Source organism: Marcopretia estuarina LEGE 06307, assembly GCF_056633115.1.
Genome location: NZ_JBSJOY010000001.1, coordinates 1 through 113,540, shown reverse-complemented (window position 1 = coordinate 113,540; position 113,540 = coordinate 1). Strand labels below are relative to the sequence as shown.

General features: G+C 66.9%; 104 protein-coding genes and 1 tRNA gene (1 of these 105 running past the window's edge). 53 read left to right on the top strand and 52 right to left on the bottom strand.

Translation table 11 applies throughout. From position 1 onward, the window contains the following. Nucleotides 1-1,864: the 5' portion of an arylsulfatase gene (locus tag ACWJI3_RS00525; RefSeq protein WP_480202473.1), read on the bottom strand. Its footprint begins 737 nt before the window's first position; only the first 1,864 of its 2,601 coding nucleotides appear in the window; its start codon is at nt 1,862-1,864; its stop codon lies beyond the left edge, outside the window. After that, entirely contained in the window at nt 1,857-2,903 is a 1,047-nt protein-coding gene (locus ACWJI3_RS00520) for a formylglycine-generating enzyme family protein (RefSeq protein WP_480202472.1), read from the bottom strand. Before ACWJI3_RS00520 ends, ACWJI3_RS00525 begins: the two co-directional genes overlap by 8 nt. A 199-nt stretch (nt 2,904-3,102) precedes the next feature. On the opposite strand from ACWJI3_RS00520, the gene ACWJI3_RS00515 reads away from it, so the two are divergent. Next, on the top strand, nt 3,103-3,612 hold the full coding sequence (locus ACWJI3_RS00515) for a type IV pilin-like G/H family protein (RefSeq protein ID WP_255099619.1): 510 nt from the start codon (nt 3,103-3,105) through the stop codon (nt 3,610-3,612). A gap of 93 nt (nt 3,613-3,705) precedes the next feature. Here the strand turns inward: ACWJI3_RS00515 and ACWJI3_RS00510 are convergent, their stop codons facing one another. The 7 genes from ACWJI3_RS00510 to ACWJI3_RS00480 form a co-directional block, all read right to left on the bottom strand. Continuing rightward, nucleotides 3,706-4,767: a helix-turn-helix domain-containing protein gene (locus ACWJI3_RS00510; RefSeq protein WP_480202471.1), complete on the bottom strand. Its 1,062-nt coding sequence runs from the start codon at nt 4,765-4,767 to the stop codon at nt 3,706-3,708. Between the two features lie 441 nt (nt 4,768-5,208). Then, the gene (locus tag ACWJI3_RS00505) at nt 5,209-5,895 is read right to left on the bottom strand and encodes an ABC transporter ATP-binding protein (RefSeq protein WP_480202470.1); all 687 of its coding nucleotides are present in this window, start codon (nt 5,893-5,895) and stop codon (nt 5,209-5,211) included. Nucleotides 5,896-5,898: 3 nt separating this feature from the next. Then, the gene (locus ACWJI3_RS00500; RefSeq protein ID WP_094510971.1) at nt 5,899-7,176 is read right to left on the bottom strand and encodes an ABC transporter permease; all 1,278 of its coding nucleotides are present in this window, start codon (nt 7,174-7,176) and stop codon (nt 5,899-5,901) included. After that, nucleotides 7,176-8,471, bottom strand: coding sequence for an efflux RND transporter periplasmic adaptor subunit (locus tag ACWJI3_RS00495; protein ID WP_480202469.1), 1,296 nt, complete (start codon nt 8,469-8,471; stop codon nt 7,176-7,178). The genes ACWJI3_RS00500 and ACWJI3_RS00495 overlap by 1 nt, the downstream gene beginning before the upstream one ends. 416 nt (nt 8,472-8,887) lie before the next feature. Continuing rightward, nucleotides 8,888-10,312, bottom strand: a complete 1,425-nt coding sequence (locus ACWJI3_RS00490; protein WP_480202468.1) for a vanadium-dependent haloperoxidase — start codon at nt 10,310-10,312, stop codon at nt 8,888-8,890. Between the two features lie 381 nt (nt 10,313-10,693). Continuing rightward, nucleotides 10,694-12,361: a GMC oxidoreductase gene (locus tag ACWJI3_RS00485; RefSeq protein WP_480202467.1), complete on the bottom strand. Its 1,668-nt coding sequence runs from the start codon at nt 12,359-12,361 to the stop codon at nt 10,694-10,696. Nucleotides 12,362-12,649: 288 nt separating this feature from the next. After that, nucleotides 12,650-12,841, bottom strand: a complete 192-nt coding sequence (locus ACWJI3_RS00480) for a hypothetical protein (protein ID WP_094510972.1) — start codon at nt 12,839-12,841, stop codon at nt 12,650-12,652. A 119-nt stretch (nt 12,842-12,960) separates the two neighbouring features. Between ACWJI3_RS00480 and ACWJI3_RS00475 the strand changes: the two genes are divergently transcribed. After that, nucleotides 12,961-13,140, top strand: a complete 180-nt coding sequence (locus ACWJI3_RS00475; RefSeq protein ID WP_480202466.1) for a hypothetical protein — start codon at nt 12,961-12,963, stop codon at nt 13,138-13,140. Nucleotides 13,141-13,336: 196 nt separating this feature from the next. On the opposite strand, the gene ACWJI3_RS00470 is transcribed toward ACWJI3_RS00475, so the two are convergent. Next, entirely contained in the window at nt 13,337-14,197 is an 861-nt protein-coding gene (locus tag ACWJI3_RS00470; protein ID WP_480202465.1) for a dienelactone hydrolase family protein, read from the bottom strand. 199 nt (nt 14,198-14,396) lie between these two features. Here ACWJI3_RS00470 and ACWJI3_RS00465 point away from each other — a divergent pair, with 199 nt between their 5' ends. Next, a complete protein-coding gene (locus ACWJI3_RS00465) occupies nt 14,397-14,672 on the top strand; it encodes a hypothetical protein (protein ID WP_480202464.1) in 276 nt (91 codons plus the stop codon). Nucleotides 14,673-14,724: 52 nt separating this feature from the next. Then, entirely contained in the window at nt 14,725-15,468 is a 744-nt protein-coding gene (locus ACWJI3_RS00460) for a YoaK family protein (RefSeq protein WP_480202463.1), read from the top strand. Nucleotides 15,469-15,506: 38 nt separating this feature from the next. Here ACWJI3_RS00460 and ACWJI3_RS00455 read toward each other — a convergent pair whose 3' ends face one another. Then, nucleotides 15,507-16,085, bottom strand: a complete 579-nt coding sequence (locus tag ACWJI3_RS00455; RefSeq protein ID WP_480202462.1) for a class I SAM-dependent methyltransferase — start codon at nt 16,083-16,085, stop codon at nt 15,507-15,509. A gap of 455 nt (nt 16,086-16,540) precedes the next feature. On the opposite strand from ACWJI3_RS00455, the gene ACWJI3_RS00450 reads away from it, so the two are divergent. Then, entirely contained in the window at nt 16,541-17,854 is a 1,314-nt protein-coding gene (locus tag ACWJI3_RS00450) for a tetratricopeptide repeat protein (RefSeq protein ID WP_480202461.1), read from the top strand. A gap of 27 nt (nt 17,855-17,881) precedes the next feature. Here ACWJI3_RS00450 and ACWJI3_RS00445 read toward each other — a convergent pair whose 3' ends face one another. The 3 genes from ACWJI3_RS00445 to ACWJI3_RS00435 form a co-directional block, all read right to left on the bottom strand. Next, nucleotides 17,882-19,474 (bottom strand): alpha/beta fold hydrolase, encoded by a 1,593-nt coding sequence (locus ACWJI3_RS00445; RefSeq protein ID WP_480202460.1) that lies wholly within the window; start codon nt 19,472-19,474, stop codon nt 17,882-17,884. Nucleotides 19,475-19,518: 44 nt separating this feature from the next. Next, nucleotides 19,519-20,064 (bottom strand): hypothetical protein, encoded by a 546-nt coding sequence (locus tag ACWJI3_RS00440; protein ID WP_480202459.1) that lies wholly within the window; start codon nt 20,062-20,064, stop codon nt 19,519-19,521. 1,386 nt (nt 20,065-21,450) lie between these two features. Beyond that, nucleotides 21,451-23,169 (bottom strand): SulP family inorganic anion transporter, encoded by a 1,719-nt coding sequence (locus ACWJI3_RS00435; RefSeq protein WP_480202458.1) that lies wholly within the window; start codon nt 23,167-23,169, stop codon nt 21,451-21,453. A gap of 35 nt (nt 23,170-23,204) precedes the next feature. Here ACWJI3_RS00435 and ACWJI3_RS00430 point away from each other — a divergent pair, with 35 nt between their 5' ends. From ACWJI3_RS00430 to ACWJI3_RS00410, 5 genes are all read left to right on the top strand, one after another. Beyond that, complete coding sequence (locus ACWJI3_RS00430; protein ID WP_480202457.1) at nt 23,205-23,972, top strand: sulfite exporter TauE/SafE family protein; 768 nt, start codon at nt 23,205-23,207, stop codon at nt 23,970-23,972. Nucleotides 23,973-24,105: 133 nt separating this feature from the next. Further along, entirely contained in the window at nt 24,106-24,576 is a 471-nt protein-coding gene (locus ACWJI3_RS00425; RefSeq protein ID WP_255139945.1) for a hypothetical protein, read from the top strand. 42 nt (nt 24,577-24,618) lie between these two features. Beyond that, the gene (locus ACWJI3_RS00420; protein ID WP_480202456.1) at nt 24,619-25,302 is read left to right on the top strand and encodes a Coq4 family protein; all 684 of its coding nucleotides are present in this window, start codon (nt 24,619-24,621) and stop codon (nt 25,300-25,302) included. Between the two features lie 7 nt (nt 25,303-25,309). Then, nucleotides 25,310-26,089, top strand: a complete 780-nt coding sequence (locus ACWJI3_RS00415; RefSeq protein ID WP_255099646.1) for a sulfite exporter TauE/SafE family protein — start codon at nt 25,310-25,312, stop codon at nt 26,087-26,089. Nucleotides 26,090-26,150: 61 nt separating this feature from the next. Next, the gene (locus tag ACWJI3_RS00410) at nt 26,151-27,860 is read left to right on the top strand and encodes a mechanosensitive ion channel family protein (RefSeq protein ID WP_480202455.1); all 1,710 of its coding nucleotides are present in this window, start codon (nt 26,151-26,153) and stop codon (nt 27,858-27,860) included. Here ACWJI3_RS00410 and ACWJI3_RS00405 read toward each other — a convergent pair. Both ACWJI3_RS00405 and ACWJI3_RS00400 read right to left on the bottom strand, forming a co-directional pair. Continuing rightward, the gene (locus tag ACWJI3_RS00405) at nt 27,766-28,218 is read right to left on the bottom strand and encodes a hypothetical protein (protein WP_480202454.1); all 453 of its coding nucleotides are present in this window, start codon (nt 28,216-28,218) and stop codon (nt 27,766-27,768) included. The genes ACWJI3_RS00410 and ACWJI3_RS00405 overlap by 95 nt on opposite strands. Further along, nucleotides 28,215-28,604, bottom strand: coding sequence for a lysozyme inhibitor LprI family protein (locus ACWJI3_RS00400; RefSeq protein ID WP_480202453.1), 390 nt, complete (start codon nt 28,602-28,604; stop codon nt 28,215-28,217). Before ACWJI3_RS00400 ends, ACWJI3_RS00405 begins: the two co-directional genes overlap by 4 nt. A 612-nt stretch (nt 28,605-29,216) precedes the next feature. Here ACWJI3_RS00400 and ACWJI3_RS00395 point away from each other — a divergent pair. Further along, the gene (locus tag ACWJI3_RS00395) at nt 29,217-29,666 is read left to right on the top strand and encodes a hypothetical protein (protein ID WP_480202452.1); all 450 of its coding nucleotides are present in this window, start codon (nt 29,217-29,219) and stop codon (nt 29,664-29,666) included. Between the two features lie 58 nt (nt 29,667-29,724). On the opposite strand, the gene ACWJI3_RS00390 is transcribed toward ACWJI3_RS00395, so the two are convergent. The 3 genes from ACWJI3_RS00390 to ACWJI3_RS00380 form a co-directional block, all read right to left on the bottom strand. Beyond that, nucleotides 29,725-30,312: a hypothetical protein gene (locus tag ACWJI3_RS00390; RefSeq protein WP_480202451.1), complete on the bottom strand. Its 588-nt coding sequence runs from the start codon at nt 30,310-30,312 to the stop codon at nt 29,725-29,727. A gap of 262 nt (nt 30,313-30,574) precedes the next feature. Further along, on the bottom strand, nt 30,575-32,455 hold the full coding sequence (locus tag ACWJI3_RS00385) for a nitrilase-related carbon-nitrogen hydrolase (protein ID WP_480202450.1): 1,881 nt from the start codon (nt 32,453-32,455) through the stop codon (nt 30,575-30,577). A 121-nt stretch (nt 32,456-32,576) separates the two neighbouring features. Further along, nucleotides 32,577-33,179: a histidine phosphatase family protein gene (locus ACWJI3_RS00380; protein ID WP_255099653.1), complete on the bottom strand. Its 603-nt coding sequence runs from the start codon at nt 33,177-33,179 to the stop codon at nt 32,577-32,579. Nucleotides 33,180-33,613: 434 nt separating this feature from the next. Here ACWJI3_RS00380 and ACWJI3_RS00375 point away from each other — a divergent pair, with 434 nt between their 5' ends. Continuing rightward, nucleotides 33,614-34,705: a glycosyltransferase family 4 protein gene (locus ACWJI3_RS00375; protein ID WP_480202449.1), complete on the top strand. Its 1,092-nt coding sequence runs from the start codon at nt 33,614-33,616 to the stop codon at nt 34,703-34,705. Next, on the top strand, nt 34,698-36,815 hold the full coding sequence (locus ACWJI3_RS00370) for an amylo-alpha-1,6-glucosidase (RefSeq protein WP_480202448.1): 2,118 nt from the start codon (nt 34,698-34,700) through the stop codon (nt 36,813-36,815). The genes ACWJI3_RS00375 and ACWJI3_RS00370 overlap by 8 nt, the downstream gene beginning before the upstream one ends. 60 nt (nt 36,816-36,875) lie before the next feature. Here the strand turns inward: ACWJI3_RS00370 and ACWJI3_RS00365 are convergent, their stop codons facing one another. Continuing rightward, entirely contained in the window at nt 36,876-37,013 is a 138-nt protein-coding gene (locus tag ACWJI3_RS00365) for a hypothetical protein (RefSeq protein WP_480202447.1), read from the bottom strand. Between the two features lie 55 nt (nt 37,014-37,068). Here ACWJI3_RS00365 and ACWJI3_RS00360 point away from each other — a divergent pair, with 55 nt between their 5' ends. The 3 genes from ACWJI3_RS00360 to ACWJI3_RS00350 all read left to right on the top strand — a co-directional run bounded on the left by ACWJI3_RS00360 (nt 37,069) and on the right by ACWJI3_RS00350 (nt 40,545). After that, nucleotides 37,069-38,136: a substrate-binding periplasmic protein gene (locus ACWJI3_RS00360; protein ID WP_480202446.1), complete on the top strand. Its 1,068-nt coding sequence runs from the start codon at nt 37,069-37,071 to the stop codon at nt 38,134-38,136. A 656-nt stretch (nt 38,137-38,792) separates the two neighbouring features. Beyond that, on the top strand, nt 38,793-39,386 hold the full coding sequence (locus ACWJI3_RS00355; protein WP_480202445.1) for a hypothetical protein: 594 nt from the start codon (nt 38,793-38,795) through the stop codon (nt 39,384-39,386). Nucleotides 39,387-39,696: 310 nt separating this feature from the next. After that, complete coding sequence (locus ACWJI3_RS00350; RefSeq protein WP_255099658.1) at nt 39,697-40,545, top strand: shikimate dehydrogenase family protein; 849 nt, start codon at nt 39,697-39,699, stop codon at nt 40,543-40,545. Between the two features lie 63 nt (nt 40,546-40,608). Here ACWJI3_RS00350 and ACWJI3_RS00345 read toward each other — a convergent pair whose 3' ends face one another. Continuing rightward, nucleotides 40,609-41,688 carry a DUF3616 domain-containing protein gene (locus tag ACWJI3_RS00345; protein WP_480202444.1) on the bottom strand — a complete coding sequence of 360 codons (1,080 nt, stop codon included), beginning with the start codon at nt 41,686-41,688 and terminating at the stop codon, nt 40,609-40,611. 846 nt (nt 41,689-42,534) lie between these two features. Here ACWJI3_RS00345 and ACWJI3_RS00340 point away from each other — a divergent pair. Then, the gene (locus tag ACWJI3_RS00340) at nt 42,535-43,065 is read left to right on the top strand and encodes an N-acetyltransferase family protein (RefSeq protein ID WP_480202443.1); all 531 of its coding nucleotides are present in this window, start codon (nt 42,535-42,537) and stop codon (nt 43,063-43,065) included. Nucleotides 43,066-43,118: 53 nt separating this feature from the next. Here the strand turns inward: ACWJI3_RS00340 and ACWJI3_RS00335 are convergent. Beyond that, nucleotides 43,119-43,190 (bottom strand) — tRNA-Lys (locus tag ACWJI3_RS00335). Nucleotides 43,191-43,252: 62 nt separating this feature from the next. Between ACWJI3_RS00335 and ACWJI3_RS00330 the strand changes: the two genes are divergently transcribed. The 6 genes from ACWJI3_RS00330 (at nt 43,253) to ACWJI3_RS00305 (ending at nt 47,836) form a co-directional block, all read left to right on the top strand. Continuing rightward, entirely contained in the window at nt 43,253-43,804 is a 552-nt protein-coding gene (locus ACWJI3_RS00330; RefSeq protein ID WP_480202442.1) for a gamma carbonic anhydrase family protein, read from the top strand. A gap of 36 nt (nt 43,805-43,840) precedes the next feature. Further along, the gene (locus ACWJI3_RS00325; RefSeq protein WP_094510999.1) at nt 43,841-43,963 is read left to right on the top strand and encodes a photosystem II protein Y; all 123 of its coding nucleotides are present in this window, start codon (nt 43,841-43,843) and stop codon (nt 43,961-43,963) included. Continuing rightward, nucleotides 43,963-45,357, top strand: a complete 1,395-nt coding sequence (trmFO, locus tag ACWJI3_RS00320; RefSeq protein WP_094511000.1) for an FADH(2)-oxidizing methylenetetrahydrofolate--tRNA-(uracil(54)-C(5))-methyltransferase TrmFO — start codon at nt 43,963-43,965, stop codon at nt 45,355-45,357. The genes ACWJI3_RS00325 and trmFO overlap by 1 nt, the downstream gene beginning before the upstream one ends. Before the next feature lie 24 nt (nt 45,358-45,381). Beyond that, entirely contained in the window at nt 45,382-46,935 is a 1,554-nt protein-coding gene (gene crtH, locus ACWJI3_RS00315) for a carotenoid isomerase (RefSeq protein ID WP_480202441.1), read from the top strand. Nucleotides 46,936-46,999: 64 nt separating this feature from the next. Beyond that, nucleotides 47,000-47,239, top strand: a complete 240-nt coding sequence (locus ACWJI3_RS00310) for a hypothetical protein (protein WP_480202440.1) — start codon at nt 47,000-47,002, stop codon at nt 47,237-47,239. Nucleotides 47,240-47,260: 21 nt separating this feature from the next. Then, nucleotides 47,261-47,836, top strand: a complete 576-nt coding sequence (locus tag ACWJI3_RS00305) for a hypothetical protein (protein WP_480202439.1) — start codon at nt 47,261-47,263, stop codon at nt 47,834-47,836. Between the two features lie 46 nt (nt 47,837-47,882). Here the strand turns inward: ACWJI3_RS00305 and ACWJI3_RS00300 are convergent, their stop codons facing one another. Further along, nucleotides 47,883-48,614: a response regulator transcription factor gene (locus ACWJI3_RS00300; RefSeq protein ID WP_094511085.1), complete on the bottom strand. Its 732-nt coding sequence runs from the start codon at nt 48,612-48,614 to the stop codon at nt 47,883-47,885. Nucleotides 48,615-48,798: 184 nt separating this feature from the next. On the opposite strand from ACWJI3_RS00300, the gene ACWJI3_RS00295 reads away from it, so the two are divergent. Next, nucleotides 48,799-49,065, top strand: a complete 267-nt coding sequence (locus tag ACWJI3_RS00295) for a DUF6761 family protein (protein WP_094511003.1) — start codon at nt 48,799-48,801, stop codon at nt 49,063-49,065. A gap of 210 nt (nt 49,066-49,275) precedes the next feature. Here ACWJI3_RS00295 and grxD read toward each other — a convergent pair whose 3' ends face one another. The 4 genes from grxD to ACWJI3_RS00275 form a co-directional block, all read right to left on the bottom strand. Next, the gene (grxD, locus tag ACWJI3_RS00290) at nt 49,276-49,599 is read right to left on the bottom strand and encodes a Grx4 family monothiol glutaredoxin (protein WP_255099666.1); all 324 of its coding nucleotides are present in this window, start codon (nt 49,597-49,599) and stop codon (nt 49,276-49,278) included. A 132-nt stretch (nt 49,600-49,731) separates the two neighbouring features. Continuing rightward, a complete protein-coding gene (locus ACWJI3_RS00285) occupies nt 49,732-49,965 on the bottom strand; it encodes a BolA family protein (RefSeq protein ID WP_255099667.1) in 234 nt (77 codons plus the stop codon). Nucleotides 49,966-50,025: 60 nt separating this feature from the next. Further along, a complete protein-coding gene (locus tag ACWJI3_RS00280) occupies nt 50,026-50,571 on the bottom strand; it encodes a hypothetical protein (protein WP_094511006.1) in 546 nt (181 codons plus the stop codon). A gap of 27 nt (nt 50,572-50,598) precedes the next feature. Further along, on the bottom strand, nt 50,599-51,297 hold the full coding sequence (locus ACWJI3_RS00275) for a lysophospholipid acyltransferase family protein (protein ID WP_233132845.1): 699 nt from the start codon (nt 51,295-51,297) through the stop codon (nt 50,599-50,601). Nucleotides 51,298-51,528: 231 nt separating this feature from the next. On the opposite strand from ACWJI3_RS00275, the gene ACWJI3_RS00270 reads away from it, so the two are divergent. Next, nucleotides 51,529-52,278 carry a pyridoxine 5'-phosphate synthase gene (locus ACWJI3_RS00270; RefSeq protein ID WP_480202438.1) on the top strand — a complete coding sequence of 250 codons (750 nt, stop codon included), beginning with the start codon at nt 51,529-51,531 and terminating at the stop codon, nt 52,276-52,278. Then, nucleotides 52,275-52,607, top strand: coding sequence for an MgPME-cyclase complex family protein (locus ACWJI3_RS00265; RefSeq protein ID WP_480202437.1), 333 nt, complete (start codon nt 52,275-52,277; stop codon nt 52,605-52,607). The genes ACWJI3_RS00270 and ACWJI3_RS00265 overlap by 4 nt, the downstream gene beginning before the upstream one ends. A 136-nt stretch (nt 52,608-52,743) precedes the next feature. Here the strand turns inward: ACWJI3_RS00265 and ACWJI3_RS00260 are convergent, their stop codons facing one another. After that, nucleotides 52,744-52,929 (bottom strand): hypothetical protein, encoded by a 186-nt coding sequence (locus tag ACWJI3_RS00260; protein ID WP_144036940.1) that lies wholly within the window; start codon nt 52,927-52,929, stop codon nt 52,744-52,746. 240 nt (nt 52,930-53,169) lie between these two features. Further along, nucleotides 53,170-53,529 carry a hypothetical protein gene (locus ACWJI3_RS00255; protein ID WP_480202436.1) on the bottom strand — a complete coding sequence of 120 codons (360 nt, stop codon included), beginning with the start codon at nt 53,527-53,529 and terminating at the stop codon, nt 53,170-53,172. A 111-nt stretch (nt 53,530-53,640) separates the two neighbouring features. Here ACWJI3_RS00255 and ACWJI3_RS00250 point away from each other — a divergent pair, with 111 nt between their 5' ends. From ACWJI3_RS00250 to ACWJI3_RS00230, 5 genes are read left to right on the top strand one after another with little or no spacing between them, the layout of a single operon-like run. Continuing rightward, nucleotides 53,641-54,297, top strand: coding sequence for a metallophosphoesterase (locus ACWJI3_RS00250; protein ID WP_480202435.1), 657 nt, complete (start codon nt 53,641-53,643; stop codon nt 54,295-54,297). Between the two features lie 19 nt (nt 54,298-54,316). Beyond that, nucleotides 54,317-57,718 carry an exodeoxyribonuclease V subunit gamma gene (locus tag ACWJI3_RS00245; protein WP_480202434.1) on the top strand — a complete coding sequence of 1,134 codons (3,402 nt, stop codon included), beginning with the start codon at nt 54,317-54,319 and terminating at the stop codon, nt 57,716-57,718. A 7-nt stretch (nt 57,719-57,725) separates the two neighbouring features. Beyond that, nucleotides 57,726-61,754, top strand: a complete 4,029-nt coding sequence (locus ACWJI3_RS00240; protein WP_480202433.1) for a UvrD-helicase domain-containing protein — start codon at nt 57,726-57,728, stop codon at nt 61,752-61,754. Continuing rightward, the gene (locus ACWJI3_RS00235; RefSeq protein WP_480202432.1) at nt 61,751-63,496 is read left to right on the top strand and encodes an AAA family ATPase; all 1,746 of its coding nucleotides are present in this window, start codon (nt 61,751-61,753) and stop codon (nt 63,494-63,496) included. The genes ACWJI3_RS00240 and ACWJI3_RS00235 overlap by 4 nt, the downstream gene beginning before the upstream one ends. Continuing rightward, a complete protein-coding gene (locus ACWJI3_RS00230) occupies nt 63,493-64,797 on the top strand; it encodes an MFS transporter (protein WP_480202431.1) in 1,305 nt (434 codons plus the stop codon). The genes ACWJI3_RS00235 and ACWJI3_RS00230 overlap by 4 nt, the downstream gene beginning before the upstream one ends. A gap of 184 nt (nt 64,798-64,981) precedes the next feature. Here the strand turns inward: ACWJI3_RS00230 and ACWJI3_RS00225 are convergent, their stop codons facing one another. After that, a complete protein-coding gene (locus tag ACWJI3_RS00225) occupies nt 64,982-67,150 on the bottom strand; it encodes a glutamine synthetase III family protein (protein ID WP_255099676.1) in 2,169 nt (722 codons plus the stop codon). 250 nt (nt 67,151-67,400) lie between these two features. On the opposite strand from ACWJI3_RS00225, the gene ACWJI3_RS00220 reads away from it, so the two are divergent. The 4 genes from ACWJI3_RS00220 to ACWJI3_RS00205 all read left to right on the top strand — a co-directional run bounded on the left by ACWJI3_RS00220 (nt 67,401) and on the right by ACWJI3_RS00205 (nt 70,488). After that, nucleotides 67,401-67,625 (top strand): hypothetical protein, encoded by a 225-nt coding sequence (locus ACWJI3_RS00220; RefSeq protein ID WP_094511015.1) that lies wholly within the window; start codon nt 67,401-67,403, stop codon nt 67,623-67,625. After that, nucleotides 67,618-68,025: a phosphomannose isomerase type II C-terminal cupin domain gene (locus ACWJI3_RS00215; protein WP_480202430.1), complete on the top strand. Its 408-nt coding sequence runs from the start codon at nt 67,618-67,620 to the stop codon at nt 68,023-68,025. The genes ACWJI3_RS00220 and ACWJI3_RS00215 overlap by 8 nt, the downstream gene beginning before the upstream one ends. A gap of 306 nt (nt 68,026-68,331) precedes the next feature. Next, nucleotides 68,332-70,164 (top strand): DEAD/DEAH box helicase, encoded by a 1,833-nt coding sequence (locus ACWJI3_RS00210; protein WP_480202977.1) that lies wholly within the window; start codon nt 68,332-68,334, stop codon nt 70,162-70,164. A gap of 39 nt (nt 70,165-70,203) precedes the next feature. After that, the gene (locus ACWJI3_RS00205) at nt 70,204-70,488 is read left to right on the top strand and encodes a hypothetical protein (RefSeq protein WP_094511018.1); all 285 of its coding nucleotides are present in this window, start codon (nt 70,204-70,206) and stop codon (nt 70,486-70,488) included. A gap of 4 nt (nt 70,489-70,492) precedes the next feature. On the opposite strand, the gene ACWJI3_RS00200 is transcribed toward ACWJI3_RS00205, so the two are convergent. Next, nucleotides 70,493-70,693, bottom strand: coding sequence for a hypothetical protein (locus ACWJI3_RS00200; RefSeq protein WP_094511019.1), 201 nt, complete (start codon nt 70,691-70,693; stop codon nt 70,493-70,495). Nucleotides 70,694-70,808: 115 nt separating this feature from the next. Here ACWJI3_RS00200 and ACWJI3_RS00195 point away from each other — a divergent pair, with 115 nt between their 5' ends. From ACWJI3_RS00195 to ACWJI3_RS00170, 6 genes are all read left to right on the top strand, one after another. Further along, entirely contained in the window at nt 70,809-72,629 is a 1,821-nt protein-coding gene (locus ACWJI3_RS00195) for an ABC transporter ATP-binding protein (RefSeq protein WP_255139914.1), read from the top strand. Between the two features lie 102 nt (nt 72,630-72,731). Continuing rightward, the gene (locus ACWJI3_RS00190; RefSeq protein WP_255099680.1) at nt 72,732-73,361 is read left to right on the top strand and encodes a ParB/Srx family N-terminal domain-containing protein; all 630 of its coding nucleotides are present in this window, start codon (nt 72,732-72,734) and stop codon (nt 73,359-73,361) included. A gap of 204 nt (nt 73,362-73,565) precedes the next feature. Further along, on the top strand, nt 73,566-74,420 hold the full coding sequence (locus ACWJI3_RS00185; protein WP_233132847.1) for an LCP family protein: 855 nt from the start codon (nt 73,566-73,568) through the stop codon (nt 74,418-74,420). Nucleotides 74,421-74,492: 72 nt separating this feature from the next. Continuing rightward, a complete protein-coding gene (locus ACWJI3_RS00180; RefSeq protein WP_480202429.1) occupies nt 74,493-75,539 on the top strand; it encodes an FUSC family protein in 1,047 nt (348 codons plus the stop codon). Then, nucleotides 75,536-76,615 carry an FUSC family protein gene (locus tag ACWJI3_RS00175; protein WP_480202428.1) on the top strand — a complete coding sequence of 360 codons (1,080 nt, stop codon included), beginning with the start codon at nt 75,536-75,538 and terminating at the stop codon, nt 76,613-76,615. Before ACWJI3_RS00180 ends, ACWJI3_RS00175 begins: the two co-directional genes overlap by 4 nt. Next, nucleotides 76,612-78,351 carry a TolC family protein gene (locus ACWJI3_RS00170; protein ID WP_480202427.1) on the top strand — a complete coding sequence of 580 codons (1,740 nt, stop codon included), beginning with the start codon at nt 76,612-76,614 and terminating at the stop codon, nt 78,349-78,351. Before ACWJI3_RS00175 ends, ACWJI3_RS00170 begins: the two co-directional genes overlap by 4 nt. Before the next feature lie 52 nt (nt 78,352-78,403). Here the strand turns inward: ACWJI3_RS00170 and ACWJI3_RS00165 are convergent, their stop codons facing one another. The 4 genes from ACWJI3_RS00165 to psbP all read right to left on the bottom strand — a co-directional run bounded on the left by ACWJI3_RS00165 (nt 78,404) and on the right by psbP (nt 81,871). Further along, nucleotides 78,404-78,598, bottom strand: a complete 195-nt coding sequence (locus tag ACWJI3_RS00165; RefSeq protein ID WP_094511024.1) for a hypothetical protein — start codon at nt 78,596-78,598, stop codon at nt 78,404-78,406. Continuing rightward, nucleotides 78,595-79,905 (bottom strand): NHLP bacteriocin system secretion protein, encoded by a 1,311-nt coding sequence (locus ACWJI3_RS00160; RefSeq protein WP_480202426.1) that lies wholly within the window; start codon nt 79,903-79,905, stop codon nt 78,595-78,597. Before ACWJI3_RS00160 ends, ACWJI3_RS00165 begins: the two co-directional genes overlap by 4 nt. 65 nt (nt 79,906-79,970) lie before the next feature. Continuing rightward, nucleotides 79,971-81,251, bottom strand: coding sequence for an FAD-dependent oxidoreductase (locus ACWJI3_RS00155; protein ID WP_480202425.1), 1,281 nt, complete (start codon nt 81,249-81,251; stop codon nt 79,971-79,973). A 35-nt stretch (nt 81,252-81,286) separates the two neighbouring features. Continuing rightward, complete coding sequence (psbP, locus tag ACWJI3_RS00150; RefSeq protein WP_094511091.1) at nt 81,287-81,871, bottom strand: photosystem II reaction center PsbP; 585 nt, start codon at nt 81,869-81,871, stop codon at nt 81,287-81,289. A gap of 126 nt (nt 81,872-81,997) precedes the next feature. Here psbP and recR point away from each other — a divergent pair, with 126 nt between their 5' ends. Beyond that, nucleotides 81,998-82,579 carry a recombination mediator RecR gene (gene recR, locus ACWJI3_RS00145; RefSeq protein ID WP_094511027.1) on the top strand — a complete coding sequence of 194 codons (582 nt, stop codon included), beginning with the start codon at nt 81,998-82,000 and terminating at the stop codon, nt 82,577-82,579. Between the two features lie 46 nt (nt 82,580-82,625). After that, entirely contained in the window at nt 82,626-83,534 is a 909-nt protein-coding gene (gene lipA, locus ACWJI3_RS00140) for a lipoyl synthase (RefSeq protein WP_480202424.1), read from the top strand. A 9-nt stretch (nt 83,535-83,543) separates the two neighbouring features. Here the strand turns inward: lipA and ACWJI3_RS00135 are convergent, their stop codons facing one another. The 4 genes from ACWJI3_RS00135 to ACWJI3_RS00120 form a co-directional block, all read right to left on the bottom strand. After that, complete coding sequence (locus ACWJI3_RS00135) at nt 83,544-84,701, bottom strand: GGDEF domain-containing protein (protein WP_480202423.1); 1,158 nt, start codon at nt 84,699-84,701, stop codon at nt 83,544-83,546. After that, nucleotides 84,701-86,461: a putative bifunctional diguanylate cyclase/phosphodiesterase gene (locus ACWJI3_RS00130; protein WP_255099688.1), complete on the bottom strand. Its 1,761-nt coding sequence runs from the start codon at nt 86,459-86,461 to the stop codon at nt 84,701-84,703. Before ACWJI3_RS00130 ends, ACWJI3_RS00135 begins: the two co-directional genes overlap by 1 nt. A gap of 259 nt (nt 86,462-86,720) precedes the next feature. Continuing rightward, on the bottom strand, nt 86,721-87,992 hold the full coding sequence (locus tag ACWJI3_RS00125) for a pyridoxal phosphate-dependent aminotransferase (protein WP_094511031.1): 1,272 nt from the start codon (nt 87,990-87,992) through the stop codon (nt 86,721-86,723). Beyond that, the gene (locus ACWJI3_RS00120) at nt 87,989-89,107 is read right to left on the bottom strand and encodes an FAD-dependent oxidoreductase (protein WP_158217438.1); all 1,119 of its coding nucleotides are present in this window, start codon (nt 89,105-89,107) and stop codon (nt 87,989-87,991) included. Before ACWJI3_RS00120 ends, ACWJI3_RS00125 begins: the two co-directional genes overlap by 4 nt. A gap of 786 nt (nt 89,108-89,893) precedes the next feature. Here ACWJI3_RS00120 and gap point away from each other — a divergent pair. Next, nucleotides 89,894-90,892: a type I glyceraldehyde-3-phosphate dehydrogenase gene (gene gap / locus ACWJI3_RS00115; RefSeq protein ID WP_094511033.1), complete on the top strand. Its 999-nt coding sequence runs from the start codon at nt 89,894-89,896 to the stop codon at nt 90,890-90,892. Here the strand turns inward: gap and ACWJI3_RS00110 are convergent. Genes ACWJI3_RS00110 through lysA form a run of 7 tightly spaced genes read right to left on the bottom strand, consistent with a single transcriptional unit; the run spans nt 90,874 to nt 97,668 of the window. After that, a complete protein-coding gene (locus ACWJI3_RS00110) occupies nt 90,874-91,404 on the bottom strand; it encodes a hypothetical protein (RefSeq protein WP_480202422.1) in 531 nt (176 codons plus the stop codon). The two genes, gap and ACWJI3_RS00110, sit on opposite strands and share 19 nt — an antisense overlap. Continuing rightward, nucleotides 91,401-92,471, bottom strand: coding sequence for a DUF952 domain-containing protein (locus tag ACWJI3_RS00105; protein WP_480202421.1), 1,071 nt, complete (start codon nt 92,469-92,471; stop codon nt 91,401-91,403). The genes ACWJI3_RS00110 and ACWJI3_RS00105 overlap by 4 nt, the downstream gene beginning before the upstream one ends. Next, complete coding sequence (gene trhO / locus ACWJI3_RS00100) at nt 92,468-93,430, bottom strand: oxygen-dependent tRNA uridine(34) hydroxylase TrhO (protein WP_480202420.1); 963 nt, start codon at nt 93,428-93,430, stop codon at nt 92,468-92,470. Before trhO ends, ACWJI3_RS00105 begins: the two co-directional genes overlap by 4 nt. Before the next feature lie 19 nt (nt 93,431-93,449). Beyond that, the gene (bioB, locus tag ACWJI3_RS00095) at nt 93,450-94,550 is read right to left on the bottom strand and encodes a biotin synthase BioB (protein ID WP_480202419.1); all 1,101 of its coding nucleotides are present in this window, start codon (nt 94,548-94,550) and stop codon (nt 93,450-93,452) included. A gap of 23 nt (nt 94,551-94,573) precedes the next feature. After that, on the bottom strand, nt 94,574-95,368 hold the full coding sequence (locus ACWJI3_RS00090) for an isoprenyl transferase (RefSeq protein WP_094511037.1): 795 nt from the start codon (nt 95,366-95,368) through the stop codon (nt 94,574-94,576). After that, a complete protein-coding gene (gene cdaA, locus ACWJI3_RS00085) occupies nt 95,365-96,228 on the bottom strand; it encodes a diadenylate cyclase CdaA (protein WP_094511038.1) in 864 nt (287 codons plus the stop codon). Before cdaA ends, ACWJI3_RS00090 begins: the two co-directional genes overlap by 4 nt. Before the next feature lie 24 nt (nt 96,229-96,252). Next, entirely contained in the window at nt 96,253-97,668 is a 1,416-nt protein-coding gene (lysA, locus tag ACWJI3_RS00080) for a diaminopimelate decarboxylase (RefSeq protein WP_094511039.1), read from the bottom strand. Nucleotides 97,669-97,703: 35 nt separating this feature from the next. Here lysA and ACWJI3_RS00075 point away from each other — a divergent pair, with 35 nt between their 5' ends. The 5 genes from ACWJI3_RS00075 to ACWJI3_RS00055 all read left to right on the top strand — a co-directional run bounded on the left by ACWJI3_RS00075 (nt 97,704) and on the right by ACWJI3_RS00055 (nt 103,808). After that, entirely contained in the window at nt 97,704-98,228 is a 525-nt protein-coding gene (locus tag ACWJI3_RS00075) for a GNAT family N-acetyltransferase (protein ID WP_480202418.1), read from the top strand. A gap of 186 nt (nt 98,229-98,414) precedes the next feature. Further along, entirely contained in the window at nt 98,415-100,967 is a 2,553-nt protein-coding gene (locus tag ACWJI3_RS00070) for an ATP-dependent Clp protease ATP-binding subunit (protein WP_255099694.1), read from the top strand. Between the two features lie 142 nt (nt 100,968-101,109). Next, entirely contained in the window at nt 101,110-102,258 is a 1,149-nt protein-coding gene (locus ACWJI3_RS00065; protein WP_480202417.1) for an iron-containing alcohol dehydrogenase family protein, read from the top strand. Further along, nucleotides 102,255-103,142: an alpha/beta fold hydrolase gene (locus ACWJI3_RS00060; RefSeq protein WP_480202416.1), complete on the top strand. Its 888-nt coding sequence runs from the start codon at nt 102,255-102,257 to the stop codon at nt 103,140-103,142. Before ACWJI3_RS00065 ends, ACWJI3_RS00060 begins: the two co-directional genes overlap by 4 nt. Nucleotides 103,143-103,166: 24 nt before the next feature. Next, nucleotides 103,167-103,808 carry an LmeA family phospholipid-binding protein gene (locus ACWJI3_RS00055; RefSeq protein ID WP_255099697.1) on the top strand — a complete coding sequence of 214 codons (642 nt, stop codon included), beginning with the start codon at nt 103,167-103,169 and terminating at the stop codon, nt 103,806-103,808. A gap of 97 nt (nt 103,809-103,905) precedes the next feature. On the opposite strand, the gene ACWJI3_RS00050 is transcribed toward ACWJI3_RS00055, so the two are convergent. The 3 genes from ACWJI3_RS00050 to ACWJI3_RS00040 are packed head-to-tail and all read right to left on the bottom strand — an operon-like array spanning nt 103,906 to nt 106,814. Then, a complete protein-coding gene (locus ACWJI3_RS00050; RefSeq protein WP_094511043.1) occupies nt 103,906-104,808 on the bottom strand; it encodes a phosphatidate cytidylyltransferase in 903 nt (300 codons plus the stop codon). After that, nucleotides 104,805-105,437 (bottom strand): precorrin-6Y C5,15-methyltransferase subunit CbiT, encoded by a 633-nt coding sequence (gene cbiT, locus ACWJI3_RS00045; RefSeq protein WP_094511044.1) that lies wholly within the window; start codon nt 105,435-105,437, stop codon nt 104,805-104,807. Before cbiT ends, ACWJI3_RS00050 begins: the two co-directional genes overlap by 4 nt. Before the next feature lie 12 nt (nt 105,438-105,449). After that, complete coding sequence (locus tag ACWJI3_RS00040; protein WP_480202415.1) at nt 105,450-106,814, bottom strand: aminotransferase class I/II-fold pyridoxal phosphate-dependent enzyme; 1,365 nt, start codon at nt 106,812-106,814, stop codon at nt 105,450-105,452. Here ACWJI3_RS00040 and ACWJI3_RS00035 point away from each other — a divergent pair. From ACWJI3_RS00035 to ACWJI3_RS00025, 3 genes are all read left to right on the top strand, one after another. After that, nucleotides 106,813-107,022, top strand: coding sequence for a hypothetical protein (locus tag ACWJI3_RS00035; RefSeq protein ID WP_480202414.1), 210 nt, complete (start codon nt 106,813-106,815; stop codon nt 107,020-107,022). The two genes, ACWJI3_RS00040 and ACWJI3_RS00035, sit on opposite strands and share 2 nt — an antisense overlap. A 10-nt stretch (nt 107,023-107,032) precedes the next feature. Continuing rightward, the gene (locus ACWJI3_RS00030) at nt 107,033-108,646 is read left to right on the top strand and encodes an ABC1 kinase family protein (protein ID WP_233132834.1); all 1,614 of its coding nucleotides are present in this window, start codon (nt 107,033-107,035) and stop codon (nt 108,644-108,646) included. Between the two features lie 63 nt (nt 108,647-108,709). After that, nucleotides 108,710-109,207, top strand: coding sequence for a hypothetical protein (locus tag ACWJI3_RS00025; RefSeq protein WP_369802994.1), 498 nt, complete (start codon nt 108,710-108,712; stop codon nt 109,205-109,207). A gap of 75 nt (nt 109,208-109,282) precedes the next feature. Here ACWJI3_RS00025 and ACWJI3_RS00020 read toward each other — a convergent pair whose 3' ends face one another. Further along, the gene (locus ACWJI3_RS00020; protein WP_480202413.1) at nt 109,283-109,912 is read right to left on the bottom strand and encodes a substrate-binding domain-containing protein; all 630 of its coding nucleotides are present in this window, start codon (nt 109,910-109,912) and stop codon (nt 109,283-109,285) included. A 7-nt stretch (nt 109,913-109,919) separates the two neighbouring features. After that, the gene (locus ACWJI3_RS00015) at nt 109,920-110,135 is read right to left on the bottom strand and encodes a hypothetical protein (protein WP_480202412.1); all 216 of its coding nucleotides are present in this window, start codon (nt 110,133-110,135) and stop codon (nt 109,920-109,922) included. 170 nt (nt 110,136-110,305) lie between these two features. Between ACWJI3_RS00015 and ACWJI3_RS00010 the strand changes: the two genes are divergently transcribed. Next, nucleotides 110,306-113,302 carry a hypothetical protein gene (locus tag ACWJI3_RS00010; RefSeq protein ID WP_480202411.1) on the top strand — a complete coding sequence of 999 codons (2,997 nt, stop codon included), beginning with the start codon at nt 110,306-110,308 and terminating at the stop codon, nt 113,300-113,302. 4 nt (nt 113,303-113,306) lie between these two features. Here ACWJI3_RS00010 and ACWJI3_RS00005 read toward each other — a convergent pair. Continuing rightward, a partial coding sequence (locus ACWJI3_RS00005) for a sigma factor-like helix-turn-helix DNA-binding protein (protein ID WP_480202410.1) occupies nt 113,307-113,540 on the bottom strand: 234 nt, incomplete at its 5' end.

Below are 113,540 nucleotides of genomic sequence, written 5' to 3'. Positions count from 1 at the left end.
CCGCCAGGTCGGTGGTCTGGCTGAAATCGTTGTTGAGGTTGTAGAGCTCCAGCGTCTGGTTGTTAAGCGGATCCGGGTTGGCCGGGCCGAAGGCATCCCAGGGGGCCCGGTTCACCTTGGTGCTCAGCAGCCAGCCCTTGTCGTAGAGGGCCCACTGGCCCATCATCTCGAAGTACTGGCGCTCGTGCCTGGAGGGCACCTTGGCATTCTTGCCATCGAAGGTGTAAACGAAGCTCGTGCCCTCGATCGGCTTCTGGGGGATCCCATCCACCACCTCGGGTGCCCGTAACCCCGCCGCCTCAAGGATCGTGGGCACCACGTCGATGACGTGCACGAACTGCTCGCGCAGGCCGCCCCTGTCCTTGATGCGCGCCGGCCACGACACCACCATGTTCTGGTTGACGCCGCCCAGGCGGGAGGCGTTCTGCTTGAACCAGCTGAAGGGGGTGTCGAAGGCCCAGCTCCAGCCCGCCGACATGTGGTTGTAGGTGAGATCGGTTCCCCACACGTCGTAGAACTTCATCTGCACCTCGACGGGCAGCTTGTTGAGGCCGTTGAAGAAGGCCACCTCGTTGGGGGTGCCGAGCGGCCCGCCTTCGGCGCTGGTGCCGTTATCGCCGTTGATGTAGATGATCAGCGTGTTGTCGAGCTTGCCGAGATCGTCGAACTGCTGGATCACGCGGCCGATTTCATAGTCGCTGTAGGCGGCGTAGGCGGCGAACACCTCCACCTGGCGGATGAACAGTTTCTGGGCCTCCGGGCTCAGCTGGTCCCAGGGGGTGATCACATCGGCGGGCCAGGGATCGAGCTTGGCGTCCTGAGGGATCACGCCAAGTTTCTTCTGATTCGCGAAGATGCGCTCCCTCAGTTTCTCGTAGCCATCATCAAAGAGATGCATGGCGTGAATTCTGTCGACCCACTCCTTGGTGGGGTGGTGGGGCGCATGGGTGGCCCCTGGGGCGTACTTGATGAACAGCGGCTTGCTGGGATTGATCTGGTGCATCCGCGCCATGTAGTCGATGGCGTCATCGGCCATCTCTGTCACCAGGTTCCAGCTGCCGGGCTCCGCGCCCTCAAAGGGATAGATCTGGGTGGTGTTGCGGAACAGGTTGGGCTGCCACTGGTTGGCGTCCCCACCCACGAAGCCGTAGAAGTATTCGAAGCCCATTCCCGTGGGCCATTGATCAAACGGGCCGCTCTGGCTGGCCTGGAAGGCGGGCACGTTGTGGTCCTTGCCGAACCAGGCGGTGGAATAGCCGTTGTCCTTGAGCAGGCGGCCGATCGTGGCCTTGTCGCGCTCGATGATGCTGTTGTAGCCGGGGAAGCCGGTGGACTGCTCCGAGATCACCCCGAAGCCGGCGGAGTGGTGGTTGCGGCCGGTGATCAGAGCCGCGCGGGTGGGAGAGCACAGGGCCGTGGAGAACATGCGGTTGTACCGCAGGCCCGCCTTGGCGATGCGATCCATCGCCGGCGTGGGAATCACCCCGCCGAAGGTGCTGGGCACGCCGAATCCAGCGTCGTCCGTGAGGATCAGCAGCACGTTCGGGGCGCTCTGGGGCGGCGTGATCCGCGGCGCCCACCAGGGCTTCGATTGCTGGGCGCCGTCCTTGATCACGCCCCCGAAGGGCGGAGCCGGGGCCGGAAGCTGCGTGCCGGAGATGGTGGTGGTGGCATTGGGGGCTCCCGGCGTGCCGGTGATGCGCTGGGCCAGGGCGGGCACGCCACCCAGTTGCCAACCGGCCAGCAACAGAGCTGCTGCCACCAGAAACAGCCGGCGCGCCGCACCGGCCAGGCCATCCGCTCTGAGGAAGCGGCCCAGCCGACGGGACATCTGCAGCAACACAGCGAACAGGCCCTTATCCATGGGAGACGGGAAGCGGCGGGGAAACAAGACGGAAGCCGATATGGGAGGTGCCGGTGTCAGGGCTTTCGGCCTCCCTGGCCGCCGGGCGGAAACGGCTGCAGAAGTTGGGGGCGCAGAGGAACGAGCCGCCCTTGATCACATGCTTGGCCACACCAGGCTCGCGCGGATCGAGGCTGGCGGCTTCATCGACCACACGGGGGTCGAGGCCGCCGTCGACGGCGGCATGGTCTGGTTGGTACCAGTCGCTGGTCCATTCCCAGACGTTGCCGATCATGTCGTACAGGCCGTAGCCATTCGCGGGGAAGCTGGCCACCGGAGCAGTACCCAGATAGCCATCCTCGCCGGAATTGGAGAGGGGAAACTCCCCCTGCCAGGTGTTGGCCTGGCCAGGACGCCAGGTGTTCCCCCAGCTGAAGACACGATCCTTGAGGCCGCCACGAGCAGCGAACTCCCACTGAGCTTCCGATGGAAGCGCCGCACCAGCCCAGGCGGCATAAGCCTCCGCATCTGCCACCGACACCTGCACGACGGGATGATCGCCAAGGGTGTCGATGGAACTGCCGGGGCCCTGGGGATGGCGCCAGTCGGCGCCCGGAACCCACTCCCAGCCACTCCATTCCTGAACCTGGGCGTGCATGGAAGGCGGCTTGAACACCACCGAACCAGGAGCGCGCTCCGCTACAGATAGAGCCGGGAACTGCTCCGCTGGCAGCGGACGTTCGGCCTGCGTGCGGTAGCCGGTGGCGGCTACAAAGGCGGCGAAGTCGTGGTTGCTCACTTCAGTGCGGCCCAGGCAGAAGGGGCGGACCTGCACCGCGGCCTCGGATTCCTCTGGCAGGAGCCCGGCGGCCCCGATCAGGAAGCGGCCGCCGGCGATGGGCTGCATCCCGGGCGGGCAGCTGATGGCGGCCTGGGCGGGCAAAGCCCGCAACAGGAGCAGGGCCAGGCTGAGCACCAGCACAACCACGACCAGCAAACCCGCCGAGAACGAGGCATCGGCACGGAGATAGGACAACGAGAGGTTCGCTTCAGTGGCCATGCGCTCAGGGAGCATTGTTCCGTAGCGAGGGATCAAATCAGGGTGTGAATGATCACATTGTTCACATGGATTCCACCCTGAGGCGCCGCACCGATCTGAGCATGGACGCCAAACGGCAATCCTGCCGCAGAAACGCAGTCATCCCTCAGGCTGTGTGGCTCCCTGCCTTTGCTCTGATACAAGGAAGGCCATGCCAATCATGACCATGAATCGCCTGTTGATGATCACGTGCGTGGCCATGGGCTGCATAGCAGCCCCACAAGCAGCAGAGGCGCAGGCACAGCCCAATCCCGACCAGAATGCCGCACTCAATGCGGCCGCCAGGATGACGGAAGGGCAGCGCACTTACTTCCAGAAGAACGGAGCCTTCCGGGCCACCGTTTCCTCTATCCAGCAGGATTTCGGCATCACGCTTCCCGCCAGCTTCGACTATGCCGTGCGCACCACCACGGAAGCCGCCTATAGCTATGTGATACCCGCCCAGGGTTCAACAGTGGGACAGCTCAATGCCTATGTGGGAGCAGCTTTTCTCACACCCAATCAGAATCCCATGATCACCACGATCATCTGCAGAAACCTTCAACCAGGCCAGATCCGTCCGGCGGATCCACAGCTCGTGCTGGGCACCTTAATGCCGAATCCAAGCGGCAGGCTTGTGCAATGCGGCGACGGCTCCATTGAAGTGCAGGCTTCGGTGGTCAACGAGTAACACCAAACGTGCTGGCCTGCGGTGAGCGGACATTCGGTGAGCAGACATGCGGTGAGGAGGCAATCAACACCGCAAGGGCCAGCCTCGTAAGACTTACGGCTTGGGGATCATCATGTCTGCGTCAACAGGAGGATAGGCGGCGCTACGGGAATGGCGCAGAACGGACGACGGCGACACACCAAAGGTGCGTTTGAAGCTGGCTGCAAAGGAGGAGAGGTGAATGAAGCCATAGCGGCGGGCAATGGTGGCCACCGTGTCTGCCGACTGGTTGTGGAGCAGCTCGCGGTGCACGGCATGCAACCGCCGCCGCTTCACCCATTGCATGGGGCTGCAGCCAAATCTGTCTTGAAACAGATACTGGAGATTGCGCACTGAATAGCAACTACGGCGGCTGAGTTCGGTGGGCGTGATCGCGGTGTGCAGATGGGCTTCGATCCACTCCAGCAGTTCTGCAAAGATCTGATCTCCGCTGGCGTGGGGGAGAGGTTGCTCAGTCCCTTGGGCGGCGGCTGGACACAGGATGGCCGCAACCAATCGGTACACCAGATCTTCCAGCTGCGCCGCCTTGATGCCACCCACCGACTGAAGCAATGGGGCCTCCACCAGGCGCAAGGCCAGGTGCAGGTGGTTGAGGAGATCCGCCTGCGGGGAGATGCCGCTGCCATCCACCAGCAGCGTGTTCTGGAACTGAGGCACAAAGCTGCTGGTGTTGCCAAGCTGTCCCACCAGGGCAGAGGCGGTCTCAGCCAGTCGCCGGCGGTCCAGGCAGATCATCACCTCCTCGAAGGTGTCGGTGCTGGCGGTGAAGGCGGCTCCAGGCAGGTAAGCCGCCATCGGCCCACCCTGGAGCGAGAGCCGCTGCCCATCCGTGCGCACCTGAGCATTGCCAGACAACGGCAGGATCAGGGTGGAGAAGGCACAGTCGCCGAAGCCGATTTCAATCGGTGCGTGGCGGCTGCAGGAGACCGTTGCCTCTCCCAGCTGCATCACTCCACTGCGGTGGTAGAAGCCTGAGCACTGTGGACCTTCCAGGAAACCCAGAAGTGGCATGGTCTGCGCCACACGTTCCAGCAGGGCGGCCGGGTCGTCGAGGGCCACAGCCTGCGACTCCAGCACCGTCAGAGGTGTGTGAATGCCGGAGTGCCCGCTTTGCACAGCGCACGTCAGGAGCAACCAGCAGGGATCGTACAAGGAGCAACAGGTGATGCCTCTAGCCAAGCGTTGAGGCAGATGGCAGGCGCAGCTGGCGTGAAGGTCAGCGACCCGCTTACCCATGGCCCTCCTGCACGAAGTGCCGGGGCTGCCAACTGCAGAGTGAGACGAGGCGTGCGGTGCAGGTGGTGGGGACCGAGCCAGCGGCTGGCACCAAATGGCCGCAAAGCTCACGTTCAAGGCGAGCTGGCGGAACTGAAGACTTCCAGAATCCAGCGTGGCGGCATCGGTGCGCACCAAAGAAGTGGAGGGCGTTGGCCTCAACGCCGAACGGCGTGCTGAAGTTCGTTGTTCTGTCGTCCATGAAGGTTGTCTCCACCGATGTGCTGTCACCCTGGCTGAGATCAGTACGTGGTTGTGCGCTTGGTGGCCACTGGCCACTCTCTACGCAGCGTTGCGGGTTTGCTGGTCTGCAGTGATGCGGCCATCCTGAATCTGGATGATGCGTTCACTGTTCTGGGCCACGGAGGCGTCGTGCGTCACCAGCACGATCGTGAGGCCGCCGGCATGCAGCCCTGAGATCAATTCGATCACCTCCCCGCCCGTGCGTGAATCGAGTGCGCCGGTTGGTTCATCGGCCAGAAGCACCTGCGGCTGGTTCACAAGCGCGCGGGCGATCGCCACTCGCTGCTGCTGGCCGCCGGAGAGTTGATTGGGCCGGTTGGCCAGGCGATCAGCCAGCCCCACGCGCTCCAGCAGTGTTTCCGCACGCTCACGTCGCTCCAGGGGTGAATACCCTGCATAGACCATCGGCAGCATCACATTCTGCAGGGCGCTGAGGCGAGGAAGAAGATTGAATTGCTGGAACACGAAGCCGATCTGCAGGTTACGTAGATCCGTGCGGTCGTTGTCGCTGAGCTTGCTGATCGCACGGGCGTCGAAGTAGTACTCCCCCGTGCTCGGTTGCTCCAGGCAACCGAGGATGTTCATCAGTGTCGACTTGCCTGAACCGGAGGTGCCCACAATCGCTGTGTATTCACCGCGCAGCACTGTGAGGTTGATGTCGTGAAGGATCGTCAGCTCCTCCTCACCCAGCCGATAGGCCTTGGAGATGCTTCGAAGTTGCAGCATGGCTCAATCGCTCCGCAGGGCTGTGATCGGATCCAGCTGGGCCGCCTTGTTGGCGGGATAGGCCCCAAAGAACACACCAATCACCAGGCAGAAGGCCAGCGACCATCCCACCGCATCCAGGGCAATGCCACTGCTCCAGCCAAACGCCGCATTGATGGCCAGTGAGGCCACCACACCCAGCAGAACACCCAGCACTCCACCCACCAACGACAACACGGTCGACTCGATCAGGAATTGACGCAGGATGTCGCTGCAGCGCGCCCCGATGGCGCGGCGAATGCCGATCTCCCTGGTGCGTTCGGTGACGGACACCAGCATGATGTTCATGATGCCGATGCCACCCACCAGCAGGGAGATGGCTGCTGATCCACCCAGCAATCCGGTGAACACATTGGCCACGGCGTTCGAGGCATTCACCAGGTCTGCCTGGTTACGGATGGAGAAGTCGTCCACCAGAGGCGGCACGATCCGGTGCCGAAGACGCAGCAGGTTGGTGATCTGATACTCAGCATCCGCCATGCTTTCCGCCGATCGCGCCGATACGGCAATGCTGTCAACGGACACACCAGCCGTGGTATTGACCCCCACGATGCGCGAGGCCATGGTGGTGAGTGGGATCAGCACCTGATCATCCTGATCGCGGAAGCCGGTGCTGCCCTTGAATTCCAGCGTTCCGATCACCGTGAATGTTTCCCCACGGATGCGGATCATGCTGTTGGGGGCAGAGGCCGCCGTCAGGCCAAGGCTGTCCACCACCGTCTGGCCAAGCACAGCCACCCTGGCCGATTGATCAAGTTCAGCCGTGTTGAAGAAGCGACCGGTGAGCGGCAGAAAATCACGGACGACAACATAATCAGGCGTACTGCCCAGGATGGTGGTGTTTGTGTTGCGCTCAGCCAGCACCACCTGACTGCGTTGGGAAAGGTTGGGGGCAACAGCGACAACGGCCCCGCACGATTCAGCGATCGCCCTGGCATCGTCCCAGATCAAGGTGGTGGCGGAGCCTGCCCCAGGGGAAACCGGCCCTCGGCCCGTGGCCACACCGCTCTGTACAAAGATCAGGTTCGAGCCCAGTGATTTCAACTGGGCTTCTGTTTGCTGCTGGGCGCCACGGCCGATCGTCACCATGCTGATCACGGCACCAATGCCGATGATCACCCCCAGCATCGTGAGGGCGGAGCGCATCCGATTGGCCAGCAGCGAAGACCAGGCCATGGCGAGGCTCTCGCCCAGATCGCCGCGCTGCCGGCTGGGCCGCCGTTGCCGACCAGTGGATGCCATCAGCGCGGCAACCTTCCCGGGCCACGCGGCTGCTGCAGTGGCGACACGCTCGACACCGGGCGGCTGTTGGGCTGGCGTTGGCCCGGCGCCGACACATACACCCGATCGCCTTCCTTGAGGCCCTTGAGCACCTCCGTTCTGGCGCCCAACGTGGCGCCCACGGTCACCGGACGGAACACAGGCTGCTTGTCGCCTCCCAACACCATCACCCCAGAGCCACCGCTCTCGCTCACGATCGACGGGGTAGGGATCAACAGGGCGTTGGCTCGCTTGCCCACCAGCACATTGGCGGTGAGGTTCATTCCTGAGCGCAGCTTGCTGGCGGCTTCCGGGCTCAGGGCAATCCGCACCTGAAAGCTGGTGACGTTGGCCTCCACAACCGCTTCTGGCGCCACCAACCTGACCGTGCCGCGAAACAGCTCACCGGGAAAGGCATCCACCTGCAGCTCCACCTGCTGGCCTGGCTGGATCTCCCCCACATCCATCTCCGCCACATTGGCCACCGCCTCCAGCTCACTGGCCAGCGCCAGGATCGATGAAGAGGTGGCCGAGCTGGTGGCACTGGCAGAGGTGGTAGGCGTCACAAACGCCCCCACATCCGCGTACTTCTGCGTGATCACCCCGGTGAAGGGCGCACGGATCACGGTGTCCTCCAGCTGCGCCTGCACCGAAACAAGATCTCCCTGTGCCTGCAGCAGCTGTGCTTGGGCGGCTGCGATGTCTTCACGGCGGGCGCCGGCCTGCACCAGGTTCAGCTGCGCCCGCAATGCCCCCACCCGTGCCTCACCGGCAAGAAACGCTGCGCGGCTGGCGTCGAAGGTCACGGTCGCAATCGCGCCGGAGCCATACAGCTGCTGGTTGCTGCGATAGCTGGAGCTGATCGCGATCTGATCGGCCAGCGCCGCCTGCAGATTGCGTCTGGCCGCCTCAATCTCCTGAGGTCTGTTGCCGGCTTGCAGCCTGTTCAGGTTCGCCTCTGCAGCCGCCACCACTCCCTTCGCCCGCAGCCAGGTGCCGCGAAGGTTGCTGTTGTCCATACGCGCCAGGATCTGACCAGCGCTCACCCGATCGCCCTGATCCACGGCCAGGAAGGTGACCCGACCCGGCTGCTTCGGGCTGATGTTCACCGGTGTGGTGGGTCGGATCGAGCCAGCGGCCGTGACCTTCAACACCAGATCACTGCGCTCCACGGGCGCTGTCTGCTGTGCCAGTGCGACTTGCCTGGCCTGCGTCTGACGCTGCTGCATCAGCAGCCAACCGACCGCGGCCACACAGAGGGCGATTCCCGTTCCCACGACGATCAGGGTCCGCCGCGGCGGTACGTGCGAAGCCTGGGGCCGGGAAGGCTCAGGCTCAGCAGGGGCAGTCGGGTGCCGTGCTTCGCTGCGGCGAATGACGGTCTGCAGCAGTCCGAGGGGTGTCGCGGGGGTCCTGGCGGGTTCCCTCAACCATCGTTCACCCCGATCACTGTGGGATGACCCCAGCGGGCGTATGTGTGACCGGGTGTGAGCTGCGCTGCTGGTGGGTTCGCAGACGTCTGGCTTGCCGCAGCAGCCACCAACCCTTGGCACGCAGGGATGAGAGCATCACAGCCAATTCAGGAGAACCGTGCGGAGAAAGCCGCCGTTGGGGCGGCGGCAGGAACAACGGCATGGCTCAGTTCAGAACCGCGAAGACGTTTCTGTGGTCGGCGCCATGGGCACGGGCACGTTTACATGTCCAAGGGCACTGGCAAAGCCACATGTTCCTGTGGGATTCCTGAGGCATTGATGGTGCCCTCGGAGATGCCGATCCTGGCAGCCACCTGATTAGCGATCTGGCACCCCAGCCAGACTCCCCCACGGCGACCGAGTTCGTCGGGGGTTTCAGGAATGCCGAACGCACCCTCTGGATCGACTCCCTTGACCGTGACGCCATCAAACTGCCAGTGGACGCCGAGATAGACGCGGCTCACGGAGTTATCGAGAATCGCTTGCCAGAGGTTGGAGTAGAGGCGTGGCAGCTTCGGCCTGGGGAGGCGATCGCCGCGCGCATCCGTGTTCCTGCCATTGTATTCATCTGACAGGAAGCAGAACGCCACCGTATCCAGGCCCTCAGAGGTGAAGCTGGCCAGAGATTTGTGGACGAGGAATGTGCGCAGCAACTGAAAGGCTGCGGCTCCGAATGTGGCGTGGCCGGATGGGTAGGCCGGGAAGTCGGGAGTCAGGCCGACGCCCTCGCGGTTGGTGTCGGGCCGGCCGAGCGGGCGCCAGGCGGGCTCAGGAGGCGCGAGATTCCCCAGGCCGAAACGGATGCCGAGCACGGGACGCCACATCATGTGGTCCTCGCTGTATTTGAAGCGCCAGGCTTCGATGCCGGCATCGGCCATCGCCAGGGCCGTGGCTGCAATGATCTGCAGCTCCTCCTGCTCGCTGAGGCCATCAGGATCGCGGGATTGGATGTCATCGAGCACTGTGAGCACCACCTGCATGTACAGCCGTGGTGGGGTGCCCAGTTGCGGAGGGCCGTCGTAGCCCCAGAAGATGCCGATCACCTCCTCATCCAGAGTGCGCTGCCGTTCCTGCAGCGCTCCCTTCACCTGCACCTTCCGATAATCGTCAGCGAAGTGGGCATCGGGCTGCACCAGCGTGGCGCTGACTCTGCCGGGTGGCTTGGCAAAGGACGCGATCTTCTGAATCAGAAGAGGTTCAGAGGCTCCCCATTGGCTGCCTGCAAATCTCTGATTGGGTTCATCCGGTGGCACGTTGTGCGTATACGGACCACCCGGTACGTAGTTGCCTTCGCCACGCAGTCGCCGGTCTTTGAGTCCCAGATGGTGGATGGCGTTGCCCAGCTTGCGCCCATACAACTCCCAGGGCAGGGCGTCAACGGGGAGGGTGGCGTCAAAGAGTCGGGCCCAGAAGCCCCAGTTCTCATTGAGAATGTTCGTCTGTTTGGGATAGCGATGGAGCAGCACTTCGTGGCAGGCTGCCGCTGCAGCCAGCGTGGCGAAGCGCTCCGCCCAGGGCGGGCCAGACGGGGCTGGCGATGGCTCTGCTGGGACGGCTGGAATCGGCGCAGAAGCTGCCGGGAGGAGTGCCGACGAGGGTCCAGCGAGAACCGTGGCGGAGCCGTCATACAACGCGGCAAGGGCCATGCCAAGCGCTCTTGCTGTCATGAAGGGCCCTGTCTGGTCACCACCGCCAAAGCCAGGTGTGTGGTCTCTCCTGATACATTCAAGGACGACATCGACCCAGAAACGCATGGGTTTGGATGCAGCAGGCATCGGTTGCTCTCCGAAGGAAACAGTGATCAGCGCGTTATCACTTAACGGAAGCTCGGATCTCCTTGTACCGCATAAGAGATCTGGCAGGATTGCCACACTTTGAATCTGCACCGCACAGTTCAGGGTGAACCAGAAAGCAATACATCTTCACTGGAACTAGCCAGTGTTGTGTTGCTGAGCACAATGGGCGGAGGCAGGTGCGCTCAGACCAATGCTCTGCAGCACCTTGCACCTGGTGGCACACCAACGCAGCTAAGCAAGGTGACGGGAGAGCCTCAGCGCCAGCCCGGCCAGGGCGCGCACGGGATTGGCCGCCGTGCTGATCGGAAGCACGGACATGTCGCAGACATAGAGGCCGGTGGTGCCATGGACTTTCAGGTTCTCGTCGACCACGGAGCGGGAATTGAACGCCGCGTTGCGGTTGGCCTTCCAGGGCATCCGCAGCGTGCCGCAGGCGTGATGCACGGTTCCCCATCCGAATGGCCACTGCTCACCGGTCAACCCGCCATACCGCGCTGTTTTCAGCTCGACGTCATTGAACTCATTAAAGATGCGATCCCGCGTGTCGTTGAGCAACGCCATGAAATCGGCGGTGTTCTTCTGCCAGCCCGCCACAGCTGGAAACCGTGAAGCCAGCAGATCATTGAGATCAGAGAACCGCTTGAAGCTGATCGAGGGCAGGTAGCCATCGCTGGCGTGCGAGACAATCCCGTTCTGGTCGTCGAGGCAATTGGCGAAGCTGAACTTGATGTCGACCCGTGTGCGGCTGGGGTCGTTCTCCACGAGCCCGGCCGATGGATCGTTGTTGCGCAAGTGCCAGTATTCGTGGTTCACATTCATCTCGATGTTGAATGGATACTGGAGCTGTCCGTTGGCGTCGAGATTCCCCTTGGAGTAGAAGACGATCTTTGCATGATCGTCTGGGGAGATAGTGATGGGTGAGTTGCCCACAGAGGCAACATAAGCCCACGACTCACCCGTCACGGGGTGATCCGTCAGCCCAAAGCCCACCAGTTGCTTGATGTCGTCCGGCAGCGTCTGATACACGGAGGAGCGATGGATCAACTTGGGGCTCTCTGTGGAGCCCGCTGCGATCACCACGTTCGGCGTGTAGAAGCTCCGCTGCTCGCCCGTAACGGTGTTAGTGGTCTTCACCTCGTACCAATCGTTCGGCACTGTATTGACGGCTTCAACAAAGCTGTTCAGCCGGATGAACAGGCCGCTGCCATTGAGATCGAGCTTGGGGCCAGTCAATCCGCTCTGGTTGACGAGAAGTTCGGCCGTGTTGAACACTCCGGTCGACTCCTGGAAGAACCTGTCCGCCGGCGACCCATCCGCCAGCAGATAGGGCTGGTGCACCGCTCGAGGCGTCTCATGGATCTCGAAGTCGTTCGCGATCGGGCTGTTGCGGAAATGGTCGACCAGCTGCTTGGCCTTGCTGCCCAACGTCAACGATCTGTTCATCCGTTCGCCCGCGAGTTGCAGATACTTGCCCTCCAGATCTGCGCGCACCGCGGCGGGGAAGAAATCGAGCTCCCAACTCTGCGGCTGCGGGATCAGACCCGACCAGAAGATGGAGCGGCCGCCGAACACAAACTGCGGCTTGCCACCGATGAAATGTTGCGGAGTGGGCGTCTGTGAGAAGTTGTCCACACCGAAGTGCTCTGCCACCGCACCATTCGGAAAGCGGCAAACGTTATAAACGTGCGTGGGATAAACGAAAGACCCAACATCCACAACAAGGATGCGACCCTGCGGTTGGCGATCGGCGAGGTCGTCCGCCAGTATTCCACCCCCGATTCCCGAGCCGATCACGATGGTGTCGAAGTCGGGATTGGGGCCGTCGTAATCACGAATCAGGCGGGTGTGGGCCTCACTCCGCTCAGACACCAGGTTGGCGTAGTTGTTCTGGAATGGCATCGCGCTACCTGTTGAATACGGTGGGCCGGATGTCCAGGCGCCCGGCGGCTGGCTGCGGAGAACATCCCTCACCGAGGGTCGGCCAAGGCTGAGACGCAGTCAGCGCTCAGAAAGACCGGCGACCCATAGGCCGGAGAACCCATGGTTCATCAGGATACAGAAGAAACCAGGCTGTTACGCTCGTCCTGAGCCATGCGGGTCTTGGCTGCGGCTCCGCGCACTCCCAAAGCCAGGCCAAGCCAGCTGCCCTCAGCGGTGAGCCTCAGCGGTGTTCCATAACTGAAGGCCTCAGCGTTGCAGCAGCCAGCGCAGAAACGAGAGCGTGATCAACAGACCCACGCCCACAGTCCAGATCCAATCAGAGCGGTCGGTTAGCCGTTGCAGCCAGGTGGGCAGCGGCGTGCCGCGTTGCAAAAGCACGGTGAACAGAAGCAGCAGAGCCGTTGGGATGCCGATCGCCAGCAACAGATCGCGGAGCATGGATCGAGGTTCGCCGCCAGCATCAACTTACCGAGGCTGGTGAGCGTTGCCGCACCTGGCTGGCGCTGCCAGCGTGGCAACCACAGCTGCCATAGGATGCGTCAGCTGTTGCAGCACACGTGAAAGAGCTTGTCGGGCCTGTACGCAGGGCTTTGATCTATGGCCTCATCAGCTATGCCGGGCTTGTTGTGATCAACAACGCGGAGCTGGATCTGCCCAACATGTGGATCGCCTACCTGCCAATGTTCATCGGCGTGTTTGTTGCAACGCAATGGCTCGACAGAAAGATCGGGAAGTGAACGGTTCGAGCCCAGGCGCGCATGCCTCCCTGCAAGCTCGCGAGCAGATGGGAGCCATGAACGTGTGGCCTGAGCAACCATAAAGATTGCACCCTGAGAGGTTTCCATCCCAATCCCTCCACGCATTTAGCAGCAGAGATTCACCCCCATCCCCTCCACGCACCAACCCTTCGAGATTCCCCCTTCACGCCGTCCATCAGGCCACACCATTGGCCTTGAACCAGCTCAGCAGCCGCTTCCAGCCATCCGCTGCGTCTGCCGCTCGGTAAGTGGGGCGGAAATCGGCATGGAAGCCATGGGGAGCGTCGGGAAACACGATGATTTCGCTGCGGCTGCCGGCAGCCTTGAGGGCGGCTTGCATGCGCTCCACCGACTCCAGCGGGATGCCGTCATCCTTGCCGCCGTACAGACCCAGCACCGGCGCCTTGAGCTTGGCCGCCACATCCAGGGGATAGAAGGGCTGCTCCGGCGTGCGGGTTCCCTCCAGGCGGCCATACCAGGCCACGCCGGCGGCGAGCTTCGGGTTGTGGGCGGCGTAGAGCCAGGTGATGCGGCCCCCCCAGCAGAAGCCGGTGATGCCGAGCTTGCTGATGTTGCCGCCGCCGCTGCTGGCTGCCCAGGCCACGCTGGCATCGAGGTCGGCCATCACCTGGGCATCCGGCACGGTGGCCACCACCGGCAGGATCGCGGCGATATCGGGCAGCTTGGTGACATCCCCCTGGCGCTCGAACAGGCTGGGGGCAATGGCCAGATAGCCCAGACGCGCCAAGCGGCGGCACACGTCCTGGATATAGGCATGCACCCCGAAGATCTCCTGCACCACCAGCACCACCGGCAGATTCGTGCCTGCCGCCGGCCGGGCCCGGTAGGCCGGGATGGAGCGGCCCTGCACCGGAATCGACACGAAGCCGGCGGTAAGGCCCTCTGCAGCTGTGGTGATCGTGGACGCCGCGATCGGCCGCACCGCTACCGCGAAGCCAGCCGCCAGGGTACCGAGCAGCAGATCACGGCGGCGCAGGCCCTGCGGGCCGGCTGAATCCGAAGGCATCGAGGGCATGGCGTTGTAGGTGTGGCACCGATGGGTTCATTCTGCTGCGTTCTGCTGATTACGGCTGCAACGAATAAAACCAGGCGCAACGTTGCACGTGGTGCGAAGCTGTGATCGTGGCTAGAGGTGGGTGGTGCCAACGCACAAAACACATGCGAGAACAGACATGAAAAGATTTATCGCCTCATTGATTTCGGCTGTGATTCTGATGACAACCCTGCTGTTCCAGTCACCCGCTATGGCCCTGGCGTCGTCATCCTCACCGGTCTCAGGTGAGCGTGGCGCAGCAACGAGCCAGGTGGAGACCGTCTCTCAGCAGGGCGACGACAAGGCCCAGGACACGATCGGCTCCATCACTGGAGAAGGGGGCCAGAAGGGGAAGCAAAGCGAGGCGAAAGCCAAGGCCGCCGGTAAGACCGTGGACCGCAACACCAAGGAACTCGTTGCCAACGACAACAAGATGGTGAACAAAGCGGTCAACTGACCCAGGCCGTTCCGTTCAGCCAGGGAGCCGAGGCCACACGAATCTGTGAGGCATGCCAGTTAACTATGTGCGCGGGCTCACGGCCACGGTTCGCACAAGGCGCAGCAATACCCACCTGGGCATCGGCCTGGCGTTCGTGGCCGGCGCTACCAATGCCGGTGGGTTTCTTGCCGTGCAGCAATACACGTCCCACATGACAGGGATCGTGTCGTCGATGGCGGAGGCGGCCATTGGTGGCGACTGGTTTGTGTTGAGCACAGGCGGCGTCGCCCTGGCTGCGTTCCTCATCGGTGCCGCAACAACAGCCATCCTGGTGAATGCGGCGCGGGAGCACAATCTGAGCAGCGCCTATGCACTGCCGCTGCTGTTGGAGGCGCTGTTGCTGCTGCTGTTCGGCACGATTGGCGCTCGCCTGAATGAGATGCATGAGCTGTTCGTGCCACTCACTGTGGTGTTGCTCTGCTTCATCATGGGCTTGCAGAATGCGGTGATCACCAAGATTTCGCATGCAGAGATCCGCACCACCCATGTCACCGGGCTGGTGACGGATATCGGCATCGAAGTGGGCAAGCTGCTGCTGGTGAATCGGCCCTCACACGCAGTTCAGCCGCCTGTGGTGGTAGACCGTGAACGCCTGCAGCTGCTGCTGCTGCTCTTCTCCGGCTTCTTCAGCGGGGGCGTGGTGGGCGCGGCCGGCTTTCGTGCCATCGGCTTCGCCGCCACGGTTCCCCTGGCTCTGGTGGTGGTGGCGCTGGCCTTGATCCCGGTGATCGACGACCTGCGCCGCACCGCCTGAGTGACACCACCCCCGGGGGGCGAGAGCAACCCTGCCGATCAGCTGATGCGGCAGGCGTCGTAGTGGTGGTTCTCTCCTTCATCCACAAACTCACCAACAACCTGCAGGCCAGCGGCGGCAAGGGCGCGACGGTACGCCTCATCCCCGAGGGAGACGCAGTGGCCGCCCATCATCGTGTCTGTCCACGCCACCGTCTGCACAGGAGCAGTGAACAGAAAACGGCCACCACGCTGCAGAGCAGCAGAGACGCGGCGGATCAGTGCGCGCTGCCCATCAGCTGGCAGCAGAAACAACAGGCCAACGGCCACAACTCCGTGGAATGTGTTGTTGAAGAAACTGGACTCTTCCACGGGCTCGCACGCCACCCTCGCCTGGGGAAAGCGCTGCCGAAACGCCGCCACCATCGTGGGAGAGGCATCCACGGCTGACACGTTGCAGCCTTCGGCCATCAGGGCAGCAGAAATCGGCACGCCGCAACCGCAGCCCAGATCAAGAACCGAAGCACCTGCCGGCAAGCCCCGGCACCAGCTGCGCACCGTGGCGGCACCAATCGAGGAGCGCTCGGCCACAAAACGGGCCGCTACGGCTTCCCAGCCATTGGATCGATCAACCTCCACCCACCGCCGCCGCTGACAATGGCCTGGCCCCGTCCATCCTCAACCAACGGCGATCAGGACGAACGCTGCCCCTACTCCACAACAAACGCAGGCTTGACCTGGGTGAGACAGCAGCTGTCGGCTGCGGCAGGCATCAACCAGGCGCGAACAGCGCCCATGGCCGACACCCAGGAAGGTGAACACCTAGGCGATTGTGATGGTCTTCGCTGTGCTTACCCACCAGGTTGTTCAGGCCTGCAGCTGAGCGTGTCGCTGCTGAGAAGGTATGGATGGCATGCCGCCCTTGGGGATTGGGTCCTCGGTAGAGACGGAAGAGAGCAGAGGGCCGGTCCGTTCCTGCTGGCCGCGCCGCCGCTGAGTGCCGTTGGACGAAGCTCCAGCGGCTCGGTTTGTTGTTCAGCAGCCTCCTAGGATCGGCCTCGCTAACGATCGACCAGTTCGGGACGGTTGGACGCATGGGCACGACACGACGCGGGCTCGACGTCAGCACCGACGACGAAGGCGCCATCGCCGCCATCGACACCTTCACCGACCGCCTCTGCGGTCTTGACCTCGGTGCCGAGAGCGTGCTCGACGCCGCCGCCACGTTCGCCGACGTGGCCAGCCTGCAGCTCGGCGCAGCGATGGTCGGGCTCTACGGCCAGACCACTGAGGCCTCCGCGCTGGCCGCCGGCCACCTCGCACGGCTGGCAACGCTCGAACCCGCGCTGAACGAACGGGAGGCCGCCACCCTTGCGGCGCTGCGGCGGTGGGACAGCGGCGATTTCCTGCTCGCGGTCGAGCGGCTTGAGGCGCTGGTTACACGCTGGCCGACCGATCTGCTGGCGGTCAAGGCCCTCGAGTTCCTTTACTACTTGCTCGGCCAGCAGCACATGGGGCCACGCTTCCTCGACCAGATCGAGCGCATCGCCGAACCCAATCGCGACGATCCAGACTTCCTGGCCGTGTGGTCCTTCGCCACCGAACTCGCCGGCAACGCCGAGGCCGCAGCTGAGCTGGCTGAGCAGGCCCTCGCCCTTGATGCTCACACCCCATGGGCTCAACACACGCTCGCCCATGTGTTCATCACCCACGGCGACCCGCCCGGCGCCATCGACCGCCTGACCGGCTTCCTCCCCGTCTGGCAAACCAGCAGCAGGCTCATCTACTGCCACAACGCCTGGCATCTGGCGGTGGCGCGTCTCGACCAGCTCGACCGTGACGGCGCCGACGCCGTGTTCCGCGACCACATCTGGGGCCTCACCCCTGACAGCCCCGGCGAGCAGATCGACGCCATCTCCTACCTGTGGCGCGCCGAGATGGCCGGCGCGACCGTGCCCGACGCCACCTGGGCCGACGTGGCCGACCACGTGGAGGCCCGCGTTCACGAGTGCGTGTTCCCGTTCCTGAGCGCCCATCACGGCTACGCGCTGGCCCGCGCCGGGCGCGGCGACGCTCTGGCGAAGCTGCGGGAGTCTGTGCAGGCCCGCACCGACCGCGGTGACGGCGAGTCGACGCGGGTCTGGCAACCGGTCGGACAGGCGGTGGTCGAGGCCTGCATCGCCCACGGCGCCGGTGACGACGCCACCAGCGCGGCGCTGCTCGATCCCGTGATGCCGGCGGTGACCGCCGTCGGCGGAAGCGACGCCCAGGACGATCTGTTCCGCCTGGCCTACCTCACCGCCCTCGCCGGCGCCCACCGCCACGCTGATGCCCACCGCTATTGGGAGCTGATGACGGCTTTCAAGACCCCGTCGCCCCTGGATCTCCAGCTCCGGGCGCAGGTCTGATGGGAGCCCCTTGCAGGGGCGGTGCCCCTACTCCACAACAAACGCAGGCTTCACCTGATCGACACAGCGGGTGTTGGGTGTGGTGGCGGGGCGTGCCAGAAAATCTGCGGCGATCTGGGTGACGCAGGCTGCGGCAGGCGTGCCCCCCGGCGCGAACAGCGCCCCATGGCCCACACCCGGGAAGGTGACCACAGTGGCGGTGGCGAGATTCTTCGCCACAGCTTCGCCGTAAGGAGCAGGGGTGACGGGGTCGAAGCTGCCATTGAGCACCAGGGTGGGGATCTGCCGGTTTCTGTAGACGAAGGGCGGCTTCTGCTCCACCTGCAGCACCTCACAAGCCCGGTTCACAGCTTCGGCTTCGCGCAGGCCGAGGGGAACCAGCTGCGGATAGGCGGGCGGCAGCACCTGGGCCGGATCCACCCGAATCGAGCGCGCCCGCGCGCAGAGAACGGTGTGATACATCTCCTTCGCGCCAGGAGGCTCCAGATCGGAGAGCGCCTCAGCCACCCAGGCGAAGTTGCCCTGGCTGGCCGCTTTGATGAATCGGGGCAAGGAACTGCCGCGGGTGGACTCACCGGAATAGGGGCGCGCCAGATAGGGAACCATGGCCGTCACGAAGGCATTGCCATCGAGCTTGGTGACGAATGGCTGCTTGCTGGAGGGGATGGTCAGCGTGAGGGGCAGAGGCTTGCGGTTGAGCTCATCAACGATGGCGTGAAACGTCTGCTCAAGCTTGGGATAGGCGGCGTTACAGGCGGGATCCTGGGCGCAGGCCTGGAACACGTTGCGCAGGGCGTAGCTGAACGTGTGGCTGGAGGCCAGATTGAAATCCACATCAGGCCGGACCACGCCATCAAGGATCACGCTGCGGAGCTTGGCCTTGTGCTGATCCGCCTGGGCGATCACATACTGCCCCAGCAAGGTGCCATAGGAAACGCCGTAGTAGTTGAACTGCGGGTAGCGCAGCGTCTCCACCACCGTATAGATATCCGCGGCATTTTCGCGGGTGTTGAAGGCACTGGGGTTGATGCCCTGCGCCTTGAGGCGTTGATTGCAGGCCTGGATCCAGCTGGCATCTGTATAGGGGATCTGCCCCTTCGCCACCGCGATGTTGTGCGCATGGTGCTCAGGGCAGAAGAGGAACGGTTTGGCAAAGCGCGTGCCGCGCTCCTCCACGAAAATCATGTCACGGCCCTTCAAAAGCGCCGGGAGTTCCGGAAACTTCGGCAGGCCACCATTAACGATATCGCCAATGGTGGAATCCCCCGGGCCGCCCTGCTCCACCACCAGGGGATCGGCGGCAGGGGCGCTGCCGCTGCTGCGGGTGCGCACCACACCGAGCTGGATCGTGCGCCCCTGGGGTTGCCCGTGTTGCTCCGGCACGGTCACGTAGCCACAATCCGACTGGGCGGCGATGGCGGCAGGCACAGCAAAGGTTGTGCAGTCGACACGGGTCCATGCCGCGCCAAACCGGGCCCGATCGGCAGCCGCATGGCTCACCCCACCACTGCCTGCGGCCACACACGCCACGGCAAGGAGCGTGAAGGGGCCGACACGAGACAGTGCCCAATGCTCCAGGCGAACGGTGCGTGCTGGAGGGCGGGAAGGAGGAAGCTGCATCGGGGCCAACGTTCTGCTGAATTCAAGCAAAGAACCGTTGTGAATCAGTAGTTGGTGCTCACTCTCACCATCACTGTGTGCTGCTGAGGATCAAGCACGGCGAGCATGAAGTCGTTCACGTCCGTGTCGAGCGTGTCTCGCACGGTCTTGGGCGCGTGCAGGATGTTGGTGCCTGCGGTTCTGATCTGGTACCAACCGATGGGCGGATGGGGAGGCATCGTCTGACGGAACTGCCCCAGCAGCTGCTGATCAGTGGAGTTGCCCACGCCCCCCGCCGCTCGGGCCCTACGAATACCGGCGAGGTGCGCCAAGGTCGTCTCAGGAATCGGCAGAGGCTGCCACTGGCTGGTGGCCTTAAGCCGGCGCGTCAACGCGTCGAAGTCGCCCTCGCTGAGCCCAAATACCATCGTGATCTTGAGCCCTTCGCGCCCAAACCAGCCCGCCTCCGCCGGCGAGATCTGAGCCACCAGCACCATGGCCGCCGCTGGAATGTCGTACTCACGGCGAATCACCTGCTCGTCGGTCTCGCGCACGAAGCAACCCGCAAGGGCGGCAGAGCAGAGCAGCACGGGGAGCAGGAGTGGCCTCATGGGGTCAGATTCTGCTGGGCGGGAGGCTCTGGGATTACGGGGGGCAGTAGAGCGAAATGTCCACTTCAAGCACGTACCTAGGCGTTCAGTCCAAGCAGCGAGGGCGTGATTTGCGTAACACGCTCCACATATACACGCGTGGGTTGATCCTGAAAGAGCCAAAGGAAGACGGGTAGCTGAAAATCTGCTTTCCTTTATAATCGGAGGCAGTAGCCCTGAATCGAACGCTCGCCATCACCAGGCCACAGGGAGGAATGCCTATAGCCAGTGTAGTAATGGTGGCGGCCCTGGTGCATGGTGACGTTATACCGGATCATTCGGGCGCCTAAGCAACAGCTCGCTGAATGATTTGCCTCCAAAGTCCAGGATGCACACACGATTAAAGGAACTGGCAAAAATGCTGCGGGAAAGCTCTTTGTGTGGCCGCAACAGACTTGCCTCAACGCTTCCATCGCAAATCAGCAAAAGCCACGCCTTATCTACCTTATCTGCAAATTTATTGAATCTTCCCTCTTTCGCATTAAGCGCGATCTATATCAAGTCATCACTTATCTCGCCAACGAAGGCGCTAGAAGAGCAACCCCAGAATGGTGGGCCATTTCCTTCAAACAAGGCACCACTGACACAGAGAACTTCCTCTGGCCAGTTCGACCCGCAGAAGTTCTCTGACCGTAAACAGAATGTCTCCCCTAGCAGAAGTGGCTGTCGAGTAATGATATCTACTAGCATATTAGCCACAGCGCCAATGCGATCATCACGGATACCTGAGGAGCGATGAAAAGATACGTTGACATGAAAGAACATATCTGTAGTTTGGCTGTGCAATGAAGTAGCAGTATCAACGACTTTTTGACAGGCGCTAGCTCGTTGACGATCACGACTTCCGCCACGCCTTCTTTCATCAGCAAACATTCGGCGTACTTCAATTCCGATCTTCTGCCCGCCAACCAGCGCCATAATGTCAGGTGGATCCTGGTCAGGGAACCACAGCCTAGACTTGCGTTCCGCTCCTCCAGACTCGCAAAACAGGCGAACCGCATTCAGTTCATACTCTTGCTTTTCAGTGACCATCACTCGAATCGTTATAACTTGTTCTTCGACAGTTCTGCAAACCACATTCTGCCATCGTGACTTTTCTGTCAAACACGCCCGGCATCTCACCCAATCCTGAGAAACCCTAGCTGCTGCAGCGAGGCTGCAGCCCGAGCGGATGCTCATCCCACTGTTTGCAAGTCCGCAAACCACTGTCCGGCCTTAAACACTCTCAGACACGCAGAGAGACTCACCGAGGAGGCTGCTACCCATCCCCACAACCGCAAAAGCCGCAATCACTCTCAAGCCGCATAAAGAGGTAAACAACTAAGCGCTCTTTGCCACCGATCGCCGTCACCCAACACACGCCCCCACCTCCCCTCGAAACGCCGCAATCGCCTCAGGCAGCGTGGGGTAAAAGCGCTCAGGGCCAACCCGGTCGACGAAGCCGGTTCTGCTGAGCTGTTGGTAGAGGTCCTGCTTGGTGCGGGCCATGGCGAAGACGATGCCGTTGGCCGTGAGTTCGCGCTGGAAGTCCTGGAGCACATCGGCGGCGGTGATGTCGATCTCCACGATCGCCTCGGCGTTGAGCACGAACCAGCGCACCGGCGTGGCCTCGGCCGCCACAGCGGCCAGGGCGCGGCGGCGGAAGTCTTCCGCATTGGCGAAGCAGAGGGGGGCGTCGTAGCGGTAGAGCATCAGCCCTGGGATGGTGCTGGCCCCCTCCCAGTCGTCCACGTCGTGCAGGCCGCCCAGCTGGGGCACCTGGCCCAGCACCGCGTCGTGGGGGCGCACCAGCCGCGCAAACAGATCGATCACCGACAGCGCCACCGCCAGACCCACGCCCATCAGGATGTCGGTGAACAGCACACCGGCGCAGGTGATCAGCGCCAGCTGGAATTCGCTGCGCTTGAAATGGCGCATCCGCTTGAGCTCGCCGATGTCGATCAGGCGCAGGGCGGCATAGATCACGATCGACCCCAACGCCGCCTGCGGGAACAACGCCAGCAGCGGCCGCAGGAACAGCAGCACCACCAGCACCACCACGAACGCCACCAGCGAGAACAGCTGCGAGCGGCTGCCCAGCGATTCGCTGATCGCCGTGCGGCTGCCGCTGCTGCTCACCGGAAAGCCCTGCATCAGCCCATTGCCCAGATTCACGGCCCCCAGCGCCAGCAGCTCCTGGTTCGCATCGATGCGGTACCCGCCCCGGGCAGCGAAGGCGCGGGCGGTGAGCACGTTGTCGGAGTAGCCCACCAGGGCGATGCCCACCGCCGCCGTGAGTAGATACCGGATCTTGTCGAGCGCCAGGCCAGCGGGCGGCGCCAGGTGGCTCAGCTCCGTGAACGGCAACGCAAAGCTGGGCAGGCCGGCCGGGATCGCGCCGATCACCGCCACTCCCGCCTGATCCAGGTGGAACAGCGACACCGCCGCCACCGCCAGCAGCACCGCCAGCAAGGGCCCGGGAGCCGAGGGGAACCGCCGCTGGATCAGCAGCAGGAAAACCAGCACCCCAATCGCCAGCAGCAACGTGGGCGGATGGATCTCGCTGCTGCGCCCAGCCAGCTCCAGCAGCTCACCCGCCAACGACTTGGCCTTGAGCTCCAGGCCGCTGATCTTGCCGATCTGGCCGCTGATCATGATCACCGCCACCCCGGCCATGTAGCCCACCAGGATCGGCTTCGAGAGCAGATCAGCCAGGAAGCCCAGCCGCGCCCAGCCCCCCAGCACGCACACCAGGCCCACCAACAGGGCCAGCAGGCTGGCAAAGCTGGCATAAGCCAGCGGATCACCGGCGGCGATCGGGGCGATGGCGGCTGCCGTCATCACCGCCGTGGTGGATTCGGGCCCCACCGACAGCTGCGGGGAGGAGCCGATCAGCGCATACAGCAGCATCGGCGGAAGAATCGCCCAGAGCCCGGCGATCGGCGCCACGCCGGCCAGCTCCCCATAGGCCATGCACTGCGGCACCAGGTAGGCGGCCACGGTCACCCCCGCCAGCACGTCCCCCCGCAGCCAGGCCGGTTGGTAGGCACGTAGGCGCTTCAGGCCAGGCAACAGCGAGACGGACATTCCCTTGGCCTGCTCCACCATCGCCTTCCTCCACAATGGCCCTCAACGCCGGAACGGGCGCCATGGAACCCGGCGCCGTTGGGCTCACCGCGCTCGTGGGGGTGATTGCCTTTCTCTATTCCGCCGTCGGCCAAGCAGGAGCCAGCGGCTATGTGGCGGCGCTGGTGGTGGCGGGGCTGCCGGCGCAGGATCTCAAGGCCTCGGCGCTGCTGCTCAACGTGGCCGTCGCCACGATCGGCACGCTGCAATTTGCCCAGGCCGGGCACCTGCGTTGGCGGCGGGTGTGGCCGTTTGTGGCCGGATCGGTGCCGCTGGCGGCCGTTGGTGGCTTCCTGCAACTGAGCGCCAGGCCCTTCGAACTTCTGGTGGGAGCGATCCTGCTGGCCTCCTCGCTGCGGTTGATCTTCAAAGCGAGCGGCAGCAGCCCAGATCGTGTCCCCACACCACCCGCCTTCGGCAGCGCGCTCGGCAGTGGTGCCGTGATCGGCCTGGTTGGTGGCCTCAGTGGCACCGGCGGTGGTGTGATCCTTTCACCGCTGATGCTGATCAAGGGCTGGGCCTCGGCAGCGGAGGTGGCCGCCACCTCCGTCACCTTCATTCTCTGCAACTCACTGGCCGCCCTCGGTGGTGTACTGGTGAGCCAGCGGCACTTGCCCGCGGGGATCACGCCCCTGCTGATCACCGTGGCGATCGCCGGCTGGCTGGGTTCCCGGCTCGGCAGCCGCCTGCTGTCGCTGCGCGTGCTGGAGCGCTGGATGGCCGCCTTGATCGCGTTGGTGGGGTTGAAGTTGCTGGTGGGATAAGCGAAAGGGGCCAGGTGGGGTGAACTGCTGCATCGGCGGCTGAACCAGCCGCAGCAACGCCGCGGATCAGCCCCAGGCTTTGCCACAGCCGCTACCAATTCATACGTTGAAGTTGTACCGAAGATTGCCTGCCATGCGCCGTGATACCCAGCTCTGGCTTGCAGGAAGCATCGTGGTGGCGATCGCGGTGGCCTCCGTCGTGGTGATCAACCAACGCGCCCAGATCTCCGACCAACGCGAGAGCCTTGATCAGCAGAGTCAGCTGACTGCTGAGCTGAAGGAACGCAGCGATGAGGCCGCCCGCCTGCGTCAGCAGGAAACGAACTTTGCCTTGCAACTCAAGGCGCTGGATGCGGAGCAGGCCAGGAACGCCGCCTCGGCGGCAGCCGATCAGGCCAGCCAGGCCGCGTCGGAGCAACGGGCACAGGAACGCCAGCGGCTGGAGGCCCAGATCCAGGACCTCAAAGTGCAACGAGAGCGGCTGGCGCGCCAGACCACCTGCACCCAGATCCAGACGGGCCTGCGCTCAGCCGAACGGAACGGGGATGAAACCCAGACCAAGACCCTGCAGGAGCGCTGGAACGCCACCTGCACCAGCGGCTGAACTCGGCGGACCTAAGTTCCCTTCACCGCCTCCACGACGGCCATGACCCGCTTCCAGCAGTCCCTGCAGGCCCTGGGGCAGGCCCGTCAGCTGATCGCGGTGGGGCGCAGTCAGGGGGATCTCGCCAGGATCGCCGACCTGGTGGACAGCTTCCTGGACACGCCCCAGATGGACGCCTGCATCGCCCGCTTCCGGGCCCTGCCGGGTGGGGCGGAGTTGCTGGACAGCCGCTATCCCCCCCTCCAACCCGACCTGGATCGGCTCTCGGCCTTGCCACCGGGGAGCCTGGGCCACACCTACGCCGCCCTGATCCGTCGCCTCAACTACGACCCCTCCTTCTTCCGCCCACGCCCGATCGATACGGAAGGCCGCTGGCTCACCCAGCGGATCGCCACCACCCACGACCTGCACCATGTGGTGAGTGGCTTCGGCACCTCACCGGCGGGCGAGAACGGGGTGCTGGCGATCACCGCCACCCAGATCGGCTTCCCCGCCTACGTGAGCCTCACCCATGCCGCCCAGATCGCCGGCTTCCGCTTCGGGCTCGACGACTACGCCAACCTGAGCCGAGCCATCAGCCACGGCGTCACCATCGGCTTCACCGCCTCTGCCTTCGCCACCGCCCGCTGGGAGGAGGGCTGGGAGCTGCCGGTGGCGGCCTGGCGCGAGCGGCTGGGGGTCACCCTGCCAGCGGACGGTGAGCCCTACGGGCTGACCCCGCCCTGACGCTGGGATGGTGAACGCACCTCTGCCCTTCGAGATTCAGGCCTTCTGGGCGGGCCTGGCAGCCGTCGCCGCCGGGGCGATCAATGCCCTGGCCGGCGGCGGCTCACTGCTGAGCTTTCCCGCCCTCACCGCCATCGGCCTGCCGGCGGTGATGGCCAACGTGACCAACACCGTGGCCCTGGTGCCGGGCTACCTGGGGGCAACCAGGGCCCAGCGCCGCGAACTCCAGGGCCAGCGCCAGCGCCTGCTCTTGCTGCTGCCGGCCGCCGCCCTCGGTGGCCTGCTGGGCGGCTGGCTGCTGCTGAAAACCGGCGAGCGGTTGTTCACCCAGCTGGTGCCGTTCCTGATCCTGTTCGCCTCGGCGTTGCTGGCGGTGCAGGAGCCCGTGCGCCGCTGGTTGCAGCGCCGCTCCGAGCGGCACGGCCGCAAGCCCTCGGAGCGATGGGCCGTGGGGCCGGTGTTCCTGGCGGCGGTGTACGGCGGCTTCTTCGGCGGCGGGCTGAGCGTGATCGTGCTGGCGGTGCTGGCCCTCAGCCTCGATGACACCCTCACCCGCCTCAACGGCCTCAAGCAGGCCGTGTCGTTCGCCGCCAACCTCACCGCCGCCGCCTTCTTCCTCTTCTCCGGTCAGGTGGCCTGGGGCCTGGCGGCGGTGATGGCGGTGGGCGCCATCGTCGGCGGTGCCCTGGGCGGCAAGGTGGCGGGCCGCGTCCCGCCGGCCACCCTGCGGGCCATCGTCGTGGTGGTCGGAGTGGCGGTGGCGGTGGTGTATTTCGTCAGAACGTGAGGGTGGCGGCGAGCTGCCGTGCGCCCTGATGCCCAGACTGGCCGTTCCTGGGCCAGTCAGCGTGGGGCACTCCACAACCAGCCGCACCGCTGCCTTCTCTGCTGCCTTCGCTGCTGCCCTTGGCAAAGCCCTGGCCATGCTGGTGCTGCTGCTGGCCCTGGCCCAGCCGGGCCTGGCGGTGGACACGCCCAGCCCCGCCGCGCCGGCGGACAGCCAGCCGGTGGCGGGCAGCTTTCGTCTCTCCCAGGTGCGCATCCTCGGCGTGCCGGTGATCAACGTGGCGTCGTTGCGGGTGGCAGGCCCTGATCAGGCCGGCCCCGACGCCGCCGAGCGGGCGAAGGTGGTCGAAGGCAACCTCGACCTGCTCTATCGGCCTGCCCAGCCCTGCACGCCGGGGGAGCGGATCGGCGAGCTGCTGCTGGAGCGCGGCGGTGTGGACGCCATCGAGGCCGTGTGCGACCCGGATCACCTGGGGCTGCAGGGCGCCCCGCAGGCCTTGCGCGTGGTGGTGCAACGGCAGGCCGGGGGGCTGAACCAGCTGGCCGCCGTGGTGCCAGGCCGCGCCACGCCGTTCCCGCTGCTCACCGTCACCGCTGCCGACGCCCAGCTCAACGGCACCAGCGAGGCGGTGCTGGCGGAGCGCTGGCGCAGCCGGCTGGAGCGGCGGCTGCGCCGTGCCCGCCAGATCTACGGGAAGCAGCAGATCTCCGAGCGGATGAGCATGGCGGCGTGGGTGGTCGCCGGCCTCACGGTGGTGCTGGTGCTGGCCGTGTGGCTGTGGCGGCGCCTGCAACGCCAGTTGCCGCGGCTGCAGCGCCATCGCCTCGAGCACGCCAGCCGGCTCGCCGCTGCCCGCTTCCATCTGGCCCAGAGCCTCAGTCGGCTGTTGCTGGCGGCGGTGCTGGTGCTGGGCGTGGCGATCGGCGCCGTGCTGCTGCTGGCCTCCCCCGGCCAGGTGGCACCGGCGATCGATGTGCTGTTTCAGCCGCTGGTGGTGCTGTTCAAAGCCCTGGCGATGCTGCTGGCGGCTGCCCTGCTGCGGGCGCTGGTGGGGTTGCTGCTGAGCCAGTGGGCCAGCAACGTGTTCGTGCCGGCGGCCTTCCAGGCGCGCCGCGAGCAGCGCTACCGCAGCCTGTTGCGGGTGCTCAGGCGGCTGGTGGATCTGGCCTGCGTGCTGGTGTTCAGCGCCTGGACGGTGATGGGCATTCCCGTGCTGCGCGATCTCTCCAGCAATGCCCTGCTGGCCAGTGGCGCCGTGCTCGGTGCCCTCGCCCTGGTGTTCCAGGGCTTGCTGCGCGATTTCGTGGCTGGTCTGGTGCTGCTCTTCGACGACCGCTACGCCATCGGCGACACCGTGGAGATCGGCGGACGCCTCGGCGAGGTGATCGATGTGGGGGTGCTGAGCACCGAGCTGCGCTGCCGCGACCAGCGGGTGGTGGTGGTACCGAACAGCGGCTGTGAGCAGAGCGTGAACCACACCAAGCTGCGCTCAGGCGCCGAGCTGTCGCTGCTGCTGCCCCATGGCACCGATCTGGCCGTGGCCCTGCCCGCCATCAGCGCCGAGCTGGCCGCCTTCGCGGCCGATCCCGCCTGGAGCGCCACGCTGCTGCAGCCCCCCCAGCTGCTGGGCGTCGATGCCATGACCGCCGATGGCCTGCAGGTCACCGCCCTGCTGATCACCGAAGCGGGCCGACAGGGGGAGGCCCGCCGCGCCCTGCTCTCACGCCTGGTGCAGCGGCTCGAAGGCGGCGCACAAGCAGGGCCAGGCTGAGGGCGAGCGCGGCAACCAGCTGGAGCAGGGGCACGCCGATCGTGACCACAGCCTGCGCCAGTCCGGGTTCAGGCGTCGAAATGGAGTGGGGCGCGCTCAAGGCCAGCAGAGCGACACCACCGACGCCAAGCACCACGCTGGCGATCAGCAGCATCCATGCCTCACCGTTGCGTCGCCGCACACAGGCCGCCAACACCGCCAACAGCAGATACGGAGCAACCAGCAGGGCCAGCACCGGTAGATCCATGCTCCACGCGCCGCCACTGCGGGCAGCGTGGAGAACCGCGGTGGCAGCAGCAGTGCAGGCGCAGACCAGCAGGGTGGCGCGCGGCGGTGGCGTGGTGTTGATGCCGTTCAAGGTTGAACGGGCGCTGGCTGCCGCGTCGCGGGCCGAGCCTGCAACTGGCGCAGCCGTTGGCTCTGGCTGGCCTTCACACAGGCCCGCAGCTGCTCCCCTGCGCGCCAGCATTGGTCCATGGCGACCACCCATTGCTCCTGCTCGCGCAGCAGGGCCGCGCGCCCGCTTTCCTGAAGCGCAGGATCCGCAAGCGCAGCACGGAACGCCTGACGAAGCTGCCGGTCGAGGGCCGTGAGTTCTGCATCCCGGCAGATCAGCACCGTGGCGGCGCTGCCCGCCACCTGGCAGCGAATCGTCTCGCCATCAAAGGAATCCGGCGGTGGCGGAATCGCCAGCGCAGCAGACGTACCGAGGCCCGCCGTCAGCAGCAACAGCGCCCGCGGCAATCGCCACCGTCCCCAGGCACAGACAGCCGGTGTCAGCACTAGCCGGAACAGATGCGGCGACACAGGATTCAGCAGGGGGCGTGGCAACTGTGGCAGGAGAGGCTGCTGGAGAGGCTGCAGCCGAGGGTGATGCTGTCGATGGGGCAAACAGCACCAGGGGACACCACCAGGAACTTCACACGGAGAATCCCATGGGTGCATCGGCTGGGAGACACAGCTGCGAGCCGCCTGGGACCCGGCGAGCCAACGGTGCTGGGGTGTTCACATTGCAGTGAGCGGGGAGGCCTCACGGAAAAGGATCGCCGCAAGCAAAAGAGTGGCCACAGGCCTTCACAAGGTGCATCCGCATGGCGATGAAAACAGACGATCTCTTGATTCATGTGGATTCAGACGCATCACCAAGGCAACAATCATGGCCAAGGGCACAACATGATTCAGCGATGCCTGGAATGAAGCAATGGCCAAGCCACAGCTGGCAAGCCGCCGCAGAGATACAAACCAAAGATCACGTGCTAAAATTAACGTGAGCTAGCCACAAGCGATTCGCCGAGCAGAACGCAACTTTCTGAAACGAATTGTTGTGAATTGCTGCAGTTTGAAGCACCCTTCAGCATGAATACCCTCAAGCAGATCGTCACCGCAGCGGCCTCTTTTGGAATGGCCCTGCCGCTCGCCGCCCATGCCATTGATCCGGCCTACGGCAAGCAACTGGAGAAATCCGGGTGCACCCAGGCCACGGAGCTGAAAGGCTGCGACATCAACAAGAGCAGGGAAAAGAATACAAAAGCTGGCTTTGGTGCCGCCAGCAGCGTGGTGTCTCCCTATGCGGGCCAGTGGGTCGCGAGAAACATTGACGGTCGTACCGTTTCCAAGATCCGTATCGACGGCAAGAACAAGGTCATGGTGAACGGCAGCGCTGTGAAGAGCAAGCTCAGCGATGGCGCCTTGGTCTTCACGTCAGGCAGGATCACCTACACGATTCAAGGTGATCCCCGCCTCCAGCATGAGAGCAGCTGGTTCAATTCCGACGCTCGCACCACCGGCCCGATTCGCCGTCAATAGACGAAGGCTTCATGCCTCGCAGTTGGAGCGCCTATCCATGCGCCAGCGCCGAAGCCAATCAGAGACCCTGTTCACGGTAAAAGCGGCGGATCGCATCCTCCGCCACTTCAACCTGCGCGGCATCACAGGTTGAGGTCTTGCTGAAACGCTTGCCGGCCTTGTTGAAGTTGACGCGGCAACCACCCTCAAACTTCACCTGATGAATGCCAAGCAACAGGGGAACGATCTCAGGGGGATTGCCCGTGGATGACCCGCCACCGGAACTGGAAGCACCGCCTGCCGCACCTTTCGTGTAGGGGGCCGTATCCCAGAAGACAAAGATGGATTGCTTCTCCAACCGGTACACCTGGCCGCGCTTGCCATCGAGGATCTCACGCTTGGCAGGTTCGCCACGCTCATCAAAGTACGCATTGGGCATGCTCTCGTTGGGCTTGAGCTCAATGGTCTGGCCGCCCTTGAGCCGAATAGAAACGAAGCCTTGCCGTTGGGAGAATGTGCACAGCCCAGAAGAGGTGGCCTTATCTTCTCCTGCAGGGAAAACGTCGCAGCGGGCATCAACAGTATCTGCCAGTGCTGGCGACGCGACCGCTAAAGCAGCAACACTCAGCAGGGATGCAGCAAAGCCATGAAGCGCTTTCACCTGCATAGCAATCACATCAGCAATGACTGTTTCACCATACCCGACTTAAGCCTCAGAAAGACAAGCCGAAGACTGAGAAAACCTGAAGATTCAGCAGGCCACTGGCCACAACAGACGGCCCAGAGCCAACTCTTCGGCAGTGATCAGACAGCCGATGGGTAACCAACAGGGCATCATCGACGGGCTCTGGCAGCCATTGTGCGAGGCCCCAATCGCGCACCATACGCACAAACAATCGCGCGCACCACGCCCAGCCGAACGCCGGCCCCTACGGACAGCGCACCATCCCGTGGCCAGCCTGGCGCCAGCTCTTGAAGCAGCTGTTCTCGGCCTCGAGCACCAGCGGGCGGAACAGATCGTTGCGCTGCCCGTCGATCAGTTGCTGCTGGTTGATCCAGGTGCCGGGGTAAGGCACCACCGTGCGGTGTCGCACGGCATCGGCGCCGGCAGCGGCCGTGAGGGTGGGCGTAGACACCACCGGCTCCGGCCCGAAGATGCCGGCGGCCGTGGAGCTGCCGACGCGGCGGCCACCGCTCACCACCCACAGCTGGCCCAGCTTGGCGGCCAGGTAGGGATGCAGATCGGCGCGACCGGTGGGGGGATCACTGACCGCGTACAGCAGGGGGTCGATCTCCACCTTGAGGGCGGCAGGGGCACCGGCCGGGGCGGCCAGCAGGTCGGCGCGCAGGCTCTGGTAGAGCCCGGTCACCTCCGTGACCGCCAGATCGCCCACCGTGGCCAGCCCCACCCGGCCCAGCGGCGTGGCCACCACCACCGGAGCGTCACCGGCGCTGGCCCAGGTCCGCTCGGAAGCCGTCAGGTGGGTGGCGCGGTAGGGGCCCAGGATCGTGCCGGCCGGGCCAGCCAGGGCCACGGTGTGAAACACCTGGCCGCCCTCACGCTCGGGGTAGCTGCCCACCAGATAACCGCTGCCGGCCTGAGCCCGCTGCGCCAACAATTGCTCGAAGGCGCCGCCGCGGCGCTCGGCCCGGCGCCGCAGCTCGGCGCCATCCAGGCCGCTGGGGAGGGCAGAGAGCTCCGGCAGCACCAGCAGCTCGTTGGGCTGGGGCTGGCTGCTGGTCAGCCGTGAAAGGCCGCTGCTCCACTGGGCGGCGGCCAGTTGCACCGGACGGCGGCTGGCGGTGGCGGTGATATCGACCGGCGCCCGGCGCAGCGCCAGCAGGGGGTTGTAGAGCGAGGGGCGGCGTGCGGCCAGGCGCTGATCGCGCACGGCATCGGCGTCTGCCGGGGTGATCGTGGCCGAAAAAATGCCGTTCAGGCCAGGCGGCAACACCGCGGGCGGCACCACCGGCGCTTGCACCAGCTTGCGTCCGCTGGGCGACCAGATGGTGGAGCCGCCGTTGTAATAGAGCTGGCTGCCGGTGATCGGATTGCGCTCGATGCCGCTGCGCGTGGCCCCCACCACCCACACGCCATTCAGTGCACTCATGTGCTGCACGCTGGCCACCGTGGAATGGTTCGAGCGCGCCTGGGCGGCCGGCGTGCCGGGCATCACCCGATCGGAAACGGAATGCCAGCCGATGATCTGCGCGCCCCGCAACGCCGCCAGTCGGTCGTACTGCCAGTAGGTGTCGTCGTAACAGATGATCAGGGCGATGCGGCCGATCGGCGTGTCAAAAACACCCACATCGGTATCCCCGGGGCCGAACAACTGCACGTCCTGGCCGTTCAGGCCATTCTTGCGGTACTTGCCGATGATTCCTTCGGGCCCCATCAACACAGCGGTGTTGTAGAAGAGCCCGGTGGCGCTGTCTTTCTCGGCAATGCCCACACTCATGTAGAGGCCCGTGCGCTTGAGCACCGGCAGCAACGCCGCGGTGGCCTGCCCCGGAATCGTGTCCACAAAGGGAGCCAACTGGGCAGGGCCGGTGAAGTCGTAGCCGCTGATCGCCGTTTCGGGAAACACGGCGTAGTTCACACCTTCAGCAGCCACCCGCTCAGTGGCCTGCACCAGTCGGCGGATGTTGCCATCGCGATCCCCCCAGGCGGGGATGAAATCCACCGCCGCCACCTTGATCGGCAGGCTGCCCACCTGAGCGCTGGCCGGAAGCGCCACACTGCCCAGCAGGCCGGTGATCATCAGGCCGAGCGAAGCAACGGCCAGGCGCTGCAGGGGAACTGCCGTCATGGTGAGACACCGGTGGAGGCCACGCCGAGACAGGCGCAGTGGCTCAATCATGAAAGGGCGGTGCACGCCTGAGCGCGGATGCTGTTGATTGTCAACGCAGCGCCTGAAGCACCTGGGGAGTTCACGTGGTGAGTGACAGCGTTGCGGCGTTCCAACAGCCCAGTGCCGGCTCACCGGCATACCGGGAGAGGATCGAAAGCGTGGCAGTGTCGAGCAGAAAATGGCTGCCATGGCTCGGTGGCAGCCCGATCCAGCGCGCCGCCAGCACCCGCAACAGATGGCCATGGGCGAACACAGCCACCTTGCCGCCATGCGCACGCACCCGCTCAATCACCCGATCAGCGCGCGCGCCGATCTGCGCCGGACTCTCGCCCTCAGGACAACCATCCCGGAACACCATCCAGCCGGGGGCCATGCACTGAATCTCAGCGGAGGTGATCCCCTCATAGGCGCCGTAATTCCATTCGCGCAGGTCAGGGTCAACTGTGGCTTGCGCCGCCAGGCCCGCCAACTCACAGGTGCGCCGGGCCCGCTGCAGCGGACTCACCAGCACCAGCTCCACACCCAGACCAGCCAGCAGCGGCGCCAAAGCACGAGCCGCCCGCTCGCCATTGGCCGTCAGGGGGATGTCGGTGTTGCCGGTGTGGCGGCCCGACAGGCTCCACTCCGTTTCGCCGTGGCGGATCAGCAGCACCTCACCAGCAGACAGTGATCGTGTTGCCATGGGTGGAAGCTGCGGCCTTGGAAAGTGTTGCCTGAAGCTGGCTCGCAGGCAAGGGTGGCGAGCAGCGGCACTCTCAAGATTCGTTCAGGTTGCTCAACAGATGTCACCCACTGCCGAACACAGGAAGCTGACTGCGGAGCGTGAGCACCCAAGATTCCAGCGGGCATTCAGATCAACAGCACCAACGATGGATGGATGGAAAGCACAATCGATGACGGTGCTTTACAGCTCTTGTTTCCACAACGACGGAGTAGCCGATGACACAACTCCACGGATGGGAAAGAACATGAAATCAGCACACCGGACGCACTGATCCTGTTGTCGCTTTGCTCATCGTCATCGGGATTGTGTAGGAGCCCCTGCACGGCTGCAGCAGATATGCGGTAAGCCAGTGCGGTGCGAGTGGCGTGGGTATGGTCTGGATGAGTGGACCAATGAAGGATGCAGGCACAGATATGCGAATTGCCCAGATTTCAACCCTCCACGAAAGAGTTCCACCCATTGGTTACGGGGGCACCGAACGGGTGGTGCACTATCTCACCGAAGAGCTGGTGAGGCGTGGCCATGAGGTGGTGCTGTTTGCCAGTGGTGACTCCCTGACCAGCGCTCAACTCTGCCCCTGTGTGCCGAAGGCCTTGCGGCTTGGCGGCCCAATGGGGGATCCCAGCGTGCACAACATGATCCAGCTTGATCATGTGATTGAACAGCTCGACAGCTTTGATGTGCTTCATTTTCACAATGGACACTTTCACTTCCCCATCGGTAATCTGCTGGGTGTTCCCCACTTGAGCACCATTCACGGGCCACTGCATGCACCGGAGCAGAAGATGCTCTACAACCACTTCAATCAGGTGCCGTTGGTATCGATTTCAGAAACCCAGCGCCTGCCCGTGCCTGCTGCCAACTGGCTCGGAACCGTGTACCACGGTCTCCCCAACGACCTCTACCGCTACGAAGCCACACCGGAGCCCTATCTGGTGTTTGTGGGCCGTATTTCACCCGAAAAACGACTGGACCGTGCCATCGCCATCGCCACGGCCGTGGGCATGCCGCTGAAGGTGGCAGCGAAGATCGATCCGGTGGATGAACCATATTTTCAAGCTCAGATTGAACCGCTGCTGCGGAACAATCCCCTGGTGGAGCTGGTTGGAGAGGTGGATGATGCGGGCAAACAGGATCTGCTGGGAAATGCCTTCGCCTTGCTGTTTCCCATCGATTGGCCTGAGCCCTTCGGCCTTGTGATGATTGAGGCCAATGCCTGCGGCACTCCGGTGATAGCCTGGCGCAATGGATCAACACCTGAAGTGATCCGGGAAGGGGTGAATGGCTTCCTCGTGGATTCTATCGAGGAGGCCATTGCTGCGGTGCATCAGGTGGAGCAGCTGGATCGCTCGAGGGTACGCAGCCACTTCGAGGTGTGCTTCTCGGTGAGCCGCCAAGCGGAAGACTATGAACAGCTCTACCGGCACCTGATCCAAGCCCGGCGCTGCCAGAGTCCCGCTCACCGCCTGTCGGTGCATGCCTGAACCGCTCCCTCCCTTCGTTCTAAAGAACGAGGAAACCTTCGCCGTTCTGGATTCACGCGGCGAGATCTGCCCCGAACTTCAGCATGATGCCGGCATCTTCCACCGCGGCACCCGGCACATCAGCCGGCTGCAGGTCTTGCTGTGGAACCAATCACCGATGGTGCTGAGCTCCACGGAGCTTGGCGCCATGGGCGTGATGGTGAGCCATCTCGCCAACAACGATGGCGGCAACACCGGTTCAGCTGCGATGAGCATCCACCTGGAACGCAGCACCGTGCTCACAGCCACGGCCTGCCTGCAACAATTCAGCTTCACCAGCTATGAAGGCCGGCCGGTGAAGATGCCGCTCACCCTGCGGCTGGATGCGGACTTCCGCGACATCTTTGAGGTGCGGGGCTATCACCGGCCGCAGCGCGGCCGCACAGTGCGCCGCGGCAGCCACGGTGCTCTGGAGCTCGTCTACAGGGGCCTTGATGGGGAGGATCGGGTCACGGTGCTGCGCATGAGCGAGCCGATTGAGAACGTCAATGCCGAAGACATCGGACTGGTGCTGACACTGGAGCCCAGGCAGAGCTTCCGGCTGTTCCTGGTGCTGGACTTCCATCCCGCTGCTGAAGCAATGGGTGCAGAAGATCATTACAACGCCGCGATGTCCGCCACGATTCAGCGTTTCCGCGAGGCCCGCCGCAGCGCCGCCTCTGTAGTCAGCGACAATCCGGCCTTCAACAGTTGGTTGCTGCGCTCGTTCTCAGATGTGCACCTGTTGGCCAGCCAGGTGGAAGACGGCCTCTACCCCTATGCCGGCGTGCCCTGGTTCAGCTGTCCGTTCGGTCGAGATGGCCTGATCACAGCGCGCCAGATGCTGATGGTGGAGCCGCGTCTGGCCCGGGGTGTGCTGGGCTTTCTGGCACGGCGGCAGGCCCTGGTGGTGGATCCCGCCCACGACGAGGAACCCGGCAAGATCCTGCACGAATCGCGGCTGGGTGAAATGGCTGCGCTGGGTGAGGTGCCATTCTCCAGTTATTACGGTGCCGTGGATTCCACGCCGCTGTTTCTGATGCTGGCGGGGGATTACCTTTGCCGCAGTGATGATCGCGATTTCATCGCTGGCCTGTTACCTGAGCTGGAAGCGGCCATGGCCTGGATCCACAGGGCCGAAGCCAGCAGCAGCGACGGCTTCCTGCGCTACCTGCGCGCCGCCGCCGGCGGGTTGAGCAATCAGGGCTGGAAGGATTCAAACGATTCCATTCACCACGCCGATGGCCACCTGGCGGAGGGGTCCATCGCTCTGTGCGAGGTGCAGGCCTATGCCTATGGGGCTCGCCGCGCATTGGCCAGGATCTATCAATGCCTGGGCCGCAGCGGTGAAGCGGAAGTGCTGAGAGATGAAGCCGCTGCCTTGCGCCAACGCTTTCATACCGCTTTCTGGACGCCAGCGATTGATTCCTACGCCCTCGCTCTCGACGGCGAGAGCAGGCCTTGCATGGTGCGTGCCTCCAATGCCGGCCACTGCCTGTGGACGGGAATCGCCACTCCGGAAGCAGCCGCGGCGGTGGCGAGGCACTTGATGGCCCCCACCAGCTTCAACGGCTGGGGAGTGCGCACCTTGGATGAACGGGAGAGGCGCTACAACCCGATGAGTTATCACAACGGGTCCGTATGGCCCCATGACAACGCCCTGATCGGCATGGGTCTGGCGCACTATGGGCACCGCTCCGAAGCACTGCGCATCCTCACCGGCCTGTTTGAAACCGCCAGTGCCGTGCCGATGTTCCGCCTGCCGGAGCTGTTCTGCGGATTTCAGCGCCGTGAAGAGGAAGGGCCTACCCTCTACCCAGTGGCGTGCAGCCCCCAGGCCTGGGCCAGCGCCAGTGTGTTCGGCCTGCTGGAGGCGGTCACCGGCATGTCGATCGAGCGTGAAGACGGCAGCAACAGGGTGCAGGTGCGCTTGCGCAACCCCTGCCTGCCGAAGGGGCTGAATCTACTGGACATCAACGGATTGCGGCTCGGGGAAGAAGAGATCAATCTGCAGTTCCACCGCAGCGAGCATGATGTGGGGGTGCTGGTGCGCAGCCGCACACCAGGCGTGGATGTGGTGATCATGAAGTGATGGAAAATGCCCGCTTGCGATGGGCATGGACATAGCTGCAGAGTTGCACTGCAGTCGTCCTCAATGGAGCGGCCCATCAAGGACGCCTTCGACACCAGCCGAGGCGGCATCTTCCACACCCTGAGCTGGTGTGGCGTAGCAGCCTTGGCATAATGCGCTGATGGCAAGGCAGCACATCTTCAGCAGAAACTCAACCATCAGGGGTTCGGTGGCGGGGCTGGGAACAGCCCTCCTGCTGGCGGTCGGGTCAGTCTTGCCGGCAGGTGCCGTGGAACCGGTGCTGCGGGTCGGGGTCGTGGATGGCGCACCACCGTGCAGCTACCGCGATGCAGGCGCCTGGCGGGGTCTGGCCATCGATCTGTGGAACCGAATCGCCACCCGTGAACAATTGCCCTACGTGGTGTCGGAGTGGCCGTCCGTGCGGGAGATGTTGGAAGCCACCCGTCGGGGAAGCCTGGATGTGGCGGTGGGCTGCATCAACGTGTCGCCGGATCGCCTGGAAAGGTATCGCTTCAGTCTGCCGTTCCAGGAAGATGGGCTGGCAGTGATGGTGGTGCAGAGCCGGCTGGATCTTGGGCGCTCCTTCCTGACGGCCTTGCTGACACCCACACTGCTGCAATTGCTGGGCGGTTATCTACTGGCGATCGGTGTGCTGTCACTCCTGACCTGGCGCGTGGAGCAGTACGGCCAGCAAGCTCAGACGCTCAGCGACGGACACCTGCGCAGCTTCAGCAAGGTGTTCCAGATTCTTGCCACCGGGCCGGGGAGTAACACCCTGGTGAGCACCACCCGGGGCCATGGTGTCGTGCTGATGGCCTACATGGTGCGCATTGTCTCGGCGTCGTTGCTGGTGGGTTATCTCACGGTGAATGTGGCACAGGAGGTACAGGGAAGCGCCGGTGGGAGCATCCGCTCGGAAGAAGATCTGCGTGGGCTGCGGGTGGGGGTGCGGCAGGGCACTGTCAGCGAAAGCCTATTGAAAGAGCTGAATACAGGCGGCACCGCAGCCAAGATTTCAATCGTGCCACTGACCAACATTCGAGCCGGCCTGGATCTACTCGTGACCCGGCGCATTGATGCCCTGCTTGGCGATAATCTGCAGCTGAGCTACTTGCTGGTTCATTCGAAGGCGAAAGGCATTGTGCCGAGCTTGGCCCTGCAGGGGATCCGCCCGGAATCTCAGGCCTTCGCCTTTGCGCCAGGCCTGCCGGAGGCCACGGCAGAGCGCATCGATCAATCCATCAGCGAATTGAAACGCAGCGGGCTGGTGAGCAACATGCGCCAGCAAGCCACTGAGCCTGGCTCAACGCAGGGGCGATAATCTGGCGCCGGCGGGCTATGTGTCGCGGATGCGAACTGCGCCCTTGCCTTGTAGAAAAATCAACTGGTTAGGCACAACAGGGGACTGCCGCTTGAAAGTGATCAAGACCTGCCAGCTGAAGGCAAAGCCGTCAATCAGCTTCGACGTACTCTCCAGTGACTGACACTCCAAGGCCTCGATTGGGGCCTGGCTCCAACCCCCTGGCAAGCCGGTAACGTCTGGCAGGGGCTCGCCAGCAAGATCGATCGTTCCAGAGTTCACCTTGCTTGCCACGTGCCTCATCCCGTGTTGCACGAACGATTCCGTATTCGTGCATGCCATGTGGATCTCACCTATCCGTTCGTGCTGAGCTGGAGCCTGCTTGAGGTACTGACTTGTGGATGTCTTTGATGGAAAAGGCTTGACTCATACCATCGCCAATGTTCTTGCAGGCGCGCCATATAATTTCTACATTTGACTCCCATTCCATGGCCCTTCAGTGTCCGAATTGCCGAAGTCGATCCGTTCGATTGGACAGAAGCCTTGCCGGGCGCTCTGTTTGCGCTGTCTGTGGTGTGCCGATGCGTCAAGAGCAACAAAGGGAAAACCGGCAACGGTCCCAGTCCATCCAGGCCTTGTCTGTGAAATGGAGGTGGAACGCTTCGCCGCAAACTCTCATGGCCTGGTTAGGCGTGGCTGCATTGCTTGGATCCTATGCCTATCTGGCTTCAAACCCACGAGCACTTCACCAATGGCTCGCTCCCTACAGCCCATCCACGAGGAATTCCTGGTGGCTTCAGACACCAGCAGATGTGGAGGTGCTGATCGGCAAAGCACAAGCCGGCGATCAGGAGATGGTTGCTCCGACTGTTCACGCCAATATCCGCGAGCTGATTGCTCGCCTTCAAGCCAAAGGAGTTCGCGTGCTGATCAGCGGCAATGTGACGGATGGTGCTGCCGGAGTCTGGGACCCAGGAGTGGCAGAAGTCAGAATCAAGCCTTCAGCAGTTGCACTGGGAAGCAACATTCTGGTTGAGATCCTTGCCCACGAATCCGCCCATGTTGCGCAGTCCTGCAGAGCTGGTGGTCTTGGCAGAAATAGTGAACCCATGGGAATCCAGGTGTTTCCAGCAGAGAGGTTTAAAGACCAACTGAATTCACCTCTATACCGAGGCCATGTGCCCACAAAGGTCATTGAGCTTGAGGCCTTCACGGTGGGCACCAATCCTCCATGGGCCATCAAATTGCTGGATCATTACTGCAAGGGGTAATGCAAAGAACTCCTTTGAAGTGATTGACCAGCAAGACGCTCCACCCCCACCCGCCCCCTAAGCGGCAGCAATCGCCGACAGCGGCGAATGCACGACTGGAAACGATCAGCACCTAACGGGCGACCTGATTGCAACGGATGGGCAAATGGTTAGTTCCAATCCAGCGTGGCGCGGGCTTCGATGGGCAACCTCCACAGTCCATTGCCATGGTCAAAGCAATGGATTGTTTTCCCAGGCCGATGTCACCTTGTTGCCAGCATGGAACCGTTCTGGCCAACGCTGCGAGGCTGGAGCTTGCAGCACCGCCGCCATGATCCCTCCCCAGAAGCAGATGACCGGCATGCTCGGCCACCCGGTGGCGGAGAACCCGATTGATCTGATGTTTGACGCGGTGTATGCCCACTACGGCTTGAACTGGCAGTTCTGGAAGAACGACATCGCCAACGAATTGGATCTGGCCCTGGCGGTGAAGGCGCTGGTGCCCCTCGGTTACCGCGGCGTGGGCATCACCGTGCCCTACAAGGTGGCGGTGATGCCGTTGCTTGATGCTGTCGATGCCGATGTGCAGGCCATCGGCGCCGCCAACTACCTCACGATCGAAGAGGGCCGCCTGATCGGCCACAACAACGACGGCAAGGGAGTAGTGAAGGCGATCGAAAAGGTGGCGCCACTGGCGGGGCAACGGGTGGTGATGCTGGGAGCCGGTGGTGCCGGTCGGGCGATGGCGGTGGAGCTGGCCTGGGCTGGCGCCTCCCATCTCACCCTGGTCACACGGCGGCAGGAGCAGGGCGAAGAGGTGGCCCACACCGTCACCCGCGCCTCCGGGGTGCCGGCGGTGTGGCAGCCCTGGCAGGGAGAGGTGGCCGTGCCGGCGGGCACCACCCTGTTGATGAATGCCACCCACCTGGGTTGTGCGCCCGAGCTGGAGCCCATCCCTGTGCAATGGGACACGGTCGATCCCGGCTGCGTGGTGGTGGATGTGATCACCAACCCCCGCATCACACCGTTCCTGGCCACAGCGCGTGGGCGGGGCTGCCCGGTGGTGGATGGCGTGGAGATGCTGGTGCAGCTCGCTATGCAGATCTTCGAGCGCTGGACCGGCCTGCCCCCGGAAGAGGAGGTATTCCAGCGAGCGGTGGCTGCTGCGCTGGGTGAGTAAGGAAGAATCCAAAAGGAAGGAGAAGAGATTCAAGCGACGCCCGAACGCAGCATCCAGTTCGCCTCACTCCGGCACCACAAACCCCTCAAGCCGGGTGCACAGGCCTGGACCTTCGCCGCGCGCCACCGTGGGGTCGTCGTAGGCCACCCAGGCGAGCAGATGGCCGTCGCGGCGTTGCACGTCGAGGCCTTCCGGCTTGTCGCTGCCCTGATTCGGCCGACCAGGGAGGCCATCACGGATCCACAGCAGCGGCTCCGGCTGCTCCACCGTCAGGCCAGGGGTCGGGGCGGAGTCGTCAGGGCGGAGGGCGTTGCGCCAGCGGTAGATGTAACAAGGGCCCGCCAGGGTCATGGTCGGGCCGGCCAGCACCAGCACGTCGTCACTGCCGGGCACCACGGCCAGATCCCGCACCGCCAGGCCGCTGAGCTGAAGATGGCGGCAGCGCCAGCGCTCAAGGCTGAGGGTGGGGCCGTCGCCATCGAGCCCACCCAGCCGCAGGTCAACCACCAGGGCGATGCCCCGCAACACCGGACCGCGCAACCCGACCAACACCCGATCGCCGCGGGCGGCGATGCCTTCGATGTCGAGGCCGTTGTCCTTGCTGGGAATCATCAGAAACGGGGCGAGCCGCGGATCAGTCGCCAGAGCCGACGTGAGGGCATCGCGCGGAGCGGCCGGATCGAACGCCAAACGCTGACCTGTCACAGGCCGGCCCTCGCTATCCAGCTGCAGGCAGCCGAGCACATGGGCGTTGAGGCTCTGCTTGTCATGCAGGCCCAGCGGTTCACCCTTGTCGTCGTCGTGCTTCCGGCGCCGCAGGCTGTGGGAACCCACCAGCCAGAGCCGATCCGCATCGAGCGACAGTCCCTCGATGTCCGATTCGCCGCTGTCTTTCCCACCAGCCAGGCCAAAATCCTTGAGCTTCACCTCGCAAAGCTCGCCGTAGCGGTGCTCATCCAGGCGCTTCAGCCGGTAAAGGCTGCGGCCTTCATCTCCGCCCAGCCAGAGGATCCCATTGCAGGAGGCCAGAGCGGAGAGATTCTGCTGCAGATCTTCTGTCTTCTTGTCACCGGAAAGGCCCAGCTCAAGCAGGCGCTGCTGGCTCGAGTCGGCCAGGGGCAGGTCACTTTCAGAACGATGCATCGGTGGGGATGGAGACAACAGGCATGCCGCAGCTTTGACTCAGAGGGAAGGCGACCAGACGTTCCATGGGTGTGTCAGGCCCATGACGGCAAAAGGGCCACTTCGGTGACCTGGAGCGATCGGAATCGCCAGGAGTTGCGGGGTGCTGAGCCGTGGCAACTGACAACAGTCCTGTCCCGCGGGACCATCCACTCCAACAGGCTGCTTCCACGACGGGAACGGTGCGAAGGTAGCGCAACTGAGGAAGAAAGGACGAAGCGGTGGCAGGTCAAGACCGCCACGAAGCGAGCTCAAGCGATGGGCGATCGATACCAGCGAGGTAACAGCGCCGGATCTCCACACTGTCAGCCCCATGGGTGCCAGGGCGGGTCGTTCCCGGTCAGCAAAGGAGGGCAACGATTCGCCGGCCTGGCGCATGCAGAGACAACGCCCCGATCCCATAGGGCTGCTGATCCAAAAGGAAACGCAGCGCATGTCCTGGCTCATTCCCGTGCGTCTCTATAGCTTCTTCCGAGGATCGGCTCAATGCTGAATCGAGCAGCGTGATCCTGCAGCAACACCTGCACGCTGTGGTGAAGGCCGCGAAGCGGTGTAACCGCCGCCATGCTGTGCGCAAGCTTTGTTTTGCACCAATCCACGGGCAACTTGCCCGTCGGTGACGACCCGGATTGTGGTGCGTGATCAGACCCTCCCTCTGGACAGGCACGCTGGGACGTCCTGCCAGCTGGCTGACCATCGGGCGATGGGTATTGCTGATCCTCACGCGATTGGTCTCGCTGATGTCCGATGCCATGGGCGGTGGCGAGCAGCGCCAAGCAGCCAGCGCCAGGATGCATTGGCTCTTCCGTGCAGCTGCTCCCGGTGGCGTTCCCGCTGCAGATCCGCCCGTTTGAAGCACCCGACTGGCCAGCGGTGTGGGAGCTGCTGGAGCCGGTGTTCCGCGCCGGTGACACCTTCCCCCATGACCCGGCCATCACAGAGGCTCAGGCCCGCGCGTCATGGCTGGAGCAGACCCAGTCGGTGATGGTGGCCGCAGAGGCGGCTGGGTCGTTGGTGGGCACCTACTACATCAAGCCCAATACGCTCTGCCTCGGCGCCCATGTGGCCAATGCCGGCTATGTGGTGGCGCAGCGCTGCCGCCGCCAGGGCATGGGCACGCACCTCTGCCAGCACTCGCTGCAGACGGCCCGGCGCCTGGGCTACCGGGCCATGCAGTTCAACCTGGTGGTGAGCACGAACCTCGCTGGGATCAGCTGTTGGCAGACCAACGGCTTCCATGTCGTCGGCATCCTGCCCGGGGCCTTTCGACACAAGCGGCTGGGCGATGTGGACGCCCTGGTGATGTTCCAGACCCTGACGGAGGAAGCACCTCCATGACAGGAAGCCTGAGGCCGGCCTTGAAGAAGCCTGGGGGCCGTTTTGAAAGGGTATGGGTCGCCTGAGATTCGAACTCAGGACCAATCGGTTAAAAGCCGAGTGCTCTACCGCTGAGCTAGCGACCCGCCCAACTGGGCACCAAGGGAACGTATCACAGGGAGAATGAGCGCTGTTGGCGCCCCGTTCCGTGCCCCAAGCCCCCTGGCCTGAGCCCTCCGTGCACCCCGAAGCCTGGGTGGCGCCGGAGGCGGTGGTGATCGGGGATGTGCAACTGGCGGCAGGCGCGAGCGTGTGGCCGATGGCCGTGCTGCGAGCAGATCTTGCCCCGATCCGGGTGGGAGAGAACAGCAACGTGCAGGACGGTGCCGTGCTGCACGGCGATCCGGGCCAGGGGGTCTGGATCGGCGAGGAGGTGACTGTGGGCCACCGGGCGGTGGTGCATGGCGCCACGCTCAAAGACGGCTGCCTGGTAGGCATCGGCGCCGTGGTGCTGAACGGGGTCACGGTGGGGGAGGGAGCCCTGGTGGCCGCCGGGGCGGTGGTCACCAAAGATGTGCCGCCTCGCACCCTGATGGCCGGGGTGCCGGCCCAGGCGCGCCGCACGCTGAGCGACGCCGAAGCTGCCGAACAGCGTCAGCACGCCCGCCGTTACCGCAGCCTCGCCGATGCCCATGCCGGGCGCGGGCCGATTGCTGAGAAATGGCTCAACCACCCCGATCCGAACGAAGCCGGCGCCTGAGCTCCGTAAGATTCACCCACACTTCGCCCCTTCCCGATGGACGCTCGGCTCCTGCTGGTTGCTACCCCGATCCTGCTGGCCGTGGGCTGGGCCGTGTTCAACATCGGCCGTGCGGCAGTCGGCCAGCTGCAACTCATGCTCAAGCGTTCCCGCGCCTGATGGTCTGGGTGATCGGTGCCGGCCTGGCCGGTACTGAAGCGGCCTGGCAGATTGCCCGTGCGGGGGTTCCCGTGCGGGTGATTGAAATGCGGCCGGTGCGCCGCTCGCCGGCCCACCACAGCGCCGAGTGCGGTGAGCTGGTGTGCAGCAACAGCTTCGGCGCCCTCTCGGCCGACCGGGCTGCGGGCCTGCTGCAGCAGGAGTTGCGCCAGCTCGGTTCCTTGGTGATCGGCACCGCCGACAGCCATGCCGTGCCCGCCGGTGGGGCCCTGGCGGTCGACCGCGGCCGCTTCAGCGGCGCACTCACCGCGGCGCTGGAAGCCCATCCCCTGATCACCCTGGAGCGCAGCGAGCAGCTGGTGTTGCCGCCGCCCGGGGAGATCGCCGTGCTGGCCACCGGTCCGCTCACCAGTGAACCGCTGGCAGAGGATCTGCTGCGCTTCACCGGCCGCGCCTCCTGTCACTTCTTCGATGCCGCCAGCCCGATCGTGGAGGGCGAGGGCATTGACATGGCCGTGGCCTTCCGCGCCAGCCGCTACGACAAAGGCGACGCTGACTACATCAACTGCCCGATGAACAAGGAGCAGTACCTCGCTTTCCGTGAGGCACTGCTGAGCGCCGAGCAGGCCGAACTGAAGGATTTCGAGCAGGAAAGCGCCCACTTCTTTGAAGGCTGCCTGCCGATCGAGGAGCTGGCCCGCCGCGGCGAAGACACCATGCGCTACGGGCCGCTCAAGCCGATCGGCCTGTGGGATCCCCGCTGGGGCGACCTCTACGACGCCGATGTGCGTCGAGCCCGGCGGGCCTACGCCGTGGTACAGCTGCGCCAGGAAGACCGGGACGGCCAGCTCTGGAACCTGGTGGGCTTTCAGACCAATCTCAAGTGGGGCGAGCAGAAGCGGGTGCTGCGCATGATCCCGGGCCTGGAAAACGCCAGCTTCGTGCGCTTCGGCGTGATGCACCGCAACACCTTCCTGGAAGCGCCCCAGCTGCTTGATGCCACCCTGCAGTTCCGCCAGCGCCCCAGCCTGCTGGCGGCCGGGCAGATCACCGGCACCGAGGGCTATGCGGCGGCGGTGGCCGGCGGCTGGCTCGCCGGCACCAACGCCGCCCGGCTGGCCTTGGGCCAGGCACCGATCTGCCTGCCCGCCACCACCATGGCCGGCGCCCTCACCCACTTCATCGCCACCGCGCCCAGCGAGCGCTTCCAGCCGATGCCGCCCAATTTCGGCCTGATGCCGGAGCTGCCGGAGCGCATCCGCGACAAACGCCGCCGCTACGGCGCTTACCGCGACCGCGCCCTGGCGGATCTCGCCCCCTTCACGGCACCATCCTCAGCGGCGTGCATGGCAGATCCGGCCGTCACTCCCGGGGCCGACCTGGCGCTTGCCTAGCCTCGGCGCACCGGCAACATCCCCGTGCAGCAGACGAGCGTCAACACCTCCCCGGTGGCGGGCGGCGAGGCCTTGGATGCGGTGGTGATCGGCTCCGGCATCGGCGGGCTGGTGACGGCCAGCCAGCTGGCGGCCAAGGGGGCGAAGGTGCTGGTGCTGGAGCGCTACCTGATCCCGGGGGGCTCCGGCGGCAGCTTTCGGCGCGAGGGCTACACCTTCGATGTGGGCGCCTCGATGATCTTCGGCTTCGGCGAGAAGGGGCACACCAACCTGCTGACCCGCGCTCTGGCGGATGTGGGCGAACGACAGGACACCATCCCCGATCCTGCCCAGCTCGAGTACCACCTGCCCGGCGGTCTCAACGTGGCCGTCGATCGCGACTACGACAGCTTCATCGCCCGGCTCACGGCCCTGTTTCCGCACGAAGCCACCGGCATCCGCGCCTTCTACGACACCTGCTGGCAGGTGTTCCGCTGCCTCGATGCCATGCCGCTCCTCTCCCTGGAGGATCCGGCCTATCTGGCCAAGGTGTTCTTCAGAGCGCCCCTGGCCTGCCTGGGCCTGGCCCGCTGGCTGCCGGTGAACGTGGGCGATGTGGCGCGCCGGCACATCAGCGATCCGGCCCTGCTCAAGTTCATCGACATGGAGTGCTTCTGCTGGTCAGTGATGCCGGCCGATCGCACGCCGATGATCAATGCCGGCATGGTGTTCTCCGATCGCCATGCCGGCGGCATCAACTACCCCCGCGGTGGTGTCGGCACGATCGCCGAGCACCTGGTGCGCGGGCTGGAGCGCCACGGCGGCGCCATCCGCTACCGCAGCAGGGTCACCAGGGTGGTGCTGGAGGGCGGCCAGGCGGTGGGGGTGGAGCTGGCCGGCGGTGAAACGATCCGCGCCCGGCGGGTGATCTCCAATGCCACCCGCTGGGACACCTTCGGCAGCCTGGTCGACGACGCCCACACACCGGCTGCGGAAACGGTCTGGCGGCGGCGCTACAAACCCTCGGCGTCGTTCCTCTCGCTTCACCTGGGCGTGAAGGCGGAGGTGATTCCGGCGGGCAGCCATTGCCACCACCTGCTGCTGGAGCGCTGGGAGGAGATGGAGGCGGAGCAGGGCACGGTGTTCGTCTCGATTCCCACCCTGCTGGATCCGGCCCTGGCGCCGCCTGGCCACCACATCGTCCACGCCTTCACCCCATCGGCGATTGACACCTGGAAAGAGCTGGGGCCCACGGCCTACGCGCAGGCCAAGCAGGCCGCCGCCGATCGCCTCATCCGCCGCCTGGAAACCTTCCTGCCAGGCCTTGGCGCAGCCATCACCCACCGAGAGGTGGGCACACCCCGCAGCCACCGCCGCTTCCTGGGCCGGCATCAGGGCAGCTATGGCCCGATTCCGGCGCTGCTGCTGCCAGGTCTGCTGCCGATGCCGTTCAACCGCACCGGTATTCCGGGGCTCTATTGCGTGGGCGATTCCTGCTTCCCCGGCCAGGGGCTCAACGCCGTGGCCTTCAGCGGCTTCGCCTGCGCGCACCGGGTCGGCGCCGATCTGGGCCTCAACCCCTGGGCACTGCCGGACTGACGCCACAGGCCCGCGCCCCGCTGCCTAAGATTGTTTCAATTCACAACAACTCTTGATGTCAGCCATGCCCAACCCCAGCTCCGAGGAGCTGGCGCGCTATCTGGAGCAGCAGGGCATGCTCACCAAACCGTGGCTGCTCATGCAGCTGCGGCTCAGCAAGCTCAGGGAGGAAAAAGACTCCATGACCACCGACGAGTACATCCAACGGGTGCAGGACGCCCACACCGATCTGATGCGGATCGGCGCCTTCTGGAAGGGCCAGGAGCGGCAGGTGTTCGGCGCCGGCGGCGGCCAGGCGGCCTGATCGCCCTCAGGACGACCGCTGTTGAACCGCTCCCCACATCGCCCTTCGATGCAACCCCCCGCCGCGCCTGCCGGCAGCACGCTGCACTGCTATCCGCTGGCGCCGCTGATCCGTTTCACCCTGCTGGCGCTTTACCTCGCCCTGGTGTTGCCCCTGCCGGTGATGGCACCGCCAGGCCTGCGCCCCTTCTGCCTGGTGGCCGTGCCGCTGGGCTTTCTGCTGGTGAGTGCACTGCTGAGCGAACAGGTGCAGCTCGATGGCGAGGGGGTGCGCGTCACCTATCCCGCCTGGTGCCGCTGGTGGCTGCGTCGTGGCTGGAGTCTGCGCTGGGAGCAGATCCACGGCCTGATGCCGATCGGCACCAGCCAGGGCGGCACTGTGTACTACCTCAAGGGGCCCGGCACCAGCCGCTACCTCCTGCCCCAGCGGGTGGCCCGGTTCCCGGAGTTCCTCGAGCAGGTGCAGCAGGCCACCGGCCTCAAGCTGACCGGCGTGGGCAGGATCACCCCTCCCTGGACCTACTGGACCCTGGCAGGCCTGAGCGTGGCCATGCTGCTCGGTGAAGCCGCGGCCTTCGCGCTCAGCATCAGGATCTGAGCACGCCAAGCTGGAGCTCCAGCCTGAACGCCCGTGCCCTGAGCGCTCAGTTGGCGCTGGTGGGTTGGCGCAGTGGTGTGGTGGGAGCCTGCGGCATGTCGTTGGCTTCCGGCAGGGTTTCCAGGCTGAAGCGATAGCCCTGCTGACGCACAGTTTCAATGCCACCGCCTTCGCCAAGGCCGGCCAGCTCCAGCTTGCGGCGCAGGGTGAGCACCTGGGTGTCCACCGAGCGGGGGCCACCGCTGAACGGGGGCCAGGCCATCCGCAGCAGCTCCTGGCGGCTGCGCACCATGCCGGGTGGCATCAGCAGGGCGCAGAGCAGGGCGAACTCGCGCGGGCTCAGCTCCACCGGTTGGTCGTGAAGGGTGACCTGACGAAGCAGCAGATGCACCTCCAGCGGCCCCACGCACACCCGCTCCTGCAGGCCGTTGCCACTGCGCCTGAGCAGGCTGCGGCTGCGGGCCGCCAGCTCCTCGAGGCCGAAGGGCTTGCGCAGGACGTCGTCGGCGCCGGCATCCAGCAGGGACACCACCGGATCGGCGCCGGTGCGGGCGGTGAGCACCATCACCGGACAGCGCAGGTGGGCCGCCAGGCGCAGGGCCGAGCTTTCCTCCAGCAGTTCGGCGCTCACCAGCAGATCGGGCATCTGGTCTTCGCAGAGCTGCAGCGCCTCGCTGGCCGTGGCCACCGCGGCGGCCAGGTGGCCGTCCTGGCGAAGGCGCTGGGCCAGCACCGTGCGCAGGGTGGGGTGGGGGTCCACCACCAGGATGCGTTTCAGAGCACTGGTTGCGGGTCCGCGGCGATCAACGCCAACCGATCCCTCAGCCTTTGCTGGGTTTGGATTCTGATTGGGCGTGAGTTCCACTCGCGACCGCGTATGCGCGCCTAGGCTAACTGGAGAGGGAGAAGGTCACTGGTGACACTGGCTGTGCTGGCGACCGGCTCCCGCCTCCGCTCTCCCCATGACCGCGCTCCAGAACCCCGAAGCCATCCGTCACTTTCAGTCACTCTGCGACGCCTGCCAAGACCTGGCCAGCCGTTTCCATAGCCAGAGTGAGCTGCGGCTTTACGCCGACGGCTACCTGCACGCCCTGCGGCGCACCGCCATCCTCGATCCGCTCTCGCAGCGTCGCCTGGAGGAGCTCACTGACCGCTGGATCATGGACCCCTCCGCTTTCGTGGGGCCCAACGGTGACATGAGCACGCTGTTCAAAAACAGCCGCAACTGAGCGCTTCTCTGAGCCTGCAACGAAGCCGCTGCGGCAGCAAGTCTCTTGACAGGGAGCGGGCCGCACCCCCAATGCTGGCACTGGCCAAGCCCGCTGTCACCCGCGCGGGATCCAGTCGGCGCTCCAGCCAGAAAACGTGAAACTCACGCAGCCTGCGCGAAGCCAAAACCTCGGCTCATGGCTTCGATGGGCCCGCTTGCAGGCTCAGGCTCAGGACGCCAGCGCCACGGCGAGTTTTTCGCGCAGTTCGCCGGAGTTGTACATCTCGATGAGGATGTCGGAGCCGCCGATGAATTCCCCGTTCACGTACACCTGAGGAATGGTGGGCCAATCAGAGAATTCCTTGATGCCTTGGCGCACCTCGGGATCAGAGAGCACATCGAAGGTTTCAAACGAAACCCCAAGTGCATTGAGAATCTGGACCACGTTGTTGGAGAAGCCGCATTGGGGCATGAGCTTGTTGCCCTTCATGAACACCACCACGGGTGCGCTGCTGACGAGGGCTTCAAGGCGTTGCTGCGTGGCGGTTTCCATGGAAGTGCGGGGGGTTGAAAAGAAAGGAGACAGTGGAGCGGGGATCTGGCGTAACGCTCTGTGGATGTCGCGGCCAACGCCGATCAGGCAGGGCTAGGGCGGCTGAGAGCAGCGGCGCCCGGCCAGGTGCGGTCAGGCCGGCGCGGAGGTCTGCAGCGCCAGGGCGTGAATGGCTTCACTGGCCAGCTCGCTGCGCAGGGCTCCGTACACCAGCTGGTGCTGGCGGATGCGGCTGAGCCCCTCGAAGGCTGCAGAAACCACCTTCACCTGCAGGTGGTCGCCACCGCCGGTGAGATCTTCCACTTCCACCTCAGCGTCCGGGAGGGATCCCTGGATCGCTGCTCTGACCTGATCCGGTAACACCATGAAGAGTCGGTCGTGGCCTGTGGCGGAAATCTAGAAGTGGGAGCAGCGGATCCGCCGACTTCAGCGCGGAGCTGCAGGGGCTTCAGCGCCCGCCGCATACGGAGTGACGGCGAAACCGAGCTCGAGCAGGCTCTGATAGGCCTTGCGGCCCTCTTCGCGCGCCGGGGTCATCACCTTCACCACTTCCACCAGCAGGGGCACGGCCACTTCCGGCTGGCCCTGGCGGCGCAACAGCGCCGCCAGCCGCAGGTTGGACTGGGCGTAGATCTCGAGGGCCTCCCGGGCCTTCTGATCCATCTCGCGCGGGATACGGGCATCAAGGCCGCGGAAGGAGCCGCTCAGATCGCGGTAGAAACCAAGCAGGCGGCGGCTGGCATCACGGGCAAGGTCATAGTCCTTGCGGGCGCTGGTGAGATCCCCACGGGCCACGGCGGCATCGCCACGGGTGAGAAATCCCTTCACTGCCGCGAGATTGAAGCCGGATCCTGATCCTTCCAGCACTTTCGGGGGTTCTTCCTGCGTCTGGGCCTGAACGGGCTGGGTGGCACCGAGGGGCAGAAGAGCAAGTGCCAGGGCAAGCCCAAGGGCGACGTGGGGCCGACGCACGGCTGCTTCACAAAAGGCGGCCGAACTCTAGGCGCCTGGCATCGGCCGACCCACTGCAACGCGGGCCGCTTCCTCAGCTGATTGCATCGCCACCGCCAGCTGGGCATTGAGGCCCTTGACGGAAGCACGGCTCTGGTTCTGCACCGTGAGCGGGGCCTCGAAACACACCGCTGCCTCATCCCGACGCAGCCCCCGGCCATGCCCGTAGGCGATTCCCACCGGCACCACGTTCACGGCCACCCCTTGCCCTGCCGCCAGCCCCGCCAGCCGGGCCAGTCCCTGATGAAGACGGATCGGGCCGTCCTCACGGCGGATGTGCCCCTCGGGGAACACCACCAGTTGCTGGCCGGCCGCCAGCAGATCCACCGCGTACCGCAGCGGCGTGGTGCCAGGACGGCTCTGGTCCACCGGGAAACAACCGAGGCGGTGCAGGAACCAACCCTGCAAACCCTGCATTTCCGTGCGGGTCACCATGAAGCGGCAGTCGCGGCCGGTGACGCGCCGGCCGGCCGCATGGGGCAGCACCAGGGCATCCCAGCGGGCCCGGTGCGTGGGAGCCAGCAGCACGGCGCCCTCTCCGGGCAGGTGCTGGCGGCCCAGCACGTGAATGCGGCGAAACTGGAAGGGCAAGGCCAGATCCTGGGTGACAGCCATGGCCAGGGGCGCCAGCCAGGGGCTGATGCCGTTGCAGAGTCGCCGCTCGCGGCGGATCAACGCTGGAGTCACAGCCGCAGGTGTGGCTCCATCAGGCGTGGGCGCTGCAGGGGCTGGCGGGCAGGCCGCGCTCTCCGGCTCGATCTGCTGCTGCGACTGCGCTGTCACCGCCCACCGCTGAAGGTGCCTGCAAGCTAAGAGTCACAGCTGCGCAGCGCCGAAGGGCACGGGCAGTTGCCGCTGCGGCCAGAGAACAGTGGCCTGGGGGCGATCCATAGGATCCAGGAACCTCCCGGTTTTGCCATGGCCAGCCTTGGCGTCAACATCGATCACATCGCCAATGTGCGCCAGGCCCGCCGTGCGCTGGAACCCGATCCCGTGACCATGGCCCTGCTGGCGGAGCTGGGTGGCGCTGACGGCATCACCGTGCACCTGCGGGAAGACCAGCGGCACATCCAGCCGCGGGATCTGGAACTGCTGCGCGCCACCGTGCGCTCACGCCTCAACCTGGAGATGGCCGCCACGGCGGAGATGGAGGCGATCGCCCTGCGCATCCGTCCGGACATGGTGACGCTGGTACCCGAAAAACGGGAGGAAGTGACCACCGAGGGCGGACTCGATGTGCGGGCCCAGGCCGCCAGCCTGGGGCCTCTGGTGGGCCGGTTGCAGGCGGCGGGGATTCCCGTGAGCCTGTTCGTCGACCCCGACAACGCCCAGCTGGAGGCCAGTGCCGCCAGTGGCGCCCGTTGGGTGGAACTTCACACCGGCGCCTACGCCGAGGCCAGCTGGAGCGAACAGCCCCTGGAGCTGGCACGCCTCACCGAAGGCAGCCACGTGGCCCGCAGCCTGGGGCTGCGGGTGAATGCCGGGCACGGGCTCACGTATCAGAACGTGGAGCCGGTAGCGGCCATCGAAGGGATGGAGGAGCTGAACATCGGCCACACGATCGTGGCCCGCGCCCTGGCGGTGGGCCTGCAGGAAGCGGTCCGCCAGATGAAGGCGCTGGTTCAGAATCCACGCCGCGATCCCCTGTTCGGCTCGATCGATCCATGACCCTGCCTGCGCCCCTCACCTATCACTTCGTTGCCGCCAGCGAAGCGTTTCTGACCGTGGAGGAGCCGCTGGAGGAAGTGCTGCGCGAACGCCGTCGCCACTACGCCGAGCGCAACCAGCCGATCGACTTCTGGCTCGTGTCGCGGCCTGCCTTTCTGGAGGCCGCTGAACTGCAGACCGTGGGCAGCAGCGTGCCCAGACCGGCGGCCGCGGTGGTGTCCACCGACCCGAAATTCATCGAATTCCTCAAATTGAGGCTGGAATTCGTGGCGAAGGGCAGCTTCCTGGCTCCTTCGGCCACCATCGCCGACCCGTTGGCCACCACCTGAGCAGGGCGGAGGCACTTGCCACAGCCCGGGCGGATCAGCCTGGGCGACGTGCAGTGATTGTTGTGGTGTGTTTGTGTTGAGCCCCGCTGGTGCGGGGCAGCAGGGGCTCAGCCCCGACAGATCGGGGCCTTCCTGCTCAGCTGCGGCGCAGTGGGGCTTTGGTCTTGTGCTGCACCCAACCGGCAAGGTGGTGGTGCTGGCGGGAATCCAGGGCAGCGTCGGCAAGCCAACGATCCCGGAGGCACTCCAGATCGTCGGGATGGAGTTCTCCGTTCTCCTGCCAGTGGAGGTTGGTGGGAGTCAAGTGTTGGATCGCTGTCATGGCTTGGCTGCCCACTTTGTCAGCTGAAGTGGTGGCAACGGCCGAAAAATGAAGCCGATCTCCTGTAAAGAATCGGTAGATCCTGTGGAGCGTTGATCGCTTGGTGCGGAACTTCAGCGCGGATCGTGCGCGCGGCGGACCCCATTGGCGCGAAATGTGTAGCAAATGTGTCCGCAGCAGAGGTGTTTGCGGCGGAGGTGTCTGCGGCAAAGGAAGCCCATGGCCGCGCCGGCACCACCCTCAGAACAGGCCGAAGAAGCGCTTGCGCTTCTCGCCCTCGGTGCCCTCCGGGGTGGGCGGCTTTGGCGACGGCGCCTGCGGGGTGGGCCGCACATCCTGCTGGTACCGCGGGCGGTTGTCGCCGATCGTGAGCAAAGCCTCCTTGTTCTTCCACCAGATCCAGTCGCGGATCGGCGGAGTGGAGAGCAGCTCCTCGCGGGTGAGGCCGAGGCCGAGCTTGGCGGAGGCTCCCAGCAACACCTCGATCATTTCGTCCCCGTCCTGGCAGCGCGCCAGGGCCTCGTTGGTGCGTTTGGCGCCATTCAGCGCCTTCACCAGCGCCTTCACCTTCTGGGACGGGGGGAGGGAGGCTGGATTCATGGGCCCGCAACGACGCCTGCCGGACCGTATCAGCGCCTGCAGGCGGTTGCTGCCGGGGGGGCTGACAGATTCACGCGCGCCGGGCGAGACTGTCGTTAACGCATTCTTTGCATGCTTCCCCCTTCGCAGCCTTCCCGTCACTGGGTGATCGGTGACGTGCATGGCTGCGCCGATGCCCTGCAGTCGCTGCTGGAACGCCTGCCCACCGGCGATCGCCTCGTGCTGTGCGGCGATGTGATCAACCGCGGCCCCCACATCGAGCGGGCCATGCAGCTGGCCTGGAGTCTCGTGCAGGAAGGCCGCGCCGTATGGCTGCGCGGCAACCACGAGCAGCGGCTGCTCGATTTGCTGCGCCGTGGCAGTTGGCTGCGCAACCCCGCCCTGGCCGGCTGTGAAACCTACCGCCAGCTGGGGGATTCCCGCTGCCGCCTGTGGCAGGAGCGCCTCGACACCCTGCCGCTCACCTACGCAGCCGAAGGCTGGGTTGCCACCCACGCCGGCTTCAACCCCCACACCTGGGCGCCGGATCTGAGCATCCGCCTGCCCTTCTGGCAGGCCTACGACGGCCGCTTCGGCGATGTGGTGATCGGTCACACGCCGGCCCCAACGGTGCGTCGCCTCAACCGCATCGTGATGATCGACACCGGCGCCTGCTACGGCGGCACCCTCACCGCCTATTGCCCCGAGAGCGGCGCCAGCATCTCCGTGCCTGGCACGGGCTATCCGCAGCGGGCTCGGGCAGGCCAGGCCGCGCTCGGCTCCTTCTGACCAGCCCAGCGGCGGCGCCGTGCTGAGCGTTTTCCGCAGCAACCGCGCTGAACAGCTGGCCGCCCTGCTGGCGCTCCAGCTGCTGCACGACCCCCCCGGTCCTTTCGAAACCGTGCGGGTGGTGGTGAACACCTGGCCCACCAGCCGCTGGCTGGGCGAGCAGCTGGCACTGGAACTCGGTGGTATCGCCGCCAACCTGCGCTTTCCCTTTCTCACCAGCGAGCTGCGCCAGACCGTGGACGGCCTGCTGGGCGAAGGCGCCGCAGACAGTGATCCGTGGCGGGCCACCGAGCTGGTCTGGCCGCTGCTGGAGCTGCTCCCCGCGCTCGCCGCCGGCCCCGACGCCTCCCTGCTGGCCCACTGGCTGGAGCAGCGCGGCCATGGCCAGCAGCCGGCCCTCGATCTGCCCCTGTGGCAACTGGGCCGGGCGATCGCCGACAGCTTCGACGACCTCAGCCTCTACCGGCCGGCGATGGTGGCCGCCTGGTGCCGCGGCCATGACCACAACGACCGCGGCCAACCGCTGCCGGCCGATCAGCTCTGGCAACCGCGCCTGTTCCGCCAGCTGCAGGAGCGGCTGAGCCGGCCGCCCTTCGGCCTCAAGGTGCTCACGGCGATCGAGCGGCTGCGCCACGGCACCGCCTGCCTCGATGGGCTCCAGGGTCCGCTGCGGCTGTTCGGCCTGAGCAGTGCCGCTCCGGTGCAGGTGCACCTGCTGCAGGCGCTCGCCTCCGTGGTGCCGGTGGATCTCTACCTGCTCACCCCCTGCCGCGATCTCTGGCAGCGCTGCAGCGACCGGCGCCGCAGCCTCGATGTGGCGATCGAGCTGGCCGATCCCCACGACCTCGACTGGCTGGCGCGCACACCCGGACTCGAAGCCCGCTTCGGGCGGCTCGGCGGCGAATTCCAGCAACTGCTGGAGGGCACCGGCGACACCCAGCTGGCCGCCGAGGAAACCCGCGATCTCTTCGTTCTGCCGGCCAGTGGCGCCGAGCACCAGGGGCGGCGGCCGCCCAGCTTGCTGGAGCAGCTGCAGCAGCAGCTGGTGGAGGCGGAGGCCTGGCCCACCCTGACGCTGGCGCCCGGGGACCACTCGCTGGAGTTCCACCCCTGCCCGGGGCGGCTGCGCCAGGTGCAGATCGTGCGCGACCGGTTGCTGCAGCTGCTGGCCGCGGATCCCAGCCTCGAACCACGCCACATCCTGGTGATGACCCCCCAGGTGGAGCAGCTGGCGCCGTTGCTGGGCTCGGTGTTCGGCGACAGCGGCGCCACCGGTGTGACCCTCCCCTGGCGGCTCACCGACCGCAGCCAGCAGGGGGACGCCAGCATCGGCGGGGCCCTGCTGCAGCTGCTGCGCCTGGGGGGAGAGCGGCTCACCGCCTCAGCGCTGGAGGCGCTGCTGGAGAACGGCGCCCTGCAGACCCACTTCGATCTGGAAGCCGATGAACCGGCCGCCCTGAATGCCGCGCTGCAGGCCGCAGGCTTCCGCTGGGGCCTCGATGGCGCCGCCCGCGGCGGTGATCCCACCCACAGCCTGCGCTGGGCCATCGACCGGTTGCTGCTGGGCCAGGTGCTGGCCGATCAACCGGGCGTGGCCGTGGGGCTGACCGCCCCGCAGGCGCTGGGGGGCAGCGTGGAGCGCCAGGCGCGCTGGATCCGGCTGCTCATCGAGGTGCAGCGCGTGCTGGAGGGCCTGGGCCGACCGCGCAGCGCCGTCGCCTGGGGCAGCCACCTGGCCGCCCTGCTGCCGGAGCTGTTCGGCGAGGGAGGGGAGCGGGCCTGGGAGCTGCAGGCGATTCGTGCCGCCATCGCCGAGTGGCAAGGCAGCGCCGCCCGCTGCCCGCTGCCGATCAGCGCTCCCGTGGTGGCCGCCGTGCTGGAGGAGCGCCTCTCCAGCGACAGCGGCCGCTTCGGCCATCGCAGCGGCGCCCTCACAATCAGCGCCCTGGAACCGATGCGGGCCATTCCCCACCGGGTGATCGTGCTGATGGGCCTCGATGCCGATGTGTTTCCACGGCAACGGCAGCGACCCGGCTTCGACCTGATGGAACGGGAACGGCGGCTTGGTGACCCCAGTCCCGCCGACCAGGACCGCTACGTGTTGATGGAGGCGTTGCTGTCGGCCCGCGACCACCTGCTGATCGCCTGGACCAGCCGCGAGGAGCGCAAAGGGGAAGAGATGCCACCGGCCACCGCCGTGCGCCAGTGGCTGGAGCTGCTGAAGGCGGAGCTGGGGGAGCCGGTGGCGCAGCAGCTGGTGGTCAGCCATGCCGCCAACCCGCTGGAGCGGGTCAACTTCCTCGCCACGGGCGAGCGGCCACCGGCCAGCTGCGACCGGCGGCAGCTGCTGGCACGCCAGCAGCTCGATGGCGCCGCGGCGGTGGCGCCGGCCTGGCCGTTGGCCCTGCAGGAGCAGGCCGACCAACCCTTCGGCGTTGGGGCGGAGGCGCGGGCCGGCGGCGTTGCTGGCGTGAGCGAGGCCGAGCTGGATCCCTGGAGCGACCTGCGCGACTGGCTGCTGGCGCCCCAGGCCCAGTGGCTGAAGGAGCTGGGGCTGCGGCCCAGGGAGTGGGTGGAGCCGCTCGATGACCTCGAAGCACTCGAACTCGACGAACGGCAGCGGGCCTGGCTGCTGCGTCAGGAGCACGAGCGGCAGGCCGCCGCGCGGCCGGCGGCACCAGAAGCGGGGCTGTCGGCCGCGCAGAGCACCCCCCTGCCCGCCCCCGACTGGCGCCACCTGGCGCAGGGGCGTGGCGTGCTGCCGCCGCTCAGTGCCGGAGCCCTGGAAGTGCAGACCCTGACGGGCCGCTGGGTCACGCTGCAGCAGTTGCTGGCAGGCCTGGGCGAGCCACAACCCCTGGCGCTGCGCTGGCAGCAAGGCGAGGAGGACGCGGCTACGCAAGCCCTGGCCGCCGAGCTGGTGGCCCACGGCAGCACGCTGGTGCAGGTGCGGCTCGGAAATCCCCGCCCCTGCGACCGCCTCGGCCTGTGGCTGGAGCTGCTGTTGGCCACCGCGGCCGGTGCCGCCCCCAGGGAAGCCCGCCTGATCGCCCGCGACAAGGAGGCCTTCAAGGTGGTGGGCGTCTGGGCGGCTCCCACGCAGGAGGAAGCGGCGGAGCAGCTCAACGCCCTGCTCCGCTGGCGCCAGGAGCACCGCCTGCGCTGTTGGCCGGTGCCACCGGCCATGGGCTACGCCTACGCGCTGGCGGAACGGAAAAAACCCGGCAGTGGTGCCAGCGCCGCCAGCAGCGCCTGGGAAGGGGGGCTGTTCGCCATGGCGGAACGGGAGGAGGCACCGCTGGCGCTGGCCTTCGGTAGGGGCACGCCCGCCACCGACCTGCTGGCCGGACGCTTCGGCGATCTCTGCGGCCTGGCGCTGGCACTGTGGACCCCGCTGCTGGACGCGCAGGTGCAGCCGTGAGCCAGCCATGAGCCACGCCAGCAGCCAGCCAGACCCCCGCGCCAATGCGGCCTATCGGCCGCTGCTGGAGTTCGATGCCAACGCCCTGCCGCTCAGCGCTGGCCTGCGGCTGCTCGAAGCCAGTGCAGGCACCGGCAAAACTTTCGCCCTGGCCCATCTGGTGCTGCGCCTGGTGACAGAGCCCCATCTGATGGAGCGCCCCCTGGCCTTGCGGGAACTGCTGGTGGTGACCTTCACCGAAGCGGCGGCGGCCGAACTGCGCGACCGGATCGGCCGGCGGTTTCAGCAGGCCCTCGAGGCGTTGGAGGCGCTGCAGGCTCTCGAGGCACCGAACACGCTGCAGCCGCCCGTCGCGGCCCGGCCCGCCATGGACGCGGTGCTGGCCGGCTGGCTGGAACAGCTGCCCACCGGCACCAACCTGCCCCAGCTGCGCGCCCGGCTGCTGCTGGCCCTCGAAGAGCTGGATGCCGCCGACATCACCACGATCCATGGCTTCTGCCACCGCAACCTGCGGCGCCAGGCGCTGGAGGCAGGCCTGGGCCCGCAGCTGGAGGTGGAAACGGAAGGGGCCGAGCTCGCCGAACAGGTTGTCCACGACTACTGGCACAGCCAGGTGCTGCCCCTGCCGCTCCACCTGCTGCAAGGGCTGAAACGGGCCAAGGTGACCCAGGCCACCCTCACCGGCCTGCTCCAGCTGCTGGAAGGCGATGCGGCGCTGGCGCCCCCGCCCCTGCCGGACGGCTGGCGGACTGAGGCGCCTTTGCAGGAGCAGCTCACCGCCTTCTGGGGCCAGGTGTGGGAGCGGTTCAAGCCGTTATGGGCGGCGCGGGGGGAAGCGCTGGAGCAGACGTTCTGTGCCAGTGCCAGGCAATGGAAGGCGGCAGGGGCCAGCGCCACCACGCCGTACGCCGGCAAACCCAGAACGAATCGGGTCGAGGAGCTCAATGCCTGGCTCGCCACCCAGCCCGATCCCGGCTCCTACGCCGAGCTGCGTATCGACAAACGCAGCTGGCTACCCGACTACTTCCATCCCGCCGTCTTCACGAAGATCGCCGAGACGTTCGAAACCCCGCCGGTGTCGTTGCCGGAGCGGCCGCTGCTGGAGGCGGTGGCCGCGCTGGTGGACGGCCCCGCTGAAGCGGTGCTGGCCCACTTCTGCCACTGGGGCGTGGGGGAACTGCGCAGCCGGCGGCAGCGGGCTGGGCGGATCAGCTATGGGGAGCTGTTGCGAGGCCTCGATCCCGGCCCGACGGGCACGGGGCGCCCCGCGCTGATCGAGGCGCTGCGCCGCCGCTACCGGGCGGCCCTGATCGATGAATTCCAGGACACCGACCCGATCCAGTGGCGCACGCTGCGGCAGGCCTTTGCCCCCGCCGCTGGCGCCGGCCAGCATCTGCTGGTGATCGTGGGAGACCCCAAACAGGCGATCTACCGCTTCCGTGGCGGCGATCTCGACACCTACCTGGCGGCGCGGCAACTGGCGGCCCGCACCCCGGCGGCGGCAGGCAAACCCTCCATCCGCAGCATGCGCCACAACTTCCGCGCCTCAGAGCCCCTGGTGGCCGCGCTCAACCACTTGATGGCCCCCGGGCTGGTGCGCACCGACCTGCCTGTGCCCGCCGTGGTGGCCCAGCCGCAGCGGCAAGCGCTGCACCTGCAGCTGCCACCCGGCCAGGCGCCGTTGCAGCTGCTGTGGCTGGGGCCGGCGCCTGGTTCCGCCGCCGCCGGGGCGAAGCTGCCCAGCAAAACCGCGCTGGAGCAGACCCTGCCGCGGCAGATCGGTGCGCTGACGCTGGACCTGCTCCAGCGAGGCATCGAGGTGCATGCGCACGGCGAGCAGCGGGCGCTTGAACCGGGCGACATCTGTCTGCTGGTGAGCCGCCACTCCCAGGCCGACGCCCTGCGCCGCGCCCTGGAGGAACGGGGCATCGCCAGCCGGCTGGTGAGCAAGGGCGATGTGTTCGAAAGCGAAGGGGCCAGCGCCTTGCAACGCCTCCTCGATGCCCTGGCGGAACCCGGCAGCGGTCCGCGACAGCGGCTGCTGGCCGCCTCCCCCCTGCTGGGCTGGAGTCCCCGGCGCCTCACCGCCGCCAGCCCGGCCGACTGGGATGCCCTGGCCGATCGTCTGGCGCGGCTGGCCGAAGGGCTGGGGCTGCGGGGCCTGCTGGGGGTGCTGGCCGAACTGCTGGAGGGCGAGGGGCTGGGGCGCCTGTCGCAGAGCGGCAGGCTGCTCGCCGACCTGCAGCAATGCGCCGAGCTGGTGCAGGAGCAGATGCACAACGAACAGCTCGGGGCGGTGGCCGCCGCCGACTGGTTGCGTCGCCGCCGCCGCCATCCGCCCAACGACCCGCCGGAACGCCACCAGCCCCACAGCGATGCGGTGGAATCAGCGGTGCGGGTGGTGACGGTGCACCGCAGCAAAGGGCTGGAGTTTCCGGTGGTGATCTGTCCCTATCTCTGGCAGGCGCCCCCCGCAGCCACATCCGCCGGCAACCCTGGCGTGCGCTGGACGCCTCCCGGTGCCGCGGGCCCCAGCCTCGACATCTCCGTGAACCAGCGCTGGGGCGTGGGCCGCGAAGCACGGCAACAGAAGCATCAGGCGGAGGCGCAGGAAGCGGAGCGGCTGGCCTATGTGGCGCTGACCCGCGCCATGCAGCTGCTCGTGCTCGTGTACGGGCCCTCTCAAGACCAGGAGGCCAATCCGCTGCGGCCCTGGCTGTTCCCCGGCCAGCCCCTGCGCGCGCCCGGCGACGACGACTCCAGCACCCAGGTGTTGGGCCCGGGCGACGCGCTGAGTGGACTGAGCTGGATTCAGTTGCCGGCGGAAGCTGCCGGCCAGGGGCGCTGGCAGCCGCCGCCACGCCGCGGCACGCTGCACACAGGCCCGGTGCCGCAGCGGCTGCTCGATGGGAACTGGGGCCGCAGCAGTTACTCCAGCTGGACGCACAGCAGCAGTGGCGGTGCCCTGCCTCCGGCGGCGCTCGAAGACGGCCGGGAAACCGATGCGAACACCGCCGCCCCGCCGATCGAGCCGATGATCGAAGCGGCGGCCAGCGCCACCTCGGGGCCAGCAACCTCCCAGCCGGGCCCCTCTGGTCAAGCCGGCTCCAGCGCAGCCACTTCTGGTCCAGTCACTTCTGGCTCAGCCAACTCAGACCCGGCCAGCTCCGACCCAGACGCCCACGGCCCCCTGCAGGATTTTCCCCGGGGCGCCTCTGCCGGCGATTGCCTGCACCGCATCCTCGAGCAGGTCGATCATCAACGCCGTGCCGTTGCCGATCCCGCCACCGCCGCCCTGGTGGAGCTGGAGCTGGGGCGGGCCGGCATCGACCTGGAGCAGCGGGATGCCGTGCTGGCCGGCCTCGAGCAGCTGCGCCTCACCCCGATGGGCGGCCCGCTGGGCAGCTTCCGCCTCGCCGAGCTGCCGCTGACACAGCGGCTGAACGAAATGAACTTCGACCTGCCCCTGGCCTCTGAGCCCGCAGCATCCCGACAGAGCTCGCCGCTGGTGCGCGCCGCCGGGCTGGCAGCCCCGTTCCGCGACCATCCCAGCGGGGCCTTCGGCGCCGCCTACGCCAGCCAGCTGGAGCAGCTGCCGGTGGCCAGCCGCGGCTTTCTCACCGGCTCGATCGATCTGGTGTTCACCGCTCCCGCCGCCGCTGGCGAGCTGCGCTGGTGGGTGGCCGACTGGAAGAGCAACTGGCTGGGTGAGCGCGGCGAGAACGGCCAACCGCTGGCCTGCGGACCCCTGCATTACGGCCCGCCGGCGATGGCGGCGCTGATGGCGGCGAATCACTACCCACTGCAGGCTCACCTGTATCTGGTGGCGCTTCATCGCTACCTGCGCTGGCGCCTGCCGGGCTACACCCCCGAGCGCGATCTGGGCGGCTACGTCTACGTGTTTCTGCGCGGCGTGCCGGGGGAGCGGGCACAGGCGGCCGGGCCCGGAGCGGCCGTACCGGGAATGTTCGTGGAAGCGGTCGATCCCGATCGGCTGCTGGCCCTCGATGCCGCCCTGCGGGAGGGGCAGCCATGACGGAAGCCTCGCAAGAAGCACAGGCACCCGCGCCGTTCGGGGCTCTCACCGCAGCGGCCACAGGCGCGGTCGCAGCGCCTGGCTGGACGCTGGGGATGGCCCTGGCCGAAGCCCTGCCGCGCCTCTACGGGGTGAAGCGCGATCCGCTGGTGGAGGAGCTGATCCTGGCGCTGGCGCTGGCGGTGGAACGCGGCGAGCTGGAGCTGCCGCTGGCTGGAACGGCGCCGGAAGGGATCGGGGCGGAAAGCGTGGCCGCCGGCCTCTGGCCGGAGGGCCACCGGGCAGCGCTGGAGCGCTCCCCCCTGCTGGACGCTGGCCGGGAAGCGTCGCCGGCCGGCCCGGCCCCGCTGGTGCGCACGGCAGCGGGTGGCCTGGCCTGGCGGCGTTGGCGCGACCAGCTCGACGACGTACTGGCCCAGTTGCGGCAGCGGGCCCTGAGCCCGCTGGAGCCAGCGCTGCCACCGGAGCATCGCCGGCGCCTGCGCGATACGGCCTGCCGCCGCGGCGCCCTCGATTCTCAGCAGGTGCGGGCGGTGGACGCCCTGCTGTCTCAGCGGCTGGTGCTGCTCGGCGGCGGTCCGGGCACCGGCAAGACCACCACGGTGGTGCAGATGCTGGCCGCGGCGCTGGAGGCCCGCCCCGACCTGCGGGTGCACCTGGCGGCCCCCACCGGCAAGGCCGCCACGCGCCTGCGGCAGGCGATCCGGGAACGCGGGGACCGCCTGCCCGACGACCTGGCCGAACGCTGCATGGCCCTGCCCTGCACCACCCTGCACCGCCTGCTGGAAAGCCGCGGCGATGGTTTCGCCCGCGACCGCCGCCACCCGCTCGCCCTCGATCTGCTGGTGATCGATGAGGTGTCGATGCTGGATCTGGTGTTGATGGCAGCCGTTCTCGACGCCCTGCCGCAGCAGGCCCAGCTTCTGCTGGTGGGCGATCCGGCCCAGTTACCGCCGGTGAGCCCCGGCGCCGTGCTGATCGCCATCGAAGACGACCACCGCCGCGCCTCGCTGGGGGAAGCGATGGTGCAACTGGCCACGCCTTACCGCAACGAAGGGGCGATCGCCGCCGTGGCCGCCCAGGTGCGCAACGGCGGCGGCGCCCGGCTGGAGCGAAGCCTTGCCGCACTCCAACCGCGCGACAACCTGCACTGGCTGCGCTGCGAGCCGCCGCGGCTGCCTGAAGCACCGCTGGAGCGGCTGCGCGCCCATCAGGAACGGCTGCGGGAACTGGCGATGGCCTTTGATCCCAGCCAGCCTTCCGCGGCCCAGGCGCTGCTGAACGAACTGGAAGCCTGCGTGCTGCTCACGCCCGTGCGCAGTGGCAGCTGGGGCGTGGAGGCCCTGCATCGCCGCCTGCTGGGGGAGGCCGCCGAACGCGGCGCAGCAGCCTGGCCGCTGGGTACGCCGGTGCTGTGCAGCCGCAACCTGGCGGAACAGAACCTGGCCAATGGCGATGTGGGCGTGGTGGTGCGGCCGGGGCGCGAGACGCTGCTGCTGTTCAGTGACGACACAGCCGGGCCCCGGTTGCTCCATCCCGCCCGCCTGCCAGGGGCGGAACCGGCGCTTGCTCTCACGATCCACAAGTCGCAGGGCAGCCAGTACCAGGAGGTGGTGGTGCTGCTGCCCAGGAGTGAGCGCTGGGAGGGGCGGCTGCTCTATACCGCTCTCACCCGTGCGCGCCGGGAGGCCTGGCTGGTCACCCCACCGCTGCCGCCCTGGGCGCCGGCGCCGGGCCCGTGATCCCTGCCGGCAGGCCCACCCTCACAGCGTCGGACTGGCGGATCTGGGGCCTCACCGCCGCAGGCAAATACCTGGAAGGGCTGGTGGTGTTCATGGGGGGCATCGCCCTGCCGCTGGTGCAGGCGGAGCTGGCGCCGGCCAGGGCAGCCGTGGGTCTGCTGGCGGCCGCGCCGCTGATCGGCATCCTCGTGGGCGCGCCGCTGCTGGGCACGCTGGCCGACCGCTGGGGCCGCCGGCCGGTGTTCTCAGCCGAGCTGGTGCTGCTGCTGGCGGGGCTGCTGGGGGCCGCCGCCAGTCAAAACGTCACCTGCCTGGTGGCCGCACTGCTGCTGATCGGCCTGGCGCTCGGCGCCGACTACCCCACGGGCCATCTGGTGATCTCCGAGCAGTTGCCGGCGGCCTGGCGCGGCCCGCTGGTGCTGGGCGCCTTCGGCTGCCAGGCCGTGGGGGCACTGAGCGGCAGCCTGCTGGGCTGGCTGCTGGCTGCTCATGGCAGCCTGGGGCCACTGGGCTGGCGCAGCCTCTATCTCCTGCCGGTGCTGCCGGTGCTGCTGCTCACCTGGGCGCGGCTGGGGGTGCCGGAAAGCCCTGGCTGGCGGCCGCCGGGTGTTGCCCAACCCCAGGCCGCTGGAGAAGGGGGGTCGGCGCCAGCCACTGGCCAGACGCAGACAGCCCCTGCTGCGCCCAACCCGTTGCCACCTCGCGCACCCAGCCCGCTGGCGCCTCCTTCACTGCGCCCACTGCTGCTGGCCGGGCTGCCGTGGTTTGTGCAGGACCTCAGCACCTACGGGGTGGGAATCTTCCTGCCGCAACTGCTGGTGGAGGGCGGCGTGCAACAGCACAGCCTGGGCTGGGCCACAGCGGCCGATGGGCTGTTCGTGGCCGGAATCGGCCTGGCGATCGTGCTGGTCGATCGGCTGGGCCGGATCGGGCTGCAGGTGGCCGGCTTCGGGGGCTGCGCCGCGGGGCTGGCGCTGGCGGCGTGGGGCTGCAGCGGGGCTGTTCAGGCGCCTGGCCTGGTGATCGCCGGGGTGGGCCTGTTTCTGTTCATGACCAACGCCGGCCCCAATGCCACCACCTATCTCCTTGCAGGAGAGGTGTTCCCGATCGCCCAGCGCGGCCAGGGGGCGGGCCTCGCGGCCGCTGCCGGCAAAGCCGGCGCGGTGCTCGCCGCCCTCACACTGCCGGGGTTGCTGCACCGCTGGGGAACCGGTGCGGTGTTGGCTGGCCTGGCGGTCAGTTCGGTGATCGGCGCACTGCTCACCGGCTGGTTACGGCTCGACCCGGCACTGGAGCGCTAACCATTCAGCGCAACAGCACTCGGCAAAAAAGCGGGGCCTCGGCACGCGGTGAAGCGGCCAGGACCCCGGAGGTGGAGCATTCAGATCAAGCCTCTGAGCAAGGTTTCAGAGCAACCGTCGGAGCTGCGCACAGAACAGAAAAGGGGGCAGGACGGCACCCGCCCCCAACGTTCTGACTACCTGACTACTTGATGAACAGCATCTCCTGGTAGGTGGGCAGCGGCCAGGCGTTGTCGTCCACCAGGGTTTCGAGCCCGTCGACGGCTTCGCGGATCTTGTACATCAGCGGCAGCAGGGTGTCTGCGCAGTGGCGCATGTGGGCAGCCTCGCCATGGGGCGGGCTGGCCAGAGCGGACTCCAGAGCCACGCAGTTGGCCAGCAGCTCCTGGTTGAGCGTGGCGATCCGGCCGGCCATGGCCCGATCGGGCGGCAGACCCAGGGTTTCCTGGTAGTGGAGGGAGTTGGCCAGCTGACCGAGATAGGTCATCACGGCGGGGTACACCTGGGTGCGGGCCATCTGCAGCACCAACTTGGCCTCCACTTCCACCGCCAGCACGTACTGCTCGGCATACACCTCGAAGCGGCTGTGCAGCTCCACCGGGGTGAGCACACCGGTGCGCTCGAACAGGGCCTTGATGTCGTCCCGCTCCAGCACGAGCAGCGCATCGGCGGTGGTGGGGAGGTTCTCCAGGCCCCGTTCGGTCACGGCCTTTTCGTGCCACTCACTGGAGTAGCCGTCACCGCCGAACACCACATTGCCGTGCTGCTGCATGATCGCCTGCAGCACTTCAGCGGCTGCCGACTCCAGCGACGCACCGGCACCCATCTTGGCCTCCAGTTCGTCGGCCACGTACTTGAGCGAGTCGGCCAGGATCGTGTTCATGGCCACCAGCGGTCCGGCCACGGATTGATTCGAACCCACGGCGCGGAACTCGAAGCGGTTGCCGGTGAAGGCGAACGGGGAAGTGCGGTTGCGATCGCCCGGATCCTTGGGGAACTCGGGCAGGGTGTCGACACCGAGCTGCATCAATCCACCGTGGTCGGTACTGCCAAGGTTGCCGTTCTTGATCATCGTGAACACCTCTTCCAGCTGGCTGCCGAGGTACATCGAGATGATCGCCGGCGGCGCTTCGTTGGCACCGAGGCGGTGATCATTACCGGCCGTGGCCACCACAGCACGCAGCAGCGGGCCGTAGAGATGCACGCCACGAATCACAGCACCGCAGAACAGCAGGAACTGCATGTTCTCCTCAGGGCTGCTGCCGGGATCCAGCAGGTTGCCCTGGGTGCCGTTGCCCACCGACCAGTTCACGTGCTTGCCGGAGCCGTTGATGCCAGCGAAGGGCTTCTCGTGCAGCAGGCAGTTCATGCCGTGCCGGCGCGCCGTGTTCTTCAGCAGCGTCATGGTGAGCTGCTGGTGGTCGGTGGCTACGTTGGCCGCCTCAAAGAACGGAGCGATCTCGAACTGGCCCGGTGCCACTTCGTTGTGGCGGGTTTTGGCGGGAATGCCCAGCTTGTACATCTGGCGTTCCACATCCTGCATGAACACCTGCACCCGCTGGGGGATCGCACCGAAGTAGTGGTCATCGAACTGCTGGCCCTTGGCGGAAGGATGGCCGAACAGGGTGCGGCCCGCCAGCAGCAGGTCGGGGCGGAGGGTCACGAAGGCGCTGTCGACCAGGAAGTATTCCTGTTCAGCACCGCAGCTGGAATTGACCGGGGCGATCTCGGTGTTGCCGAGCAACTTGAGCAGCCGCTGGGCCTGTTTGTTCATCGCTGCGTTGGAGCGCAGCAGCGGTGTCTTCTTGTCGAGGGCTTCACCCGTCCACGACACAAACACCGTGGGGATGCAGAGGGTGATGCCGTTGGGCGTCTCCATCAGGAAGGCCGGGCTGGTGATGTCCCAGGCCGTGTAACCGCGGGCTTCGAAGGTGGAGCGGATGCCGCCATTGGGGAAGGAGGAACCATCAGGCTCGCCCTGCACAAGCACCTTGCCGGTGAATTCACAGATGGCCGAACCATCGCTCTGGGTGGAGATGAAGCCGTCGTGCTTCTCCGCCGTGGAGTTGGTGAGCGGATAGAACACGTGGGCGTAGTAGAGGGCGCCACGGCCCACCGCCCAGTCTTTCATCGCCTGGGCTACAACATTGGCCACGGAAACATCAAGCTTGCCGCCTTCCTTGATGGTTTTCTGAACCGATTTGAAGATGTCCTTCGGCAAGGACGACTTCATCTTGGCCAGATCGAAAACGTCAGACGCCCACAACTCCGAGAGGGGCGCAATGGGAGGAAACTCCGGGGATGGCCGTTCCTGGATGCACTGGATGGCCGCGAGACGCTGCGAACTGGGCATGAGGGGCAGAAAAGATCCGCCCAGCATCCAACCCCTCAGCCTTGCCACCAGATGAAGCCGTTGCTACAGATCAATTGGTGGGCCCTTCCCCGGTTGCGAATCGCTCAAGCCTCGGGCATTCCCAGTCGGATCCTGCGCAGCATCGAACCAGCAACCAGCGGCAAGAGCCGCGCGCGCTGTGTCAGGCCCGCGGCGCCCTTCACTGACCACGTCATGCGACAGACTGAACCTGCATTCCGCTGCAGCGTCGATGGTTCGCTACTACCTCCTGCTGCCGGATCCGAAGGCCGGAGCCGAGGCCACGCTCGGGCGCATGCTCGACGACCGCTCCGAAGCCTGCTTCGACGCCACCACCACACCCCCGGGCTGGCAGAACTGCACGAATCAGATTCAGCGCCGGCTGCACGCCCACGACAAGATCGCCGAAATCAGCCTGGAGCGCGCTCAGGCCTGGCAACCCTCAGCCTTTGCCTGAAGCCGGCCGCGAGTTACCGCCCGGCCCCGAGGCCCAGGTTGACGCCGGATCAGGGCGATGCCAACGCCCCTGGGGATGGTTCGAGACCCTTGCCGATGGTGAGTCCTACCGGGTGAAACGGCTGCTGGTGCTGGCCCACCAGCGCATCAGCCTCCAACGTCATCGCCACCGCTGTGAGCACTGGGTGGTGGTGGCCGGCAACGGTCGGCTTGAACTGGAGGGGGAATCCATCCCGGCCCGGCCGGGCGTCACCTTGTTCATCCCTGTGGGCGCGATGCATCGGCTCACCGCCGGCTCCAGCGATCTGGTCCTGATTGAGGTGCAGCGGGGCGACCGTCTCGAAGAAGCTGATATCGAGCGTTGGCAGGACGATTACGGCCGGGCCGTCAGCAGCACATGACGGGGATTCCGGCCGTTCAGGTGTTACATTGTGCTCTCACCCTTTGATGAAGGGCAAGGCAGGCGTGCTACAGGCCATCAAGGCCATGAGCTTCGGGTTGCTGCCGGCCTGTGTTGAAGGAACTCCTCAGGCCCCAGCCACCCACCCAGATTCGTGACCCAGCCTTCTGCTTGCGAGAGCTTCGCGTGCTCTGTTGACACCGACGCGTCCCTCTCCGCCTCCAATTCCACCTCGACGAGCCATCCCATCACCACCCTTTCCCTCTCCGCCGACCCGATCGCCACGGATTCCGCCGCCACGCCAGCCCTGCCGCTGACGAGCGTCGATCTCACCGCCCTGGAAGCCACCAGCCCCGCCGTGACGGACGCCACAACCGAGGCCAGCACCCTGATCGGTCCGCTCACCACCACCGCAGCACCTGCCGAAGCGAAGAACGGCTTCGCCAGCTTCGGTTTCTCCGCCGAGCTGCTGGAGGCCGTCGAAGGCTGCGGCTACACCGAGCCTTCCCCGATCCAGAAAGCCGCCATTCCTGAGCTGCTGCTCGGCCGTGATCTGGTCGGCCAGGCGCAGACCGGCACCGGCAAGACAGCCGCCTTCGCCCTGCCCCTGCTGGCCCGCCTTGATCCTGCCCAACGCACCCCCCAGGTGCTGGTGCTAACTCCCACCCGCGAGCTGGCGCTGCAGGTGGCGGAATCCTTCAACAGCTATGCCACCAAGCTCCCGCAGGTGCGGGTGCTTCCCATCTACGGCGGAGCCGATTTCCGCGATCAGATCGTGCGTCTGCGCCGTGGCGTGCAGGTGGTGGTGGGCACCCCTGGCCGGGTGATGGATCACATGCGCCAGGGCACCCTTGATCTTTCCGGCCTTCGCAGCCTCGTGCTCGACGAAGCCGATGAAATGCTGCGCATGGGCTTCATCGACGACGTGGAGTGGGTGCTGGGGCAGTTGCCGAGCGAGCGGCAGGTGATCCTGTTCTCCGCCACCATGCCGTCCGAAATCCGGCGGCTTTCGAAGAACTATCTCCGCAGCCCGGCGGAAGTGACGATCCGGCAGAAAGGGGCTGAGTCCAGCTCCATCCGCCAGCGCCATCTGGTGGTGAACGGATCCCAGAAACTGGAAGCTCTCACCCGGGTGCTCGAGGCCGAAAGCAGCGAAGGTGTGATCATCTTTGCCCGCACCAAGGCCATCACCCTGGCGGTGTCCGAAGCGCTCGAACAGCAGGGCCACGATGTCGCTGTGCTCAACGGCGATGTGCCGCAGGCCCAGCGGGAGCGCACCGTGGAGCGGCTGCGCAGCGGCAAGGTGAACGTGCTTGTGGCCACGGATGTGGCGGCGCGCGGCCTCGACGTCGACCGCATCACCCTGGTGATCAACTTCGACATCCCCTTCGACAGCGAGGCCTACGTGCACCGCATCGGCCGCACCGGCCGGGCCGGCCGCAAGGGCGACGCGATCCTGTTCCTCACCCCGCGCGAGCGCCGCTTCCTCTCAGGTCTCGAGCGTGCCGTCGGCAAGCCGATCGAGCCGATGGAGGTGCCCAGCAACGCCGACATCAACCAGAGCCGGCTGGATCGCCTGCGTCAGCGCCTCACCGCGGCTGTGCAGGAGCCCACAAGTGAGCCCCAGGAACTGGCCCTGCTCAGCGAGATTATCCAGCGGGTAGGCCGCGAGATCGAGGTCACCCCGGAGCAGCTGGCCCTGGCCGCCCTCCAGCTCGCCGTGGGCGATCGCCCGCTGCTCGCCCAGGGTGAAGAAAACTGGCAGCAGAGCGGAGGACGCGACCGTGACCGTCAACGGGACGGCGATGCCCGCCGTGGCGAGCGCGGCGAGCAACGGCGGCCCCTTGGCCAGGGCCGCAACGGCGGCGGGTTCCGCGAGGAAGGCAGCGCGCCCCCCGACGACCAGATGGACCGGTTCCGCATCGAAGTGGGCTGGCGTGACCGCGTCAAGCCGGGCAACATCGTGGGAGCGATCGCCAATGAGGCTGGCCTCAACGGCCGCAGCATCGGCAGGATCCAGATCTTCGACACGCACAGCGTGATCGATCTGCCCAAGGGAATGCCTGAAGATGTGTTCGCTGCTCTCGCCCGCCTGCGGGTGATGAACAAGGAGCTGCAGATTTCCCGTCACCAGGGCTGAGCCCTTCAGCCCCTCCCCGCCATTGCCCTGAGGCCCTCCATGCGCCTGGTCTTCACCTTCACCTCGCTGGCTGCCCTCACGCTCTTTGCCCAACCGGTGCAGGCCGATACGTTGAGCGCATCGGCTTCCACCCGCAACGACAGCGTCACCAGGTTCTGCCTGGCGGGGTTCCAGGCCGCCTTCCAAGCGGCCCGCAAAGTGCCCCCGGATGGCATGGGGGCCTACACCTGCAACTGCTTCGTGGAGCAGGTGAACAAGGGCTCCAGCATCCAGGGCGCCACCGACATCTGCCGGCAGCTCGCCACGACCAAGTACCGGCTCTGAGCGTTCAGCTCCAGAGGCTGGTCACACCATCGGTGCACAGCAGGCTCACCTGCTCCAGGGGAAGGTTTTCGATCGTGGCGATCAAGGTCGTCTGCACCTCGGTGGACTCGGTGAGCACCAGGGATTGCAGCAGGTCGAAACGGTCCTGAGGTGCGAGTTCGCCGTTCTCGCACCAGGCCAGACTCCAGGGGACAGGGGCAGACATTGGTTCGGGATCGCCGGGTGTTGGTTCCGTGACAATCAGACGACCTTCGCCCATTTCCTCCCTTCTTCCCTTTTCCTTCCGTTCTGCTTCATGCTTTGCCACGCCTGCCCAGGCCATGCCGCCACTTTCTTCGCCCCAGCACGAGCCCCAACACTCTGCCCCCGCGCTGAAGCGGCTGCTGCGAGCCCTGCGGCCGCACCGCCGGCGGGTGTGGCAGGCGGCGTTCTGTTCGGTGCTCAACAAAATCTTCGATCTGGCGCCGCCGGTGCTGATCGGCCTGGCGGTGGATGTGGTGGTCCGCCAGCAGACTTCCAGCCTCGCCGCGCTCGGTTTCCGCAGCGTGCCGAGCCAGCTGGGGCTGCTGGCCCTGCTCTCGTTCGTGATCTGGAGCGCCGAATCCGGCTTCGAATACCTCTATGGCGTGCTGTGGCGCAACCTCGCCCAGACCGTGCAGCACGAGCTGCGGCTTGAGGCCTACGGCCATCTGCAGCAGCTGGAGATGGCCTTCTTCGAGTCGAGCAGCAGCGGCCGGCTAATGGCGATCCTCAACGACGACATCAACCAGCTCGAGCGCTTCCTCGACCATGGCGCCAACGAGCTGCTGCAACTGGTGACCACCGTGGTGGCGGTGGGCGGGGCCATGGCCGTGCTCTCCCCCAGCGTGGCGGGGGTGGCATTTCTGCCGATCCCGGTGATCCTCTGGGGCTCGCTCAGCTTCCAGAAGCGGCTGGCCCCGCGCTACCGCGAGGTGCGTGAACGGGCTGGCGATCTCAACAGCAGCCTGGCCAACAACCTCGGCGGCATGCTCACGATCAAGAGCTTCGCCGCTGAAGCCTGGGAGCTGGAGCGCCTCCGCGGCGAAAGCGAGGCCTACCGCGCCAGCAACCGCCGCGCGATCCGCATCTCGGCCGCCTTCATTCCGCTGATCCGCTTCGCGATCCTGTTCGCCTTCCTGGCGATCCTGGTGATCGGCGGCCTGCAGGCGTGGCAGGGAGCGATCGCTGTAGGCAGCTACAGCTTTCTGGTGTTCATCACCCAGCGCCTGCTCTGGCCGCTCACCACCCTGGGCCGCACCCTCGACGACTACCAGCGGGCCATGGCCTCCACCACCCGGGTGCTCGATCTGCTCGAAACTCCGGTGAGCATTCCCGGCGGCTCCCGGCCGCTGCCCCTTGAGCAGGTGCAGGGCAGGCTCGAGTTCCGCGCGGTGGACTTCGCCTACGGCGGCCGCGACCCCTTGCTGAATGGATTCGAGCTCACCGTGCCGGCCGGCAGCACCGTGGGCATCGTTGGCGCCACGGGCTCGGGCAAGAGCACGATCGTGAAGCTGCTGCTGCGGCTCTATGAGGTGCAGGCGGGCGAGATCCTGCTGGATGGCCAGCCAATTCGGGAGCTGCGGCTCGAAGATCTTCGCCGTGCCATCGGCCTGGTGAGCCAGGAGGTGTTCCTGTTCCACGGCACCGTGGCCGAGAACATCGCCTACGGCAGCTTCAGAGCCAGCCGCACCGCCATCGCCCGAGCCGCTGCCCTCGCCGAAGCCGCCGGCTTCATCGAGGCCCTGCCACAGGGCTACGACACCGTCGTGGGCGAGCGGGGCCAGCGGCTCTCAGGCGGTCAGCGGCAGCGGATCGCCCTGGCCAGGGCCATTCTCAAGAATCCGCCCGTGCTGATCCTTGATGAGGCCACCGCCGCGGTGGACAACGAAACCGAGGCCGCCATCCAGCGTTCCCTTGACCACATCACCGCCTCTCGCACCACGCTGGTGATCGCCCACCGGCTCAGCACCGTGCGCCACGCCGATCGGATCGTGGTGATGGACCAGGGCCGCATCGTGGAAGCCGGGCGCCACGAAGAGCTGATCGTCCGCAACGGCGCCTACGCCAACCTCTGGCGCGTGCAGGCCGGACTGCGCCGCGAAGAACCGCTGCTGGCCTGAGCACAGGCAGGCATCCGCTGCCCCCTTGATACGGCACGACGGGGTGGGCGGGAATGTTGCAGCATGGACAACTCCTTCAGGGCCCCCTGCTGCCCCCTGACGATGGCGCCGAGCTCCGGTCCCCACGAACTGCCGCCGACGTCCCAGACGGAGTTGCTGGAGTTGCCCGTCGAGCGCCTCCAGCCCACCCAGCTCTGCCTCGGTCTGGCGGAGGTGCGGGCCCGGGCCTGTGATTTCCGCCTTGAATCCGCTGCCAGCCGCCGCCGTTACCTGCGCAGCCGCCCGGTGCCGGTCGCCGTCAGCAGCGCCGGTGAGCACTGGATGATCGATCGCCATCACCGGCTGCGGGCCCTGCTCGACGTCGACCCGGACGTGAGCGTGTTCTGTGCGGTGGTGCTGCGGCTGGAGGGCGCCAGCCGGGCCCACTGCCTCGAGGAGCTCAATCGCCGCGGCTGGCTGTATCTGCACGATGGCGAGGGGCGCGGTCCCCACCCGGCGGAGCGCCTGCCGAGGCGGCTGGAGGCACTCGACGACGACCCCTATCGCAGCCTGGTCTGGAAGCTGAAGCAGGAGGGGCTGATCCGCGCCCAACCCACCCTGCCCTTCCACGAGTTTCGCTGGGGTGCCTGGCTGCGCCAGCAGGCGCTGCCGCCGTTCAGTTCGATCGAGCTGGATCCGGCCCTGCCGGCGGCGCGGGAACTGGTGCGCCAACGCCGCGATCCTGGGAGCTGAGGTCACCAGCTCAGAAACTGACTGATACCGGCGGGCCTGGGAGGGAAATCCACCGCCAGGATGAAATAAGGTTTCAATATGAAGACATCGGCAGCGAAGCGCCAGAGATCCACAGCGGTTCCTTCGGCGCCTTCAGCCGGATATCCGAGCGCTCCGCCCCCCAAGCGCCGGTCGAGAGGATTGGGGCCGATCCTGCTCGCCGTGATGTTCGGGCTCGGCGGCGGCCTCGCCCTGGCGGTGCCCTTGGCCGATCTGATCAAGGGCAACACCACTGTGAAGCTGGAAGGCTTCCGCAATCCCTTCGGCAGCTGGGTTGACACCGATCGCGACCTGCTCGTGCTCGGCTCCGACGTGGGTGGTGGCAACACCGATGTGATCTTCACGCTGCGGGTGGAGAACGGCAAAACCCAGATCACCCAGGTGCCGCGAGACACCTACATCGATTCCGCCCGCTTCGGCCCGGTCAAGGCCAACGCTCTCTATGCCTACGGCGGCATCGAAGCCGCGAAGGAGGAGCTTTCCGAACGCCTCGGTCGACCCATCGGCCACTACATCAAGGTCAATCTGAGTGCGATCCGCCGCATGGGCGATGTGCTCGGTGGCGTCGAGGTGGATGTGCCCAAGCGCATGTACTACGTCGACAACAGCCAGGGCCTCTACATCGACCTGCAGCCGGGCATGCAGACGCTCAAGGGCCGCGACCTGGAAGGCTTCCTGCGCTGGCGCCACGACGAGAACGGTGACATCGGCCGCATCGAGCGGCAGCAGCTGGTGCTGGCCGCGGTGTTTCGCAAGCTGATCCGGCCGGACAACCTGATGCGTCTGCCCACCCTGCTCTCCGCCGCCGGGGAGGATGTCAAGACCGATCTCGGGCCGATGCAGATCGGCGGCCTGATCACCGCCATGGCCTCCACCCAGCTCAGCACCGAGCGGCTCGGCGGCCGCCCGTTCGACCGCAACGGCATCAGCTACTGGGAAGCCGACTGGCCCAGCACCGCCGGCACCGCCAGCTCCTCCAAGGAGTCGTCGGACAACGGCCGCTACCGCTTCCTGTTCTGAGCCACGGCGCCAGGGTCGCCGCCACCTTCCAGCTACTGATCCTCAGCCTCCTGCCATCAGCCCTCAGCCGCCATGGACGGAGCCGGTACCGTGCCGGCAATGCGCCGCAGCGCTGCGATGGCTCCACTCTCCCCCCTGCTTCAGCAGAGCCTGCGCCTTGGCCTCGCCAGCCTGATCACCGCCGCGATCGCGCTCTGGAGCGATCGGATCGCGTTCGTGTGGTATCCGCTGCTGGCCGTGATCTTCGTCATCGATGACAACGATGAGCTGACCGTCAAAGCGGCCCTCGCCCGGGTGCTCGGCACCGCCAGCGGCGGTCTGGTGGCCTTTCTTGTGCACACGATCATGGGCGGCTGGCCCGCGGTGCTGGTGTCCCTGCTGCTGACCGTGCCCCTGCTGCGGCTGCTGGGCTGGCAAGGAGGGCTGTCCACCGCCGTGACGATCAGCCTGATGTTCCTGCTGATCCCCCACTACACCGCGCTCAACTGGGACTACGTGTTCAACCGCACGGTGGACACGTCCGTGGGAATCGTGGTGGCGCTGCTGACGGCCCTGCTGTTCTGGCCGAAGAACAGGCTGCAGCGCATCGGGGCCCTCGAGCGGCAGATCCACACCAGCCTGCAGACGCAGCTCGCTGCCCTCACGGCGTGGGCTCTGGGCAGGCAGGCACGCCCTGCACCGCTGTCCCGTGCCGAGTTCACCGCCCGCCTGCTCGCTCTCGAACAGCTGGTGCAGCAGGAGCAGGCGGGCCATGCACGGCACCTGCTGCGGCAGGCACGCTGGCGCCAGCGGCTGCTGATCTGGCAGACGATCCACCACCACTGGGTGCAGTTCGAACGGCTGCTCGGCCAGCTCCCCGCCGACCTGGCCGGCGAGCCAGCTGTCGCCGCGTTGACGTCGCAGCTGCAACGGGCGCTTCAGCAGCTGCAGGCGCCGGCGTCAGGCGACGGGCCGCTGCAGCTGCAGCCGGCCTCCGGGGAGCAGACCCTGCCCTCGCTGCTGCTGCTCTCGCTGGAGGAGGAACACAACCGGCTGCGGCGGGCGCTGCTGTCGCTGCAGTTCTGCGAGCGGAGCACCCTGCCCCGCACCGCCAGCTCCCGCCTGGAGCCGGCGCGATGAAGCTTCCGCCACGGCAGGAATGGCGCCTGGCCCTGGTGACCGGGCTGAGTACGGGCTTTGCGGTGCTGAGTCCGTTGCCGGATGGCTACTACATGCCGATGGCGATCACCGCCGTGATGGCCGGCAGCTACGGCGGCTCCTATGCACTGGGTCGCCAGCGGCTGCTGGGCAGCCTGATGGGGGTGGCCATCCTGTTGGTGTGCCAGAGCGGCCTGCGCCTGCCCTTGCCCCTGGCCCTCGGCATCGCCCTGACGCTCACCCGCCTGCTGGGCGGTGCGCTGGGTCTGCAGAGCGGCTACAAGGTGGCTGGCTTCATCGTGGTGATGGGCTGGCTGGTGCACAGTTCCAACCTCTCCAGCTGGATTCCGCTGCGCCTGGGCTGGACCTGCCTGGGAATCGTGGTGGGGTTGCTGGCCGTGCGCTGGATCTGGCCCAGCCGGGCGATCCAGCAGCAGAACGACGGCTGCCGGCGCCTGATGGGCACGATCGCAGCCGCCTTGCGCGAGGAAGGCCAGCGACTCGGCAGCCCGCTGGCCCCCGCCGCTTCCCCCGGCGAGCGGCGCCGGCGCCACCGTCAGGACCTGACCCAGCTGGTGGCCCTGCGGCAGGGGCGGCCGGCGGCGATCACGGAGTTGGGGCTCAACCCGGCCCGGCAGCCGCTGCATCACCTGTGGCAACTGTGCGATGCCACCTTTTCGCTGTTGCTTGGAACCCTCGACGGGCTGCGCAGCCTGCCGCCTCCACTGTTGTCACCGTCGGCGCTGGTGGAGCTGAGAATGGCGGAAGTGAGGCTGCTGGAGGCCATGGCCCAGCGGCTGGAGCGATGGCAGACCTGCCGCTTCGCGCAGGACGAACCGCTGCCGTCGCTGACGGCCAGCGGCAGGCAGGCAGGCTTGCAGAGCCAGGCACTGGCCCTGGCGGCCCTGCGCACCTGCCGCGAGCTGCTGCACAGCCCCGCCTTCGAGCAGGTGCCGAACGTGCGCCAGCGCCAGGTGGCCCGGCGCCTGATGCTGCTGGAGCAGGCAGCCGAGGGCCTCGAAATGATGGACCGGCGCTGGCAGGCGCTGCAGGCATGACCAGACTCCCTTCCAGGCCTGCGATCGCCGCCAGGCTCGCCCTGAGCGTGACGTTGCTGGGGATCGCGCTGGAGCAGGGCCGCGGTGTGGCACTGGCAGCCGGGACCGACCCTCATCACCACGCCGCTGCGCTGGAGCGCGCCTGGAGCCGCCTGGACGCCGAATTGCGCCTGCTGGACCAGCTGTTGCCCGGGCCGGAGGACGGGGGAGCCGGCGGCGCCACCCCCGGTGAGACGCCACCGGCCCCACCCCCGCTAGCCCTGCCGACGGCGGCGCAGCTCAGCGATCAGCAGGTGCAGGCGCTCAGCCTGGAGCAGGCGGTGGTGATCGCGCTGGCCGAAAGTCCGCAGGTTCAGGCCCGGCGCCTGGAGGTGGCCGCAGCCCTGGCCCAGCTGCAAAGCCGCCTGGGCACCTACTGGCCCCGCATCGCCGCTGTGGGCGGGCTGGCCTACGACCAGACGGCGACGCGGTTCGGGGTGCCCGCCGGCAACGGCAGCCTCGCCCTCGGGCCCAACTTCGCCGCATCCGGGCTGCAGGCCGCCGATGGCTCGACCACCAATGGCCCCTTCTTCGTGCCCAGCGGTGCCACCGCCACCTTGAACCAGGGGGTGCGCCAGCTGAGCGGTGGCCTGGAGCTGGATCTGGCCGTGTTGGATTTCGCCCGCAGCCCCTCGATCCAGGCGGCCCGGGCGCGGCTGCGGCAGGCACGGGCCGTCTACGCCAACAGCCTGCGGCACCGGCAGCTGGAGGTGAGTGAGGCCTATTACGGCCTGCAGCGGGCCGACCAGCTGGTGCGCATCCGCGAAGCCGACCTGCGCAACGATGGCGTGATCCTGCAAGAGGTGCTGGCGCTCAAGCAGGCCGGGCTCGTGCCCCGGCTCGACCTGCTGCGCCGCCAGGCCTTCGAAGCCGAAAGCGAGGAACAGCTGATCCAGGCCCGCGCCGACCAGGCGGTGGCTCGGCGTCGGCTGGCCGTGCTGCTCAATCTGCCGGCCAACCTCACCCCCCGCGCGGCGGACCCGATCCGGATCCAGTCCCGCTGGCCGTTCGGGCTGGAGGAGAGCCTGCTGGCCGCCTATCGCGACAACCCCGAGCTGGCGCTGGTGCTGGCCAGCCGCGACGCCCTGGCCAAGGACCGGCAGGCCCTGGCCGCCCAGCTGCTGCCCCGCCTGAGCCTGTTCGCCGCCGCGGCCGCCGGCAGCAGCCAGACCCAGCAGTGGAACATCAGCGGCGACTGCTGTGGCACGACGGTGATTCCCACCCAGAACAGCGCAGGCACGGACTGGTCGGTGGGGCTGGCCTTCCGCTGGCTGCTGTTCGACGGCGGCAGCACGGCCGCGGCGCTGCGCAGCCTGACGCAGCAGGAGCAGGCCGAGGCGCAGCGCTATGCCGCCTCACGCAACGACATCCGCCTGCGGCTGGAGCAGGCCTTCTTCGAACATGGGGCCAGCCTGGGAAAACTGGCCTCCAGCCAGCGGGGGGTGCGCGCCAGCCTGGAGGCCTTTCGGGATGCCCGGCTCCGCTATCAGAGCGGTCTGGCCAACGAAGTCACCCTGTCGCTCACCCAGGACCGTCTGATCACCAGCCTGGTGCAGCGACTGGAGGCCACGGTGGCCGTGAACATCACCTACGCCCGACTGCTGCGGGAACTGCTGCCGATGCCCACCGACCCCGAGGCCGTCGTGCCGGTGCAGCTCACGGTTCCAGAGGCCGGCCGTCGGCAACTGGGGCCGTGACGAGCCCGGGCAACGCGAAGCTCCGGATCAGCAGCCTGTGCGGCTGCGCCGCTCAACGCTCGCCGCTGGAGACGAAGCGCTCGATGCGGTACGCCAGCACCACCAGCAGCACCACCAACCAGAACCAGAGCTCCGGCGCATTGGCGTTGAGCAGCACCACCAGCAGCACCACTTCGGCCACCAGCCAGGGCAGCTCCCGCCGCAGCGGGCTGGATTCGCCGGTCGGCGGGGGCGGATTCGCAGTCACGGCAACGCCCCCGCGGTGGGGCTGGGGCTGATGGCCGGAGCGGCCGTCGGCGTCTTCTGAAGCGGTTTGTCGCTCTGGCGGAGGTCTCCGTCATCCCAGCGGCGATCGAAGCCGAAGGTGCGGAAGCCGCCGGTGAGCGAGCGCAGGCCGGGCAGCAGATAGGAGATCGGGGTGCGCCATTCCACGTAGGCATGGCCCGTGACGGTGAGACCTTCCCGCACCGGGAACACACTGCTGCCCCGCGAGAGGGTCCAGCGGAAGCCATCGAGGCTGGCGGGGTCACGCTCCAGGCTGATCTCGGCGCGCATCACCGGCCCGCCTTCCACGAGGGAGCGGGCCAGCTGGGGGTTGCCGATCGTGGTGGAGATGTCCTCCTCGGTGGCGGGCAGCACATTGACCTGCCGGACCCGGCCCACGATGCCACCGAAGCGGCTGCGCTGGTCCCAGTCGGGCACGACCTCCACCGGCAGATCAGGGCGCAGGCGACGGGCATCGGCGGGAGGGAAGTAGGCCACAGCGATCAGTGGCTGGGAGCCGCTCCCACGCCCGATCGTGCCCAGCCGCTGGCCCACGGCCACGGTCTGCCCGGGGATCACCTGCAGATCCAGCACCTCCCCATCGCGATCGGCGTGCAGGCGGCCGTTGAAGGCCAGCTGCGCCTCGCTGACGCGAAGCTGACGGCGCAGATCATCGATGCGAAAACGCCGCTGCAGCGCCGCGGTCTCCAGCTCGAGCTTCACCTGCTGAAAGGCGGTGAGCAGGTTCCGCTCTTCGATCGCCACCTGATCGAGGTTCACGGCCGTGGCGGTGAGGCCCTGCTCCACCGTCACCACTTCGGAGGAGAGCGGGGCCACCACCTCCCGCCGGCTCAGCCACTCCAGCTGGTTGAGCTTGGCGGCGTAGGTGTTCTTGAGGGCGCCGAAGCGGCTGCGGTCAGCGCCCAGCTTGGCGAGGGCGGTGGCAAGCGCCTGCCGTTCGGTGGCGAGGCGTTGGTCGTCGCGGGCGGTGAGCTGTTCGTTCTGACGTTCGAGCTCCCGCAGGTTGGCTCGCTGCTGTTCGATCTCCCGCTCCAGCACCGGCAGATAGAGCTCCACCAGCACCTGGCCGCGTCGCACCCGATCGCCCACGGCCACAAGCAGGCGCCGCACCTGGCCGCCGGCGCGGGCGTCGATCAGGCCGGCACTGCCGGGCAGCAGCAGCACCCCCTTGCCCATCACCTCGGTGGGCACACGCCAGAAGCAGGCCCAGAGCACCACCGCACCGACGACGCCGCCCAGACACCACGCCACCTTCCGCCGCGGAGGCATCCCCTTCCAATGGTCAGGCCGCAGCAGGTGCATGGCCGCCAGCTTGGTGGGTCACGGGGTTCCTGTCAGCCCCCGCCCGCCACGGGGGCGGCGCCGGGCAACGTGGCCAGGGCAGCCGGATCACCGGCGATGGCGGCCGCCAGCAGCGGCGCCAGGGCCGGCACCAACGCAAAGGGCCCACCGAAACCGGCGAACACCCACAGGCCAGGGTCACCCGCCACCGCTCCCACCAGGGGCAGGCCCGGATTCGTGAAGCTCACCGGCACCTGAACGAAGCGACCCGGCAGCTCCGCCAGTGCCGGCAGCAGCCCCGCAAACGCCTGGCGCAGGCACAGCTCGGTGTGGCGGGGGTCGGGGGGTGGGCCCAGGTCCGTGCCTGGGCCCACCAGGGAGCTCTGGCCCAGCAGCCAGCCCGTACCGCTCGGCGCCCAGCCCACATCCACGATCAGCTCAGGCGCCTGCAGCTGGGCGGAGCGGTCTTCCAGGCCCTGCCGCTGGCCCAGCAACGGCATCACGATGGCATCACCGGAGGGCAGCGCCAGCGGCAGGCGGTCCACCAGCAGTGCGCCGGCCCAGCTGAACCGCAGACGCTGCGGCAACGACGGCCAGAGCGAGCGGCAACCGGCTCCGGCAGCCAGAACCACCTGACGGGCCCACAAGGTGTCGCCCACACCACCGCTGGCCGCTTCCAAGCGCAGGCGCCAGCCAGAGCGCGTGGGCTCGATGGCCGCCACCCGCTGCTTGAGCAGCCGCACACCGGCGGCGTGCAACACCCCGGGCAGGGCAACCGCAAGCACCCCCACATCGACCCTGGCGTAGCCGAGCCGCAGGGTGCCTCCAGCGCCGCTTGCCGCCGCAGCCACTGGAGACGCCGCCCCGGCCGCGCCGGCTGCGCCCGTCAGCGGTGGGCCGTGCTGCAGCTGATCGGCTCCGAGGTGACGGCGGGCCAGGCCCTCCACCTGCTGGAGCACCCCCTCCTGCCGCTGCCGCGCAGCGGCGTCAGCGGCGGCGGGCCAATGCAGCACCAGATCGCAGGGGCTCAGGCCCAGGGGGCCATGGCGCGCCTCCAAGCGGCGCCAGTGGGACGGAGCGGCGGCCATCCAGCTGTCGAGCGGGCCCGGAGGCCCGGCCCACCAGGGGATGCCGCCGTAGCTGAGCGGTGTGGCGGCAGGCCCCGCCCCGTCCACCACCGTCACCGGCAGACCCAGGCCCGCGAGTTCGAGGGCAAGGAGGCCACCGGCCAGCCCCGCACCGATGACCACCACCGGGCCGCCGGCTGCGGAACCTGGCAGGGCCGCTGCATCGTCCAGGGCCGCAGCATCGTCGATGGGTCCAGCCCCCCGCATGAGCTCCGCTTCCACCCTGCTGCCGCCGGGCCGCCTCAGATCTGCAGGGTGAAGGAGGTGATCACGTTATGGAAGAGCTCCTTGACCTTGCCCCAGCGGGCCTCGTTGGTGCTCACCGCCAGGGTGTAGAGCCGACCCCGGTCAGCCACCACCGTGGCCAGTTCGTGGCGGTCGCGATCCGCCAGGTGCACCGCGTACTCCAGGTCGTAAAACGTATGGCCACCGTCCTGGCGCTCCACCGCCTCCACCAGTTCCGCCTCACGGCCGCTGCCGGCCGGCGCGATCACCACGCGCCGCAGCTTTTCACCCACCGCCACGGCGCTGCCGAGATCACTCAGGTCGTTGGTTGCATTCACATCGGAGATCACCAGGCTGAGTGTTTCATCGCTGTTGATCAGGTCGTGGAACACCACCTGGGGGCCATCGCTCACCACCACGCGCGTCCAGCCTGTGGGATAGAGGAAGGCATAACGGCCATCGGGGCTCTGGAAGGCGTTCAGCCCGGCGGCCGCGGCGCTGCAGCCCGCCAGCCCACCACCAGCGATCAAGGCCCCGAGCAGCACGGCCAGCAGGCGGCTGAACCAGGGCCGGAGATCCGGCTGGAGAAAGCGGAGAGGCATGGCGGCAAGGGCGGCGGGATGGGGGAGCACCGGCGCCATTCTGTCGGCCGGCAGGCCGGGAGCTCTTGGCAGCGTCTTTAGATTCGGGGTCTTCGCGTCAGTTCTCTGAGCGGCTTCACCCGTCCCCTGGCCCGGCTGATCGACCAGTTCGAGCGCCTGCCGGGCATCGGCCCCCGCACCGCCCAGCGCTTAGCCCTGCATCTGCTGCGCCAGCCGGAAGAACAGATCCGCGCCTTCGCCGATGCCCTGCTCGCCGCCCGCAGCCAGGTGGGCCAGTGCCAGCGCTGCTTCCACCTCTCCGCCGAAGCCCTCTGTGAGATCTGCCTCCAGCCGGAGCGCCAGACCGGGCTGCTGTGCGTGGTGGCCGATTCCCGTGATCTGCTGGCAATCGAGCGCACCCGCGAATACAAAGGCAGCTACCACGTGCTCGGTGGCCTGATCTCGCCGATGGATGGCATCGGACCGGAGCTGCTGCACGTGCAACCGCTGGTGAACCGGGTGGATCAGGAAGGCATCAGCGAAGTGATCCTGGCGCTCACACCGAGTGTGGAGGGGGACACCACAAGCCTCTATCTGGCCCGCCTGCTGCGTCCGTTCACCAGCGTGAGCCGGATCGCCTACGGCCTGCCGGTGGGCAGCGAACTGGAATACGCCGATGAAGTAACCCTGGCCCGGGCGATGGAAGGCCGGCGGCGGATGGACGGATGAACGGCAGGCGGCGGATGGGCGCAACGCGCTCGATAGCCTGACGGTCATGGGTTCCCGCAGCCGTTACAGCGTCATCCCTCCGGCCGAGCGGCTTCCACCCTGGCTGCGGCGCCCGCTGGGCAACGCCTCCGAGCTGGAGCGGGTGCAGGCGGTGGTGAAGCAGGAGCGGCTGCACACGATCTGCGAAGAGGGGCGCTGCCCCAACCGGGGCGAGTGTTATGCGGCAGGAACAGCCACCTTTCTGCTGGGGGGCCCGATCTGCACCCGCTCCTGCGCCTTCTGCCAGGTGGAGAAAGGCCAGGCCCCTCTGCCGATCGATCCGGCCGAGGCCGAGCGGGTGGCGCAGGCGGTGGAGCGCATGGGCCTGCGCTACGTGGTGCTCACCGCCGTGGCCCGCGACGATCAGGCCGATCACGGCGCTTCCCTGTTCACCGCCACCATGGCCGCGATCCGGCGGCACAACCCACTGATCGCGATCGAAGTGCTCACGCCCGATTTCTGGGGTGGGCACCGGCAGGAGGCCAACGGCCGGGCCGCCCAGCGGCACCGCCTGCAGCAGGTGCTGGCCGCCGGGCCCGTGTGCTTCAACCACAACCTCGAGACGGTGGAGCGGCTGCAGGGGGAAGTGCGGCGGGGCGCCACCTATGCCCGCTCCTTGAACCTGCTGGCGGCGGCGCGGGAGCTGGCGCCACAGATCCCAACCAAATCAGGGTTGATGCTGGGGCTGGGCGAATCCAGTGAGGAGGTGGTGGCCACCCTGCGCGACCTCAGGGCCGTGGGCTGCCAACGCCTGACGCTGGGGCAGTACCTGCGCCCTTCCCTGGCCCACCTGCCGGTGGCGCGCTACTGGACTCCGGCGGAATTCGAGCAGCTGGGGGCGATCGCCACCACCCTGGGCTTCGCTCAGGTGCGCAGCGGGCCGCTGGTGCGCAGCAGCTACCAAGCTGCCGGCTGAGCCGGCGGGTCATTGCGGCATCAGCTGGCAGGAGCGTTTGGTCTGACGGGCGCGGTTGAGGGCGATCTCAGCACGGGCAAGCAGTTCGCTGGCCTGGGCATCTTCTGGTTCGAGCAGCGGCCAATGGGTTTCGATTCCAACGCTGGCGCTCATGAACGGATCGAGAGCGGGGGGATGGGCGATCCTCAGGCCCTGGATCTCCACCACCAACTCAGCGGCAAGGCGCTCGGTTTCCGCACCGGTGACCGAAGGCAAGAGGATGGCAAAGGCATCCGCACCGACTCGTGCCAGCAAGGGGTTGTCGGCGCCCAGTCGCCGGGTGAGCAGCCTGGCGATCGCCTGCAGGCTGTCGTCGGCACAGAAATGGCCGAAGGTGTCGTTGTAGGCGCCGAAATCATCGAGATCCAGGATCACCAGGGAGAACGGATCACCGGTAACGCGCGACAAGGCAATCTGTTGACTGAGCTGCTGCTCGAAGCTGCCACGGTTGGAGAGTGCCGTGAGCGGATCCCGCCATCCCCACTGGCGGCCTTCATGGCCCACGCAGGCCAGGACGGTGGGAACCATGGTGCCCACCAGGCGTTTGAGCGCCGCCAGCTCCCACAACAGAAACCCTCCGGGCCGCTGGGTGGCCATCGTGAGAATCAGCTCATGGCTGCCATCACTGCCAAGGGGCACGGCGATGTAGTCGGTGTAACGCTCACGGCGCATATCTCTGGCCAGTGCATAGGGGATATCATCGGGCTTGAGGTTTTCCAGCAGCAGACGTTCGGGGGCTTTCTTCTCACACACCGCATGCAGCACGCTGGTGCGGTGATCCATGCCGGCAAAGAACTCACTGCCCCGGAAGAAGGAACGCACCACCTCCGGGTTCTCCACATCCCACCAATACTGAATGCCACCCTGGCCGGTTTCGATCGGAACCAGCGCCAGAGCAATGCGGTGCAGCGGGAAGCCGGCGGCCACCAGATGCCTGACGCCGTGCTGGAGAAGATCAGCTGGATTGCGATAAGGAGGTGGAAAGGTTTGATCGGCCTCCACCCAGATGGCCTTCAACGCTCGGATGGCCTTGAGCTGCAGCTGATGGCGCCTTGAGGAGCCGGAGCCAATCATGGGAGCGGCCGACAACTCCTGGTGATCATCGAACAGGGGGAAGGGTTCAAACATCAGATGCAGTCGGCAAGCATTTCAGAGCGCGACTGAATCAGCGCAAGGGTGTTGGGAGCATTCAGAGGGCGTCCGACTAGATATCCCTGAATATAATCACAGCCAAGTTTCCGGAGCACGTCCAACTGCTCCTGCCGCTCCACCCCCTCCGCGATCGCATGAAGGCCCAGCGCCTTGGCCATGCTGATCACCGCTTTAACGATTACTTCGTCCTCTTGGTTGCTGCCCAATCCTTCGATGAAGGATTTATCAATCTTCAGAACCTCAACCGGCAGACGCTTGAGATATCGCATGGAGGTGTATCCTGAGCCAAAGTCGTCGATGGCCAGGTTGGCCCCTAAGGCCTTGATCTGCCGGAAGGCTCGAAGGGTTGCATCAACATCTTCGATCAGCATCGTTTCGGTGATTTCGATGTAGAGGCGGTCCGCTGGAAAGTTCGATTCGAACAGCGCCATGGCGATCTGCTTTGGCGTGCCAGGATCCAGCAGACTACGGACAGACAGATTCACCGAAAGGCCTAATTTCTGATCTGGACAGACCGCATGCCAACGAGCCATATGCTTGCAGGCCTGCTGAAGCACGATTGAATCGATCTGCACGATCAGCCCACTTTCTTCGGCCACTGGAATGAATTCGCTGGGAGAGATCAGGCCGTGCATCGGGTGCTGCCAACGGGCCAAGGATTCGAAGCCGAGAATCCGATGGTCGTGAACATCAAAGATCGGCTGGTAATAGGAGGTGATTTCGCCGGCTGCAAGCGCTCTTCGGAGATCCTGTTCCAAAGTGGCTGCCTTGAGGGCAGTGTTTCTCATCTGCTGGTCGAAGTAAGCCAGGCAGCCCCGCCCGCTGGCCTTCGCTTTGTACATTGCCATATCGGCATTTTCAATCAGCACTTCAGCGGTGTCCCTGCCATTGGCGATCGCCACACCAATCGAGGCCGAATGACTGAGCAACTTGCTGCCGATCGTCATCGGCCGGCCAATCAGATCGATGATACGTGCCCCAAGAGCCTGAACCGATTCTTGCGAAGAACTTGAGCTGACGATGATGAACTCATCGCCGGAAAGACGCCCCACAAGATCACCGGAACGCACACATTGCCGCAGGCACTTGGCCACCGTGATCAGAAAACGATCTCCAGTGGTGTGGCCATGGGCATCGTTGATCAACTTAAATCGGTCAATGTCGATAAAAAGAACCGCCAATGATCCCTTACTGCCACCGCTGCGCAGGTTCGATTCCAGGCTGAGCGCCAGCTGGCTGAGCACGCGGCTGCGGTTCGGGAGCCCCGTCAGCAGGTCGTAGCTCGATTGATCCATGGCTGCACGGGTGGCGGATCGCTCCGCCAGCATCGACTTGCTGACCTGTGCACACAACTGCAGGCTCTGGGCCATGGCCTCGAGCAGCCAGCGCTCCTGAAGGTCGAAGGGGGTCTGATAGCGAGCAATCAGCAACACATCCAGGCCTGAAAGCAGGCACCAGTGAACCTGCCGCAGCCCCGTAGCCAAGCGCACTTCCGTGGGACGATCCGCCGCAACCCGCAACAGCAGGGCCTGATCTTCCGCGCTCAGACCCACCGAGCAACGGAAGGATTGGTTGGTGATTAGGGCCGCTACATCGGCTTTGAGCGCCAGCGCCAGCTGGTCAACCACTTCATTAGTGGTGGATGGGTCCTCAATGGAAAAAGCAGCAAGGATGGCAGCATGGGCCCTCAACGACCAGGGGATACCCGTGGAGGTGTGCTCGCTCTCGCTCCTCATGGGATCACTGCATAGGGAGGGGCCCATGGGCACAAGCAGCTCGGACTCGAACGCCAGGCCCCTACGGCATCAACCAAGCCAGCGGGTGAGCGGAGCTGGAGGCGAGAAGAGGACACGGCATCACCATGGAAGTTGTTGGAGGAGTAGCTCGGTGAAGCTGCGGACCCTCTGAGAAGGTGGCTGCTAATGAGGGGAAAGCGGTGCAGGCAGCCTTGAATCACTCCAGCTTCATTCCAGCTTCATTGATAAGAATCTGAGCTTATCCATTGCCGTCCCGCCGGCCCGGTGCGCATTGCAACAGACTAATCGCAGGATCCTCAACGACTGACACACCCAGGCGTGGCCATTCCCGCAGGCCCCGTGCCAGCCGATCGAGACCTTCGGCCAGCACTCCCGCAGAGGTGGCGAAGCAGAGGCGTATGTGGCCCGCTGCCCCTGCTCCGAACCAGCGGGGGCTGCCGGGCACCACGGCCAGCCGATGCCGCTGCAGCAGCCACTCTGTCAGGGGCTCCACACCCCTCTCCCCGCCCGGCACCCGCACGAGCGCCACGTAGGTGGCATCGGGCGTTTCCACTTCAACGCCGGGCATGGCCCGCAGCAGCGTGATGGCCTGATTGCGGCGCTCCAGCAGATGCTGCTGGAAGGCCTGCAACCAGCGCAGCCCCTCCGGGGAATAGGCCGCCTCCGCCGCCACCTGGCTGAGAGTGGCCACCCCTGCCACCGTGGCGGGCTGCTCACTGGCCGCCAGCATGCGGGCACAGGCCTCGGCATCGGCCATGGCCACATAGCCCACCCGCAGGCCTGCCAGGGCAAAGGATTTCGAGAAGCCATGCACCACGGCACCCTGGGCCGCCAGGGCCGGCTCAAGCGCCAGCCAGCTGGTGAACACCGCCGGCGGGTACACCACCTCGCTCCAGATCTCATCGCTGAGCACGCGAATGCCGCGCTCCAGGCAGAAACGGCCGAGTGCCTCGAGCTCATCGCGCCGGAAGCAGCGGCCCAGCGGGTTGTGGGGGTTGCAGAGGCAGAACAGGCGCGTGCGCGGGCTGATCAGCCTGTCGAGCGCCTCAAGATCAAGTGGGGCATGGCGGTCGAGGCTCCAGAACAGCGGCGTGGCCCCCGCGGCGCGCACGGTGTGGGCAAAGAGGAAATCCGCCGGATCCCACACCACCGCCTCATCCCCCGGGCGGAGCCACTGGAGGGCCACCATGGCCAGGCCCGCGGCGGCGCTGTCCACGGCGATCACCCCAGCCGCGCTCACATCGGCCCCACGCTCCTGGCGCAGGTAGGTGGCCACGGCGGCGCGGAAGGAGGGCAGCCCCCCCGCCGGGCCATAGCTGAACACTCCGCCGCTGGCGTAGCGGATCACGGCCTCCCTGATCACCGGTGCTGCGGGAAAGTCGGGATCGGCGGCGGTGAGGGGAATCACCCCTTCGGCCTGCTCCGCCCAGCGCATGTTGTAGGCCCGCTCACGCAGCAGTTCGAAAGGAACGGCGTCATCGTCGAAACGGACGCCTTCAGCCCCATTCATTTCGCCAGTGGCAATGACGTACTCTCCACCTCGGCCGGGGGACGCACGAACTGAGCCGCCATCGTGCGCCCGGCGTGCAGGTAGCGCTTCAGCGACGGATGGCGCTGGTGGTGGTAGGTGCTCAGGGCCCGGTTGAGATCCATAGGCAGCCGGCAGGCCAGCAGCTGCTCGGAGAGGCAGACCGCATCCTCCAGCGCCGTATTCGCGCCCTGGCTTGTGAAGGGCAGCAACGGATGGGCCGCGTCGCCCGCCAGCACCAGGTTGCCCCGTGCCAGACGGGGCGGGGGATCGATGTCGAGCGGCTGCCAGAGATGGGGCAGGGAGGGATGGGTGGCCTCGATCGTTTCACGCACGAACTGCGGAAAGCTGCGCAGGTGGGTGTCGAGGAAGGAGGAGATGGCGCCAGGCGCCGGGGGCGCGAAACGGTGGCTGTCGAACTGCACGAACCAGATCACCCGCCCTTTGGCCAGGGGCACCAGCCCCACCGCAAACCCGCCGCTGGGATCGAGCACCTTGACGAAGCGGTGGCCCAGGGTGGCCGCCACCGCCGGCAGATGGACACAGGCGACGATCTCGTTGACCCGGGCGCGGCGCGGCGGCACCGAGGGGCGATCGGCGGTGAGGTGGGCACGGCAACGGGAGTTGACCCCATCAGCGCCCACGAACACATCAGCGCTGTGGCGCACCAGCGTGGCCTGACCGCCGCAGGCGAAGGAGGCCGAGAGCATGCGGTCGCGGTCGTGCTCGAAGGCTTCAAAGCGGTGATTGAACTGAATCACCCCGCGGGGCAGTCCGTCAGCCAGTGCCCGCAGCAGCGAGGGGCGGTCGACCGCGATGGTGTGGGTGACGGGGTGCTGGGCAATCGAGCGCCCGCAGGAGGAAAGGATCGAGACCCGCTCAAGCGCATGGCCGATACCACTGGCCAACACATCAATGCCGAGCGACTGCAGGGCGCGCTGGCCGTTCTCCAGCACAAGGAAGCCGAAGCCCTGGCGGTCCATGGTGGTGGAGCGCTCGAACACGTTGATCCGCTCACCGCCGCCGGCGCCGCCGCGGCAGAGGGAGCGGGCCAGGGCCAGACCAGCCACACCGCCGCCGATGACGGCCACCTTCATCTCAGAAAGACCCAGCGGCCCCATCGACCTTCGCTCCAGTGATTCAGAACTGTGAAACCAGATCTTCTCGCGAGCAGGTGAAGAAGCATGCATCAAAGAACACGTTCGCACTGCATGTATGGGCCACCAAGACAACTTCAAGCCTCAACATCATTGGAGCAGAATGTGAGCATGGCAAGATTTTCATGAGAGACGCTTGAGCTCGCCACTTGCGCCTACACCTGCTTGATCTGCGGCCTGATCATCTGCTCCCCAGGCGCAGTGAGCCCTTCGCTGGCCGTGGGGTCTCACAGGAGATCTGGTGGATTCCTGGCAACCAGCCCGCTCCAACCACCATTTGTGTTAGCAGAGCGGCTGCAATCCGTGCCAGATGCGGTGCCAGTTCACATCCTTTGTTCCGGATTCACCCACCAACACCATCAGCAAGCCTCTTGGGTACACCCGCCACGCCTCACGGACCAGTCGCTCAGCGGACCGGAGGCGGACAGGTGATCGCTGCAGCAAAAGCGGACAGGCGGCATCAGCGGCAAAGGGGAAATCATTCGGAAGAAACTCGCTGACCACATGCGAATCATCGGTGCGCCCTTGTCCCCAACACTCGCTTGCCACAGGGCAACGCGCTGGCCAACCATTCACGACAAACCCTGTCAGCCGTTGCAGAGCCCTCCCAACGCCCTGTAAGGATTGGATGGCGATGCATCCAACACCCGCACAGTGTCGTCAGATCGCCTGCAAGGAAGCAACCTTGCGGGAGTCACACGCGGCATCACGCCAGAGGCTTCTTCCATGACCATCACCATCGGCATCAACGGATTCGGGCGAATTGGCAGGCTTGTGTTTCGCCGTGCCTTTGAAACCGAAGACATCTGTGTTGTCGGCATCAACGATTTGATGGATATCGATTATATCGCCTACATGCTCCGCTACGACTCCACCCATGGTCGCTTCAAGGGGGATGTGGAGATCGACGGCAACAACCTGATTGTGAACGGCCACCCGGTACGGGTCAGCGCCGAGCGGGATCCGAAAGCACTGGCCTGGGGGGCGGTGGGGGCCGAGGTGGTGCTGGAGGCCACCGGCCTGTTTCTCACCGATGCCACGGCCAGGGCCCACATCGAAGCCGGCGCGCGCAAGGTGGTGCTCTCCGCTCCCTCGAAAGACGACACCCCGATGTTCGTGATGGGGGTCAATCACACCAGCTACGCCGGTCAGGACATCGTCTCCAATGCCTCGTGCACCACGAACTGCCTGGCACCGATCGCCAAGGTGCTGCACGACAGCTTCGGCATCAGCTCCGGCCTGATGACCACCGTGCATGCCACCACGGCCACCCAGAAAACCGTGGACGGCCCTTCCGTCAAAGACTGGCGCGGCGGGCGAGGTGCCGGGCAGAACATCATCCCGTCCTCCACCGGAGCGGCCCGGGCGGTGGGCAAGGTGATTCCAGCCCTGAACGGCAAGCTCACCGGCATGGCCTTCCGGGTGCCCACCCCCGATGTGTCCGTGGTGGATCTCACCGTGAATCTGGCCACCCCCACCACCTACGACGCCATCAAAGAGGCCATGCGGACGGCGGCGGAAGGGCCGATGCAAGGGGTGCTGGGGTACACCGAGGATGAGGTGGTGTCAGCGGATTTCGTGGGCGAAACCTGCACCTCGGTGTTCGATGCCAATGCGGGCATCGCCCTCACCGACACCTTCGTGAAAGTGGTGGCCTGGTACGACAACGAATGGGGCTACTCCTGCAAATGCGTAGACCTCATCCGTCACATCGCCAGCCGCTGAGCCAGGCGGGCGGATCGCCTCAGCCCTTCCTCGCAACGGCCTGACATCAACAGGCCGGAGCCGCCCCACACCAGCTGCAGGGGCAGGTCGCCCACGCCGGCGGCCAGCTCCCGCTGGGGCGTGAAGCCGAGGCGCCGAAAATACCGCACCAGGCGGCGATGTTGGCGTTCCTCATCGCGGATCGCCAGCAGGCGGGCGCGCCGGCAGGGGGTGGCCTCCAGCGCCCAGGCGAACGTGGCCGCCCAGATCAGCGGGCCCACCGCCGGCGGTGCCTGCACCACACGCATGGTGTCGAGCTGCAGACCGGCGGCGGTGGGCAGCGCCCAGCCCTTGAGCTCACCGACCAGCGCAGGCGGGCCCTCCGGCCGGATGCAGGCCACCCCCACCCGCAGCGTCCACACCCCCAGGCGCCGGTCCACCTGCAGGCGCAGCAGCAGGCCCTTGGCCGCCGCCCAGCGCTCCAGGTCGTCCAGCGACGGCAGTGGTTCGAGGGAAGGCGCCGCGCTGCTCATGCCGCTTGCCGCACTGCCGTGTGCGGTGAGGCCGCCAGCTGAAGATCCAATGGCTCCGCCGCCACCACCGTGTCGAGGGCCAGCGGGCCGTGGATGTGGGGGAACAGCTCCGCGCTGCCGGCTGAGGACTCCAGCCGCAGCGGCACCGTGAGCCGAGCGGGATCGATCGAGAGCAGCACCAGTTCGGGGCCATCGGCGTAGAAGCGGGCCCGGGTGGCCGCCAGCTGATGGGCGAAGCACGCATGGATGAAGCCCACCTGCTCCAGGCTGAGGCCGCGGGTGGAGCGGCGGTAGACGCCCGCACGGCAGGCGTCCTGCCAGTCGGCAGCCAGGGCCAGGTGATGAACCAGACGCCCGGCAGGGAAGGGTCGGCCAGGAGCGTCGTCGCTCCAGGGCTCCTGCGGGGCCATCACCGCCGCCAGGGGGGCGCTGGCGAGGAAGCGGCCCAGCCAGGCCTGCAGCGCCGCCAGGCCCGGCAGGGCATCGAACCCCGCAGGATCCGCCAGGCGGAACTGGCGCACGAAGGGCAGCAGAGCCAGATCGGCCAGCGATGGCCTGGGCCCGAGCAGCCAGGCGACCCCATCAGCACCGGCGGCCTGCTCCAGCCGCCGGTTCCAGTCGCCGAGCACCTGCAGGGCCGCCTCGTGGTGGACCAGCGGATCGGCTTCAGGGTGGCGGCTGGCGTACTTGTAGCGATCCAGGTGGTGCTTGAACACCTCGTCGTTGCAGCGGATCAGCGCGGCCATCTCCCGTTGCGCCTCCGCCGCAGGCGCAGCAGCCGCAGCGAAGCCGGGGGTACCGCCACGGCGCAACAGCCAGTCGTCGGGATCATGCTGGTGCAGCGCCCAGGCCATGATCTCCAGGCTCTGCTCGATCACCCGGCCATCCGCCAGCACCAGCACCGGCACCGTGCCCTTGGGTGAGGCCTGAAGCAGCTCCAGCGGCTTGGCCGCCAGCCGCACTTCACGCAGCTCCACCAGCAGGCCGGCCCGCTCGATCGCCAGCCGCGCCCGGATCGCATAGGGGCAGCGGCGGAAGCTGTAGAGCACCGGCAGGCCGCAATTCATGGGCAGGGGGAACCGCCCGCCCTGGCCCCGATGTGCCGGCCCCCGCGGCTGGCGGCCAGCGTGCTCTGCCGCTGGCGCTCGGCGAAGCGGGCGCGGTCGGCGTCGCTGAAGCGATCGCGGCAGTGACGGCAGCTCACCCCCTGCACGTAGCTGTCGAGCTGGCGATCCGCAGGCGAAAGCGGCAGACCACAGGCGTGGCAGAGGCTGAAGCCACCGGGTTCAAGCCGGTGATTCAGCGCCACCCGCTGGTCGAACACGTAGCACTCGCCCTGCCAGTGGCTCTGCTCGGTCGGCACCTCCTCCAGATAGCGCAGGATGCCCCCCTGCAGGTGGTGCACCCCCTCGAAGCCCTGCTGTCGCAGGTAGGCGGTGGCCTTCTCGCAGCGGATGCCGCCGGTGCAGAACAGGGCCAGACGCTCCGGGCGGCGGGCCTCAACCAGGGGAGCCAGCTGCTGATCCACCCAGCGGGGGAACTCCCGGAAGCTCTCCAGACCCGGATCGATCGCCCCGGTGAAGCTGCCGAGCGCCACTTCATAGCTGTTGCGGGTGTCGATCACCAGCGTGGTGGGATCGGCGATCAGCTCCTGCCATGCCTGGGGCGGCACGGGGGTGCCGGGCCTGGAGACCGGCGTGGCCGTTTCCTCTGCCGGCGGGGGCGTCAGCTGCACCGCAGCGCAGCCCATCGTGACGATTTCGCGCTTCAGCCGCACCTTGAGGCGATGAAAGGCCTGCGACCCACACCAGGAGGTTCTGGCCTCCAGATCGGCCAGGCCGGATTGGCTGCGCAGCAGCTCCAGCAGCGTTTCAACTCCGGCGGCGCTGCCGCAGATGGTGCCGTTCACCCCTTCAGCCGCCACCAGCACCGTGCCCCGCAGCTCCGCCGCCTGGCCCGCCTGCAGCAATTGCTGACGCAGTTCAGCGGGCTGGGGGATGGGGGTGAAGCGGTAGAAGGCCGCCACCCGGAACGGCAGCGCAGACTCAGCCAGGAGCCACCACCCGGCCGGCGGCCTGCTCGGATTCCCCAACCGACGGCTCGCTCCACTGGGCGCGCACACCGGCCGCCGCCAGCAGGGCACGATCGGCGTCCACATCAGGGTTGCCGGTGGTGAGCAGGGTGTCACCGTAAAAGATCGAATCGGCGCCGGCCTGCAGGCAAAGAATCTGCGCCTCGCGGCTCAGTGCTGTGCGACCGGCACTCAGCCGCACCCGGCTGTGGGGCATGAGGATGCGGGCGGTGGCCACCATGCGCACCAGGTCGAGCGGATCCAACGGCGGCTGCTCTTCCAGTGGGGTGCCCTCCACCGCCACCAGCCCGTTGATCGGCACGCTCTCGGGATGGGGATCAAGGCTGGCGAGCACCTGCAGCAGGCCGGCCCGGTCGTTGCTGGTTTCCCCCATGCCGATGATGCCGCCGCAGCAGAGGGTGATCCCGGCTCGGCGCACCCGCTCCAGCGTTTCCAGCCGCTCCTGGTAGGTGCGGGTGGTGATGATCCGGTGGTAGTGCTCCGGGCTGGTGTCGAGGTTGTGGTTGTAGGCGGTGAGGCCCGCCTCGGCCAGCCGGGCGGCCTGGGTGTCGGTGAGCATGCCGGCGGTGACACAGGCCTCCAGGCCCAGCTCCCGCACCCCGCGCACCATGGCGAGCATGGCCTCGAACGGCGCACCCTCGCGGATCTCCCGCCAGGCCCAGCCCATGCAGAAGCGGTCGGCACCGGCCTCCTTCGCCGCCCGGGCCCGGGCGAGCACCGGCTCCACATCGCGCTCCGGCTGGCCGGTCACATCGGCGCTGTGGTGCATCGACTGGGGGCAATAGGCGCAGTCCTCCTCACAGCCGCCGGTCTTCACGCTCAGCAGCGAGGCCAGCTGCACGTGGTAGCCGGGGTTGGCGCTGCGATGCACCTGCTGGGCGCGCCAGAGCAACTCCATCAGCGGGGCTTCCAGCAACGCCTGAATCTCGTCCCGGCGCCAGTCATGGCGAACGAAGACCGGCGTGGCGTCAGGCGCGGCTTCGGACGCGGATGTGGCTGCGGAGGCTTCGGCCGCAAGGGCGGTGCCGCTGGAGAGGGTGGGGGAAGCGATCAAGGCGGCAGGGGAAGGGGGAGGGATCAGGCGGTGAGCGGTGCGACGCCACCGAAGCGCCGCTGGCGGTTCTGATAATCGCCGAGGGCCCGCAGCAGGGCGTCTTCGTTGAAGTCGGGCCAGAGCACATCGGTGATGTGGATCTCGGCGTAGGCGAGCTGCCAGAGCAGGAAGTTGCTGATCCGGTATTCGCCGCTGGTGCGGATCAGCAGATCCGGATCCACCTCATCGGCGGTCTGCAGTTCGGCGGCGAAGGACTGCTCGTCAATGCTGGCCGGATCAAGCTCGCCGCGGGCCACCTGATCGGCCAGACGCCGCGCCGCCTGCACCAGCTCGCTGCGGCCGCCGTAGTTGGTGCACACGTTGAAGTGAATGCCGGTGTTCTCGGCCGTGCGGCGCGTGGCCGAGGCGATCAGCTCCTGCAGACCGTGGGGCAGTTGCTCGAGATCGCCAAGGAAGCGGATGCGCACCTGTTCGCGGTCGAGGGCCTCCAGTTCGCGGGCCAGCACCCGTTCGAACAGGGTCATCAGGAAGCTCACCTCCTCGCCGGGGCGGTTCCAGTTCTCGGTGGAGAAGGCATAGGCCGTGAGCGCACCGATGCCCCAGTCGCTGCAGAGGCGCAGGGTGCGCTTCAGGGCTTCAACGCCCTCGCGGTGCCCCATCACCCGCGGCAGGTTGCGCTGGCGGGCCCAGCGGCCGTTGCCGTCCATGATCACCGCCACGTGGGCCGGCAGGCGGCTGGGATCCAGCACGGACGGCACGGCCCTCAAGGGCTGCGGATTCGCCTGGATCAGGGGAGTGGTCGCCGGGGAGCGACTCATGCGCGTGACTCTGGCGTGTCCTTCGACACGCTACGACCCGTGGGCAGCGCCACCACCGAGCCATGGCCGGACTTCGGCGTGGGCTTGGTGGTGGGCTGGGCCAGGGCGAGGCTGAGCAGCTCGCGCAGCCGGCTGCTGGTGATCGGTCGCTCCAGCCGGCCATGGCGCGCCAGTGACAGGGTGCCCGTTTCCTCGGACACCACGATGCAGAGGCAGCGGTCGAAACGCTCAGTGATGCCAAGGGCCGCCAGGTGGCGGGTGCCATAGCGGGTGAGGCCCTGGCGGGACAAGGGCAGGATCACCCCCGCCGAAAGGATGCGGTTGCCGCGCACCAGCAGGGCGCCGTCGTGGAGCGGGGTGTCGGCCGCAAACAGATTGAGGATCAGATCCACCGAGAGCACCGCATCGATGGCGATGCCGGGATTGAGGAAGTCTTCGGGACGGAGATCACTGCCGAGATCCACAAGCATCAGTGCACCACGGCGATGCTGCGACAAGCAGCCCGCCGCTTCGGTGAGCACCGCCACAGAACCTGACACCGCCGCATCAGCCGCCTGGCTGCCGAGCAGCACATCGAGCCGGCCGGTGCCGAGCAGCTCCATCAGGCGCCGCAGCTCCCCCTGCCAGAGGATCGCCAGCGCCAGACTGCACCCCAGCACCACTGCTTCCAGCAGGCGTGTGGTGAGCGGCAGCACGGCGATGCGCTGGACCACCCACACCAGCGCCACGAGGAACAGCCAGCCACGCAGCAGCCACAGGGTGCGCGGCTCCCGCACCCTCGCCAGCAGCAGCACCCCCAGCGAGGAGGCCAGCACGATGTCGAGGATCAGGCGCACGTCGAGGAGCTTCAGCCAGATCACCCGCAGCCCCCAGCCAATCTGGGCTCAGGGTACCGGCGTCAACCGCTCCGGCAGGACGTCGTAGCGCAGCAGCTCGTCCGGTCGCTCCCGCCGCTGTACCAGTTCGGCCCGCCCCCCCTGCACAAGAACGGCGGCAGGGCGGGGGATGCGGTTGTAGTTGGAGGCCATCGAAGCGTTGTAGGCGCCAGTGGCGAGCACCACCAGCACGTCGCCGGGGGCGGAGGCGGGCAGGGCCAGCTCCTTGAGCAGCACGTCGCCGGATTCGCAGTGCTTGCCGGCCAGCGTGACCGTTTCCTCAGCGGCGCCGGCAGGCCGATCGGCCAGCACGGCGGTGTAGGCCGACTGATAAGTGATCGGCCGCGGGTTGTCGCTCATGCCCCCATCCACCGACACGTAGGTGCGAATGCCGGGGATCTCCTTGCGGCTGCCGATCGTGTACAGAGTGAGGCCGGCGGTGGCCACCAGGGAACGGCCCGGCTCGCACAACAGCCGCGGCAGCTCCAGATCCCGCTCCAGGCAGGCGGCCGCCACGGCCTGGGCCACGCCCTGCACCCAGGCCTGAATCGTCGGGGGATCGTCGCTGACCACGTAGCGGATGCCCAGGCCCCCGCCCACGTTCAGATCGGTGCAGGGGTGGCCGAGCGAACGGGCCAGAGCCAACGCGTCGGCCATCACGCCCGCCAGGTCGCGGTGGGGCTGCAGCTCGAAGATCTGAGAACCGATGTGAGCATGCAGGCCGGTGAGGCGGGCCCAGGGGCATTCCGCCAGCTGGCGCAGCACCTGCTCGAGCTGATCGGGGTCGAAGCCGAACTTGCTGTCGAGGTGGCCGGTGCGGATGTACTCGTGGGTGTGGCACTCGATGCCGGGCGTGAACCGCAGCATCAGGGAAGCCGGCCGCTCCGCGGTGGCGATCGTGGCGAGCAGCTCCAGATCGCGCCAGTTGTCGGCCACCACGGTGACCCCGTGCTCCACCGCCAGCGCCAGCTCCTCCACCGATTTGTTGTTGCCGTGCAGCACGATCCGCTCCGGTGGCATGCCACCGCCGAGCGCCGTGAGCAGTTCACCGGACGACACGGCATCCAGGCCAAGGCCCTCGGAGGCCACCACAGCGGTGATCGCCAGGCTGCTGTTGGCCTTGGAGGCGTAGAGCGCCAGCGAGCGGCCGGGGTAGAAGGTGTCAAGCGCCTCGCGGTAGGCGCGGCAGCTGGCACGAAGCGTGTCTTCGTCGAGCACGTAAAGCGGTGTGCCGTAGGTACGGGCCAGGTCACTCAGGAGACAGCCGCCCACCACCAGGGCTCCATCGGGCGCGCAGGTGGTGCTGATCGGCACCAGGTTGCGGTTCGGGCTGGCCGCTTCGATGGCGCCGGCCAGCAGGGGATGGGGCTCCGCGGTGCCGGCTGTGGCGCCGCTGGTGGCACCGATCGCACTGGTGGGGGGCATCCTGGGAGGGGTCCGGATCAGCGTCAATCGTAAGGATGTCTCCGGATGCTGCTGCCGACGCCACCGGCGCAGACGCCCAGGCGCCGGCGCGCAGGCTGATGCCAGCGGATCTGGAGGCCTGTCTCGCGCTTGACCGGCTGGCTCTGGGCGGGCTGTGGGACTCGGATCAGTGGCAGACCGAACTGGAGAGCGACGGCCGGCTCTGCCTCGGCCTCGAAGGGCCAAGGGGGCTGGAGGCCATGGCCAGCGGCTGGCTGGTGGTCGATGAGCTGCAGATCATGGTGGTGGCGGTGCACCCCGAAGGCCGCCGGCGCGGCCGGGGCCGGCGTGTTCTCACGGCCCTGCTGCAAAAGGCCCGGCAGCAGGGAGCGCAGCAGGCCACCCTGGAGGTGGCCGCCGGCAACACTGCCGCCCTGGCGCTCTATGCCGCCCTCGGATTCCGCAGCCAGGGACGGCGTTGCCGTTACTACCGCAATGGTGAGGACGCTCTGATCAAATGCCTGCCACTGGTGGAGATCGCGGTAACGCCACCGCCACCGCTGGGTTTCAGCGGCGAATGAGTGCTTGACGAGGTACGGATTGCCGCCCTTCGTTGATGTGAAAGCACCAACAGTTATGGCCGGCCAGATATGCCTATCAGCGGGGCTGATCCATGGTGCAGCAATGGATCTGGACATCTCCAGCCGAAGATCACAAACACCCTCTCAGCCCTGATAGGTTGGGTGCACTTGCATCAGGTCCCGCCCATGTTCGAGCGGTTTACCGAGAAAGCCATCAAGGTGATCATGCTGGCCCAGGAAGAGGCCCGCAGGCTGGGCCACAACTTCGTGGGCACGGAGCAGATCCTGCTGGGCCTGATCGGCGAAGGCACCGGCGTGGCGGCCAAGGTCCTGAAATCCATGGGGGTCAACCTCAAGGACGCCCGGGTGGAGGTCGAAAAGATCATCGGCCGCGGCTCCGGCTTCGTGGCCGTGGAGATTCCCTTCACGCCCCGTGCCAAGCGTGTGCTGGAGCTCTCGCTCGAAGAAGCCCGCCAGCTGGGCCACAACTACATCGGCACTGAGCACCTGCTGCTCGGCCTGATCCGGGAGGGCGAGGGAGTCGCCGCCCGGGTGCTTGAGAACCTCGGCGTCGATCTCGCCAAGGTGCGCACCCAGGTGATCCGCATGCTCGGCGAAACCGCCGAAGTGGCCGCCGGCAGCGGCAGCAAGGGGTCCACCAAAACCCCCACCCTCGATGAATTCGGCAGCAACCTCACCCAGCTCGCCACCGAAGGCAAGCTGGATCCGGTGGTGGGCCGTCAGAACGAAATCGATCGCGTGGTGCAGATCCTCGGCCGCCGCACCAAGAACAACCCTGTGCTGATCGGCGAGCCCGGCGTGGGTAAAACCGCCATCGCTGAAGGGTTGGCGCAGCGCATCACCCTCGGCGAGGTTCCGGACATCCTCGAAGACAAGCGCGTGCTCACGCTTGACATTGGCCTGCTGGTGGCGGGCACGAAGTACCGGGGCGAGTTCGAGGAGCGCCTCAAGAAGATCATGGAAGAGATCAGGAGCGCGGGCAACGTGATCCTGGTGATCGACGAAGTCCACACCCTGATCGGTGCCGGCGCCGCTGAGGGCGCGATCGATGCGGCCAATATCCTCAAGCCCGCCCTGGCCCGGGGCGAGCTGCAGTGCATCGGCGCCACCACCCTCGACGAATACCGCAAGCACATCGAGCGCGATGCGGCCCTTGAACGCCGCTTCCAGCCGGTGATGGTGGGCGAACCCACCGTTCTCGACACCATCGAGATCCTGCGTGGCCTCCGCGAGCGCTACGAACAGCACCACCGCCTGAAGATCAGCGACGAAGCCCTCGTGGCCGCCGCCACTCTGGGCGACCGCTACATCTCCGACCGCTTCCTGCCCGACAAGGCGATCGACCTCGTCGATGAAGCCGGCAGCCGCGTGCGCCTGCTCAACTCGAAGCTGCCGCCGGCCGCCAAGGAGCTCGACAAGCAACTGCGCTCGGTGCAGAAGCAGAAAGAAGATTCCGTCCGCGAGCAAGACTTCACCAAGGCCGGTGAACTGCGCGACAAGGAAGTGGAACTGCGTGAGCAGATCCGATCCATCCTCCAGGCCCGTCGCGACGAAGAGCCCACGGCAGCCGAAGGCGGCGAGGCCATCACCACCGAAGCCACCGGCTCTATCGAGTTGCCGCTTGCCGGTGCCGGCGGCGATCGCAGCCCGGTGGTCACCGAAGAGGACATCGCCCAGATCGTGGCCTCCTGGACCGGCGTGCCGGTGCAGAAGCTCACCGAAAGCGAATCGGTGAAGCTGCTCAACATGGAGGAAACCCTCCACCAACGCCTGATCGGCCAGGACGAAGCCGTCAAGGCTGTGTCCAAGGCCATCCGCCGCGCCCGGGTGGGGCTCAAGAACCCCAACCGCCCAATCGCCAGCTTCATCTTCTCCGGCCCCACCGGCGTGGGCAAAACCGAGCTCACCAAGGCCCTGGCGGCTTACTTCTTCGGCAGCGAAGAGTCGATGATCCGGCTCGACATGTCGGAGTTCATGGAGCGCCACACCGTCAGCAAGCTGATCGGCTCGCCTCCGGGTTATGTCGGCTTCAACGAAGGTGGCCAGCTCACCGAAGCGGTGCGCCGCCGGCCCTACACCGTGGTGCTCTTCGACGAAATCGAGAAGGCTCACCCCGATGTGTTCAACCTGCTGCTTCAGCTGCTGGAAGATGGCCGCCTCACCGATTCCAAAGGCCGCACGGTCGACTTCAAGAACACCCTGATCATCATGACCTCGAACATCGGTTCGAAGGTGATCGAGAAAGGGGGTGGGGGCCTGGGCTTCGAATTCTCCGGCGCCGCTGCCGAAGAAACCCAGTACAACCGCATCCGCTCCCTGGTGAACGAGGAGCTGAAGCAGTACTTCCGCCCTGAGTTCCTCAACCGTCTCGACGAGATCATCGTCTTCCGTCAACTCACCCGTGACGAAGTGAAGGTGATCGCCGACATCATGCTGCGCGAAGTGTTCGGCAGGATGCAGGAGAAAGGCATTGGCCTCTCCGTCACCGAGGCCTTTAAAGAGCGCCTGGTCGAAGAGGGCTACAACCCCAGTTACGGAGCCCGCCCGCTGCGCCGCGCCGTGATGCGCCTGCTTGAGGATTCTCTGGCCGAGGAGTTCCTCTCCGGCCGCCTCAAGGATGGCGATGCAGCGATCGTCGATGTCGACGACGACAAGCAGGTGGTGATCCGCCACCAGGCGATCACGCCCGAGCCCGAACTGGCTGCCGCCAGCGCCTGAATCAGCGGCGGTTTCACACGGTCCACTCGACGGCGGGAGTTCAATGAACTCCCGCTTTTTCTTGCTCGTGCCACCGCACGCCGCGCAGGTGCCGGGTCGCGTTGCCGCTCGATGCCCAAAATCGGCCGACTAGATTGATCAGATGAGCATCAGCTTGAGCGAACACCTGATCGCCCCGGCCCGCGTGCTGCGGGGCAAAGGTGCCTGGGAAGCCTCCCTGCCGGCCATCGCCGCCCTCTGCCGACGTCCCCTGTTCCTCGGCCGCAGCCGCGCCACCGCTGCTCTACGCGAGTCGCTGGCCGCTGATCTGCGGAGGCTCGGGCTTGATCCCCTACCCGCTCAGCTGCAGTTCGATTGCTGCGAAGAGGATCTGCAGCGGCTTCAGGCGGACGTCGCGGCGGCGAATGCTGATCCAATGGCGGCGGACCCAATCGATGCCGTGGTAGCAGCCGGGGGCGGCAAGGTGATGGACGCGGGCAAGCTGCTGGCCGATCGGCTCGGGCTGCCCTGCATCACCGTGCCCACCAGCGCCGCCACCTGCGCCGGCTGGACCGCCCTGGCCAACCTCTATTCCCCCGGCGGAGCCTTCACCTGCGATGTGAGCCTTGAGCGCTCTCCCGCTCTGCTGGTGTTCGATCACCGTCTGATCCTGCAGGCACCGCCCCGCACCCTGGCCAGCGGACTGGCCGACGCCATGGCCAAGTGGTACGAAGCGTCGGTGAGCAGCGCCACCAGCACCGACGGCCTCGTGCACCAGGCGGTGCAGATGGCCCGCGTGCTGCGGGATCAGCTGCTGCTGGAAGGCCAGGAGGCCATGGCCCACCCGGGCGGTGAAGCCTGGGCGCGTGTGGCTGAGGCCTGCGGGCTCACCGCCGGCGTGATCGGCGGCCTGGGTGGTGCCCGCTGCCGCACCGTGGGCGCCCATGCGGTGCATAACGGCCTCACCCAGCTGGAGGCGAGCCATGGCCGCCTGCATGGGGAGAAGGTGGGCTTCGGCATCCTGGTCCAGCTGCGCCTGGAGGAGCTGGTGGGCGGCAACCGCCTCGCTTCCCAGGCGCGGCGCCAGTTGCTGAGCTTCTTCCGCCAGCTCTCGCTGCCGGTCACCCTGGCGCAGCTGGGGCTGGCGGACTCACCGCTCAGCGATCTGCAACGGGTGTGCGCCTTCGCCTGTCAGCCGGGATCTGATCTGCACCGGCTGCCCTTTGCCGTGAGCCCGGCTGACCTGCTGGGCGCGCTGGTGACCACCGATGCCGCCATCGAGCAGTCGGCCAGCGCCGACGCCAACCGTTGACCCTTCCGCAGCCTGACGGCCGGTCGCTGGTGGAAGCGGCGGCCCGCAACCTGCTCGATCCGCAGGGCCGTCAGCTGGCAGCGGCGGTGCAGTGGTGGGACCTGCCGGGCTGGGCCCGACCCTTCCCGGTGGCGGTGCTGGGGGAGGGCCCGCCGCTGCTGCTGCTGCACGGCTTCGACAGCAGCTTTCTGGAGTTCCGGCGGCTCGCGCCGCTGCTGGCCGGTGGCGCCACGCTCTTGATTCCCGATCTGTTCGGCTTCGGCTTCACGCCCCGGCCCGCCGATGGGGATTACAGCCCCCGCGGCGTGCTCACCCATCTCGAGGCCCTGCTGGCGGAAGCCGCTGCACGCCTTGGCCCCCAGCCACTCGGCCTGATCGGAGCCTCGATGGGCGGGGCCGTGGCGGTGGAACTAAGCCGGCGCCAACCCGCGCGCATCCACCGGCTGCTGCTGCTCGCCCCCGCAGGCCTCACCGGCCGGCCCATGCCCCTGCCGCCGCTGCTCGATGCCCTCGGGGTGCGCTTTCTCGGCCTGCCGGGCGTGCGCCGCAGCCTCTGCCGCACGGCCTTCGCCGACCCATCCGCCAGCGTGGGGCCCGCGGAAGAGGAGATCGCCTCCCTGCATCTGGCCACACCGGGATGGGCCGATTCCCTGCGCCGCTTCGCCCGCAGCGGTGGTTTCGCTGGCTGCGGCGAACCGCTGCCCAGGCAGCCGCTGGAGGTGCTCTGGGGCGCTGATGACCGCATTCTGCGGGCCCCGCAGAAAAAAGCCGCCCTGGCGTTGCTGGGGGACCGAGTGAAGGAACTGGCCGACTGCGGCCACCTGCCCCATCTCGACCAGAGCGATCGGGTGGCTGCCGCCTGGCTCACGCCTGGCCTCTGTTAGAGAAGCCATCCCCTTGCAGGCTCCATGACCAGCTCCGAACCCCAAGCCCCCGGCGGACCGGTGCTGCAACTTCTAGCGGCTGGTCTGCAGTTCTGGATCCGCAGCCAGTGCGAGGCCGTGGAGAGCCTGGAGCTGCAGCTGCACGGCAGCGCTCTGCAGCTGTTGCGCGGCCAGTTGGAGGGCGTGACGCTGATGGCGCGGCGGGTGGTGTATGACGGCCTGCAGTTTGAACTGGTGGAACTGCGCAGCGATCCGCTGCGGGTGAAGCTGGGGCGGCTGGTGCGCGCCCAGTCGCTCACCCTCGACCACCCCTTCGGCATCCGCGGCAGGGTGGCCTTCACCGCCACCGGGCTCACTCACTCCCTGAGCAAACCGCGCTGGCGTGAGCTCAGCGATCTGCTGGGAGAGCAGCTGCTGGGGCTGGGGCCGCTGGTGGAGCTGCGCATCGCCCGCGACACCTTGATCCTGGCCGCGCGGGCGATGGGGGAGAACCGCCTGATGGAGCTGGAAACCAGGCCCGTGGCCGTGGATGGGCGGGTGGAGATCCACGCTGTCGACGGGGAGCTGCGGGCCAGCCTGCCGATGGACCCGAACATCCGCATCACCACCGCCAACCTTGAGGGCGGCATGCTCCAGCTGCAGGGAGAAGCCCGCGTGCAGCCCTGAGCTGGAGCAGGCCGGGGGGCGTGGTTCATGGCAAAGCTCGAGGCCACAGGGACTGCCGCGGAGCAGCAGCTCAGGCCAGTGCATCAGGGCAGCAAGCTCAAGGCAGTAACGCCGGGCGGCTGAGCAGCGGCACCACCAGGGTCACGTAGTAGAAGACCACCGCTGGGGTGAACAGGTAGCTGTCAATGCGATCGAGGATGCCGCCGTGGCCGGGGATGGCATCACCGGAATCCTTCACCCCCGCGTCCCGCTTCATCATCGATTCGGTGAGATCACCAACGAGGGCGAACAGAGACACGATCGCGCCCAGCCCGCCGCCCACGGCCCACCCCCAGGGCCAGCCCAGCCAGAGCCCACCGATCACCCCCACCAGCAACGAGCAGGCCACTCCTCCCAGCGCCCCTTCCACCGTCTTGCCGGGGGAGATCGGCGAGAGCGGATGCCGCCCGAGGCGGCGACCGATCATGTAGGAGCCGATGTCGGTGGCCACCACCATCAGGCAGGCGATCAGGGTGAGCGCCATCCCGGAGGAGAACGGCCAGCCGGCTCCCACCAGATGGGGCGCCAGCACGGCATCACTGAGATCACGCAGGCGCAGCCAGTGGCTGGGCAGGAAGCCCAGATAGAAGAGCCCGAAGATTGACGCCGCGATGTCGGCGATGGTGCCCGTGATCGGCTGCAGCAGCAGCCAGCCGCAGATGGCCGCCCCCGATACCGGCAGCACCGCCGCCGCCAGATCCGAGGCCAGCCCGCCGCCACTGGCCCACTGGGTGGCCACCAGCAGCACCTGGCAGACCACCAATGTGGTTTTGGTGGCCGGGCGGATGCCCTTGAACTGCGCCAGACGAAAGAACTCCAGCAGGCCCAGGTGCACGATCACCCCCACCGCCAGGGTGAACCACCAGCCGCCGAGCGCCACCACCACCAGGCCGAAGGCGCCCGCAGCGAGTCCGCTGAACAGGCGCCGCTTCGAGGTGGGAGGACGGGACGACGCGTTCACCCGAGACGCTCGGCGGCGATCACGAACAGCGGTTCGGCGGCAGCCAGCCGCGCCTGGCTGCCGCGGCGCTGCATGCGGTGCACCGTGGCCTGCACCACCTGCACATCGCGCGCCTTCAGCTGGCTGAGCGTGTCGGTGGCATCCACCAGGCCCTCAAGGCTGGCGGTGCTGATCACCAGGCGTCCCCCCGGCTGCAGCGCCGTCCAGACGGACTGGAGCACGGCGGCCAGCGGCCGGCCCACCTCCAGCAGCACCCGGTCGGGGTGGGGGGGCAGCAGGCCGAGATCCTCAGGAGCCTGGCCGGCATGAATGTGGAGGTTGGGGATGCCGAAGCGGCGGCGGTTGCACTCCAGCAGCTCGATCGCCTCTGGATCGCGCTCGAGGGTATGCACTTCACCGGCGGGCATCAGCCGAGCGATCTCCAGCGCCAGGGCGCCTGTACCGCCGCCCACGTCCCACACCACCGAGTGGGTGCGGGGGCGCAGATGGGCCAGCAGCATCACGCGCAGCTCCATCGGCGTGGGACTGAAGCCTGGCGCCCCTTCAAACACGCTGTCGGGAAGGCCGGGGGTGACGAAATCCCACTGGAAGCCAGCGCCCGCCGCCTGCTCCTGCTCCCCAGCGCCCATCCGCAGCGCCCTTCAGGCCACAACATTCACGCTATCAGCGATCTGGTCAGGCCATAGGAGGCGCTGCTGGCACAGCCACTCCGCCCGGGCGGCATCGATGCGCTCGCCGGGAATCAGCAGGGGGATGCCGGGGGGATAGGGGCACAGCGGTTCGGCCGCCAGACGACCGGCCGCCGCCGCCAGCCGCACCGCCTGCCGGGGCGCGCGCCAGGCCTCCCCCACCGGCAGCTCGGGTTCGGCCACCAGCGGCAGCGGCGGCGGCGTGAAGGAGGCCAGCGGCTCCGCCCCGAGCGCCGCCCACAGGGCGAGCAGGTGGCGGGGCAAGCGCCACACCACGGCCGGCGGCGGCACCAGGCCGAGGCAGAAGGTGAGTGCACCCGGCTCGGGCAACTCGGCGATCACGCCGCGGGCCATCAACCATTGGTCGGCGTCGAGTCCATTGATTCCCATGGCGGCGGTGTGGAGCACCAGCCGCAGCGGATCCTGGTTGGCCACCAACGGCAACCCCTCCGCCTGCAGCCGCTGGCGCAGCCGCGCCGCCACCGCCAACGCCCGCTGCCGGCAGCGGCGCTCGGCCTGGCTGGGTGCGTGCAGCTGGCGCAGGGCGGCCTCCGCCGAGGCCAGCAACAGGGCACTGGGGCTGGAGGTCTGCAACCAGCCCAGGGAGCGCTCCAGCGCCAGGGCCGACACTCGCTCGCCCTGCAGCAGGATCGCGGCGCTCTGGGCCAGTCCTGCCGCGCCCTTGTGCAACGACTGCACCACCAGGTCGGCGCCGGCGCCAAGGGCAGCGGCGCGATCGGCCCCATGGCATTCATCCACCAGCACCGGCAACCCCTGGCGATGGGCCACGGCGATCAGACCGGCCAGATCCCCTTCCAGCCCCTGGTAGGTGGGGTGCACCAGCACCACCGCCGCCAGGGGCCCCGCCTGCTGCAGCACCTGCTCCAGGCCGGCGGGGGTGGGGGCCTGCCAGAGGCCGGTGGCGGCCTCGAAAGGCAGATCGAACAGCACCGGCTGCAGCTGGCCGAGCACGCAGCCGTGCAGCAGGCTGCGGTGCAGGTTGCGCGGCAGCAGCACCCGCCCGCCGGGCGGGGCCAACGCCAGCAGGGCGGCCTGCAGCAGGCCACTAGCGCCGTTGACGCCGAACCAGCAGCGGTCGGCACCGCACAGCGCGGCAGTGCGGACCTGGGCGGCGGCCACCGCCCCTTCCGCTTCGAGCGGTCCGCCGATGGCCGGCAGTTCGGGCAGGTCCCAGCGGCCGGGGCGATCGCGCAACAGGCGCGCCAGATCGGCGGCCAGCCCGCGGCCGCGCCCATGGGCCGGCAGGTGCAGTGCCAGGGCGGAGGGCTGCCTGCGCAGAGCGCCGATCAGAGACATGAAGGGCAGAAAACTGTTCCTAGAGTGGGCCGTCGACACTCCCCTGCCGCGCAGGGGCACCGGCTATCACTTCCACTTCGCTCGCGCCCGCCACTGCTGCGGCCCCAACCGGCACCGCTGCGCCAGCGGCCAACGGGACCACCGCAGCCGCCGTTCCCGGCCGCCCGCAGGACCCCGGGCCGCCGCTCCGCTACGACCCCCGGAGTGACCGCCGCTGGTTGCTGCGCCGGCCCTGGATCCTGATCGCGCGGCTGGTGGGGGTGCTCTGGCAACTGCTGGGTCTGGCGGTGGTGCTCACCGTGCAGGGCAACAGCAACGACCGGGAGGTGCAGAAGCGCCTGGGCCGCCGCATTCTCACCACCCTCACCTCACTCGGCCCCTGCTTCATCAAGGTGGGCCAGGCCCTCTCCACCCGGCCCGACCTGGTGCGACGCGACTGGCTCGATCAACTGACCCAGCTGCAGGACAACCTGCCCCCCTTCTCCCACGCCGTGGCCCTCGCCCTGATCGAGCAGGAACTGGGCGCCCCTGCCGATCAGCTGTTCACCACCTTTCCGTCCTATCCGGTGGCGGCCGCCAGCCTGGGCCAGGTCTACAAGGCCGAGCTGCCAGGAGGGCACTGGGTGGCCGTGAAGGTGCAACGCCCAAACCTCGCCTATCAGCTGCGCCGCGACCTGGTGATCATCCGCAGCCTCGGCGTGCTGGCGGCCCCGTTCCTGCCGTTGAACCTCGGCTTCGGCCTCGGCGACATCATCGATGAGTTCGGCCGCAGCCTGTTCGAGGAGATCGACTATCGCTGCGAGGCCGACAATGCCGAGCGTTTCGCCGACCTGTTCGCCTCCAATCCGGCTGTGACCGTGCCGAAGGTGGAGCGGCAGCTCTCCAGCCGGCGTGTGCTCACCACGAGCTGGATCAACGGCATCAAGCTGCAGAACCGGCTGGAACTGGAAGCCCACCACCTTGATCCCACCGCCCTGATCCGCACCGGTGTCACGGCGGGCTTGCAGCAACTGCTCGAATTCGGCTATTTCCACGCCGATCCCCATCCCGGCAACCTGTTCGCGCTCACCGGCAAAACGGGCGCCATGGGCCATGTGGCCTATGTCGATTTCGGCATGATGGATTCGATCAGCGATGCCGACCGGCTCACCCTCACCGCCGCAGTGGTGCACCTGATCAACCGCGATTTCCAGGCGCTGGCCCGCGATTTCCAGGCGCTCGGCTTCCTGCGGCCCGATGCTGATCTCACGCCGATCGTGCCGGCACTGGAGGCGGTGCTGGGCGGCCAGCTGGGCGAGAACGTGGGCTCCTTCAACTTCAAGGCGATCACCGATCGCTTCTCGGAGCTGATGTTCGATTACCCGTTCCGAGTGCCGGCCCGCTTCGCCCTGATCATCCGTGCGGTGGTGAGCCAGGAGGGTCTGGCGTTGCGGTTGAACCCCGATTTCAAGATCATCCGCGTGGCCTATCCCTATGTGGCGCGGCGCCTGCTGGCCGGGGACACCAGTGAACTGCGCGAAAAGCTGCTGGAGGTGCTGTTCGATGCCAGCGGCCGCCTGCAGTTGGAGCGGCTGGAAAGCCTGCTGGCGGTGGTGGAGCAGGACGACGCCAACCCCGACCTGCTGCCTGTGGCCGGCGCCGGTCTGCGCCTGCTGCTCGGCCCGCGGGGCAGCAGCCTGCGCCAGCGCCTGCTGCTGATGCTGGTGCGTGACAACCGCCTGCACACCGAAGATCTGCAGGCATTGCTGGGCCTCCTGCGGCGCACCTTCTCGCCGCGCAAGCTGGCCGAGGGCATGCTGCAGCGGCTCAACCCGCTGGCGGCAGCCGCCTGAGCCTGGGGGGGGGACGCCCGCACCAATCGCTAGGGTCGGGCCTTCTTCCGCTGGCCCGTCGCCGTGACCCTCGTGCCCACTGATCCGAGCGAAGCGGCACTGGCCCTGGGCAGCGCCCTGCTCGACGCCGATGCTTACAGCGGTGGCCCCTTCAACGACCTGGAGGCGCAGGGCCTGCTGCTCCAGTACGCCGCCTACGGCCAGCCGCCGTTCTTCCTGGCAGGCGTCGGGCTGGCGATCAGCGTCCTGTGCGGGCTCACCTTCTCCCGCCAGGTGCAGGACAAGCTGGAGGGCTGGAAGCAGGACCGTCTGGCGCTGCTGCCGCTGGGCTCGGGCGAGGTGGTGGCGTCCTACAGCGGTCTGGTGATCGGCGTCACCCTGTTCATCGGCGGGGCGCTGCAGGTGTTCGGCTTCGGCAGCGGCACCGCCCTGCTGGTGGCGCTGCTGCTCTCGCTGCTCACCGCGGGGGCGCTGTGGGCCCAACTGGTGCGGTTGATGGAGCAGGTGGAGAACGGCAGCTTCAAGGCGGTTGATTTCGATAACTTCGACCAGTTCTTCTGATTCGGCCGTTCCTGAAGTTTCCAGGCAGGCTCGAACAGGCTTGCCGGATCAGTTGAGCAGTTCGATCATCCGAAATCACACCCGGGTGTTAGCTGGCCTGATGCGCGTGCGCACCTGCGCGGGCAGGTCCATCAGCAGCCTGGCCAGAACCCGCCGGTCGCCATCGTCGAGCTTGGGCGACAGGGCCACCACCAAAGCCGGCTGGGGAAGGCCGCGGGCGATCACCCGGCCTCCCTCCTCGGCACGGGTGGGGTTGAGCTCATCGCAGGGTTGGCTTTCCACAAAGCTGCGCGCCACCACCCCCACATCGGCCTTGCCGTCGCGCACCACCAGACCAAAGATCTGCGCCACTTCAAGATCGGGCAACAGGGTCACGCGCCGGCCCTTGAGCAACGTCATCGACACGAAGGACTTGGTGGCGGAGTAGTCATCGCCGAGGGCCACACCCCAGTGCAGCCGCTTCAGCTCCGCCACCGCCCTTGGATTGCTTTCAGCATTTGTGAGGATCACATCCGCGCGCCGGCCGCGCAGATGGTCGATCAGGCGATACAGCCTCAGCCGCCGCTCCACTTCGGCCTCCAGGGAGCGGTAGGCATCCAGGTGCTGATGGGACGTGCCTATCGCCAGAGCGAGGCGGTCGCGCAGGTCGCGCAGGCTGTCGATGCACCAGCGTTTGTAGGCCCTGAAGGTGTCGCAGAACGGCAAGTACCAGTCACTCGAAATCCACCGGCAACTTCAGCAGCAGAGCGGCATCCAGAGTGGGGCCCACCTGGCCGCAGGGAGGACCGAGCACCATCCGCCGCACTGTCCCGAGGCCTGCCCACAGGCCACCGCTGCTTGAGCAGGTGAGCGTGTCGAGGCGATCCAGGTCGTGCCTGGCCAGCTGCAGCCGAACACCAAAAGCAGGGGCAGAAAGGCGGGCGGTCATGGATCTGTAGCAACGCGCCTGCAGCCAGCCCACTGCCGCCGGTCGAATGGCGTCGCTGCTGCGACCAACCAAGCGCCGCAGGCCTGGCTGTTCCGCCCCACCGGAATCAGCCCGGCATGGGACAACCTGTGATGGCAGGGTTAGAAACCAGGGCAGTCGCCGGGTCCATCGTGGGCGTTCCCCTCCTGGTGCTGGCGATCCTGCTGGCGATCCTGCTGATCGGGCTGTGGCTGCACAGCCATTCGCTGCAGCGGGGGCAGCTGAACACACTGGAGCGCCGGCTGCAGCAGCTGGAAGCCCGGCTGGGCGCGCTGCCTCCAGCTCCAGTCGGGCAGGCAGCGGGCAAGCGGCTCGAGACGGAACCCAGCGCACCGGTTCCGTCAGCGCCGCCCCTGGGTCCAAGCCGCCTGAGGCCAGCGGCGGCGGAATCCGCGGTGGTGGCGGATGTGGTGGAGGGGGATGTGGCGGTGGTCGTTGTTCCGCCGATGGATGCCGACGTCGGGACTTCCTCGCCGACAGGGCCCGCGTTCCCACCCCCGCCGCCTCTGTCGCCGCGCACGCCGTCGCCTCGCGGACCCAGAACGCCCGGGAAGCTGGAGCGGCTCCTGGTCGAGAACTGGACCGGGATCCTGGGCGTGATGGTGGTGGTGGCCGGGGTCACCTTCGTCGTGGTGAACGTGGGCCTGCGGCTCGGGGGCTTCGAGCGCTTCCTGATCACCGTGGCCACCGCTGCCGCTTTGGCGGCCCCTTCGCTGCTGCTGGGTCGCCCAAGCCCCTGGCGCGAACTGAGCCTGTGGATGCGCAGCGGCGGTGGCGCTCTCTTGCTGTTCGCCTGCGCCGCCGCCGGCTCCCTGCCGGAACTGGGGCTGCGCTGGATCGAAGCGCCTGGTCCGGCTGTGCTGCTGCTGGCGGTGGGCATGGCCGTGAATCTGCTGCTGGCCCGGGTGGCCCCCAGCCAGTCGGTGGCCTCCCTGCACGTGGTGGTGAACCTGGTGCCCCTGCTGATCGCCAGCCAGAACCCAATCACCCTCGCCCTTGCCACGCTGGTGACGGTGGCGGGCCTGGCGATGCCGTTGCCCCAGCGGCAGGAACGTCATCAACTGGTGGTCACCTGGGCGTATGCCGGCTTCCAGCTCTGGTGGCTTGCGGGCAATGGAGCGCTGCTGGAGGCCATGCAGCCGGAGCGTGGCTTCGCCTTGGTCGGTGCCCTGGTGGTGTTCGGCGGAGGGGCGCTGTGGCAGCACCATCCGCGCGGCAGAGCGCCAGAACTGCGCCCCCTCCCCCTGTTGCTGCTGCTCAGCCGCTGGGGCGGGGTAGGTCTGGCCCTGCTGGTGACACCAACCCATGCGGCGGAGCGCATCGTGGGCCTGGCCCTGGCCGCTGCCCTCGCCTACACGCTGGGTAAGGGGGCCGGCCGGGCGGGGGTGCGCTGGCTGGTCCGCTGCGATCTGCTGGTGGCCCAGGTTCTGGCGATGGCAGCGGTGCTGAGCCTGCAGCCGCTGGTGGTGAATGGGCCGCTGCTGGTGGCCGGCCTCTGGCTGGAGACCGTGCTGTTCCTCGGCCTGGCCGTGAGCGAGCACGATCCGGTGCTGCGGCGCTGGGGGTGGGGAGCGGTGAATCTGGTGGCCGTTGCCCTGGTGTTCACGGGGCTGATCACCGCCGCCGTCGATGCACTGACCACCGCACCCACGGCTCTGGAGCAGGGCCAGAACGCCGCTGTGCTGATCGGTGCCGGCCTGCTGGCAGCTCTGCTGCAACTGCTGCTTCAGCGCCGCGCCGTGCCGCTGCCGTGGCCAGCCGCGTTGGGTTGGATCAGCGGGTTGCTGGTGGCGGTGGGCACATCGATCAGCGCGCCCGCTCCCTGGCGGGAAACGCTGGCGCTGGTGGTGGTGGGCGCCCTGCTGCTGCTCGCCCGCCGGCAACGGCCGCCGGGCCTGCTCGGCGGCTGCGGGCTGGCAATCGTCATGGCACACCTGACCAGCTGGCTCGTGCTGGTGGTGCAGGCGCCCTGGTCGCTGGCGCCCCTGCTGATCCGGCTCCTGCCCCTGGCCGCACTCTCCTTGCTGCTAGCCGGTGCCGGTGGCCGGCCCGCGCTGAGGGCCACCGGACTGCATCTGTTCGGAGTCACCGCCGCCCTGGGGGTGTATCTGGCCCTGGCACCGATCTCGGAGCTGTTGCCCGGGACCGCCTGGCTGGCCCTGGCTGCGGGTGCGCTGGAGCTCGCCCGCCGCCGGTCGCGGGGGCCCGCCCTGCAGCTGCTGGTGATGGCCTTGGGCTACCTGGTGCTGTTCCTCACGGCCTACCTGCTGGTGATCCTGCCCAGCCCGGAGCTGCTCAGCCTGGGCCGCGTGAGCTTCAGCGCCCGCCTGCCGATCCAGCTGTTCGCCCTGGTGGTGGCGCTGCGGGTCTGGTTCCTCCGCCCCGGCGCAGGCCTGACGGCGCTGCCGCTCTGGCGTGGCGTTCAGCCTCTGGCGCTGGAAGCGGCCGTGCTGGTTTCAGTTCTGGGCATCGCGGTGGAGGTCGGTCCGCTGTGGCGGCCAGTGGCCTGGTCGCTGCTGGCGGTGCTGCTAGTGATCCCGAAGCTGCAACGCCTGTTTGCGCCGCGGCTGGCCGTGTATGCGGTGCTGGTGTACTGGCGCGGCATCCTCGGCCTGCTGGCGATGCTGGACACACTGCCGCCGGCTCCAGAGCGCTGGCTGGGGCAGCCGCAGACGGTGGGGGTGCTGGCGATCGCATTGGAGGTGCTGTTCATCCTGCTGGCGCACAAGAAGCTGGAGACTCCGCTGCAGGCGGCCTCGCAGGGGTTGCCGTTGCTGAGCTGGATCGCCCGGCGCGTCGCCGCCGCTCCCAACCGCTGGCTGTACTACCCGATGTTCGTGGCCGTGGGCTGGAGCCTGGCGGCCCGCTACGACCGATCGCTGCTCACGCTGCTGTGGGCCCTGCAGGCGTTCGTGATCTACCTGCTGAGCGCCGTGCTGCGCGATCAGCAGTTCCGCTGGCTGGCCCTGCTGGGGTTGGGGGCCTGCCTGGTGCGGCTGGTGGCGATCGACATGGCCCAGGCGGATTTGGGACTCCGTGGCGTGGTGTTCATCGGCGTGGGGCTGCTGATGCTGGCGATGAACGCCATCTACAACCGCTTCCGGGCCCGATTCAACTCCGGCCGGTGAGGGCTCAGGCCACCAGGTAGCCCTCCAGGCGGCGGGAATGGGAGCGGATGCCGTCGAGGGCGCGGCGTTCGAGGTTGCGGGTCTTGTCGCGGCTCATGCCGAGGGAGCGGGCGATGCCGGTGAGGCTCATCGGTTCTTCGCCATCGAGCCCGAAGCGCATCTTCAGCACATCGCGCTGCAACTCCGGCAGTTGCTCCAGCAGTGCCCGCATATCCCCCCTCAGGCATTCGCTGTCCAC

Bases quoted from the DNA above. Each gene is read 5' to 3' on its own strand.
- ACWJI3_RS00520 (WP_480202472.1), bottom strand. From the start codon at position 2,903: ATGGCCACTGAAGCGAACCTCTCGTTGTCCTATCTCCGTGCCGATGCC.
- ACWJI3_RS00515 (WP_255099619.1), top strand. From the start codon at position 3,103: ATGACCATGAATCGCCTGTTGATGATCACGTGCGTGGCCATGGGCTGC.
- ACWJI3_RS00505 (WP_480202470.1), bottom strand. From the start codon at position 5,895: ATGCTGCAACTTCGAAGCATCTCCAAGGCCTATCGGCTGGGTGAGGAG.
- ACWJI3_RS00500 (WP_094510971.1), bottom strand. From the start codon at position 7,176: ATGGCATCCACTGGTCGGCAACGGCGGCCCAGCCGGCAGCGCGGCGAT.
- ACWJI3_RS00490 (WP_480202468.1), bottom strand. From the start codon at position 10,312: ATGGCCCTTGCCGCGTTGTATGACGGCTCCGCCACGGTTCTCGCTGGA.
- ACWJI3_RS00485 (WP_480202467.1), bottom strand. From the start codon at position 12,361: ATGCCATTCCAGAACAACTACGCCAACCTGGTGTCTGAGCGGAGTGAG.
- ACWJI3_RS00480 (WP_094510972.1), bottom strand. From the start codon at position 12,841: ATGCTCCGCGATCTGTTGCTGGCGATCGGCATCCCAACGGCTCTGCTG.
- ACWJI3_RS00470 (WP_480202465.1), bottom strand. From the start codon at position 14,197: ATGCCCTCGATGCCTTCGGATTCAGCCGGCCCGCAGGGCCTGCGCCGC.
- ACWJI3_RS00465 (WP_480202464.1), top strand. From the start codon at position 14,397: ATGACAACCCTGCTGTTCCAGTCACCCGCTATGGCCCTGGCGTCGTCA.
- ACWJI3_RS00460 (WP_480202463.1), top strand. From the start codon at position 14,725: ATGCCAGTTAACTATGTGCGCGGGCTCACGGCCACGGTTCGCACAAGG.
- ACWJI3_RS00450 (WP_480202461.1), top strand. From the start codon at position 16,541: ATGGGCACGACACGACGCGGGCTCGACGTCAGCACCGACGACGAAGGC.
- ACWJI3_RS00445 (WP_480202460.1), bottom strand. From the start codon at position 19,474: ATGCAGCTTCCTCCTTCCCGCCCTCCAGCACGCACCGTTCGCCTGGAG.
- ACWJI3_RS00440 (WP_480202459.1), bottom strand. From the start codon at position 20,064: ATGAGGCCACTCCTGCTCCCCGTGCTGCTCTGCTCTGCCGCCCTTGCG.
- ACWJI3_RS00435 (WP_480202458.1), bottom strand. From the start codon at position 23,169: ATGTCCGTCTCGCTGTTGCCTGGCCTGAAGCGCCTACGTGCCTACCAA.
- ACWJI3_RS00430 (WP_480202457.1), top strand. From the start codon at position 23,205: ATGGCCCTCAACGCCGGAACGGGCGCCATGGAACCCGGCGCCGTTGGG.
- ACWJI3_RS00425 (WP_255139945.1), top strand. From the start codon at position 24,106: ATGCGCCGTGATACCCAGCTCTGGCTTGCAGGAAGCATCGTGGTGGCG.
- ACWJI3_RS00420 (WP_480202456.1), top strand. From the start codon at position 24,619: ATGACCCGCTTCCAGCAGTCCCTGCAGGCCCTGGGGCAGGCCCGTCAG.
- ACWJI3_RS00415 (WP_255099646.1), top strand. From the start codon at position 25,310: ATGGTGAACGCACCTCTGCCCTTCGAGATTCAGGCCTTCTGGGCGGGC.
- ACWJI3_RS00395 (WP_480202452.1), top strand. From the start codon at position 29,217: ATGAATACCCTCAAGCAGATCGTCACCGCAGCGGCCTCTTTTGGAATG.
- ACWJI3_RS00390 (WP_480202451.1), bottom strand. From the start codon at position 30,312: ATGCAGGTGAAAGCGCTTCATGGCTTTGCTGCATCCCTGCTGAGTGTT.
- ACWJI3_RS00385 (WP_480202450.1), bottom strand. From the start codon at position 32,455: ATGACGGCAGTTCCCCTGCAGCGCCTGGCCGTTGCTTCGCTCGGCCTG.
- ACWJI3_RS00380 (WP_255099653.1), bottom strand. From the start codon at position 33,179: ATGGCAACACGATCACTGTCTGCTGGTGAGGTGCTGCTGATCCGCCAC.
- ACWJI3_RS00375 (WP_480202449.1), top strand. From the start codon at position 33,614: ATGAAGGATGCAGGCACAGATATGCGAATTGCCCAGATTTCAACCCTC.
- ACWJI3_RS00370 (WP_480202448.1), top strand. From the start codon at position 34,698: ATGCCTGAACCGCTCCCTCCCTTCGTTCTAAAGAACGAGGAAACCTTC.
- ACWJI3_RS00365 (WP_480202447.1), bottom strand. From the start codon at position 37,013: ATGGTTGAGTTTCTGCTGAAGATGTGCTGCCTTGCCATCAGCGCATTA.
- ACWJI3_RS00355 (WP_480202445.1), top strand. From the start codon at position 38,793: ATGGCCTGGTTAGGCGTGGCTGCATTGCTTGGATCCTATGCCTATCTG.
- ACWJI3_RS00350 (WP_255099658.1), top strand. From the start codon at position 39,697: ATGATCCCTCCCCAGAAGCAGATGACCGGCATGCTCGGCCACCCGGTG.
- ACWJI3_RS00345 (WP_480202444.1), bottom strand. From the start codon at position 41,688: ATGCATCGTTCTGAAAGTGACCTGCCCCTGGCCGACTCGAGCCAGCAG.
- ACWJI3_RS00325 (WP_094510999.1), top strand. From the start codon at position 43,841: ATGGACGCTCGGCTCCTGCTGGTTGCTACCCCGATCCTGCTGGCCGTG.
- trmFO (WP_094511000.1), top strand. From the start codon at position 43,963: ATGGTCTGGGTGATCGGTGCCGGCCTGGCCGGTACTGAAGCGGCCTGG.
- ACWJI3_RS00310 (WP_480202440.1), top strand. From the start codon at position 47,000: ATGCCCAACCCCAGCTCCGAGGAGCTGGCGCGCTATCTGGAGCAGCAG.
- ACWJI3_RS00295 (WP_094511003.1), top strand. From the start codon at position 48,799: ATGACCGCGCTCCAGAACCCCGAAGCCATCCGTCACTTTCAGTCACTC.
- grxD (WP_255099666.1), bottom strand. From the start codon at position 49,599: ATGGAAACCGCCACGCAGCAACGCCTTGAAGCCCTCGTCAGCAGCGCA.
- ACWJI3_RS00285 (WP_255099667.1), bottom strand. From the start codon at position 49,965: ATGGTGTTACCGGATCAGGTCAGAGCAGCGATCCAGGGATCCCTCCCG.
- ACWJI3_RS00270 (WP_480202438.1), top strand. From the start codon at position 51,529: ATGGCCAGCCTTGGCGTCAACATCGATCACATCGCCAATGTGCGCCAG.
- ACWJI3_RS00265 (WP_480202437.1), top strand. From the start codon at position 52,275: ATGACCCTGCCTGCGCCCCTCACCTATCACTTCGTTGCCGCCAGCGAA.
- ACWJI3_RS00260 (WP_144036940.1), bottom strand. From the start codon at position 52,929: ATGACAGCGATCCAACACTTGACTCCCACCAACCTCCACTGGCAGGAG.
- ACWJI3_RS00255 (WP_480202436.1), bottom strand. From the start codon at position 53,529: ATGAATCCAGCCTCCCTCCCCCCGTCCCAGAAGGTGAAGGCGCTGGTG.
- ACWJI3_RS00250 (WP_480202435.1), top strand. From the start codon at position 53,641: ATGCTTCCCCCTTCGCAGCCTTCCCGTCACTGGGTGATCGGTGACGTG.
- ACWJI3_RS00240 (WP_480202433.1), top strand. From the start codon at position 57,726: ATGAGCCACGCCAGCAGCCAGCCAGACCCCCGCGCCAATGCGGCCTAT.
- ACWJI3_RS00235 (WP_480202432.1), top strand. From the start codon at position 61,751: ATGACGGAAGCCTCGCAAGAAGCACAGGCACCCGCGCCGTTCGGGGCT.
- ACWJI3_RS00225 (WP_255099676.1), bottom strand. From the start codon at position 67,150: ATGCCCAGTTCGCAGCGTCTCGCGGCCATCCAGTGCATCCAGGAACGG.
- ACWJI3_RS00220 (WP_094511015.1), top strand. From the start codon at position 67,401: ATGGTTCGCTACTACCTCCTGCTGCCGGATCCGAAGGCCGGAGCCGAG.
- ACWJI3_RS00205 (WP_094511018.1), top strand. From the start codon at position 70,204: ATGCGCCTGGTCTTCACCTTCACCTCGCTGGCTGCCCTCACGCTCTTT.
- ACWJI3_RS00200 (WP_094511019.1), bottom strand. From the start codon at position 70,693: ATGTCTGCCCCTGTCCCCTGGAGTCTGGCCTGGTGCGAGAACGGCGAA.
- ACWJI3_RS00195 (WP_255139914.1), top strand. From the start codon at position 70,809: ATGCCGCCACTTTCTTCGCCCCAGCACGAGCCCCAACACTCTGCCCCC.
- ACWJI3_RS00190 (WP_255099680.1), top strand. From the start codon at position 72,732: ATGGCGCCGAGCTCCGGTCCCCACGAACTGCCGCCGACGTCCCAGACG.
- ACWJI3_RS00185 (WP_233132847.1), top strand. From the start codon at position 73,566: ATGTTCGGGCTCGGCGGCGGCCTCGCCCTGGCGGTGCCCTTGGCCGAT.
- ACWJI3_RS00180 (WP_480202429.1), top strand. From the start codon at position 74,493: ATGGACGGAGCCGGTACCGTGCCGGCAATGCGCCGCAGCGCTGCGATG.
- ACWJI3_RS00175 (WP_480202428.1), top strand. From the start codon at position 75,536: ATGAAGCTTCCGCCACGGCAGGAATGGCGCCTGGCCCTGGTGACCGGG.
- ACWJI3_RS00170 (WP_480202427.1), top strand. From the start codon at position 76,612: ATGACCAGACTCCCTTCCAGGCCTGCGATCGCCGCCAGGCTCGCCCTG.
- ACWJI3_RS00160 (WP_480202426.1), bottom strand. From the start codon at position 79,905: ATGCCTCCGCGGCGGAAGGTGGCGTGGTGTCTGGGCGGCGTCGTCGGT.
- ACWJI3_RS00155 (WP_480202425.1), bottom strand. From the start codon at position 81,251: ATGCGGGGGGCTGGACCCATCGACGATGCTGCGGCCCTGGACGATGCA.
- psbP (WP_094511091.1), bottom strand. From the start codon at position 81,871: ATGCCTCTCCGCTTTCTCCAGCCGGATCTCCGGCCCTGGTTCAGCCGC.
- lipA (WP_480202424.1), top strand. From the start codon at position 82,626: ATGGGTTCCCGCAGCCGTTACAGCGTCATCCCTCCGGCCGAGCGGCTT.
- ACWJI3_RS00135 (WP_480202423.1), bottom strand. From the start codon at position 84,701: ATGTTTGAACCCTTCCCCCTGTTCGATGATCACCAGGAGTTGTCGGCC.
- ACWJI3_RS00130 (WP_255099688.1), bottom strand. From the start codon at position 86,461: ATGAGGAGCGAGAGCGAGCACACCTCCACGGGTATCCCCTGGTCGTTG.
- ACWJI3_RS00125 (WP_094511031.1), bottom strand. From the start codon at position 87,992: ATGAATGGGGCTGAAGGCGTCCGTTTCGACGATGACGCCGTTCCTTTC.
- ACWJI3_RS00120 (WP_158217438.1), bottom strand. From the start codon at position 89,107: ATGAAGGTGGCCGTCATCGGCGGCGGTGTGGCTGGTCTGGCCCTGGCC.
- gap (WP_094511033.1), top strand. From the start codon at position 89,894: ATGACCATCACCATCGGCATCAACGGATTCGGGCGAATTGGCAGGCTT.
- ACWJI3_RS00110 (WP_480202422.1), bottom strand. From the start codon at position 91,404: ATGAGCAGCGCGGCGCCTTCCCTCGAACCACTGCCGTCGCTGGACGAC.
- ACWJI3_RS00105 (WP_480202421.1), bottom strand. From the start codon at position 92,471: ATGAATTGCGGCCTGCCGGTGCTCTACAGCTTCCGCCGCTGCCCCTAT.
- ACWJI3_RS00090 (WP_094511037.1), bottom strand. From the start codon at position 95,368: ATGAGTCGCTCCCCGGCGACCACTCCCCTGATCCAGGCGAATCCGCAG.
- lysA (WP_094511039.1), bottom strand. From the start codon at position 97,668: ATGCCCCCCACCAGTGCGATCGGTGCCACCAGCGGCGCCACAGCCGGC.
- ACWJI3_RS00075 (WP_480202418.1), top strand. From the start codon at position 97,704: ATGTCTCCGGATGCTGCTGCCGACGCCACCGGCGCAGACGCCCAGGCG.
- ACWJI3_RS00070 (WP_255099694.1), top strand. From the start codon at position 98,415: ATGTTCGAGCGGTTTACCGAGAAAGCCATCAAGGTGATCATGCTGGCC.
- ACWJI3_RS00065 (WP_480202417.1), top strand. From the start codon at position 101,110: ATGAGCATCAGCTTGAGCGAACACCTGATCGCCCCGGCCCGCGTGCTG.
- ACWJI3_RS00055 (WP_255099697.1), top strand. From the start codon at position 103,167: ATGACCAGCTCCGAACCCCAAGCCCCCGGCGGACCGGTGCTGCAACTT.
- cbiT (WP_094511044.1), bottom strand. From the start codon at position 105,437: ATGGGCGCTGGGGAGCAGGAGCAGGCGGCGGGCGCTGGCTTCCAGTGG.
- ACWJI3_RS00035 (WP_480202414.1), top strand. From the start codon at position 106,813: ATGAAGGGCAGAAAACTGTTCCTAGAGTGGGCCGTCGACACTCCCCTG.
- ACWJI3_RS00040 (WP_480202415.1), bottom strand. From the start codon at position 106,814: ATGTCTCTGATCGGCGCTCTGCGCAGGCAGCCCTCCGCCCTGGCACTG.
- ACWJI3_RS00015 (WP_480202412.1), bottom strand. From the start codon at position 110,135: ATGACCGCCCGCCTTTCTGCCCCTGCTTTTGGTGTTCGGCTGCAGCTG.